The 111728-nt window shown below is 49.4% G+C and carries 122 protein-coding genes and 2 pseudogenes (1 of these 124 running past the window's edge); 49 read left to right on the top strand and 75 right to left on the bottom strand.

What is annotated here, in order from left to right; genetic code table 11:
• The 7 genes from H6F94_RS12680 to H6F94_RS32950 form a co-directional block, all read left to right on the top strand.
• A protein-coding gene (locus tag H6F94_RS12680) for a Uma2 family endonuclease (RefSeq protein WP_190802601.1) crosses the window boundary here: on the top strand, positions 1 to 182 show its 3' portion. 493 nt of this gene lie to the left of the window's left edge; only the last 182 of its 675 coding nucleotides appear in the window; its start codon lies beyond the left edge, outside the window; the stop codon is at positions 180 to 182.
• Between the two features lie 11 nt (positions 183 to 193).
• Complete coding sequence (locus H6F94_RS12675; protein WP_199320382.1) at positions 194 to 373, top strand: hypothetical protein; 180 nt, start codon at positions 194 to 196, stop codon at positions 371 to 373.
• Positions 374 to 602: 229 nt separating this feature from the next.
• Positions 603 to 1229, top strand: a complete 627-nt coding sequence (locus H6F94_RS12670; RefSeq protein ID WP_190802600.1) for a hypothetical protein — start codon at positions 603 to 605, stop codon at positions 1227 to 1229.
• A gap of 7 nt (positions 1230 to 1236) precedes the next feature.
• Positions 1237 to 1560, top strand: a complete 324-nt coding sequence (locus tag H6F94_RS12665) for a hypothetical protein (protein ID WP_190802599.1) — start codon at positions 1237 to 1239, stop codon at positions 1558 to 1560.
• Between the two features lie 113 nt (positions 1561 to 1673).
• The gene (locus tag H6F94_RS12660; protein WP_190802598.1) at positions 1674 to 2252 is read left to right on the top strand and encodes a hypothetical protein; all 579 of its coding nucleotides are present in this window, start codon (positions 1674 to 1676) and stop codon (positions 2250 to 2252) included.
• Positions 2253 to 2340: 88 nt separating this feature from the next.
• Positions 2341 to 2931, top strand: coding sequence for a peroxiredoxin (locus H6F94_RS12655; protein WP_242041160.1), 591 nt, complete (start codon positions 2341 to 2343; stop codon positions 2929 to 2931).
• Positions 2932 to 3456: 525 nt separating this feature from the next.
• The gene (locus H6F94_RS32950) at positions 3457 to 5124 is read left to right on the top strand and encodes a CAP domain-containing protein (RefSeq protein ID WP_190802597.1); all 1668 of its coding nucleotides are present in this window, start codon (positions 3457 to 3459) and stop codon (positions 5122 to 5124) included.
• Positions 5125 to 5177: 53 nt separating this feature from the next.
• Here the strand turns inward: H6F94_RS32950 and bcsA are convergent, their stop codons facing one another.
• The 4 genes from bcsA to H6F94_RS12630 are packed head-to-tail and all read right to left on the bottom strand — an operon-like array spanning position 5178 to position 13745.
• Positions 5178 to 7778, bottom strand: coding sequence for a UDP-forming cellulose synthase catalytic subunit (gene bcsA, locus H6F94_RS12645; protein WP_190802596.1), 2601 nt, complete (start codon positions 7776 to 7778; stop codon positions 5178 to 5180).
• 16 nt (positions 7779 to 7794) lie between these two features.
• Positions 7795 to 10299, bottom strand: a complete 2505-nt coding sequence (locus H6F94_RS12640) for a cellulose biosynthesis cyclic di-GMP-binding regulatory protein BcsB (protein WP_190802595.1) — start codon at positions 10297 to 10299, stop codon at positions 7795 to 7797.
• Positions 10300 to 10325: 26 nt separating this feature from the next.
• Entirely contained in the window at positions 10326 to 11885 is a 1560-nt protein-coding gene (locus H6F94_RS12635) for a tetratricopeptide repeat protein (protein WP_190802594.1), read from the bottom strand.
• 9 nt (positions 11886 to 11894) lie between these two features.
• Positions 11895 to 13745: a porin gene (locus tag H6F94_RS12630; RefSeq protein WP_190802593.1), complete on the bottom strand. Its 1851-nt coding sequence runs from the start codon at positions 13743 to 13745 to the stop codon at positions 11895 to 11897.
• Positions 13746 to 14175: 430 nt separating this feature from the next.
• Between H6F94_RS12630 and H6F94_RS12625 the strand changes: the two genes are divergently transcribed.
• Positions 14176 to 14943, top strand: coding sequence for a hypothetical protein (locus H6F94_RS12625; RefSeq protein ID WP_190802592.1), 768 nt, complete (start codon positions 14176 to 14178; stop codon positions 14941 to 14943).
• Positions 14944 to 14949: 6 nt separating this feature from the next.
• Here the strand turns inward: H6F94_RS12625 and H6F94_RS12620 are convergent, their stop codons facing one another.
• Positions 14950 to 15633, bottom strand: coding sequence for a hypothetical protein (locus H6F94_RS12620; protein WP_190802591.1), 684 nt, complete (start codon positions 15631 to 15633; stop codon positions 14950 to 14952).
• 299 nt (positions 15634 to 15932) lie between these two features.
• On the opposite strand from H6F94_RS12620, the gene H6F94_RS12615 reads away from it, so the two are divergent.
• The 7 genes from H6F94_RS12615 to H6F94_RS12585 all read left to right on the top strand — a co-directional run bounded on the left by H6F94_RS12615 (position 15933) and on the right by H6F94_RS12585 (position 26873).
• Positions 15933 to 16361 (top strand): STAS domain-containing protein, encoded by a 429-nt coding sequence (locus H6F94_RS12615; RefSeq protein WP_190802590.1) that lies wholly within the window; start codon positions 15933 to 15935, stop codon positions 16359 to 16361.
• 242 nt (positions 16362 to 16603) lie between these two features.
• A complete protein-coding gene (locus H6F94_RS12610) occupies positions 16604 to 18280 on the top strand; it encodes a cellulase family glycosylhydrolase (RefSeq protein WP_190802589.1) in 1677 nt (558 codons plus the stop codon).
• 473 nt (positions 18281 to 18753) lie between these two features.
• Positions 18754 to 19920: a response regulator gene (locus H6F94_RS12605; RefSeq protein ID WP_190802588.1), complete on the top strand. Its 1167-nt coding sequence runs from the start codon at positions 18754 to 18756 to the stop codon at positions 19918 to 19920.
• A gap of 100 nt (positions 19921 to 20020) precedes the next feature.
• Positions 20021 to 20383 (top strand): response regulator transcription factor, encoded by a 363-nt coding sequence (locus H6F94_RS12600; RefSeq protein WP_190802587.1) that lies wholly within the window; start codon positions 20021 to 20023, stop codon positions 20381 to 20383.
• A 73-nt stretch (positions 20384 to 20456) separates the two neighbouring features.
• The gene (locus tag H6F94_RS12595) at positions 20457 to 20948 is read left to right on the top strand and encodes a chemotaxis protein CheW (RefSeq protein WP_190802586.1); all 492 of its coding nucleotides are present in this window, start codon (positions 20457 to 20459) and stop codon (positions 20946 to 20948) included.
• Positions 20949 to 21059: 111 nt separating this feature from the next.
• A complete protein-coding gene (locus tag H6F94_RS12590; RefSeq protein WP_190802585.1) occupies positions 21060 to 23732 on the top strand; it encodes a GAF domain-containing protein in 2673 nt (890 codons plus the stop codon).
• Positions 23733 to 23891: 159 nt separating this feature from the next.
• A complete protein-coding gene (locus H6F94_RS12585; RefSeq protein ID WP_190802584.1) occupies positions 23892 to 26873 on the top strand; it encodes a hybrid sensor histidine kinase/response regulator in 2982 nt (993 codons plus the stop codon).
• Between the two features lie 139 nt (positions 26874 to 27012).
• Here the strand turns inward: H6F94_RS12585 and H6F94_RS12580 are convergent, their stop codons facing one another.
• Positions 27013 to 27375, bottom strand: coding sequence for a winged helix-turn-helix transcriptional regulator (locus H6F94_RS12580; RefSeq protein WP_242041159.1), 363 nt, complete (start codon positions 27373 to 27375; stop codon positions 27013 to 27015).
• A gap of 123 nt (positions 27376 to 27498) precedes the next feature.
• On the opposite strand from H6F94_RS12580, the gene H6F94_RS12575 reads away from it, so the two are divergent.
• Both H6F94_RS12575 and H6F94_RS12570 read left to right on the top strand, forming a co-directional pair.
• A complete protein-coding gene (locus tag H6F94_RS12575; RefSeq protein WP_190802583.1) occupies positions 27499 to 28398 on the top strand; it encodes an SDR family oxidoreductase in 900 nt (299 codons plus the stop codon).
• Positions 28399 to 28721: 323 nt separating this feature from the next.
• A complete protein-coding gene (locus tag H6F94_RS12570; protein ID WP_199320381.1) occupies positions 28722 to 29126 on the top strand; it encodes a hypothetical protein in 405 nt (134 codons plus the stop codon).
• Positions 29127 to 29252: 126 nt separating this feature from the next.
• Here H6F94_RS12570 and H6F94_RS12565 read toward each other — a convergent pair whose 3' ends face one another.
• The 9 genes from H6F94_RS12565 to H6F94_RS12530 all read right to left on the bottom strand — a co-directional run bounded on the left by H6F94_RS12565 (position 29253) and on the right by H6F94_RS12530 (position 35178).
• Positions 29253 to 29723 (bottom strand): nuclear transport factor 2 family protein, encoded by a 471-nt coding sequence (locus H6F94_RS12565; RefSeq protein ID WP_396426430.1) that lies wholly within the window; start codon positions 29721 to 29723, stop codon positions 29253 to 29255.
• A 184-nt stretch (positions 29724 to 29907) separates the two neighbouring features.
• A complete protein-coding gene (arfB, locus tag H6F94_RS12560; protein ID WP_190802581.1) occupies positions 29908 to 30321 on the bottom strand; it encodes an alternative ribosome rescue aminoacyl-tRNA hydrolase ArfB in 414 nt (137 codons plus the stop codon).
• Positions 30322 to 30607: 286 nt separating this feature from the next.
• Positions 30608 to 31543: a DMT family transporter gene (locus tag H6F94_RS12555; RefSeq protein WP_190802580.1), complete on the bottom strand. Its 936-nt coding sequence runs from the start codon at positions 31541 to 31543 to the stop codon at positions 30608 to 30610.
• A gap of 135 nt (positions 31544 to 31678) precedes the next feature.
• Positions 31679 to 31951, bottom strand: coding sequence for a hypothetical protein (locus tag H6F94_RS31675; protein WP_199320389.1), 273 nt, complete (start codon positions 31949 to 31951; stop codon positions 31679 to 31681).
• Positions 31849 to 32241 carry an NADPH-dependent FMN reductase gene (locus tag H6F94_RS33565; protein ID WP_199320380.1) on the bottom strand — a complete coding sequence of 131 codons (393 nt, stop codon included), beginning with the start codon at positions 32239 to 32241 and terminating at the stop codon, positions 31849 to 31851. Before H6F94_RS33565 ends, H6F94_RS31675 begins: the two co-directional genes overlap by 103 nt.
• 128 nt (positions 32242 to 32369) lie before the next feature.
• Positions 32370 to 33053 (bottom strand): class I SAM-dependent methyltransferase, encoded by a 684-nt coding sequence (locus tag H6F94_RS12545; protein WP_199320379.1) that lies wholly within the window; start codon positions 33051 to 33053, stop codon positions 32370 to 32372.
• Between the two features lie 95 nt (positions 33054 to 33148).
• Complete coding sequence (locus tag H6F94_RS12540; protein ID WP_190802579.1) at positions 33149 to 33835, bottom strand: SAM-dependent methyltransferase; 687 nt, start codon at positions 33833 to 33835, stop codon at positions 33149 to 33151.
• 202 nt (positions 33836 to 34037) lie between these two features.
• Entirely contained in the window at positions 34038 to 34439 is a 402-nt protein-coding gene (locus H6F94_RS12535; RefSeq protein WP_242041158.1) for an anthrone oxygenase family protein, read from the bottom strand.
• Positions 34440 to 34545: 106 nt separating this feature from the next.
• On the bottom strand, positions 34546 to 35178 hold the full coding sequence (locus H6F94_RS12530; protein WP_190802577.1) for an FMN-dependent NADH-azoreductase: 633 nt from the start codon (positions 35176 to 35178) through the stop codon (positions 34546 to 34548).
• Positions 35179 to 35337: 159 nt separating this feature from the next.
• Between H6F94_RS12530 and H6F94_RS12525 the strand changes: the two genes are divergently transcribed.
• Together H6F94_RS12525 and H6F94_RS32305 are read left to right on the top strand one after the other, a co-directional pair.
• Positions 35338 to 35952 (top strand): AraC family transcriptional regulator, encoded by a 615-nt coding sequence (locus tag H6F94_RS12525; RefSeq protein WP_242041157.1) that lies wholly within the window; start codon positions 35338 to 35340, stop codon positions 35950 to 35952.
• 3 nt (positions 35953 to 35955) lie between these two features.
• Positions 35956 to 36213: a helix-turn-helix domain-containing protein gene (locus H6F94_RS32305; protein ID WP_313949281.1), complete on the top strand. Its 258-nt coding sequence runs from the start codon at positions 35956 to 35958 to the stop codon at positions 36211 to 36213.
• Positions 36214 to 36377: 164 nt separating this feature from the next.
• Here the strand turns inward: H6F94_RS32305 and ybiA are convergent, their stop codons facing one another.
• From ybiA to H6F94_RS12485, 8 genes are all read right to left on the bottom strand, one after another.
• Positions 36378 to 36827, bottom strand: a complete 450-nt coding sequence (ybiA, locus tag H6F94_RS12520) for a riboflavin biosynthesis intermediates N-glycosidase (RefSeq protein ID WP_190802576.1) — start codon at positions 36825 to 36827, stop codon at positions 36378 to 36380.
• 33 nt (positions 36828 to 36860) lie between these two features.
• A complete protein-coding gene (locus H6F94_RS12515; RefSeq protein ID WP_199320378.1) occupies positions 36861 to 37400 on the bottom strand; it encodes a nuclear transport factor 2 family protein in 540 nt (179 codons plus the stop codon).
• 62 nt (positions 37401 to 37462) lie between these two features.
• Positions 37463 to 38035: a cysteine hydrolase family protein gene (locus H6F94_RS12510; protein ID WP_190802575.1), complete on the bottom strand. Its 573-nt coding sequence runs from the start codon at positions 38033 to 38035 to the stop codon at positions 37463 to 37465.
• Between the two features lie 75 nt (positions 38036 to 38110).
• Complete coding sequence (locus H6F94_RS12505; RefSeq protein ID WP_190802574.1) at positions 38111 to 38734, bottom strand: glutathione S-transferase family protein; 624 nt, start codon at positions 38732 to 38734, stop codon at positions 38111 to 38113.
• Between the two features lie 133 nt (positions 38735 to 38867).
• Entirely contained in the window at positions 38868 to 39527 is a 660-nt protein-coding gene (locus tag H6F94_RS12500) for a cysteine hydrolase family protein (RefSeq protein ID WP_190802573.1), read from the bottom strand.
• Between the two features lie 276 nt (positions 39528 to 39803).
• Positions 39804 to 40838 carry a phosphotransferase enzyme family protein gene (locus H6F94_RS12495; RefSeq protein WP_190802572.1) on the bottom strand — a complete coding sequence of 345 codons (1035 nt, stop codon included), beginning with the start codon at positions 40836 to 40838 and terminating at the stop codon, positions 39804 to 39806.
• Positions 40839 to 41090: 252 nt separating this feature from the next.
• On the bottom strand, positions 41091 to 41720 hold the full coding sequence (locus H6F94_RS12490) for an SDR family NAD(P)-dependent oxidoreductase (RefSeq protein ID WP_242041166.1): 630 nt from the start codon (positions 41718 to 41720) through the stop codon (positions 41091 to 41093).
• Between the two features lie 266 nt (positions 41721 to 41986).
• Positions 41987 to 42406 carry a winged helix-turn-helix transcriptional regulator gene (locus tag H6F94_RS12485; protein ID WP_313949280.1) on the bottom strand — a complete coding sequence of 140 codons (420 nt, stop codon included), beginning with the start codon at positions 42404 to 42406 and terminating at the stop codon, positions 41987 to 41989.
• A 116-nt stretch (positions 42407 to 42522) separates the two neighbouring features.
• Here H6F94_RS12485 and H6F94_RS12480 point away from each other — a divergent pair, with 116 nt between their 5' ends.
• Positions 42523 to 42930, top strand: a complete 408-nt coding sequence (locus H6F94_RS12480; RefSeq protein WP_190802571.1) for a RidA family protein — start codon at positions 42523 to 42525, stop codon at positions 42928 to 42930.
• A gap of 419 nt (positions 42931 to 43349) precedes the next feature.
• On the opposite strand, the gene H6F94_RS12475 is transcribed toward H6F94_RS12480, so the two are convergent.
• From H6F94_RS12475 to H6F94_RS32945, 17 genes are all read right to left on the bottom strand, one after another.
• Positions 43350 to 44333, bottom strand: a complete 984-nt coding sequence (locus tag H6F94_RS12475) for an alpha/beta hydrolase (protein ID WP_190802570.1) — start codon at positions 44331 to 44333, stop codon at positions 43350 to 43352.
• 124 nt (positions 44334 to 44457) lie between these two features.
• Complete coding sequence (locus tag H6F94_RS12470; RefSeq protein ID WP_190802569.1) at positions 44458 to 44841, bottom strand: hypothetical protein; 384 nt, start codon at positions 44839 to 44841, stop codon at positions 44458 to 44460.
• 194 nt (positions 44842 to 45035) lie between these two features.
• Entirely contained in the window at positions 45036 to 45749 is a 714-nt protein-coding gene (locus H6F94_RS12465; RefSeq protein ID WP_190802568.1) for a class I SAM-dependent methyltransferase, read from the bottom strand.
• Positions 45750 to 45929: 180 nt separating this feature from the next.
• Positions 45930 to 46472, bottom strand: coding sequence for an MOSC domain-containing protein (locus H6F94_RS12460; protein WP_190802567.1), 543 nt, complete (start codon positions 46470 to 46472; stop codon positions 45930 to 45932).
• A gap of 194 nt (positions 46473 to 46666) precedes the next feature.
• The gene (locus H6F94_RS12455; protein ID WP_190802566.1) at positions 46667 to 47215 is read right to left on the bottom strand and encodes a hypothetical protein; all 549 of its coding nucleotides are present in this window, start codon (positions 47213 to 47215) and stop codon (positions 46667 to 46669) included.
• Positions 47216 to 47836: 621 nt separating this feature from the next.
• Positions 47837 to 48220, bottom strand: coding sequence for a VOC family protein (locus H6F94_RS12450; protein WP_190802565.1), 384 nt, complete (start codon positions 48218 to 48220; stop codon positions 47837 to 47839).
• Between the two features lie 400 nt (positions 48221 to 48620).
• Complete coding sequence (locus H6F94_RS12445) at positions 48621 to 49289, bottom strand: cytochrome b/b6 domain-containing protein (RefSeq protein WP_190802564.1); 669 nt, start codon at positions 49287 to 49289, stop codon at positions 48621 to 48623.
• Positions 49290 to 49426: 137 nt separating this feature from the next.
• Positions 49427 to 49981, bottom strand: coding sequence for a hypothetical protein (locus H6F94_RS12440; protein WP_190802563.1), 555 nt, complete (start codon positions 49979 to 49981; stop codon positions 49427 to 49429).
• A gap of 195 nt (positions 49982 to 50176) precedes the next feature.
• On the bottom strand, positions 50177 to 50764 hold the full coding sequence (locus tag H6F94_RS12435; protein WP_190802562.1) for an AAA family ATPase: 588 nt from the start codon (positions 50762 to 50764) through the stop codon (positions 50177 to 50179).
• A 98-nt stretch (positions 50765 to 50862) separates the two neighbouring features.
• Entirely contained in the window at positions 50863 to 51312 is a 450-nt protein-coding gene (locus H6F94_RS12430) for a hypothetical protein (RefSeq protein ID WP_190802561.1), read from the bottom strand.
• Positions 51313 to 51500: 188 nt separating this feature from the next.
• Entirely contained in the window at positions 51501 to 52334 is an 834-nt protein-coding gene (locus H6F94_RS12425; RefSeq protein ID WP_190802560.1) for an alpha/beta fold hydrolase, read from the bottom strand.
• 208 nt (positions 52335 to 52542) lie between these two features.
• Positions 52543 to 52932 carry a VOC family protein gene (locus tag H6F94_RS12420; protein ID WP_190802559.1) on the bottom strand — a complete coding sequence of 130 codons (390 nt, stop codon included), beginning with the start codon at positions 52930 to 52932 and terminating at the stop codon, positions 52543 to 52545.
• A 43-nt stretch (positions 52933 to 52975) separates the two neighbouring features.
• A complete protein-coding gene (locus H6F94_RS12415; protein WP_242041155.1) occupies positions 52976 to 53254 on the bottom strand; it encodes a TfoX/Sxy family protein in 279 nt (92 codons plus the stop codon).
• 444 nt (positions 53255 to 53698) lie between these two features.
• The gene (locus tag H6F94_RS12410; protein ID WP_242041154.1) at positions 53699 to 54133 is read right to left on the bottom strand and encodes a transglutaminase-like domain-containing protein; all 435 of its coding nucleotides are present in this window, start codon (positions 54131 to 54133) and stop codon (positions 53699 to 53701) included.
• 116 nt (positions 54134 to 54249) lie between these two features.
• Entirely contained in the window at positions 54250 to 54888 is a 639-nt protein-coding gene (locus H6F94_RS12405) for a P-loop NTPase fold protein (RefSeq protein ID WP_190802558.1), read from the bottom strand.
• An 823-nt stretch (positions 54889 to 55711) separates the two neighbouring features.
• Entirely contained in the window at positions 55712 to 57514 is a 1803-nt protein-coding gene (locus H6F94_RS12400; RefSeq protein ID WP_190802557.1) for a DUF8189 domain-containing protein, read from the bottom strand.
• A gap of 300 nt (positions 57515 to 57814) precedes the next feature.
• Positions 57815 to 57946 carry a hypothetical protein gene (locus H6F94_RS32945; protein ID WP_277878059.1) on the bottom strand — a complete coding sequence of 44 codons (132 nt, stop codon included), beginning with the start codon at positions 57944 to 57946 and terminating at the stop codon, positions 57815 to 57817.
• Positions 57947 to 58411: 465 nt separating this feature from the next.
• Here H6F94_RS32945 and H6F94_RS12395 point away from each other — a divergent pair, with 465 nt between their 5' ends.
• Positions 58412 to 58807 (top strand): hypothetical protein, encoded by a 396-nt coding sequence (locus H6F94_RS12395; protein ID WP_190802556.1) that lies wholly within the window; start codon positions 58412 to 58414, stop codon positions 58805 to 58807.
• A 320-nt stretch (positions 58808 to 59127) separates the two neighbouring features.
• On the opposite strand, the gene H6F94_RS12390 is transcribed toward H6F94_RS12395, so the two are convergent.
• On the bottom strand, positions 59128 to 59292 hold the full coding sequence (locus tag H6F94_RS12390) for a hypothetical protein (RefSeq protein ID WP_190802555.1): 165 nt from the start codon (positions 59290 to 59292) through the stop codon (positions 59128 to 59130).
• Between the two features lie 270 nt (positions 59293 to 59562).
• On the opposite strand from H6F94_RS12390, the gene H6F94_RS12385 reads away from it, so the two are divergent.
• The gene (locus H6F94_RS12385; protein ID WP_190802554.1) at positions 59563 to 59880 is read left to right on the top strand and encodes a hypothetical protein; all 318 of its coding nucleotides are present in this window, start codon (positions 59563 to 59565) and stop codon (positions 59878 to 59880) included.
• Positions 59881 to 59981: 101 nt separating this feature from the next.
• Here the strand turns inward: H6F94_RS12385 and H6F94_RS12380 are convergent, their stop codons facing one another.
• The 4 genes from H6F94_RS12380 to H6F94_RS12365 form a co-directional block, all read right to left on the bottom strand.
• A complete protein-coding gene (locus tag H6F94_RS12380) occupies positions 59982 to 60671 on the bottom strand; it encodes an ABC transporter ATP-binding protein (protein ID WP_277878058.1) in 690 nt (229 codons plus the stop codon).
• A gap of 1 nt (position 60672) precedes the next feature.
• Positions 60673 to 62010, bottom strand: a complete 1338-nt coding sequence (locus tag H6F94_RS12375) for an ABC transporter permease (protein WP_242041153.1) — start codon at positions 62008 to 62010, stop codon at positions 60673 to 60675.
• Positions 62011 to 63414: an efflux RND transporter periplasmic adaptor subunit gene (locus H6F94_RS12370; RefSeq protein ID WP_199320376.1), complete on the bottom strand. Its 1404-nt coding sequence runs from the start codon at positions 63412 to 63414 to the stop codon at positions 62011 to 62013.
• Between the two features lie 472 nt (positions 63415 to 63886).
• On the bottom strand, positions 63887 to 64351 hold the full coding sequence (locus H6F94_RS12365) for a hypothetical protein (RefSeq protein ID WP_190802552.1): 465 nt from the start codon (positions 64349 to 64351) through the stop codon (positions 63887 to 63889).
• A gap of 187 nt (positions 64352 to 64538) precedes the next feature.
• Between H6F94_RS12365 and H6F94_RS12360 the strand changes: the two genes are divergently transcribed.
• Both H6F94_RS12360 and H6F94_RS12355 read left to right on the top strand, forming a co-directional pair.
• On the top strand, positions 64539 to 65216 hold the full coding sequence (locus H6F94_RS12360; protein ID WP_190802551.1) for a response regulator transcription factor: 678 nt from the start codon (positions 64539 to 64541) through the stop codon (positions 65214 to 65216).
• 3 nt (positions 65217 to 65219) lie between these two features.
• Positions 65220 to 66728 carry an ATP-binding protein gene (locus H6F94_RS12355; RefSeq protein WP_190802550.1) on the top strand — a complete coding sequence of 503 codons (1509 nt, stop codon included), beginning with the start codon at positions 65220 to 65222 and terminating at the stop codon, positions 66726 to 66728.
• Positions 66729 to 66745: 17 nt separating this feature from the next.
• Here the strand turns inward: H6F94_RS12355 and H6F94_RS12350 are convergent, their stop codons facing one another.
• Both H6F94_RS12350 and H6F94_RS12345 read right to left on the bottom strand, forming a co-directional pair.
• A complete protein-coding gene (locus H6F94_RS12350) occupies positions 66746 to 67603 on the bottom strand; it encodes an ABC transporter permease (protein WP_313949279.1) in 858 nt (285 codons plus the stop codon).
• A complete protein-coding gene (locus tag H6F94_RS12345) occupies positions 67560 to 68435 on the bottom strand; it encodes an ATP-binding cassette domain-containing protein (RefSeq protein WP_190802548.1) in 876 nt (291 codons plus the stop codon). The genes H6F94_RS12350 and H6F94_RS12345 overlap by 44 nt, the downstream gene beginning before the upstream one ends.
• A gap of 448 nt (positions 68436 to 68883) precedes the next feature.
• On the opposite strand from H6F94_RS12345, the gene H6F94_RS12340 reads away from it, so the two are divergent.
• Positions 68884 to 69339 carry a MarR family winged helix-turn-helix transcriptional regulator gene (locus tag H6F94_RS12340; RefSeq protein WP_190802547.1) on the top strand — a complete coding sequence of 152 codons (456 nt, stop codon included), beginning with the start codon at positions 68884 to 68886 and terminating at the stop codon, positions 69337 to 69339.
• A 116-nt stretch (positions 69340 to 69455) separates the two neighbouring features.
• Here H6F94_RS12340 and ssuE read toward each other — a convergent pair whose 3' ends face one another.
• A complete protein-coding gene (ssuE, locus tag H6F94_RS12335; protein WP_190802546.1) occupies positions 69456 to 70022 on the bottom strand; it encodes an NADPH-dependent FMN reductase in 567 nt (188 codons plus the stop codon).
• A gap of 562 nt (positions 70023 to 70584) precedes the next feature.
• On the opposite strand from ssuE, the gene H6F94_RS12330 reads away from it, so the two are divergent.
• On the top strand, positions 70585 to 70734 hold the full coding sequence (locus tag H6F94_RS12330) for a hypothetical protein (RefSeq protein ID WP_190802545.1): 150 nt from the start codon (positions 70585 to 70587) through the stop codon (positions 70732 to 70734).
• A gap of 92 nt (positions 70735 to 70826) precedes the next feature.
• On the opposite strand, the gene H6F94_RS33560 is transcribed toward H6F94_RS12330, so the two are convergent.
• Positions 70827 to 71147 carry an NfeD family protein gene (locus tag H6F94_RS33560; RefSeq protein WP_190802544.1) on the bottom strand — a complete coding sequence of 107 codons (321 nt, stop codon included), beginning with the start codon at positions 71145 to 71147 and terminating at the stop codon, positions 70827 to 70829.
• Positions 71148 to 71364: 217 nt separating this feature from the next.
• Positions 71365 to 71964, bottom strand: coding sequence for a peptidoglycan-binding domain-containing protein (locus H6F94_RS31670; protein WP_199320375.1), 600 nt, complete (start codon positions 71962 to 71964; stop codon positions 71365 to 71367).
• A gap of 545 nt (positions 71965 to 72509) precedes the next feature.
• Between H6F94_RS31670 and H6F94_RS12315 the strand changes: the two genes are divergently transcribed.
• From H6F94_RS12315 to H6F94_RS12295, 5 genes are all read left to right on the top strand, one after another.
• A complete protein-coding gene (locus H6F94_RS12315; protein ID WP_190802543.1) occupies positions 72510 to 72941 on the top strand; it encodes an RNA polymerase sigma factor in 432 nt (143 codons plus the stop codon).
• Positions 72942 to 73595: 654 nt separating this feature from the next.
• The gene (locus H6F94_RS12310) at positions 73596 to 74507 is read left to right on the top strand and encodes a TauD/TfdA dioxygenase family protein (protein ID WP_190802542.1); all 912 of its coding nucleotides are present in this window, start codon (positions 73596 to 73598) and stop codon (positions 74505 to 74507) included.
• Between the two features lie 170 nt (positions 74508 to 74677).
• On the top strand, positions 74678 to 75637 hold the full coding sequence (locus H6F94_RS12305) for a zinc-binding dehydrogenase (protein ID WP_190802541.1): 960 nt from the start codon (positions 74678 to 74680) through the stop codon (positions 75635 to 75637).
• 67 nt (positions 75638 to 75704) lie between these two features.
• Positions 75705 to 76571: a CmcJ/NvfI family oxidoreductase gene (locus H6F94_RS12300; RefSeq protein ID WP_190802540.1), complete on the top strand. Its 867-nt coding sequence runs from the start codon at positions 75705 to 75707 to the stop codon at positions 76569 to 76571.
• 604 nt (positions 76572 to 77175) lie between these two features.
• Positions 77176 to 78222: a sulfonate ABC transporter substrate-binding protein gene (locus H6F94_RS12295; protein WP_190802539.1), complete on the top strand. Its 1047-nt coding sequence runs from the start codon at positions 77176 to 77178 to the stop codon at positions 78220 to 78222.
• A gap of 188 nt (positions 78223 to 78410) precedes the next feature.
• On the opposite strand, the gene H6F94_RS12290 is transcribed toward H6F94_RS12295, so the two are convergent.
• Both H6F94_RS12290 and H6F94_RS12285 read right to left on the bottom strand, forming a co-directional pair.
• Positions 78411 to 78767 (bottom strand): DUF305 domain-containing protein, encoded by a 357-nt coding sequence (locus H6F94_RS12290; protein WP_190802538.1) that lies wholly within the window; start codon positions 78765 to 78767, stop codon positions 78411 to 78413.
• A gap of 440 nt (positions 78768 to 79207) precedes the next feature.
• Positions 79208 to 79444: a hypothetical protein gene (locus tag H6F94_RS12285; protein WP_190802537.1), complete on the bottom strand. Its 237-nt coding sequence runs from the start codon at positions 79442 to 79444 to the stop codon at positions 79208 to 79210.
• Positions 79445 to 79876: 432 nt separating this feature from the next.
• On the opposite strand from H6F94_RS12285, the gene H6F94_RS12280 reads away from it, so the two are divergent.
• On the top strand, positions 79877 to 80989 hold the full coding sequence (locus tag H6F94_RS12280) for a cache domain-containing protein (RefSeq protein ID WP_190802536.1): 1113 nt from the start codon (positions 79877 to 79879) through the stop codon (positions 80987 to 80989).
• Between the two features lie 120 nt (positions 80990 to 81109).
• Entirely contained in the window at positions 81110 to 81529 is a 420-nt protein-coding gene (locus tag H6F94_RS12275) for a sensor histidine kinase (RefSeq protein WP_190802535.1), read from the top strand.
• A gap of 96 nt (positions 81530 to 81625) precedes the next feature.
• Here H6F94_RS12275 and H6F94_RS12270 read toward each other — a convergent pair whose 3' ends face one another.
• Both H6F94_RS12270 and H6F94_RS12265 read right to left on the bottom strand, forming a co-directional pair.
• Positions 81626 to 82300: a response regulator transcription factor gene (locus H6F94_RS12270; protein WP_190802534.1), complete on the bottom strand. Its 675-nt coding sequence runs from the start codon at positions 82298 to 82300 to the stop codon at positions 81626 to 81628.
• On the bottom strand, positions 82297 to 83769 hold the full coding sequence (locus H6F94_RS12265; RefSeq protein WP_190802533.1) for a sensor histidine kinase: 1473 nt from the start codon (positions 83767 to 83769) through the stop codon (positions 82297 to 82299). The genes H6F94_RS12270 and H6F94_RS12265 overlap by 4 nt, the downstream gene beginning before the upstream one ends.
• Before the next feature lie 328 nt (positions 83770 to 84097).
• Here H6F94_RS12265 and H6F94_RS12260 point away from each other — a divergent pair, with 328 nt between their 5' ends.
• Positions 84098 to 84379, top strand: a complete 282-nt coding sequence (locus H6F94_RS12260) for a hypothetical protein (protein WP_190802532.1) — start codon at positions 84098 to 84100, stop codon at positions 84377 to 84379.
• Between the two features lie 253 nt (positions 84380 to 84632).
• Here the strand turns inward: H6F94_RS12260 and H6F94_RS12255 are convergent, their stop codons facing one another.
• The 3 genes from H6F94_RS12255 to H6F94_RS12245 form a co-directional block, all read right to left on the bottom strand.
• Complete coding sequence (locus H6F94_RS12255) at positions 84633 to 84932, bottom strand: cupin domain-containing protein (RefSeq protein ID WP_242041152.1); 300 nt, start codon at positions 84930 to 84932, stop codon at positions 84633 to 84635.
• A gap of 183 nt (positions 84933 to 85115) precedes the next feature.
• Positions 85116 to 85664, bottom strand: a complete 549-nt coding sequence (locus H6F94_RS12250; RefSeq protein ID WP_190802531.1) for a cold shock domain-containing protein — start codon at positions 85662 to 85664, stop codon at positions 85116 to 85118.
• A gap of 226 nt (positions 85665 to 85890) precedes the next feature.
• The gene (locus tag H6F94_RS12245; protein ID WP_190802530.1) at positions 85891 to 86325 is read right to left on the bottom strand and encodes a GNAT family N-acetyltransferase; all 435 of its coding nucleotides are present in this window, start codon (positions 86323 to 86325) and stop codon (positions 85891 to 85893) included.
• Positions 86326 to 86566: 241 nt separating this feature from the next.
• Here H6F94_RS12245 and H6F94_RS12240 point away from each other — a divergent pair, with 241 nt between their 5' ends.
• Complete coding sequence (locus H6F94_RS12240) at positions 86567 to 86962, top strand: aminoglycoside phosphotransferase/kinase family protein (RefSeq protein ID WP_190802529.1); 396 nt, start codon at positions 86567 to 86569, stop codon at positions 86960 to 86962.
• A gap of 38 nt (positions 86963 to 87000) precedes the next feature.
• The gene (locus H6F94_RS12235) at positions 87001 to 87525 is read left to right on the top strand and encodes a phosphotransferase (protein ID WP_190802528.1); all 525 of its coding nucleotides are present in this window, start codon (positions 87001 to 87003) and stop codon (positions 87523 to 87525) included.
• 44 nt (positions 87526 to 87569) lie between these two features.
• Here the strand turns inward: H6F94_RS12235 and H6F94_RS12230 are convergent.
• The 11 genes and pseudogenes from H6F94_RS12230 to H6F94_RS12180 all read right to left on the bottom strand — a co-directional run.
• Positions 87570 to 88073, bottom strand: a pseudogene (locus tag H6F94_RS12230) (GNAT family N-acetyltransferase); the annotation flags it as partial.
• A 255-nt stretch (positions 88074 to 88328) separates the two neighbouring features.
• A complete protein-coding gene (locus tag H6F94_RS12225; RefSeq protein ID WP_190802526.1) occupies positions 88329 to 88841 on the bottom strand; it encodes a DinB family protein in 513 nt (170 codons plus the stop codon).
• A gap of 348 nt (positions 88842 to 89189) precedes the next feature.
• Complete coding sequence (locus H6F94_RS12220) at positions 89190 to 90074, bottom strand: alpha/beta fold hydrolase (protein ID WP_190802525.1); 885 nt, start codon at positions 90072 to 90074, stop codon at positions 89190 to 89192.
• 219 nt (positions 90075 to 90293) lie between these two features.
• On the bottom strand, positions 90294 to 90845 hold the full coding sequence (locus H6F94_RS12215) for a hypothetical protein (protein ID WP_190802524.1): 552 nt from the start codon (positions 90843 to 90845) through the stop codon (positions 90294 to 90296).
• 18 nt (positions 90846 to 90863) lie between these two features.
• On the bottom strand, positions 90864 to 91616 hold the full coding sequence (locus H6F94_RS12210) for a hypothetical protein (RefSeq protein WP_190802523.1): 753 nt from the start codon (positions 91614 to 91616) through the stop codon (positions 90864 to 90866).
• A gap of 428 nt (positions 91617 to 92044) precedes the next feature.
• Entirely contained in the window at positions 92045 to 92686 is a 642-nt protein-coding gene (locus H6F94_RS12205; protein WP_190802522.1) for a response regulator transcription factor, read from the bottom strand.
• The gene (locus tag H6F94_RS12200) at positions 92683 to 93852 is read right to left on the bottom strand and encodes a sensor histidine kinase (RefSeq protein WP_190802521.1); all 1170 of its coding nucleotides are present in this window, start codon (positions 93850 to 93852) and stop codon (positions 92683 to 92685) included. The genes H6F94_RS12205 and H6F94_RS12200 overlap by 4 nt, the downstream gene beginning before the upstream one ends.
• Positions 93853 to 93963: 111 nt before the next feature.
• Positions 93964 to 94101, bottom strand: coding sequence for a hypothetical protein (locus tag H6F94_RS12195; RefSeq protein WP_190802520.1), 138 nt, complete (start codon positions 94099 to 94101; stop codon positions 93964 to 93966).
• A 356-nt stretch (positions 94102 to 94457) separates the two neighbouring features.
• Positions 94458 to 94661: a hypothetical protein gene (locus H6F94_RS12190; RefSeq protein WP_190802519.1), complete on the bottom strand. Its 204-nt coding sequence runs from the start codon at positions 94659 to 94661 to the stop codon at positions 94458 to 94460.
• Positions 94662 to 94821: 160 nt separating this feature from the next.
• Positions 94822 to 94992 carry a hypothetical protein gene (locus H6F94_RS12185; RefSeq protein WP_190802518.1) on the bottom strand — a complete coding sequence of 57 codons (171 nt, stop codon included), beginning with the start codon at positions 94990 to 94992 and terminating at the stop codon, positions 94822 to 94824.
• A 102-nt stretch (positions 94993 to 95094) separates the two neighbouring features.
• A pseudogene (locus tag H6F94_RS12180) lies at positions 95095 to 95328 on the bottom strand (VOC family protein); the annotation flags it as partial.
• A 488-nt stretch (positions 95329 to 95816) separates the two neighbouring features.
• On the opposite strand from H6F94_RS12180, the gene H6F94_RS12175 reads away from it, so the two are divergent.
• The 11 genes from H6F94_RS12175 to H6F94_RS12125 all read left to right on the top strand — a co-directional run bounded on the left by H6F94_RS12175 (position 95817) and on the right by H6F94_RS12125 (position 103739).
• Positions 95817 to 96062, top strand: coding sequence for a hypothetical protein (locus tag H6F94_RS12175; protein WP_190802517.1), 246 nt, complete (start codon positions 95817 to 95819; stop codon positions 96060 to 96062).
• 390 nt (positions 96063 to 96452) lie between these two features.
• Positions 96453 to 97592: a sodium-dependent bicarbonate transport family permease gene (locus H6F94_RS12170; RefSeq protein ID WP_190802516.1), complete on the top strand. Its 1140-nt coding sequence runs from the start codon at positions 96453 to 96455 to the stop codon at positions 97590 to 97592.
• A gap of 96 nt (positions 97593 to 97688) precedes the next feature.
• Positions 97689 to 98021, top strand: coding sequence for a P-II family nitrogen regulator (locus H6F94_RS12165; RefSeq protein ID WP_190802515.1), 333 nt, complete (start codon positions 97689 to 97691; stop codon positions 98019 to 98021).
• 280 nt (positions 98022 to 98301) lie between these two features.
• Positions 98302 to 99714, top strand: a complete 1413-nt coding sequence (locus H6F94_RS12160) for a cation:proton antiporter (protein ID WP_190802514.1) — start codon at positions 98302 to 98304, stop codon at positions 99712 to 99714.
• A gap of 48 nt (positions 99715 to 99762) precedes the next feature.
• Entirely contained in the window at positions 99763 to 100122 is a 360-nt protein-coding gene (locus H6F94_RS12155; RefSeq protein ID WP_242041150.1) for a cation:proton antiporter subunit C, read from the top strand.
• Complete coding sequence (locus H6F94_RS12150) at positions 100119 to 101561, top strand: cation:proton antiporter (RefSeq protein ID WP_190802513.1); 1443 nt, start codon at positions 100119 to 100121, stop codon at positions 101559 to 101561. Before H6F94_RS12155 ends, H6F94_RS12150 begins: the two co-directional genes overlap by 4 nt.
• A complete protein-coding gene (locus H6F94_RS12145; protein ID WP_190802512.1) occupies positions 101558 to 101941 on the top strand; it encodes a Na+/H+ antiporter subunit E in 384 nt (127 codons plus the stop codon). Before H6F94_RS12150 ends, H6F94_RS12145 begins: the two co-directional genes overlap by 4 nt.
• A complete protein-coding gene (locus tag H6F94_RS12140) occupies positions 101938 to 102195 on the top strand; it encodes a hypothetical protein (RefSeq protein ID WP_190442083.1) in 258 nt (85 codons plus the stop codon). Before H6F94_RS12145 ends, H6F94_RS12140 begins: the two co-directional genes overlap by 4 nt.
• Entirely contained in the window at positions 102192 to 102497 is a 306-nt protein-coding gene (locus H6F94_RS12135) for a monovalent cation/H(+) antiporter subunit G (RefSeq protein WP_190802511.1), read from the top strand. Before H6F94_RS12140 ends, H6F94_RS12135 begins: the two co-directional genes overlap by 4 nt.
• Positions 102427 to 103080: a DUF4040 domain-containing protein gene (locus H6F94_RS12130; RefSeq protein WP_242041149.1), complete on the top strand. Its 654-nt coding sequence runs from the start codon at positions 102427 to 102429 to the stop codon at positions 103078 to 103080. The genes H6F94_RS12135 and H6F94_RS12130 overlap by 71 nt, the downstream gene beginning before the upstream one ends.
• Positions 103077 to 103739, top strand: a complete 663-nt coding sequence (locus H6F94_RS12125; RefSeq protein ID WP_190802510.1) for a Na(+)/H(+) antiporter subunit B — start codon at positions 103077 to 103079, stop codon at positions 103737 to 103739. Before H6F94_RS12130 ends, H6F94_RS12125 begins: the two co-directional genes overlap by 4 nt.
• A gap of 106 nt (positions 103740 to 103845) precedes the next feature.
• Here H6F94_RS12125 and H6F94_RS12120 read toward each other — a convergent pair whose 3' ends face one another.
• From H6F94_RS12120 to H6F94_RS12090, 7 genes are all read right to left on the bottom strand, one after another.
• A complete protein-coding gene (locus tag H6F94_RS12120; RefSeq protein WP_190802509.1) occupies positions 103846 to 104094 on the bottom strand; it encodes an ISAzo13-like element transposase-related protein in 249 nt (82 codons plus the stop codon).
• A gap of 615 nt (positions 104095 to 104709) precedes the next feature.
• Positions 104710 to 105291: a hypothetical protein gene (locus tag H6F94_RS12115; RefSeq protein WP_190802508.1), complete on the bottom strand. Its 582-nt coding sequence runs from the start codon at positions 105289 to 105291 to the stop codon at positions 104710 to 104712.
• Positions 105292 to 105517: 226 nt separating this feature from the next.
• The gene (locus tag H6F94_RS12110; RefSeq protein ID WP_190802507.1) at positions 105518 to 106156 is read right to left on the bottom strand and encodes a hypothetical protein; all 639 of its coding nucleotides are present in this window, start codon (positions 106154 to 106156) and stop codon (positions 105518 to 105520) included.
• Positions 106157 to 106331: 175 nt separating this feature from the next.
• On the bottom strand, positions 106332 to 107498 hold the full coding sequence (locus tag H6F94_RS12105) for an alpha/beta fold hydrolase (protein ID WP_242041148.1): 1167 nt from the start codon (positions 107496 to 107498) through the stop codon (positions 106332 to 106334).
• Between the two features lie 367 nt (positions 107499 to 107865).
• Entirely contained in the window at positions 107866 to 108027 is a 162-nt protein-coding gene (locus H6F94_RS32300; protein WP_242041147.1) for a hypothetical protein, read from the bottom strand.
• A 376-nt stretch (positions 108028 to 108403) separates the two neighbouring features.
• Positions 108404 to 108931, bottom strand: a complete 528-nt coding sequence (locus tag H6F94_RS12095) for a hypothetical protein (RefSeq protein WP_190802506.1) — start codon at positions 108929 to 108931, stop codon at positions 108404 to 108406.
• A 208-nt stretch (positions 108932 to 109139) separates the two neighbouring features.
• Complete coding sequence (locus tag H6F94_RS12090) at positions 109140 to 109865, bottom strand: hypothetical protein (protein ID WP_190802505.1); 726 nt, start codon at positions 109863 to 109865, stop codon at positions 109140 to 109142.
• Positions 109866 to 110622: 757 nt separating this feature from the next.
• Between H6F94_RS12090 and H6F94_RS12085 the strand changes: the two genes are divergently transcribed.
• Both H6F94_RS12085 and H6F94_RS12080 read left to right on the top strand, forming a co-directional pair.
• A complete protein-coding gene (locus tag H6F94_RS12085) occupies positions 110623 to 110979 on the top strand; it encodes a hypothetical protein (RefSeq protein ID WP_190802504.1) in 357 nt (118 codons plus the stop codon).
• Between the two features lie 390 nt (positions 110980 to 111369).
• Positions 111370 to 111687 (top strand): hypothetical protein, encoded by a 318-nt coding sequence (locus tag H6F94_RS12080; RefSeq protein ID WP_190802503.1) that lies wholly within the window; start codon positions 111370 to 111372, stop codon positions 111685 to 111687.
• The last annotated feature ends 41 nt before the right edge of the window (positions 111688 to 111728 follow it).

Here is a 111728-nt window from a genome sequence, read left to right as displayed (position 1 = left end):
CCTTCTGGATGCCAGAAATTGGCTTAGGGATTGGTCGTTTTCAGTCTGTCTCTGGTGGCACGCCCCAAGAGTTACTCTGCTGGTTCGATGCTCAGGGAACCCGCTACCTCACTCCAGAAGAACGGGCAGAACGATTAGCTGCAAGATTGCGAGAATTAGGCGAAGACCCTGACCAAATTTAACTGAAGACCTAATGGCCAGAGACAAAACCAGCCTCGATATCTTCTGGCTCAAGGACAACAGCCCAACTGACCTAGACACTGACCTGGACAACCTGCCTGATCCAGACGTGTTAGCAACTGAGATTGTCGAAAGTCTGGCAGCAGGGCTAGAGAACTTCCGGGCAATTGCCGCAGCCTTCAATCAATCCTGAACCTCAGAACAAAGCCCCAGAACAAACAGTTGCAACAAATCCGCTCCTCTGGTAGTGTTTTCTTCATTACTCGCAGGAGAGGATTTTGCCTATCGAAAAACACCCCAAAAACTTAAGCGCTACCTAGAAGCTTGAAGCAACTCCTAGATAGCTAACCCCCTAACTGCGCACAAGGCAGTCCGGCGGCTGACAGGTGATTTTAACACCTCATTAGCCACCCCGACTTGCTATGGAAATCATCGGGGTGGCTCAATCATTGCGGCGGCATCCCGGTAAGGGCAGGGCAATCCTGCCCCTACCCAAGGGCCGCATTCTGACGCCTCTAAAGGGCAGGGAAACCCTGCCCCTACCCACGACTGTGAAATTGCAAACCCCTCGGTTTTCAATCATGAATTCCGTAGGGGCAGGGTCTTCCTGCCCAGTGCAACATTGCCGCCTCTCTTCTACAACTCGCCTCCCCATGCGCAAACTTTTGCAACTGATCGATCCGCGTCAATTCGAGATTTCTCTCAGCTATCTCGCCACCTATTTAGGCATTACCCAAGACTGTATTTTGCGCTTCGAACAATGGGCCAACGTCTTATTTGTGCATCGCAAAGATCGCGGTGGCCAATTCATTAGTTACCGCAATCTCATTCAATGGCTCGAAGCCTGCGTTCAAGCCATTCGCACTTGCGAAAGCCATCAAGCCCTGAAAGAACTCGGCCAATTGCTCAAAACCGAACTCCAACGCTTCACCTATGCCCCCGATGCCATTGCTTACTTGCGTCGCTTGTGGCAACAACGCAAAGCCCAGTTAGATCTCGACCTCAACCTGCGCAGTTTTTACACTCCCATCCCTATCTCCAATCCTTAAGGCCCTAATGACCCCCTCCAACCCCTCCCAAATTCGTCTTCTACTCTGGGACTACATCACTCGTGAAATTCGCCTACCCGCTGCCTCCAAAAGCATCTTGCTAGCCCTCGCCAACCTCACCGATCCGCGCAGCCGCACTGCCCATGCCCCCATTTCCCTCCTAGTCGTCTACGCGGGCCTTAGCCAATCGGATGTCAGCCGTTTGCTCGGCAATCTCGACGCCAACCAATGGATCGAAACCAATCGTATTCCCGCCGATCCCGGTCGCCCGCCGATCACCGTTTACAACCTGTCCAGTCAATTGATTCAGCTGGCCCTGCGCCAGAGCTAAAGTTCAGCTAGGGCATCAAAATCAGTACATCAAAAGGCGTAAAAGTGCTTAAGCACAACGCCTGCCTCCAGCTTCCAGTGCTTTGATGGGAGGAGAGGCCTTTGGTTGTTCCCATGCCCCAGTCATCCTTTGCGGTTCTGACTACTCTATTCGGGGCCGCGGCCCTGGTATTGCCCCTCGGTCCAGTCTCGATGGCTCCAGCCTCAGCGCAAACCATCACGACTACCGATGGCTATCGGGTAGTATTGCCCATCCCCGTCGTCAATTGCGCCTCAGCCGCTAGTCGCGTCTCTGTTGCCGTGGTTGATCCGTCCACAGGGGTTGGCTACAACACCTGCCGCTCCTCTTCTGTCCCGCCGCCCCGGTTTCAACTGCCAGGAGAGCCAGCTCTGCAACAAACCAACAGCGGCAGTCGCTCCCCCAGCAGCCCCAACCCCGCCACCGGTAACAACGCACCCTCCAACGTCACCGCTTTACCGCCTCCCATTCCTGTAGCTCCAGGCGCACCCACTGCCCCCGGGACTACAACACCAGCGCAAAGCAGCTCAGCCTCATCCTCTGCGCAAACCTGGTCTCCTGACCGAACCGTGGGCGAAACCATCGACATTGACCGGACCTACAGACCTCGCAGAGCGGTTGAAGCTCCGCCCCCTGCCTGGTGGGATCTAGCTTTGCCCCCCAGTACCCGCTAAACAGCCGCTCTAAAACTTGGTAAGAACTAAAAAGCTCTGACCTAGCAGCTCAGCACAGACGAGGTTGTAAAGTTACATTAAGTAAACTTTGAGCCTTCCGTCCATGCTCGACTTCTTGCGCCGTTCTTTGGAGCGTTTGCCCCTGTTGCAGGTTTTCCTGAGCAGTTGTTTGGCCTGCCTGTTGTGCTTTCAGGCTTCGCCTGCCCTCGCGCAGTGGGGAACCACTGACCTGCCGCCCTTAGATAGCGCCGCACCAGAATTTACCCTACCTAGCAACGCTGGAGATGGCGAAATTGGTCTGTCGGACTATCGCGGGCAGTGGCTGGTGGTGTACTTCTACCCCAAAAACTTCACCTCTGGCTGCACTTTAGAAGCCCGCCGCTTCCAGAAAGACCTGCCCCAATACCGCAAGCTCAACACGCAGATTTTGGGCATCAGTGCCGATAGCGTTTCGTCTCACACCAAGTTCTGCGACTCTGAAGGGCTCACCTTTCCTTTGCTGTCAGACCCCAACGGTCGAGTCAGCGCGGCTTACGGCTCCTGGATGGGCGATATTTCCCTGCGCAACAGCTTCATCATCGACCCAGAAGGCGTGATCCGCGAGGAATTCGTGCTGGTCAATCCATCCAGCCACAGCAGCGAAGTTCTGGCCCGTCTCAAGCAACTCCAGACCACATAACTACAACTTCTGCACCCAGGCAAGTCGCAACCTTGGCCGTTTCAACACCCTCTCGGTTCAGACTTGCGCACCGAGAGGGCTTGGCAAGGCAACCTGTCAGTATTATCAGTTTGTTAAGCAGGAGTTTAAGTGTTAGCTCAGTGCTAATACGGGAAGAGAGGAGACTAATTATCCCTCAACCTGAGATTTAAACTGAGAACTTAAGGGAAATATTGCTAAAGCTAAACCAAGACTCAGTAGGACTACTAACGCCTATCAGTAAGACTACGGCTTAAGCTCAACTCATTAGAAATTCATATTATTCGGATCAGAAAAGAAGCATAAAACAGTTCAAAAGTGGGTAACCTTGTCAGCCCAAGCTTCCTAGACAAAACCCTCTATAAAATTTCTGTAAACCTACAGAGATCAACCAAAAAAGATGTCGTCGTTTTACGGATAAACACTCTTATAATTGCTTCTCAGTCCCCGTTAAGCTGCTCATTAGCAATCAAGAACGAAAGAATTGCTGATTACGGGGGGACAATTATGGTTTTCAATCCGAGCGGGCTTGAGCAAGAGATGCTTGAGCGGATCAATCAGATGCGGATTAATCCAACTGCAGGATTGAACGCCTTGGTCAATAGCGTCAATCCTTTGCATTCGCTTGATCCGGCAATTAACTCAGCCTTACTTCAATTCAAGGTCAACGCCTCTGTCTTAGCTTCACAATGGAGCGCCTTGACTCCAGCTCAGCCTTTAGCCTGGTCAGGAGCGCTATACAGTGGTGCCCATGCTCATAACCAGGCAATGATTAGCCAAAATACACAAACTCACCAAGTAGCCGGTGAAGCGCCCCTGAGTGGTCGTGCGATCAATAACGGTTATGGCAACTGGTCTAACCTTGGTGAAAATGTCTACGCTTATGCAACTTCAGTCCTACAAGGTCATGCCGGCTTAGCAATTGACTGGGGTAATACCAGCACAGGCATACAGCTGAACGCAGGACATCGCGCCAATATCATGAGCCGCAACTTCCGGGAAGTTGGCATTGGCATTACCACGACGAACGGTACCAACAATCGGCTTGGCCCCCTAGTGATTACCCAAGATTTTGGTAATCGTTCCAACTTTGGCAATTCCTGGTTATTGGGCGTCGTGTTTAAGGACGCTGATCGAGATAACTTCTACGACAACGGTGAAGGTTTAGGCCAGATCCGAGTGCAGGCGACCGGAACTGCCGGTACGTTTACTGGAACCACGATGACCGCAGGTGGTTATCAAATGCAACTGCCGAGCGGCGCTTATACGGTAACCTTTTCAGGCGGAACCTTGAGCGGACCCATTAGTCAGCAAGTGACGATTGGGGGGACCAATGTCAAGCTCGACGCTAATACCGCACTTGGCTCCTCTATGACCGCACGGACTTCAGTACAGGAGATTGGCAGCGCGGGCAATGATGTTTTGCTTGGCGATGCTGGCAATAATCGCTTGATGGGCGAAGCAGGCAATGACCGGCTTGTGGGCATTGCTGGTAATGATTTCCTCAACGGCGGTTTGGGCAATGACCAACTGCTCGGCGGGGTTGGCAACGACACCTACATCATCGATAGTGCCGGGGATATCGCTAACGAGGGACTGGGCGCAGGCATTGACACGGTTCGGGCTTTTGTCAACGCAACCCTGCGACCCAACTTGGAGAATCTAGCCCTGGTTGGCTCTGCCACAGTCGGTAACGGCAATGATTTGAACAACCGGCTCACAGGCAATGCCCTCAATAACGTCCTCAATGGCGGTGCTGGCAATGACCTGCTCACTGGTGGCGCTGGCGATGACCGTTTAGTCGGCGGTGCCGGTAATGATCTGCTAACGGGTACAGCGCCCAGTGTCTTGGGTGTGAATGAGCGCGACGTGCTGATCGGCGGTGGCGGTGCAGACCGCTTTGTATTGGGAACCAATGCTGCTGCCTTCTACAACGACGGCAATTCCCAGAGCACTGGCTTGGGTGATTATGCCCGCATTGTCGGCTTTAACCCCTTTGAAGACACAATCCAGTTACACGGTGCAGCCTCAGATTATCGGTTAGGGGCAGTTCCCGCCGGTCTAGAGAATGGCACCGGCCTTTTCTATACCGGTGCAGGTCAGACTGAGCTGATTGCAGTAATCCAGAGTGCAGCAGGGTTACAGATAGGCGAGAACGGCTGGGCTTTTGTCTAGGGCCTTTTCTAGGCCCTTTGTCTAGGGTTTATGCCTGAAGTGTTGACGCATAGCTACTGCACAACTTGAGGCCTGTAGTTCTGGTCCAGTTGGTACAAAACAGCTTGCAAACGGCTCTCTTGCTGGGGCTGAAGCTGCACTGGAAATTCCAGTTCTACCTTGGTAGTTTCCCGTAGCTTATTAGATCTACTGGCTCCCGTTGGTCCCGGTGGGTGAAATTGGCGCACTGGAACGCTGACGATAAAGCGGTCTAGCTCCGGAGTATCTGCACTGCGCTGAATGCTCAGGTTAAGGACCGGACGCGTGCGAGAGCGTAGCTCCAGTTGCTGAGCAATCTCGGCACTCACTTCTAGCCGCACGCCTGCCAGGTCAATTGCAGTTAGTTTGGTCAAGCTGGTAGTGCCGTCTCCCCAGTCCAACTGAGCCACTGCTGCAATTTGCAAGCGCAGACGACGACTGCGAGCCGGTTGTGGGTTGCGCACGGTACGCACCAGAGTACTGGCGATCATCCAGAGCGAGCGTAGAGGGCGGTCCAGATTGTGATGGTCCTGGGAAGACCACTGACGCACATCACTGAACAGCACCAGCGAGAGCTGGTCCCGTTGCTGCTGCATCAAGTAAGGGGCGAAATCAAACGACACGTAGGTCTTGTCGTCAGCCTGCGGTTCGACCCGAACCACCGTGGCATTGAGACTAACGCAGGCGTCGTAGTCGCCGAAGATCTCCAGTTCCACTTGCGGTGGCAACACCTGCCAGCCCTCCAGCTGCACCAGGGCTCCCCGCTTGCTGATATTCAGGGTGCGACCGATCCAAGAGGTGCCTGAGCCATGCACCAGCACATTCAGCTGTCGGTCGAGGCGGTGAGAGCGGCGCAGTTGCGGTTGCTCCAGGCTGACTAACAACGCACAGACGACCAGCACCAGGTTGTAAAAACACCAGATGGCGTTCAGCAACACCGCTTGCCAAGCTTCGGGTTCAAATAACAGCCAGACTGGAATGGCCAGCACCGAGAGCAGCAGCAGACCTGTCACCGCCAGCAGTGGGCGGGCCGAGCGCCAGTCAAATACCCGTTCTTGAATCGAGCGCCCCTTGTCAGTGACGTTAAACGAACCGGCTTTGGGGTTGAGCAACGCTAGCGTCGTGGCCCAAGCGGTGTAGAAAGACAAGGCAAACTCATAGACCTCGCTCCAAAACGAGAAGCGAACCTTTTTATAGGCAGAGAAATTGGCAAAGGAAGACAGTAGCAAGTGCGGCACAGCAAAGGCAGCAGTTTCCAAACCCAAGCCCTTAACTGGGTTGATGGCAAACAGCAAAAATACCACTGGCGCCAAGGCATAAACCAAGCGCGGCAAGCCATAGAAAAAGTGAAACGTAGCGCCAAAGTAGCAGAGGCGCTGGGGCAAACTCAGCCCTTCTTTGAACAGAGGATTTTCCAGTCGCAAAATTTGCGCCATGCCCCGTGCCCAGCGCACCTGTTGCCCAATCAAGGCCGCAAAACTATCAGGGGCAAGCCCGGCGATTAGGGTTTTGCCGTAGTACACCGACTTGTAACCTCGGCTATGCAGGCGTAGCGAGGTATGGCAATCTTCGGTGACTGTTTCTACAGCAATGCCGCCCACTTCGAGTAGCAGATCTCGCCGTACTACTGCTGCTGAACCGCAGAAGAAGGCTGCGTTCCAGAAGTCATTGCCCCGTTGAATGGTTTTGTAAAAGAGTTCATTAGCTGGGGGCACTTGCCCAGCAGCAATTAAGTTGCGCTCAAACGGATCGGGGTTATAGAACCAGTGCGGCGTTTGCACCATGAATACCAACCGGTCTCGGAAAAAACCGACGGTTTCCTTCAAGATGTTACGCACTGGAATGTGGTCGCAATCGAGGATCAGAATCAGTTCGCCAGTGGTGCGAGTTAGGGCTTGATTGATGTTGCCTGCTTTGGCGTGGTCATTGTCGCCTCGCGTGAGTAAGGTACAACCCAATTCACTACACATGGCCCGTAACAGTTCCCGTCGTTGCTGGGCTAGCAAGCGCCGGGAGTCACCTACGGGGTAGCGGTCTGGACGACCATCGTCGAGGATGTAGACCTGTTTGTGGGCGTAATCAATCCTGGTTGCCCCCAGCGCAGTCTCGCGCACGATCGTGACGTCTTCGTTGTAGGTCGGAATGTAAACATCAACCCAGGGCAGCGCCTTGGGGTCTTTGGGCAGGGGGACGGGTTGGCGCTCTAGCAAGCAAGTCGTTTGAAAGTAGCCCAGCACCAGCGTGAGCACAGCGTACAACTCGGCGCCATAGAGCAGAACGCTGGAGACCGCGTTCAACCAACCGCTATCTAAGTTGAGCGTGTAGGCCGTGCGGTAGTACAGATAACGAAAGGTGACCAGCAAGCTCAGCCATACCAGCAAGCCCCGCAGCCGATCCCACCGCCCTAACACCAGGCCCAGCAAGGTGAGCCCCAGTCCAATCAAGCCCTGCTGCCACACCTCCACTGAGGCCACAATCAGAGGGATATTGAGCAGGGTCAAAACCAGGAGCAGCAGCACGACCTGCCCCTGGCTCAAGCGGTTAAAGGGAAACCGATTGAACGTACCTTCTCGTCTCTCAGGTAGTGCTGCTGTAGCGTCTGTCTCGACGACACTGCCTTCTACTCTTTTAACCATGACGCTTGACCATGCCTTACACAGACTCCCGTCGTTGTGCTGTTCGTTGGATGTAGAGCTGTGCGAGGCCAAAGAGCAGCAGCGCACTCAAAACCGTGATAAACGGCACCAGGTACCAGTTCTGACCGAGAAAGTGGGTCCAGCGCTGAATGCCATTCAGCTTCTCGATGCGGCGAGGCGGCAAACGAGTCAGTACCTTGAGCGAGGCATCGGCATTCAGCAACACGGTATCGCCCTGGACCTGGAAGAAGCGCTGGTCTTGCCGCAACAAGTCTTGAATCTGACGCAGGCCGTCATCGGTCTGTGCAGTGAGGGCCAGCACTGCCCGTTCGTTGTTCCAGGGTGAGAGGGTTTCGGTGATCAAACCCTGGCTATCGGGTAGAGCCTGCAAGCGAGTTTGGCCGCGCAAGCGCCCCAGCACGCTGTCCAAGCGCAACCCCTCGGCTTTGGCCTCAAGCACCTCTGGCAACGGAAAGCGTTCCCGACGGCCCAAGGCGATTAGATGGTGGTCCAGTTGGGCTTGGCGGTTGAGCTTGCTGAGGGTCACAGCCAGGAGCTGCACCGAGTCGGCTTGGCTGAGACGGCCCAAGCGCTCAGCGCTACTCAACATCAGCCCGATTTCGATGGGCGAGGGATTATCGGGTAGCACCAGCGCGGTACTAGAGAGGTCCTGCGGTGCAGCAAAGGGAAAGCCGTAGCGCAGTAACTTTAGATCTGGCAGCTCGAAGGATTCATAGCGGTTGAGCTGAAAGTTGGTATCGCCAGCATGGATGGTGCCCCAAAGCTGTTGATCGGCACTGGCGCCGCAGGCGTTGCGGTTCTGAGGGCTGAGGCGAAAGGCGACCTGCAACTGCGAGTCCGGTTTGATCGAATTACCAGGCAGTGGCACATTGAGCGTGCGGCGCTCCGCCCGGTTAACTTCTAGCGGGGCCGAGGCCAGAGTTACGCCGTCGAGCAGCACTTCCACCGAGGAGTTGCGCGGATCCACCTGCGTGCTATGGCTGTAGCTCAGGGTCATGGTATTGCGGCGCGAGTCAAAAGCCTCACTGGGCAGCGCTCGGAAGTCTAGATTAAGGGCGGGCGCCGACATACCGCGCAAGGTGACATCTTGAGTCACGCCCAAGTCGCTGAGGCCAAAGCGCTCTCCTGTAGGCAGGTACCCAGGCCAGGTTTGGCCCGAAGGACTTGGCACGGCTTCTAGTTGATCCACCAACACTGCCTGACCCACGGCAATTGCCCGATCCGGTGCTTGCACGAGTGCCTGTACCGCCTTAGCAACGCCTTCAGCGCCATTGCCGCTAGCAACCAGGACGGGTAGGGCCTGTTCCGGGCCTCCAGTCACAGCCATCAGTACACCGACATCTGGCGGTAACACCCGTCCCGCACCATCAACAAGCTGGCCGCCCCGGATGGCGAAGGGCAGATCCAGGCTATTGAGCGAGGGCTGGCTGGCTGGGGTGCCGATGATCGCAATGCTGCCCCAATCTCGCAAACGCTCTTGAGCACTAAGCGAAGTAATTAAGCCTTGATCTAAACGCCGGAATTGTGCCAGCCGCCCAAAGTGGGCGCTGAGCCGGGCCGCTGCTGTCAGCCAGTCTGGATCCACCTGGCTAGGCAGTAGATAGCTAATCCGGGTTGTCTCCAGACTCAGCGGGTCGAAGAACGGACGGGGATATTGACTAAAGTCTAGGGCCATCGGTTTAGGCCGAAACTGAAAGACCAGACGCGAATCTGGTAGCACCTCGGTCCAGAGGGCAGGGTCATTAAGGTCAGAGCAGTCGCCAGCAGTGCGCTGTTGGGCAACTACAGCAACCTCGTTGTAGTCCTGCAACAGATTGACTGGCACCGGTACCCGCATCTCGCCAATATTGAGGTCACGTTGGCTGAGGGGCACACTGCCCAAGCTAGTTTCGTTGACTCGCACCGTTAAGTTGGACTGGGGTGCGACCAAGTTAGGGGAATGGCGAAAGCGAATGATCGCTTGCACCGACTGCACCTCCCAACTGGCAGGGCGAGAAAAAGCCAGACGACTCTCAGCCAGTTGTCCCTGCAAGCGCAGACGATTGCCAACAACAGGGCTGCGATTGAATAACAACTCATGGCGCAAACTGGGCTGGGCCGCAGGCTGAGCTGGGGCTGGCTTAGAGACAGGTCGCTCTGCCTGAGCTGTAGATTCTGGTTCAGCTGGGGCTGTTGCGCGGGGTGCTGCTGGACGGGGAGCCGCTGGACGGGGAGCGGGTGCTAAACGTGGCGCAGGTGCAGGTGCAGGCGGGCGCTGACGAACAACCGGGGCGCGGCGTGGCGCACGGGGCAGGGCGAACTCACGAATGACCTGGTTTTCTTGACGTTCCAAGCTCTGGTCAAAACTTTGGGCGGTCACTCGCACCGCCGTCAAGCCAGTGACTAGCAGACAAAGGGGCAGGCACAGGAGCAGACATCCAGCTAAGTAAGAACCTCGGCGGTGCAAGAGCAGCCAACCAGACAACCAACGAAACAAGCGTCGATGCAATCGGTGAAACATGATCTAGAAGGGCAGATAGGTCATGGCTAGTAGCGCTCCCAGGGCGGTTGAAAGCCCCGTTGCAGCAGAAAACCCTGCTCGATATCCTGCATTTCGCGCTGAATATCAGCCTGCTGATCCGGTGAGAGCGCAGTTTGGTTCTGAAGTTGTTCCAATTGGCTCAGGGCGGCCTGTGGCTGTCCATCGCCCCGGAGGACGGCAGTCAAGCCACGGTCGATTTGGATCTGACGGCCAGGGTCCGGGTTGGACGACTGCGCCAGGATACCCTGAGCCTCGCTGTAGAGCTGCCGGGCCAGTTCGAAGTTACGACGTGCCGCCTCAGACTGAGCCCAACCCAGCAGGGCGTCCAAATTGCGGGAATTTTGCACCAAAATGCTGTCGTAGGCAGCAGCGGCGCGGTCGTAATTGCCCAGGGCTTGGGATACCCGACCGACTAGCAGATAGGTGGTGACACTAGGGGTGTTGTTGGCTAGGGCTTCAACCCGCACTTGAGCTTGTTGCGGGCCTTGAGCTACAAGCGCTTGGGCATAGCGCTCGGCAATGCGACCATCGTTGGGATTACGACGAATCAAAGCTTGATAGAGATCTTCGCGGGCCAAGTCTGGGGGCAGTTGGGCAACTAGGGTGTAGAGCGCGGCTGGCAGCTCGTTCGACTGAGGCGCTCGCGTGAGCCAGGTATCGAGCACCTGTTCTGCTTGGGCTGGGGTGATGCGGTTTAAAGAATAAGCAGTTGCCGCGTAGGCCAGGTTGAGATTGGCATTGTCAGGACTGCGCTCTAGCAGTTGTGCGTAGAGCCGCAAGAGCCCTTCCTGGTCGTTGCGGTCGGCATAAAGCCCGGTCAACAGTGCCACAGCATTTTCGGCACGCGGTGAGTTGACCGGCTCTTGACGGATCAGGGTAACCAGAACCTCAGTTGCCTCAGGCAAACGCCCACTGCGGCCCAAGCTGTTGCCGTAGGCCAGAGCGGCATCGCCCCGCGGAACTTGACCCAATTCTTGCGCCCGCTCAAACAGCTCTAGCGCCTGAGGATAACCACCGCCCCAGTTGTAAGCCTGAGCAGCCTCCACCAGCAGTGTCACGTCTGGATTACTACGCAGCAAAATTGCGTAGTCAGCGGCAGCCTGGGCCCAGTTGCGAGAGAAGCGGTAAAGATTTGCCCGTTGGCGACGTGCACTTTGGTCGTTGGGCAGACGTTCCAACAGGGCACTGAGGGCGCGAATGCCGCGTTGCTGCCAGGCTGGACGGTAAGCGCCTAATAGGCCAACGCCGCGTAGGGCTGTTTCATTAGTGGGGTCGAGCTGAACCACGCGCTCGTAAGCGTTGAGCGCCTTTTCATCCAAACCCTGCCGCCGGTAGGCAATGGCTAAACCGAGTTGAGCTGCTGCGGAATTGGGATAGCGGCGGACTGCTTGCTCTAGCGTGGTAATGGCCTGGAGCACTAACCCCCGCTGAATCTGGTCGTAGCCCTGCCGAACCTCTATAGGCAAGCTGGCCTGAGCTAAAGCGGCGGGGCTCAGACCTAATTGGCTACTCAAAATGAGGGTTAGCAGACTTAACCCCAATCGGGTTCTGCGTCGTTGTGGCATGAGTGCACCTCAAGGCTGAACATCAAGAGCGGCACGGCGGCGCGGCAGCAGATCAAGGTCTGTCCGCACTCGGAATCCCAATACGGTTTCGTCTTGGAGGACCTGCACAGAGAAGCCAGCCCGTAGCGCCTGAGTTAACCGGAAGTCGTAGAACAGCTCGACCACACTCGGTGTCTCATCATCGGCGCGGCGCAGATCGTCATCGCTCAACTGCTGTCCGTAGGCCAGGCCCAAACGGTCATCCGGCAAAAACAGATCCAGCAGATTCAAGCCGACGCTGTAGGTGTTGGCCTCTTGGTCCTGGTTCAAGTTGCGATAGTGACCGTAGCGAGCAAATAAGCCCAGGTTGTATTGCGGAATAAAAAATTCGCCATTGATGCCAAAGGCTTCTTCGCGGTCGTTGCGGCCAATGCGATCCACGCCGCCCAAACCATTGCCGTCAGGCCCCCGTCCAGCTTCGACATAGCCCGAGCGCTCACCGCCATCGCGGCTGGAAACGTAAGTTGCGCGCAGGATAGCGTTGGGGATGGGCCGAACCGCTACCTCGCCCGCAATGCTGTCTAACTGGAGGTCAGCCAGGTTGGACCTTGAGGAGAAGCCTGCCAGCTTGAACTCCAAACTATCGGAGGGCGACCAATTGACTAGGGCGGCTGGGCGAGAGAGAGTGTTACTCGAAGATATCGCCGGGTTCGTGGCGAATACTGGATTGAAAAAGTGAGTAGCAGCGTCCTTCGCGAAGCTGTTGCGGTCAAAGTATGAGGTCAGGTCGAGCTGCCCCACAGCAAAGCGTAAGTTTGGCAAGCCGGGTGGTGATGCGGCTATGTACAGCTCATTGAGCAGCAGACCATCTGACTGGCTGTTAGGTACAAAAATCGAACCACTGGCCAGATCTACGCTCGCGCCTACCAAAACTTGCCGTCCTAGCGGATAGCGCCCGGTCAACCGCAAACGGGCTGAGGTGTCGCCGTCGGTGTTGAGTAAAACGCCCTGCAAAGTCAAGGCAGGCTGGAGGCCAGAGTTGCTCAGCAAGGCCTCCGGTGGCGGTTCGGAGGTGGAAACGTTGGGTTGGCTGCGGCGCTGATAGGCAGCCTGATTGAAACGCAGATCGCGGGCGGAGGCCCGTCGGTTGCCGCGCAGGCTAGTGCCTTGGGCTGCGGTAGTTTGCTGAATGATCGCCGTTTCTAGGTCGCTCTGTCCCTGCGCAGCCATGCTCACCAAGGTGCCACTCGCCTGTTCTAAAACGCCTTGCTCTAGAACGCCGTTGGCTTCGGGGGCCAGCTGCGGGGGTAACTGTTGCGGGCCTAACTCGGACGCATCAGGTAGAGCAGTTGGCTCAGGAGGTAGCCTAAGCCGTCTAGCTAAAGTCGGTGGCAATGGTGGTAGCGGCGGCGTTTGCCGGACCTGTACTGGCGTTGCTGACACAGCTGGCTGCGGTGAGCTACGCGGTCGCAAGCTCGGCGGCAAAGGGGTCAAGGGCGGTGTTGTGCCAGTGGGCCGCAGAGTGGATTGGGCCGCTCGCCTTCTGAGGGATGGCGGCAATGGTGGCAGAGGTGGCAAAGGCGGCAGTTCGGCTTGAGCTGGGCTAGGGTCGGCTGAAGCGTCCACGGAGGCACCACCCTGTCCGAGCCAACCGGGCAATTGCTCTTTATTGCTGGCGGCAGCAGGTGCAGACAATGGTTGAGGCGGCGGTACAGATAGAGCTGTCTGTAGCTTGGGCTCTAGCGGTTGCGCAGCTGCTTCAGATCCAGCGTCGGCAAGGGCAGGAGACGACAGAACAGACAGAACAAGGACAGCCAGCAGCGAGGATGACCAGCTTGTGCGAGTCAGCGTTAGCAGGACAATAAAACGGAGTAAAGTCATCGCTGGGAACTACGAAGATGCATGGCTTAGGTACAGCAAAAAAGGTCCAAAAACTCGTGCAAAATTTAATTGCTTCATTCACTAGATCGACCCGACATAGAGCGATCTGTAATTGAGCAATTCCCAATCCTGATTGGCAACAGAATATGCTTACGGGAAATGGCAATAGGGCTGAAGCAGGGCCTTAGTTGCGCATGTACCTTCGGTGCAGCTTCGATAGACCTGCGCCCTAAAGTTTTGAGTTGTTATTGAGTAGTGTTTGCGCTAAACCTTTCTGCTAGTGCCCTAGTCATCCGGAAAGAAGTCAAAGCTCTAAAAAGCCCCCATTTCCATTTACGAAAGCTAAACACCTGCAACTGTCGACCGGATCTAGAACCAGAGTTCTGAAGAAGCGTAGAAAGTATGAATTTCAACCTAAAATCCGCCTGCTATGAGTCAGCGCTCTAACCGGCTGGGCAGAGTCCTGGTCCCCTTCTGTATTCTGTCGGGCTTGTGTTTTAGCCTGACTACCGCCCCCCTAGCCCTCTATGGCCAAAAGCAACTGAAAGCAGAACTGGAGGACAGCTTCCAGTTAGGGGGCGAGCTGAGAAGCTTTGCCGTTCCCTATATCAGCTTGGGTTTGGTCCTCAGTTTAGGAGTTGGCATGTTCGGCGTGATGCTGCTGAAAGATCGCCGTCGCTCTCGCCAACGCACTGCTCTGCGCAATCGCATCACGCAGCTAGAAGCCGCAATCGCAGAGCGGGAGCGCTGGTTAGTCGATCTCAGCTTGACAACTGCCCAGACTCATATTCCTGAAGTTCTGTCAGTTCAGGCAGAAGGGGCTGACCTCAAAGCAGTGCTCAGTGCAATTCTGGAGTGCTTAATTGCAGAATCATCAGAGCCAGATGCTGCTGATATAGCTGGACCAGAAGCCGCCCAACTACCGCCGAGCCGGACCGAGCCGTTGCCTATGCCAAACCAGCAATACTTAAGTCTGACTCAAGTACCACCCCAGAATCTGATTAAGTTGCGGGACGAATCCTTGGCCGGAGCACGGGCAGGGGTATTGCAGATTCAAGCCCCCGAACCTGCCCCCGAAGCTATTCAAGGGCTTGAGCGCCAGGTGGAGCAGCTAACTCAGCAGATTCGCCAGCTCGACAGCAAGCTACAGCAGTCTCTGGCCTCTAGCTATACGGTGATTCGCGATCCTGGCAGCTAGAGCCCATCAGCGCAGAGTCTGCGCCTGGTGCAGGGGAGCGTTGGACTGGGGCAAACTTGGGGCGGCAGGACGACCAAGAGGCAAAATCACTACTTTCGGGGTGGGGTTGCTGAAGGGCAGGGCAGAGGCTGTAGAACCAAGCACGGCCGGGACATCCAGGCTGCGTTCGGCCTGTAGATAAGCCTCGCCATCCTCACCGAAGCTCAAAGCCTGAGACTGAATATTTCTGAAGTTGTAGCCCAAGTTGCGAGCCACTTCGGGCGGCTGGTTACTGCTGAGAACGGTCAGCTGAAAGTAAACTTGGGAGTCAACTGCCATTGGCTCAGCCTGGTACCACGCTTCTTGCCAGGCCTCTTGGGCCAAGCCATCGTCCCCCCTGGCCTGACGCAGATTTAACTGGGCTTGCCACTGCCCCTGTTCGAGTCGGACATCTTGCCGATCCAGCACCGAGTAGGGCCGCTCTCCTATACCGTCGCTGGGCTGCAAGTAGCGGACAGCTTGAACCGCAGCTAAAGTTTGATCTGGCAAATTGCTTCGTCCAGACACCAAAAACTGGCCCGTTTGTCTGTCTGACTGCACTTGCAAAGAGAGGTTCACCTCTGTCGCTGGACCTGAGCAGGCCCAGAGCCCCAGTAGCATTAGCCCGAGACTGAGCCAACGCCCTAAGCCGAGTTGTTGTCCCTTCTTCATTTCAATTTCAAAAAAGGTGGTTTTTTAATAAGAGTTGCTCAAGCAGGACTGCTGATCCACTTGGCCTTCCTGATACTTGCGCTTCTAGATGTCTATAGCGGTTAGCTAATGGACAACGGCCAAATCAGCGAGCACTTCAATTTCACTAGCAGTGTTTAGGGAAGCGGACCCGGAAAGTTTGCCAGATTCGAATGGGGTCAACTAGAGCTAGCGCTTAGTAGTGGTGTAGCAAGGGCCTCAATTTTGTTCCATGACAATTCACTTTTAAGGTTTTAAAAGAAGCTAGGAGGAACATTCTAATGGCAGCTCAAATTCAGAAAAATTCAATTCAGTCGATCCCAATTCAAATGGGTACGGCTCAAGCCTCGGTCATTCAAATTCAGGGGACGGTACGAGGCATTGAGTCGATTCGCTTTCAGGAATCTTTAAAGACGCTTTGTGCTAGAAGCGATCACTCTATTTTGTTGCTGGATCTAGAGCAAGTCACCGCCATAGACCACCGTGGTTTAGGGGTTCTGGTTGCAGGGCTACGAGCTGCTCGGCAGTCACAAAAACGTCTGCTGCTGTGCGCTCTAAACGACGCTTTGCGTGAAACTTTTCGAGAGACTCAGCTGGATCAGGTCTTCAAGATCTATCCCAGCCGGGAGAGCGCTCTCCAAGACATTGCGCTTGACGAACCTAAGCTTAAAGTTCGCGTGGCCCATTGGTCGGCGGAACTAGCTGCTTAAGAAAGATGTCAATCCTGATGGCAACAGGAACTTTCGAAGAGTTGGAGGATGAGGCTGGAACCTTCCTACAAAGTCGATTGCAGCCTCTGCCAATCGAGCCTGAACTGACCGATTGAGCCCAGATAGCCAGTTGGGCTGACCTGTAGCTCGTCTGCACAGACAGGCTTGAGTTGTAAGGCTACAAGTTTCTCCCGCTGTTTCCCTTGCTCCTTTTGCCTTACAGTTGTAGACCCCAAGTGCCCATGACTTCCTTGATCCGACTACCGGTTTGGCTAGTGCGTCCCTGTGCGTATTGGTTTCACGGGGTTATCTGGAGGCTATCTAAACTGCCCCAACGACTCAAAATTGTGGGGTTGGCTTTAGCTCTGTTATCCCTGAGCCTGTGCGGGCACCCCTGGCAGTCAACTGGTTTCTCCGATGCAGCGACTGTCATTCGCACGCCACTTTCGACCCGGGGCGCCCAAATTGTTGATGCTGCGGGGCGTCCAGTCTTACTGCGGGGGGTCAACTGGTTCGGTCTTGAGACAGAATTTCAAGTCCCTCACGGCCTTTGGGCCCGCGACTATAAAGAGATGCTGTCCCAGATCAAAAGCCTGGGCTACAACGTGATCCGGTTGCCTTACTCGGTGCAAGCGCTTCGTTCTTCGGAGATCAGTCGGGTTGACTTTAATCTTGGTAGTAACCGCGAGCTAGAGAGCAAAACACCGCTAGAGGTGATGGACCTGATTGTTCAGGAGGCTGGGCGACAAGGGCTGTTAATTCTGCTAGATAGCCATCGGCTTAATAATCAAAGCATTCCAGAACTTTGGTATGGGGATGGTTTTACAGAAGCAGACTGGATTGACACCTGGAAAATGCTGGCGAACCGCTACAAAGACCAGCCCAATATCATCGGTGCAGACCTCAAAAATGAGCCCCACGGTCGGGCCAGTTGGGGGACAAATGACCCAGCAACCGATTGGCGTTTGGCAGCAGAGCGAGCAGGCAATGCGATTTTAGCGATCAATCCAAATTGGCTGATTCTCGTCGAAGGCGTAGAGAACAATGTGCCTGGTCAAAAGCTGGTGCATTGGCAGGGAGGAAACCTAGAGGGCGTCAAACGTTATCCGGTGCGTTTGTCAGTGCCCCGCAAGCTGGTTTATTCCCCCCACGAATATGGGCCTGGGGTTTACAACCACGCCTGGTTTTCAGATTCAGCTTTTCCCCGAAATTTGCTTTCTCGTTGGGAGACTGGCTTTCACTATATCGCCAGCCAAAACATCGCACCGATCTGGATTGGCGAATTCGGTGGACGTCAGGTAGATGACAGTTCAAAAGAAGGGGTTTGGCAACAGCAACTAGTTGATTATATTGCTCAGAAAAAACTGAGTTTCACATATTGGACCTGGAACCCAGACAGTGTGGATACTGGCGGCATCCTACTGGATGATTGGCGTAATATCAATGTCCCTAAGCAGAGGCTGCTCAGTAAATTGCTACCCTCCGGTGCGCGCCTGGGTTCAGTTTCCCGTCCCTCGCCTGTGGCTAGTGCTGCTCCCCCTCGTCCTCCTACTCCGGCTCCAGCTGCCTCTAGCTCCAGAGCCAACTTGAATTTGGCGTCTAATGTGGCAACTGGCTCAAACCTCAAAGCTGAGCTCCGTTTGCAATCGGACTGGGAAACTGGCTTTTGTACCAACTTACAAGTCACAAACCAGGGCCGCAATAGTACCCGTAACTGGCAATTGACCTTTGCCATGAATCAAGCGGCCATTAACAATACCTGGAATGGTAACTTTCAACCTCAGGGAAGCCGATATCTTGTGACTCCCTTAGCTTGGGGACAAGCCGTTGAACCTAGCCAAACCTTAGAACTAGGGTTCTGTGCCAATAAGTTAGGCTCCGATTATCGTCCTCGACTAATTTCAGTAAATGGCAGCTAAACATTTGGCAAGCTATTAGCTGGTTAAACAGTAGCCAGATAATCAAGTTTGTTTGATGGCAGTATAATTTCTGGGCTGTGCAAGTTGGTTGCACAGCCTAAACTAGTTTGTGATTGGTTTGTGATTGGTCTGATTCTGCCTCAGCTCAGAGTTTGAATGTGCGGGCAAAATCTCTCTTAGCACTGCCAAAACTTAAGTGTAAGAAATGAGCAGATAGTGAGCACTTTTTGACCTGGACGTTCGGGTCCAGACTAACTCATTCTAGTTTGATAGAAGACAAGACTTGGCTAGCATGAACCGCTCTCTAACGGCAACTTAAAAGCCCAGTATGAGATGCGCAAAAAGGCAAGCATTAAGCAGCAGATCTACCGGATAGCCCCATCAACTTCTGTAGTAAGTGACGTGGGGCAATCTACACACTGGGATGCATCACTTCTGAGTCAAATCCAGTTGTTCCCTCAGGTGTAGTCGCTATGATCAATACTTCTGATCAAGCCTCTAGCTCAGCCTCAGCCACTGCGACTACCTCTACAATTCGCCAGCCCACTGTCATTTCCTCGCCCTTAGAGGCCCTGCAAAATATTGTTCAGCGCAAGGTTTCGGGCCGTTTGACTATTCGTGAAGCGGACGCTGAAACGGTTCTCTGGCGCATTCACACAGGAGACGGGCACATTCACTTTGCCAGTTGTTCACATGGACAACGGGAGCGGCTCGCTTACATATTGCAACGGAACGAGCCTCAGTTAGCTAAGCGACTTCGGGTGGAAACAATTTCATCAGATTATGAGTTCTTGTGCCAAAGCTGGCAAGCTGGAATTCTAACTCTACCGCAATTACGAAAGCTGCTCTATCTGCTCACTCGCGAAGCGTTAATTCATATCATGGCCCTGCCCCAGGCCACGCTGCTGTTTGAAAGAAGCACTGGTTTAGATCCCATTTTATTGTCAGTGCCTTTACAAGAGGCATTGCCTCTTTCGTACCAAGTGCGAGGTTGGCAGCAACTCAAGCCCCATATCAGCTCTCCCTTTCAACGCCCCCATTTACTAGCCCGTGAACAATTTGCACGGCGACTAGAAGGCAAGTTACGGCTAGCGCGAGGGCCAGATGCTGCGCAAACTCCTTTGCAAGCCCTGGATGCTCAGCTCTGTATCTACGAAATTGCCTCAAAACTGGATGCGGACCTATTGCGAGTCGCTTCTGCTCTGCGGGACTTGGTACAGGCAGACATCATTAAGATGGAGCCGTTTACCCAGTCTAATCAGAGCCAGCAACTGACAATTGCCTGTATTGATGACAGCCTTACCATTCAGCGTAAGGTGCGGCTGATGTTAGAAGGGGAGGGCTACCGAGTGTTGAGTCTGACCAATCCGCTGCAGGCACTCATGCCTTTAATGCGTGAAAAACCAGCAGTGGTATTGATGGATATCTCGATGCCAGACCTGGATGGTTATGAACTATGCCGAATGCTCAAACAGTCCTCAGCTTTGCGGCAAACACCGATTGTCATGCTGACAGGACGCGATGGACTAGTCGATCGTTCACGCGCCCGATTAGTTGGAGCCTCTGATTACATTACCAAGCCGTTTGACGCCAAAACTTTACTGGACGTGATCAGTAAGCTGGTGCAAACAACAAGGTAGTTTCGCGCTGCGGTGATTGTTTTCGATGGGTCATACCTTGGCTTTAGCTTTAGCTTTAGCCTCACCTCTGTCGGCTCTATTTGTTCAAAGTTGGTGAACCATGAATACGGTTTTGATTGTAGATGATACTCCTTCAGAGTTAGAGCTGATTAGCTACTACCTGCGAGAAAGTGGCTACGTCGTGATCAATGCGGCGGGAGCCCAAGAAGCTCTGACTCAAGCCATTGAAAAGAAACCAGATGTCATTGTGACCGATGTAGTCATGCCAGGCATGAGTGGTTTTGAGTTGTGTCGGAGCTTGAAGAAAAACCCGCTTACAGAAAAAGTTCCCATCGTTATTTGCACTTCTAAAAACCAGGATATTGACCGTCTTTGGGGTATGAAACAGGGAGCAGACGCCTACGTCACCAAGCCCTTCACACGAGATCAATTAGTTCGAGTCATTCAATCGGTCGTAGTTTAAAGTTTTAACTTCAAGATTTTGATTCTAAGCAGTCTCTTGAATTCCGACTCGCATCCTAAGGTTTGAACTTGCAATGCACAAGTCCACGTTGCTGCCCGCCCTCAATCGCTCGCAGCGAGCTTTGGGTGAAAGCTATCTCAAATTTCAGCTAGCTCCCAACACCCCAGCAGTCCTACGCATGGAGCAGGTACAGGAAGCCCTAGTCATCCCCGTCCAACGCCTGACACCGATGCCGAATATGCCCCCCTGCGTTTTGGGGCTGCTCAATCGGCGCAGCCGGGTTCTCTGGGCTGTTGACCTAGCACAGCTACTACAATTGCCTCCACTCGAAACTTATCAGCGCTATAGCGTGGTAATTGTTCACGCTGGGCAGACCCCATTAGGATTGCTAGTTCAAGAAGTCAAAGGGGTTGCACGGTTCAGCACAGATTGTATTCAACCCCTGCGCTCCGCTACGGCCCATCTAGAGATGTATAGCCGAGGCTATATTTCTCAACCTACAGAAGAAATTTTAGTGCTAGATGCTGAGCCAATTATTCACTCTCCCCTCCTATCTCATGCCTAAACGCTACTTCTAATTGCCACGGCTAAAACCCACGATTGAAATTCAGAACTGAAATCTGTAGCTAAGCCTACTCAAACCCTGTAATCTCCTAATTCTTGAGGTGTTGATTTTATGACAGACCAACTTATTCAAGCGCTTGAAGCGTATACGCAAGGACGCTATGAAGAGGCAATGCAACAATTTGCTAGCCTCGCATCTGAGAACTCCCAAGATGCGCAAATGCGTATTCTGCTGGGAGCTGCCTATCGAGAGGCGGGTTATTTAGAAGCGGCCAAGATTCAATTTCAAGAAGTTTTGAAACTGGCAGAAGATCCGCGCTTAGCTGATTGCGCTAGAGCATCTCTAGCCCAGCTCGAAGGGGGGATTACTAAAAATCTGAATCAAAATGGCGGCGCTGCTAACTATATTCAAAATCAGCCTTCTCTGAAGCCAGCCTTACTGCAATCGGTCATTGATGCTGTTAAAGTCACGCAGCCAGCTGTGCTAGCACCGCAACGTGTTCCCAGCCAATCACGGCTTGTGCTGGATCGGGATTTAGAAACTCGCAACAAGCTGGAGGGCGAGCAGGAGCTAGCAGCTCTCGGTTCTGCAGTCAATCAGATGGCTGACCAGTTGCAAAGTCTGCTGCGCAAGCGAGAAGTAGAAGCAGACCGAGCTCGGCTACTGGTAGAGATCAACTCACGAATTCGGGAATCGCTCGATTCAGATGATATTTTTGGCACGGCTGTAAACGAGTCGCGACAGGTGCTCCAGGCCGACCGCGTATTGATTTACAGCTTTGATTCTGAATGGAATGGTACGGTGGTGGCAGAGTCAGTTGGTCACAATTGGCCTTCAGCGCTCGGGGCAGAGATTCTCGATCCCTGCTTCCGCGATCAGTATGTTGTTCCTTATCAAAATGGTCGGATTAGCGTCACCGAAAACATTTTTACAGCTGGTTTAACCGAGTGCCATCTGAAGCAATTAGAGCCTTTTGCAGTGAAGGCTAATTTGGTAGTGCCTATTCTTACCGACGGCCAGTTGCACGGTCTATTAATTGCGCACCAGTGCTCTGGACCGCGAGTTTGGAAAGACACAGAACTTGATTTTTTCAAGCAGGTCGCTGTTCAAGTAGGTTATGCCCTAAGTCAAGCTACATTGCTCACGCAGGTTGAACAGGCACGGCGTTTAGCAGAAAGCGCAGCCCAAGAACAACGTCAGCAAAAAGAAGCAGAAGCCAGACGGGCGCAGTCTTTTGCAGACATGACCTTGCAAATTTTGCAATCTCTGAATTTAGAAGACATTCTCAATGTCGCTGTCAACCAGGTTCAAACGGCTCTCCAAACAGAACGAGTCTTTATTTATCGCTTTGACCCTGATTGGAGCGGCACCATTATTGCAGAAGCTGTGGCTACGGGTTTCCCTTCCTGCCTCTCGGTGCGGGTGACAGATACTTACTTCACTGACTCTAACGAAGGGGTCGAGCTATATCGCAAGGGTCGAATCTTTGCCATTAATGATATCTACACCTCAGGTATCGCTGAGTGCCATATCCAGTTGTATGAGAGGCTGTCAATTAAGGCTAACTTGATCGCACCAATTGTCATCCGTGACCAGTTGCTTGGCCTCATTTGCGCGCAGCAATGTTCAGGCCCTCGCGTTTGGCAAGAAACAGAAATTAAGTGGCTCAGACAAGTTGCGACCCAAGTTGGGGTGGCCTTGGAACAGGCGAATTTGCTCACGCAGGTGGAGCAGGCCCGCCAAGTTGCAGAAACCATTTCTCAAGAACAACGCCAGCAGAAAGAAACTCTACAACACCAGCTAATTGAACTGCTAAGCGATATTGAAGCCGCAGCATCTGGTGATCTTAGTGTACGAGCAGAAATTACTGGGAATGAAATTGGCACAGTCGCTGACTTTTTCAACGCTATCATCGAGAACTTAAGGCAAATTGTTGTTCAGGTGAAACAGGCCGCGACCCAGGTCAACACCTCCTTAGGCAGCAATCAAGTCTCGATTCGTCACCTGGCCGATGAAGCCTTACATCAGGCTGAAGAGACGACCCGGACGCTAGACTCGGTCGAGCGCATGACCCAATCGATCCAGGCAGTGGCCGAAAGCGCCCGCCAAGCTGCATCGGTGGCGCGTACAGCCTCAACCAGCGCCGAGGCAGGCGGGATCGCGATGGACAGCACTGTGCGTAGCATCTTGAATCTGCGAGAAACCGTTGCTGAAACTGCTAAAAAAGTGAAGCGCTTAGGCGAATCCTCCCAACAGATTTCTAAGGTAGTTTTGCTAATCAAAGAGATCGCCCTACAAACCAACCTGTTGTCGATTAACGCCAGCATTGAAGCAGCACGAGCTGGCGAGGAAGGACGGGGTTTCGCAGTTGTGGCTGAGGAAGTGGGGGCACTAGCCGCTCGCTCGGTCACAGCTACTAAAGAAATCGAACAAATCGTTGAAAACATTCAACTAGAGACCAGTGAAGTTGTGAAAGCGATGGAGCTGGGCACAGTTCAAGTCGTAGAGGGAACTCGTATCGTCGAGGATGCCAAGCAGAGTTTAGGCCAAATTTTGACAGTATCCTACCAAATTGATGAGCTTGTGCAATCTATCTCGGGCGCAACCGTTTCTCAAGCGCAGAGCTCTCAAGCCGTCACCCAATTGATGCAAGAAATTGCAGCAGTTTCCCAACGGACTTCCGATACTTCTCGCCAGGTTTCGGATTCACTGCGCCAAACGGTGGAAGTTGCCCAGCAGTTACAGGCTTCAGTGGATATGTTCAAAGTTGATTCAGTAAATTGAGACCAAGCTGAAGTCAGGAGATAGGGGTTCCCACTTTGGGCAGCTTCAGGCTCTAAAGTTTTGAAACTCTATCTCCTGCAAACCCAGCTCCGGCTGTCTTGAATGGCTCTCATAAGAGCTACGGTGACTCGTTCTGATATCCTAACCCTCTAAAAAATCATGCCATACGACAAGGAACTTGAAATCCAACGGCAGTTCCTAGAGGAAGCTCAGGAGTATTTAAACACCATTGAAGCGGTGTTGCTGGGCATTGCCTTAAGTCGCATCAACCCAACCAAAATGGATGCTGCCCTCCGAGCTGCTCATTCAATTAAGGGTGGAGCAGCCATGATGGGATTTCAAGGCTTGAGTTTATTAGCTCACCGCCTAGAAGATTTTTTCAAGGTGTTGAAAACTCAACACCAGGCTATAGAACTAGACACCAGCTTGGAGCAGCTACTGCTAGCGAGTATTGATCTGCTCCGTCAAGTTATTGTTCTCAATCGCCAGAAAACGGACATTAATGAGCAGTGGTTGACAACCTATGCCGAACCCATTTTGAGCCAGCTTCAGCAGCGTCTAGGGGATCCACCTGAAGATACCAATTTGCTGCTAACTCCGGAAACGCAACAAGACACAGCCGCCTTACTCTTAGAGACTGAGGTAGAAGGTTGCCTCCAGCGATTGGAGTCAGTTTTAGCAGATCCAACTCAGCCTTGCCTGTACGAAGAGTTCTCAATTATGACGCAGGAGCTTGAGGGCTTGGGCGAGATGCTCCAGTTTACGCCCTTTAGCCAGCTTTGCAGCTCGATTTTGCAAACCCTTGAGGCTAATCCACAACGGGTTGAGGAAATTGCTCATCTAGCTTTGCAGCAGTGGCGTCAAGCGAAAGTGCTGGTGCTAGCGGGGCAAATCGAAGATCTCCCCGTTCAACTAGTTCTGCCTAATGCTGCGGAAGCATCTGATTTTGAACCACAGCCTAGCCCCGAGCAGGACAGACACCCCATCACTATACCGATTTCTGACGAGTTAGAGGCTAACGAGTTAGCCCATGAGATGGCTGTTCCAGATTTCAACAACAGCTTGTTGGAATCTACATTAGAGGAAGCAGTTGAGTCTGCCGTAGCACTAGGTGCTATGGCCTCAGTTTCTACTGAGGATCAGACCCAAGACCAGCAAGCCCAAGATCAGCAAGAAGAGACAGTTCGCGTCCCACTGAAACAGCTCAACCAGCTCAGCGATTTATTCGGTGAACTGATGATTGAGCGCAATAGTTTAGACCTCAATTTGGAGCGAATTCGCAATCTGCACAAAACGCTCAATCAACGCGTGCGTACACTAGATCAGCTCAGTACACATTTGAGAACCAATTACGATAAAGTCGCTACTCAAGCAGCTGTCCCCACTGCGATTTCAATATTAGCTGCAACTGTTGATAATTCTGTTCAGGATGTAGAACTAAGTGAGCAGAGCAGCTCTTTTGATACTGCCATCTCAACTCTCAGAAGCATCACCAATCGATTTGACATTTTAGAAATGGATCGCTACGGCGATCTGCATCTTCTGTCGCAAGAAGTGATGGAACTTTTGGTGCAGATTCAAGAAGTCACAGGCGACATTGAGTTCAGCCTAGAGGACACTGACCAGACGGCGCGTGATTTCCAGCGCACCACCAAACAGCTACAAAATCGTCTGACGCAGCTTCGGATGCGCCCTCTCTCCGATCTGATTAGACGTTTTCCCAGAGCCTTACGGGATCTTGCTCTGCAATACGGCAAACAAGTTGAGCTTAAGACCTATGGGGGTAGCACGCTGATCGAACGCTCTGTTCTAGAAGCATTGAGTGACCCTCTAATGCATCTGTTGCGCAATGCCTTTGACCACGGGATTGAAGATCCGATAACTCGTCGGGCTAGAGGTAAATCAGCACAAGGGCTCATTGAGATTCGGGCTGTCCATCGGGGTAACCAAACGATCATTACGGTCCGGGATGATGGTGACGGTATTGATTTGGATAAAATTCGAGCGCGGGCACAACAGATAGGTATCGACCCTACCCTGTTGGCAACTGCCAGTGAACGGGCGCTTCTAGATCTAGTTTTTGAACCAGGATTTAGCACTGCTGCTCAGATCACTGCCCTATCAGGGCGCGGCGTGGGGATGGACGTTGTACGCACCAACCTGAGGCAAATTCGAGGCGAAATCCAGGTTGACACTCAAGCAGGTATCGGTACAACATTTACCATTACTGTGCCTTTAGCCCTCTCAATCGCTCGCGTGCTTCTAGTAGAAGCGGGAGGGTTATTAATGGCCTTACCCAGCGATGCCCTTGGGGAAATGCTGCTGCTCAAGCCTGAACTCAATGGTGGCAACGAGAGCCAAGAAGTACGGAATCGCGATGGCAAACTGATACCCCTAATTCAGCTTGAACACTGGTTTCAATTTCAGTGCCCCTCTAAAGCGGTTGATACTGAGTCGACGCCCACAATTAGTGAACCAACTGCCTTGGTATTCGAGCAGGGAGAACAGCGGGTTGGTATCCGAATAGAGCGTTGTTGGGGAGAGCAAGAAGTTGCAGTACGTCAGGTTGAAGGTCCAATCTCCTTACCTTTTGGCTTCACTGGCTGTACTATTCTCGGCAATGGTCAAGTTGTGCCTCTGCTTGATGCTTCAAAGCTATTGAGTTGGATTAATGCTCAGAGACAGGGACAGACCAACCAGGAGACCCGCTCTAACTTCTTGCCCCAATGGGCCGCAAATAGAACCTCATCAAATCCGAGGTTACAAACCCAAAAGCCCACAGTTTTGATTGTGGATGACTCAATCAATGTTCGCCGTTTTCTGGTCCTAACCCTGGAGAAATCTGGCTATCGGGTCGAGCAGGCTAAAGACGGCCAGGATGCGCTTGAGAAACTTCTAGCGGGCCTATCGGTACAGGCAGTCATTTGCGATGTTGAAATGCCCAGGCTCAGTGGCTATGGGCTTCTGGCTCGCCTCAGTTTGGAAGCTAAGCTAAAACATTTACCAGTTGCAATGCTGACCTCACGTAGCGGTGATAAACACCGTCAAATCGCTTTAGATTTGGGAGCCAAAGCTTATTTCTCCAAGCCCTACAGAGAGCAAGAATTACTTCAAACTCTCCAACAATTGGTCAACTCCTAGGTTCGAGTTTACATCTGCTGACCTTGGCTTTGACCAGAAATTTTGCCGCCAGTTTAGCTAGTGACCTGTCAGCTGATTCGCTGAATTCTTGGCTCTCAGCCAAACCTATGACAACTCGTATTGCGCCTCCTACTCACATCTAGCTGTGTAGAATTGAGGCCAGATTTTGTTCGTCAACTTGTTCTTTGATTCGTAAATAATTTTCGCTCCAATCCAGCATAGTCCGTAAGGTTGGCTCAAGAGTTAAGCCTAGTGCTGTTAAAGCATATTCCACTCTTGGCGGTACTTCGGCGTACACAGTTCTTTTGACAATTCCAGCCTGCTCCAGCTCCCGCAATTGCAGGGCAAGCATTCGCTCTGTTACGCCGGGGATCTGCCGCTTCAGTTCTCCAAAACGCTGAGTTTTTTGAAACAAGTAGTAGAGAATAGGCAGTTTCCATTTGCCCCCTACCACATCCACAATCGCTTCGATCGGGCAGTCATAGTGTTTGTTTGGCATCATTCTTGGTCTTATTCAAACATTTCTGTAAGTCCCTTACAAAAATGTGCGTACTTGAATTATTTGTCAACTTTCTCAATACTGGAATCACTTCAAAACCACACGTCTGATCAGAGTTTGACTATCATGAATAGCTCACCTAAAGTCCTTGTTTACGGTGCAACTGGGGCCCAGGGCAATCCTGTGGTCATGCAGCTCCTACAGAAAGGATACTCGGTTCGCATACTAGTCCGAAACCCAGACAAGGCAAAAGCCTTATTTCCTACAGAGGTCGAAATCGTCAAAGGAGCACTCGAAGATTTCGATAGCTTGAAACGGGCCAATGAGGGAATTGAGCGCGTATTCCTTCATCTGCCGCTTGAGTATCGCTCAGATGCAGCAACATCTCAAGGGCGCAATGCGATTGATGCAGCTCATGAAGCAGGCATATCCCTCGTGGTTTTCAATACCAGTACCTTCATCCCTAAGGAACCAACGGATGTAGCTGCCTTTGAGATCAAACGCAACGTAGAGCAATACCTCCAGACTAGCCGCATTCCTAATATTGTTCTTAGACCCCATATCTACATCGACAATTTAGCGGCACCCTGGTCAGCCTCAGCAATCGTGCAAGGAATCGTCTCTTATCCACTGCCTGCAAATATCAAGGTGTCTTGGATTAGCTTGCAGGATGCTGCAGCACTTGCTGTAGCCGCTTTAGAACGCTCCCAACTTGCTGGCGCAGCCTTTGAAATTGGGGGGCCTGAAACATTGACTGGTGCGGAAATTGCTGAACGATTTGAACATGTTTTAGGGCGTTCTTTCTCCTATCAAGCCATTCCTCTGGATGATTTTGAGCAAGGCTTGAATCAAGCTTTTGGTGAACCCACAGGGACTGAGATTGCCAAAATCTATCGCTGGCGCGCTACCCACCCTGAAATAGAAAGGGTGGACATGACTGACGTTTTACAGAAACTTCCTGTGCAGTTAACCCTACTCGAACAGTGGATTGGGCAGATCCCCTGGAATGAGCTTGCCGGAGCTTAGAAGCTTGCTTTGTTCATACTCGGGAGATATTTCTAGTGTATTATCGTCGGTTGGGCAGGCTAATTGGCAACCCTCACTCAGCCAGTTCCCAGGAAAGCCGATTCACAGGAAAGGCTGAGCTAGGTGCTGGTTCGATAGGCACCATCCCCATTTCCTGATTCTCAGTCTCTAGAAAACGCTGAATGTCGCTGACTGCTCGATTTATGCTCTTGCTCTTCTTGCCTGCCAGTCTGGGCCTGTTAGCGCAGATTGTGGGCAGAGGTGGGCTTGATCAGCAATTACTAGCGCTTGCGTTATTGCTGATCTGTGTTGAACAGGCCCGCATGGCTGTGGTTGACTTGGAACAGATAGCTCTAGTAAAAGATCAAATTTACGATTCTCGTTTAAGCAACTTTCATAAAATAACCACAAGCACAATTATTCTAGAGCTTCTTGGCTTTTACAGCTCGTCAATTTCGTTAGGTTGGGGAGCAGTTTTAGTCCTACTAAGCCAGGTTTGGTTCAATCTATTGGCAGGCATTCAACTGCAGCCATTGGGGAAAGTAGCCATTCAACCCTCGGCCATTTCTGAACGGCTACCTGTCTTAATTGCTAATGGTATAGGGCTGATTTTAGTTAGTCTTTGGCTTTTGCAGGTTGCCCCTCTGAGTATGGCCTCAGGGCTCTTGGGGCTGGTTATATTCTATATCTGGGTAAAGTATGCTCCGGCTGTATTAAAGGTCAAGTAAGTTGTTGGTCGGCCCACCGCTGGCAGATGTCCTGCCACTCTTGCCTGGTGGCAGGACATCTGCAGGACAGATCTACCGGTTCAGTATGCAGGGTTAATCATTAAGCACAGCCAAAGTGCCTCAGCTTTATCGCTCCCAGCGGAATTTTCTGTCTGCTTCCTGAATCGGGAGATCATTAATGCTGGTCTCACGTCTTTGCATCAGGCCATTTTCTGCAAATTCCCATTGCTCATTGCCGTACGAACGATACCAGTGCCCAGAATCGTCGTGCCACTCATATTCAAAACAGACGGAGATGCGATTGTCGGTGAAGCTCCACAGCTCTTTCTTGAGGCGGTAGTCCAACTCCTTATCCCACTTACAACGCAAGAAGGCTCTGATGTTCTCCCGTCCGCTCAAGAATTCGGAGCGATTACGCCACTGAGAATCTAGAGTGTAGGCAAGGGCAACCCGTTCTGGGTCACGCGTATTCCAACCATCCTCTGCTGCCTGGACTTTCGCTTTGGCAGTTTCTAAGGTGAAGGGCGGAAGTGGCGGTTTGGTTTCCATGATTGTGTTTAATAGGTCATCCAATGCGTCGCGCAGCTCAGTAGGCAAGGGCTTTTAGAATGCACTCAACCTCATCTGCGAGAGACTAGTTCGGCATTTCATGGTGAACTCTGCCGTCTTAAAGATTTAGCTTACCGGCGACAGACAATCTTGGCAACTCAATCGATGCTTGGCTTAACTTAGCAACCGCACATTTGAAATAGTTGAGCGATGGAGCAATCAGTGAGCTTTTTTAGTCCGTGACCTTGCCTCTCATAGATTTAATCTGACTACGCTTGGTTTTGCTGTCAAGCCGTTTCCGCTGAGAACTGCGCGTTGGCTTAGTCAATTTACGTCTTCGAGGTAGCGCGGCCACGCTTTTGATCAGTTCTTGAAGTCGTCGCAGCGCTTCCTCCCTGTTCTTTTCCTGGGTACGGTGCTCTTGAGCTTTAATCACAATAACCCCATCTTTGGTGATGCGCTGGTCACTGAGTTTCAAAAGCCGTTCTTTATAGGGTTCAGGTAACGATGAGGCACCAATATCGAAGCGTAAGTGTATGGCGGAGGCAACCTTATTGACGTTTTGACCTCCAGCCCCCTGAGATCGAACTGCACTAATTTCGATCTCGCTGAGGGGGATAATTACGTGATTGGAAATTTGTAGCATTGTTCATGTTTCACTCGATGCGCGTCGATTTTCACCAGCCCTGCAATTTTCACTAGCACCTTAACAGCTCGGTTCAGCGACGGCAGGCATTTCTATATCATAGCTGATCATTACTTTGAGATTTTCCAGCTAACAGCTCGCGCGGGTAGACTTCTCTACAACTTCACTAGCTGTCTGTGTAGCAAGTTGCAAACGAGGATGGTCAGTTGTTGTCATGCTTGCTTTCACCCGTTTTTTAGCCATAGTTTCTCAGTCACCCGTACTCTTGCTCTAAGGCTTTAGGAGATCAGCTTTGTCCTTTGGGCTCAGACTGAACTTCAGCAGTCTTGTGACCAAATCGACGACCTAGCACACCTAGCATTGAATTAAAAGCCAGAGCGACAATGATCAGTGCCATACCAATAGATTCCATTGGTCCAGGTTTCTCACCCAGTTGTACCCAAGCGGCTAGTACACCAACGACAGGATTCATCAACATCCCTAAGCCTGCGCTACTGGCTGACAAATGATTCAATATGTAGAGCCAGAGCAGCATCGCAACCGCCGTTCCTGGAATGATGTTATAAACTAGGGCCACAATAAATTCAGGCGACCAAATGATTGGCATAGAGGGCACAAACGTGGCAATCAGAATTAAAGGGAGAGCGCCAAATAAGGTTTGCCAAGCAGTTAGAGAGAGCAAATCCAGCTCAACAGCTTGGCGCAGCCGTTTTGCCACAATTGCGCCTCCGGCCCAACTAGCCCCTGCTAAAACTGCCAAGACTTTACTGACAACCGTTCCACCTGGGTTGAGTGGTTCCAAAATGAGGATCAAGCCACTGACACTTAGAGCAATCGCAATCCATTGCGCTCTCCGCACTCGCTCTCCTAAGATTAACCAGGCCAGTAACAGTGTCCAAAAAGGCATTGTGTAAACCAGAACTGCTGTTTTCCCAGCTCCCCCACTAACTAGTGCCCAGGTCGAAAGACCGTACACCCCGGCTGATTGTAACAAGCCTAGTAGAAACGTTCCTGGAATTTCTTTAGGTAACAGTGGCTTCCTTAGCCACAGCATTGGCACAAATAGGCTCGCTGCGCCAAATACCATGCGCAGTGCAGCGAATGTAAAAGGTGACGCATACTGCACCGCAATCTTCATCTGCACCCAGTTGTAGCCCCAGAGCGCAGCCAGTGCAAATAGGGCTAGAACAGCGTAGCCCTTCGTAGGTTCTTTTTTAAACATCAGTCAAATCTCTCTACAACGAGTGGACAATGCCCACTGACAATGCAGATTGTACCTATTAATCTAAATTGGCCTTAAAAATTAGCAATCTAGAGCCCTATCTCCGTTTGCGTATTTTCCTGCGAACGAGCTATTTTAGTGGCTTTCAGCTTCGGCTTGACTGACGTCAATCGTATGCACAAAGGCAAGGATAGCCGCGTGTAATACCTTGGCGATTGCCGGATTTGCAATAATATCTGCCTTAGAGATTTTGTTGCTGAGCAGGGGCACTGTAAGCGACGCCTCAGGAATAATGTTCGCCATCATCACCGTGAGGGTTTCTGTGAGGGATGCCTGTGCGTGGCTTGCGTGAGGTGAGGCATTGAGCAGGGCAACTGGTTTGCCAATGAACTCACCACTGCTGACCATCCAGCGAGGGCGTTCTTGAGCACTCCAGGGACCCCATGCGCGTATTCGAGGCTGGAGATCAAGACGCCGTCGGCGACCTTTAGCTGGGCACGGAAGTCCCTGACGGGTGACAATGCCTCTTCCCCATCAAGATCTGGCCCATCAAGATCTGGATCGAAGTGGGGGAGGTCACCAAGTCCTTGATAAACTCTGATTTCAACGTTCTCTGGGGCCAGGGTAGTTGCAGCTTTCAGGAGAGTTGTATTGGAGGAAGTGGCTCGAAGGCTCCCGGATATGGCAAGGAGCTGCAACGTCCTATTGTGTGTTTGATGACCGATAATTTCGCCTCTACCCTCAAGATGAGCCCATCCACACCACTTATAACGCCTCCCTAGCTACCGCGAGCCAGATCAGTGCAGGCGTTCAGTGCAGGTGTAGGTTAGTCAGGTAGAGCCCCGATGAATAGGGCGGAGGCTGGCTTGCCTGTCCGCGGATGAACCGGTTCTCGCAACTCGACCAGCCGCAAATCTGCATCCGCAAATAACTTAACCCAAGACTCAAGAGTCCGGAAATACCACGGTGCAGGATCTACAAAGTTGCTGTTGAAGCCGTCCCAGGAGCCCACACGCCAGCCGTCCTCATAGCGATGCTCGCCACAACCCATGATTGGATGGATAGTTTGAACGATGCAAGCTCCCCTTGTGTTTAGCAACGCAGGCACTGCTCTGAACACATCGCCCACCGACTGCTCTCCAAGCAGCGCGAAGTTGGAGACAACGACATCGAATCTTTCACTGAGCTGACCGGCGCTGATAGCCTCATAAGACAGGGCTTCAAATCGGCCTGGTCCTGCTGCCTGCGCCCGTTCAATTAACTCAGGCACAACATCTATGCCCAAGACCTCAATCCCCTTAGCCGCTAGCTCCCGAGCCAACCAACCCTCGCCACAGCCCATATCGAGCATACTCATAGGCAGTCGGCTCAGCACGGCATCAATGATCGCCTGGTTGGTAACTAGCTTACGGCTTTCGATCTGCCCTTGGCGAACTGCGGTAGTCCAAGCTTCTGCATTTTTACGCCAGGAATCAATTATTTTCTGGTCACTTAGAGGATCCAAGACCATAGGGCTAATGAGACTTTATAAACATCTACTGTGTCACGCAGTTTTCCAATTACAACCGAATCTAAATTTATAGGCTGATAGCTATACTCAGTGAATTAAAACGCTCTACGAATGACCAACATCTCATTGCCACCAGGTTGCAATTCGTAGGGCACTTTTTGTATAGATGCAGAGCAGCCCAAGTTTGAAACCGAATGAATGATTTTATTTAGATGTTGCGAACGCTGAAACATGAGTGTCAGCAATGGAAATACTCTCACTTCCGATGCAACCCGTAACATCTCTTTGACTGAGTTTAAATGAAACTCTTCATCAAAATGGTCGGAGTATAGAAATAGGAAATGAGAGCAGAGGGCCAGTGAAAACTGATCGTCTGAAAATGGCAATATGGGTAGCTCACCGCAGAGGTAGCGACCTGCGTTTTGACCTACCTTGTAATCTTGCAAAAAGGTGTTGAGCACTTGCACTCGATTTGCTCTTAACTCCTCGGGTGAATGATGATAAGACCAAACCCAATCGTTAGCGGTTACCTTAATTTGGTCAATAATATCATCAACAACGGCATAAAATCTCGACTCAATTTCCTGCCCGGTAAAGGTATAGATTGGGTCTATTGAGGTGATTTTGTAGCCAAGGTTGGTTCCCTCGGCGTTGAAGCTGGCAGGACCATCACCAACCCCAAGGATGTTCCCGGCCAAATCAGTAACAGTCAGATTGAACATCTTGACATATTCATCCAACGAGCGACCGAAGGGAACGACTTTCTCTAGAACCATCACCATACGCGGTTCTCGTAGATGTAAGGCCAATGTTCTGCTTGCAGTGTCTTAATCATACCGTCTCTAGCTCGAGTAAAAAGGTTGGCGACAGTTTTACAAAGCCTCTTCTGCTTACATCTCGCTGTTTCTAAAACTTGATAGAGATTGCGCCGAGATCATAATTGAACGAGTGGCACATTCTTCCCGATTTATACAACTGCACCGTTCAATAACAGAGCGCAGCCATGAGCGATGCAGCTGCCGCAAGCGCCGCTGCTGTCCGAATGTGATTCCAGAGCGTCCAGTTGGCAAGGTAGTTGGCCCATAGGTTAGCGCCGCTGGCGCTGTCCGGCTCCACAGTTGCCAACACATCGTTTAGCGGTACGTTAAACACGATTGTCACGCCTAATGTGCCAACGAGATAGAGCAGGCTGCCAAGGAGCAGGTAGGCGGTACCGGGTTGATGCCACCTAAAAAACGAAGAAACACCCAGAAGGGAGCAAGTCAGGGAGCAAGTCGCAGCCGTTCCCAAGAACACTGCCATGAACAACGGATTGATCACCGTGATGTTGATGGCTTGCATCGCAGCAATACCCTGCGCCGGTTCGAGGCGGGCAAGAGCGCTCATCACGAAGGACGAGAAGGCGAAGAAGATTCCGGCCACTAGCCCGCAGCCCAATGCAGAGAAAAGCTTCAATGCGAAATGTTGTTGAGTCAGTTGTTGCAGCATCACCTTAGCTTCTCACCAGTTCAGCAATTTGGATACGAGCATTGGCGATCGAATCCGCTAACTTTTGCCCACCATACTCATCGTTTTCAACATGAATAAAGGTGATGTCAGTGATGCCAATAAACCCAAAGACTGTGACAAGGTAGGGGTCGTGATGATTCATCTTCTCGTATCGCCCACCGGGTCTAAATCCAGAATCTCCTCGCGATTCGATGATAAACATCTTCTTACCCAGAACCAGCGGTTTGAAACCATTGGCGGAATCATCTGGTTCAAACTCAACAGTTCTCCCTATGCGCACAATCTGGTCAATATAAGCCTTGAATGTACTGGGAACGCTGAAGTTGTACATGGGAACACCAATTACGTACACATCAGCAGCTAAGAATTCGTCTACTAGCTGATCGCTAATTCGAATCGATTTCCACAGTTCGGAGGTACGCTGTTCAGGTGGAGTGAATGCTGCTGCAATGCACGGTTCATCTACATGAGGAACGGGATTGTGTCCAATATCCCGATAGGTAACAGTGTCACCAGAGTTGACTTGTTTCCATTGTTCAACAAACTCTTTAGTCATCTGGCGAGAGTGGGACCGTTCACCGCGCGGACTAGAATCAAGGTGTAATAGATGTGCCATAGTTCCTCCTGGTCAATCACTATTCCAGCGTAAAAATTTTCCCTGTGCTTAGCTATTTGATTCCTGTGACACTATCAAAATCTTGCGGTCAATTTTCAGGTGGCCCGACAGAAGACATCTAAAAGTGAATACAATCAGGGCTAGACGAGTTGGCTTGGCATGATGAAAACTCCAGTGACCTGTCAGACAGAGACGACCAGCTCACCCATCTTGTCTAGCCAAACCCAGGGGTGGGAAAACATTCTGGTTGAGCAGTTCCAATACCCTCCAGGTGAAGGAAGCTGCCATTACAGTGATGAAAATGCGATTTGTTTGTCTCTGGCACCTCGCCCAGTACGCTTACTGCAAATCAAGGGTGGCAAGACCTATGCAGGACTGCACGGGAAAGGAGACATCTCGATCACGCCCGCGAAGATACCCTTTTTCGCCCGTTGGGATAGAGATGACCACTACTTACAGATTCGCATTACATCTCGCTTTATCCAAAGCGTTGCTAGAGAAGCCCTTGCGATAAATCCTGATCAGCTTGAACTACGCCTTGAATTTCGGATTCGTGATCCTCAAATTGAGGCGATTGGTATGCTGCTGCTCGCTGAGCTCAGACAAGAGAATTTAGGCGGCAGGCTCTATATCGAATCGCTGGCAAATGTCTTAGCAGTGCATTTGCTGAGACAATATGCTGCTGTCAAACCTCGCCTTTCCACCTACGAGGGTGGTTTACCTGAGCGTCAACTACTTCAGGTCTTGGAATATGTCAACGAACATCTAGATTAAGATATTAAGCTTGCAGATTTAGCAGCATTGCTGGGTATGAGCCAATTTCATTTTAGCCACCTATTCAAGCAGTCAATTGGCACAGCTCCCTATCAATACTTGCTCCAGCAACGAGTAGAACGGGCAAAGCAACTGTTGAAACAGACAGACCAATCAATTATGGAAATTGCCTTTCTATGTGGGTTCAACAGCCATAGCCATTTGAGCAAACAGTTCCGGCAGCTTACAGGTATAACACCCACAGCTTACAGAGCGAATTAAATAAATCTGTTCTTGTACAGTACGCAATCTAACAACTCAATTAGCCCTCTCACTACCCACTGGTCATAGATTATTATCTGCAAGAATTTTACTTTAACGATCAAAGTGTGACTTCATCGCTTTACCAAGAGTCTCTATCTGACTTGCTTTATTGCATGCCTTATTTAATGGACAGCTCCGCGCAATTCGTCGCGCAATTCCATCAAGATGCGGCCTAGCATGTTCTTTCCGCTACCGTCACCGCCATCGCCCCAGTAGCTATCATTCTGGGTGTGCTCGACCAGATAAGCATCGCCTGTGGCTAGTAGCTGGTCGCGCAGCTCAGGGTGCTGAGTGAACTTGGCATGCAGGGCTGTTCGCATCACCCCATCTTTGACCGCTTCCCAGTCCTGACGTAACGGGCGGCTGCGCTCACGACCCATCTGAGCACACATCATTGGCGTCGCCGCCAGCCGAACTAGCTCCTCGTGCTCCGTCCCTTCGAACTTCTGCGCCTGAAAGTAGTGTTCACTGGTCGGCCACTCCTTTCCCTTAAGAAAGATCCCATGCTTAGAGAAGTTTGAGAAGAATCCGTACGGTTTATCTCGATGGTAGAACTTGATGCTGCGGGTCATGGCTTTTTAGAGCAAGATGTGCCGGAAGAAATATTATTCATTCTGCACAATCGTTCCCTGATGATACAGGATCTTCCAACCGGTACTGGACCGTCGCCAGAGAGTCGAGCGACGAGTTACCCGCTCTTCTTGAACAAGGGTATAGGTGAGGAGGTAATTATCGTGAGCGATCTCACGACAACAGAAATCCTTTGTCTCCCAAGTGTTTTCCGTTGAAGAGTGTATTCCACGGTATTGCGAGTTCTCATATCGCTTCACTACTTCTGCCAATACGTATTCTCGGCTATAGCAGCGACCGGATGCTCCGACCTCCCAAAATGCGGCATCCGTCATGTTCTCAAAGTCCTGGCGCGTTGTACCAAACTCAGGATGGTGGAAAATTGGCTCACGTTGAATAAGCTCTTTGAGAACGTCCAAATGTTCGGCATCGGTAGCGAGTTCCGACGAGCAATTTATGTATTCGCTGCCATCTTCTGATTTGCTCTCTATCACAATGTTTCTTTCCATCTGGAAGGTTGAATGAGTGAACCTAAAGTGTTGACCATCACCCGCCACAGTCAATACTGGCACCATACCGATACACTCTCGGCAGTCGGGAGACATTGGCATTCATGAGCATTATTGAGCTGCAACAACTACAAGCCTTGCAGCAGAGTTTGTGTATCGATCACCGTTGCATACTCTTGATGCATATTAGCCAAGGAAAGAGCATGAACCAGCGCTGCTGGGTGCAACTTCTGATCTAAATCTATCTTGTCAAACGTTGCCGTAGCATCTGAAACAACATATGTATCAAAACCAAGATTGCCTGCTACTCTGACTGTTGCCTCAACAGAGTTGTTCGTTATCACACCTGTCACTACTAAGGTCTGATAGCCATTTTTTCTGAGCCACTGCTCCAAATCAGTGCCAATAAAAGCACAATTTACTTGTTTATCGACGATTTCTTCGCCTGCTTTAGGAAGCACTGCGTCCTTAAAATCACATCCTTCTTGTCCTGGACGATAGGTTGAGCCTGGTTCAGTTGAAAGGTGACGAACATGAACAACTGGGCGATGGGTTTCACGCCAAGCACTCAGTAACTGCACAATATTGGTCTCAGCTTGGTCATTGTTACGGCGTCCCCAACTGGGATGATCGATCGCCTTTTGCACGTCAATGATAATGAGAACTGCATTGGATGGAATGCGTGTCAACTTAACCTCCATCTACATTGGCTAGAAGCAGAAACATTCATCACTCAGTATCGATTATCACAGCGCAGTGAGGCAGCCGTCTGTCCCTCAAGCCTTGACGCTGGCGAACGCTTGAGCGATACGTGAAGCCGCATGTGGGCGAGCATACATCTGCTTCATATAGGCCAGCAGCTGTGGGCAACCGTCCAGCAGCTTTGCCTCGTTAGCCCAGTCGAGCGTGTAGGCTACTACAAAATCGGCGACCGTTACCCTGTCAGCCACGACGAACTGCCGCTGTTGCATATGTTTCTCCAGCACGTCTGCCATGGTCTTAAAATCTTGGCTGGCGAGGCGAATATCATCGGGCAGGCGCTGGTCCTCCGGATACAGCGTCGTGTGACGAGCGATGCGCCACAGAGGCTGCTCTAACTCGGTCGCTGTAAACAGGAGCCATCGGCTGACCTGCGCCCGCTGTATGGGGTCTGTGGGCATCAGACCCTTGTCGGGGTACTTCTCGGCCAGGTAGAGCACGATCGCAACGGATTCGGTAAGAACAAAGTCGCCATCGACGAGCACAGGAATCTTGCCAGCAGGATTAATCTTGAGGAACTCGGGGCGTCGGTGTTCGCCAGCCATGAGATTGACGGGAATGGACTCGAAGTCCACACCCAACTCCTGGAGCATCCAACGCACACGAATCGATCGGTTTGGGCCGAACTCGTATAGCTTCATCGATACCTCCATTGTCGGCTACGACGTGCAGCTGATTGCGAAATCTCAACTCGACGCAAGCAAACTTTGTATTCCAACAACAAGTTCACTCGTTCCGATGCATTGGGCCTGTTAGGCTTTACATCGCAATCGTTTATAAACTCTGGCTTCCAGCCTTCTTGCGGAGGATTGAGCATATCTCCTCTACATTCGTGAAGAAGGCATCTCCCATGAACTTAAGGCTGGCAACTGCGCGCTGGCCCGCTTCTTCATCTCCTGCGCCACAGGCATCAGTAACCATAACGGGGATGTATCCGAGATCGGCCCCATGGCGAATTGTTGGCTCAATTCCAATTTCAGTCGCCACACCTACAACGATGACGGTTTGAATCCCACAGTCGCGCAAAGCAATATTAAGAGGAGTACTCTCAAAGGCAGACATCGTGATTTTGTCAAAAATTGCCTCAGAGGGCAGTGGTGTTACTTCAGGGATTAATTGAAAACCTGGTGCGTCAGGTAGGAACCAAGGATTAACATCAGTGACGGAAGTCACTCTCTGCCATGCCTTCGCCGTCTTAAGTTGAAAGACACCCGATAGCTCTTTGGGCAGTGACATATGGCGCATAAAAAATACGCGTAAGCCAACTTCTCGCGCTGCTTTCAGAACCTCTACAACCTTTATCTTAATTGTATCTCCATTACTTAACTGGGTAAAAATGCCGATTTGCATATCGTAAACAACCAGAGCTGTCCGATTAAGTTCACAGGCATCTTCTAAGTTTTCAGGAATCTCTAACCCAAAGGCCTTTTCCATTTTTCTCGGCTCCTGAATCTACCTCTAAAAGGTAGCAGGTTAGCCGACTGTCCGGTTCAAATCAGTCTAGCAGCTGAATTCATCGACGCACACGGAGGGTAGCATAGTGCGTGTCTGGTGCAGTGCTTTTTTGTACTGTTGTCATGCCTGATTACGATGTTTTGCCAAACAACGGTTTACAGTAGCACAACGCTTCCGTTCACCTGCCGCAAGCAACTTCTTGGGCTCAACTAACCCACTTTGTACGGCAACTGTGGGACGGGAAGTATACTGCGTTCAATCCAGACCGAGATTTGTATAAGCCCTTGAGTGTTGCTGCAAGATTTGTCGAAAGCTGCCGTTATAATTCTTACCTTGAGGATCAGAATAATGCTCGCAACGCGCAATATAAGCCATCAAGTATGACGCTGCAGCAAACACAGTTAGCCGTTCAGACTTAGAAAATGGGTGGCTTCTAACTGCTTCATATTCTTGAACGAAGTGTTGTGTCTCCTCCAATGTAGGCGGCATCACGACGCCAATGAGGTGGTTGCAGGGAAAGGTAGCAGCAGCAGCCCCGACTAAAAATGGTTCTGTCTCTAGTCGCAGGCTGTCCCAATCGTAAACAACACTGATACGGTTGCCACTAAACAGCATATTCTGAGCGGACCAATCCGCATGCCCCAGAATTAGTGAGCTGGAAGACTCGTCCAAGATGGCTTTTGCAGAAGTGGCAATCTCATCAATCCATTTAGCTCCTTCAATACAGGCGAAATCTGCAAATATAGGAATGTGGGCTTTCCACCAGAGTTGCCCTTTCATGATTTGAGTTGAAGGCAGTGCTGGAACGTTGGCAAATGGCTGAAGTTTTTGGAGCAAGTCTGCCAAACCTTCTGCAACAGTTTTGCATACGTTGGGATGGTGGGCGTCTTGATGTTCTCCGATATCCATTAACTCTTCAATGGAGGCAAAGCGTTCGAGCAGAAGATTTGGTTGAACCCGTACTTTTGGGCAGGGAAAGCCTTGTAATGCTAGTTGGTGCTGAATGTAACCTATAGCTTGTAAGGCATCCAAGGAGATGTTACCAGGACTGCGAACTTTGATGACAACGCGCTCACCATTGTCTAGAGTGAGGCCCAAGGACGAGCTAACACTCTGGACAAAGAACTCACAGCTAGCAACACTAGAGTTTAGATGAGATTGACAAAACTGCTCTACAGCTTGAGCAATTGTGGGTGGATGATCTGTGCCGTAGAGCCAGCGCGACCACCTCTGTTCTTCTGGATCATCATCCATGGCCTGTTGAAGCCGCTCTTCAAGTATTTTGCTCATTACCATACAGAAGATTTGTCTAAGTCTAACGTGCATCTAACTGCAGAAAGCACCTATTAAAACACTCCGAATTATCTGCGCCGATCACCAAAATCCTTGAGGGGCTACTATCCCTAATTTCAAGGGAACCTAGCTTTGAACCCAACAGATAGGATGTTGTAGTTCTAAGGTCTAAAGTTGCATATTGAAATTAGTTTCACATAATTCGTATGATTGTTAGGCAGCCAATTTACTCCTATCTAGTAAATAGACCTAGGCAGCATGATAGCCACCATCAACGTATAGAATCTCACCTGTAATGTAAGAAGATGCTTCACTTGCCAAAAACAAATATGCGCCCAGAAATTCATGAACCGCTCCTCGTCGTCCCATCGGCGTGAAGGTCACTGCGCGCTTTTGATAGGGATCATTCTCATCAAATTTGACATTTGCCATGATGTTCTCGATGTAGCCGGGAGCGATTGCATTGACTCGAATCCCTCGCTGGGCCCACTCTACAGCCATTGTGCGGACTAGCTGATTAATTCCACCTTTTGAGGCGGCGTATGGGGTAAGTCCGGGAATTCCTGCACTTCCCGCAATCGAGGAAGTCATAATAATGCTGCCACTTCCCGTTTTGAGCATGTGCTGTGCTGAAAATTGAGCGCAGAAGTAGTAACCCCTCAGGTTAATATCGAGAATTCTGTCCCACTCATTTTCTCCATATTGTTCGGCAGGTTTAATGATGTCAGTCCCAGCATTGCAGATCATGACATCTAAGGTTCCGTGTATCTCAAGAGCAGTTGCTACGAAGCGTTGACAGTCGGCCTGATTTCGCACATCTAGAACCACTGACTCAACCGATAGCCCCTGTGTCTCAAACTCTTGCTTGGTGTTTGCCAGTTCTTCACTATCCCATGATCAAATAATCACTTTCGCGCCTCGCTCCGCAAACCCCTGAGCGAGCGTTTTGCCCAATCCTCGGCTAGAGCCACTGATACAGACAACTTTATTCTCGACGCTAAACAGGTCTTTTACCATGACGCACCTGGCTGTATTTCGTTTTTCATTATCTCTGCTAAGCCACAGTATACAAGTAGCCTCATTTGAGGTGCGTTGCCTGGTAGCTGTCAAGTCTTTAAAGCGCTGTGAGGTTGTTAGGCTGTGCTTTAATCATGCTGCTGCTGAGACTTGAGTACATGATAGTTTTGCTCTGCCCATGCAGATAGAGTAGCAATCGGTTGTATCAAAGTCTTGCCAAGCTCAGTTAGGTGATACTCGACGCGGGGCGGAACTTCTGCATAGATAGTGCGGTTGAGCAGTCCTGCTTTTTCCAGTTCCCGTAGCCTCTTCGTCAACTCCTTTTGGGTAATTGGTGTCACAAGACGATGAAGCTGACCAAAACGCACCACTTCTTGCTTGTGTAAGTAGTAAATAATTTGCACCATCCACTTATGCGAGATTAAGCTGAGTACCTCGTTGATCGGACATTCCACGGCTGAGTAATGCTGGTCACACTCAAGCCATGCCTCTATTTCTCCTAAATGATTGTTTACGGCTTCTGGCTGCTGGAAGTTCTGCGTTTGCACTAAGGTATCCTTTTGGTAAGTATCTGTCCAAAAACTGCCTACTTGTCTGCTGGGCTGTGTAGTTGTAAAAATCGGTATACATCAACTGTATCAACGCATAGCAAAGGTAGGTGAGAATGGCACAATCAACTAAGAAAGAAGTTTTCTATCATGGCAAAGATTTTACAAAAGCCTTTGGTTACGCTCAGGCGGTGACAGTTGGTAACATGCTTTACATCTCTGGCACAGTTAGCATTGATGATGAGGGCAAGCTAGTTGCGGCTGGAGATATGCGTGGGCAAATGAGCCGGATCTACGAGGATCTGCAACGCACATTGGAAGCACATGGTGCAACGTTCAGCGATGTCGTCAAGGAGGCAATATTCACAACAGATATGGACAGGTTCACGGAAGAAGCAATGCCTATTCGTGCAAAATTCTATGAGGGGCATACTCTACCTGCTTCATCTGCTTGGCTGCAAGTGTCGAGGTTAGCGTTCCCAGAATTTCTGGTTGAGATCGAAGCTATTGCTGTGTTGCCGTAGTGTTTTTCACAATTTTTGTTACGGGCCTTCCGCTCAATCATTAGTCTTAGAATACTGCTGTCATCGGAAACTTTAGCACCTAGCGGCAAAAATGAGCGGCAGCAGACCAACTCTAACGATAAGAGTTGCCGGTCACTTCGTAATAAATTCTTGCTCCGTCGATATCTAAATGTTCTCCAGAGTTATGGTCAAGACTAATATTGAACTTCCTACTGGTTCACTATCGTTAAAAAACATGTTTACGTTGCTAGGTTTGGTTGCTTCCACTCATCTTGACCTCAGAAGTCAGGATGAACAGGGAGCGGCGCGAAAAAACTAATACTGCTCTAATGTGTGGTTAGATCAGAACCAACTAGTTTTCCATCAACCTCAGCTGCGAACGTCCCCTAATAAGTTTGATACTGTCCCCATACTGGTGATTAACGCACTTTTTCAACAACTTGACGAATTGCATCAATGACCAATGCTGGATCATCTAGTTGGATTACATGCCCGCTTTCATGAGCAACAATGTGAACACCTTGAGGCGATTCATTAGCTAAATCCACATGTAATTCTTTCAGTTTCTCACGCACCTCTTGGGTTATGTCAAAGCCTGGTTTTCCAGAAGACAAAACAATGAGAGGAATGTCAGGGAATGGCTTTACCTTACGTGCCTGCTCAACTTGATTCATGCTAGCTGATACCACAGCCGATTCTTGAGCAAAGGTTTTCCCAAACTGAGTTTGAGAATAAAGTGCTTTAGCAAGAGGACGCATTGCAGGTGAAAATTTTTGGAATAAACCAGCTGCCATAGGCAAGGAATCAAAAGTGACGAGCAAACGAAGCAGCCCGATGCGCCCCATCATTGGCAGCACATGAACTAGCAGACTTTCAAGCCGTTTGTTTAATTCAACCCATTCGGCTGGTGAGTCCTCATACATTTTCTCATGAGCTACATCGACTAAAACCATCCCAGCCACTTCTTCTGGATAGTGATAGGCAAATAAGCGACTGAATAAACCGCTGAAAGACATTCCCACTAAAACGTAAGGCGGTTTAATTTCAACCTCTCTCAAAAGTTGCCGCAATTCACTAACGGCTTGCTCAGCCGTGCGTGATTCTGAACTTAAATCACTCCAGCCATAGCCTGCTCTATCATAGGCCAAAACCCTCGTAAATTTGGCAACTTCAGGCTGCACGAGCTGCCAATCTAGATGAGTGCCTCCGGCTCCACTATCCAAAATGACTGTCGGGTAACCTTCACCCATAATTTGATAGTGCCAATTATTACCATTGATCTCAATCAATTTTCCAGCTGGCAGAAATCTTTGGCGATCGTGATGTGTAGCAAGGGCTTGATAAATTGCTCCAAACCCGACTACTCCGATTAATACCCCAAGGGGCGCAACAAGCCATAGCATTTCAGTTGCTCCTCAAAATTAAAACACAAGGGGCACAGCAGTAGACAGCCTTAAGCTCAAACCCAGAAATCTATGACTGTCTACTGCACCCCTGTACTAGGTTGCTATTCTACGCGGACGCTCCTTAAAAGTCTGTGAATAAAACTTTCTGTCCAAGTGTCACACGCCCAACTGGTGCTACACGACGGGAGGGGTCAAGAGGAGACCACATTAGCTGAATCACATGTAACTCGATTTGCTCCCCTTCAAGTTGTTGGGCGAAGCGATTAAGGTCGACACCACGTTCCAGCCCACGGTTGATGTAGTAGATACGGTTATCACCTTCGAGAGTGATAACTACATCATTAACACCGCCATTCTTAACTCTGCTCACTCGACCAGAAATTACATCAGTGTTCTCAACTGTGGGTCGTGGAACAAAGCCAACTACAAGGACGTAAGCTGCAAGTGCAAACAATGCAAATGCAGCCATGAAACCTAACGTCCGAAGCCGAAGAGTAGTTTGCATAAACAGTATCCCTCTCCAAGTCTATAGACTACTGATACTATAGACAAGCAATCAAAGAGATTGTTGCTCCACAGATACGCTCATAACCGAATTTTCATAATTGAATTCATACCCTGCCTTGAGACGATCTGCCAACACCACTGCTTTATAGCGACACTCCCTGCTGAAAGTTCCTCAACTGCACCATCCCCTATTCAGACCGCACGAGCAACATATCTGGCAAAGATGCCGTCTGGTGAATAGACAACATCCTCAATATGGAAACGGCTGCGCTCTATCATTGGCTCTAGAAGCCAAGTAAAGGTTGAATGCTCATCACGGATGTGCTCTTCAAGATCAGCCCGAGTCCAGCCATCTTCTGGATCAGCGTTGAGCGTAGAACACCAGGCATCAAGGCGATCCTTTGCTTCTGACGGGTCGAAGTTGTAAACGACATCCCACAGCCGAAGCACCCCTCCCATCCGAACCATCTGTCGAAGTCGTTGAAGAGCCAACGCCTTCCAGAAATCAGGAAGATGATGGAGTGCATAGCGAGAATAGACGAAGTCAGCTTGTCTCCCTTGGTGCTCATAAGTGAGGAAGCCAGACTGGACAATCTCAACATTCGGTAGGCGAGACGCGCTCACCTTCGCCTTCAGCACGTCCAGCATTACAGGCGAAACGTCAACTGCAACCACTCGGCCACAAACTGAGGCAGCAGCAAGGGTGAACTGTCCGGTGCCTGCGCCGATGTCCACCACTTCTGATTGCCCGTTAAGTCCGAGCTTTTTCATAAGTGCTAGTTCTTCCATGACGCTAGCATCTTCCTTAAAGTCGTATTGAGACGCGTGGTCGGGATCAAGATTTTCTCTGCCCGCGCTCTTCACTTCGTCTAGCATCCAATGGTATTTTTTCTCGATTTTACTCATCCTTCACTTGCTCCCTAATCAATAGCAATATTTTACTTTTTGCCCAATGTATCTTGACCTTGAGGTACAGCATAACGATTAATAGACGAAAAGATCCTGTCTAAGATCCCGTGTCGAGTGGATAGGCTGAACCTTTTTGCCTAACACTCTAAATTTGCTGTTTATACCGAATCTTTCCGCTCAAACCCGATCAAGAGGTTTGTGGGGTGCTGGTGGTAGTTTCACTTCAATTGCGTTGCCAGGGCGCACCTCGCCCCCTACCAAAACGATGCCCATAACGCCAGCCTTGCGAATGACTTTACCCTGCTCATCACGTCCTAGCACCGCTGCCATGAGTCCTGGTTGAAGTTGATTCAATTGCACACAGGGATTGCGCAGACCAGTCAATTCAACTACTGCTGTGTCGCCTAAATGCAGCTTTGCGCCAGTTGGTAGACTGAGCAGATCGACTCCACGTGTTGTGATATTTTCACCCATTTGTCCAGCTGATACGACGAAGCCATTGGCTTGCAATTCCTCATGTAGTTCAGCGTGAATAAAATGCACTTGACGCAAATTGGGCTGAGTTGGGTCAACAGCGACTCGGGATCGATGCTTGACCATTTCGCCCAGGTGGGCATCACCTTCCACCCCAAGCCCAGCCAGAAGTTGGATGCTTTCTTGGTTCGGTTTAGCGAATGCATGTGTTGCACTTCGGCTAACCGCTATTACTACGCCGTGCATCTTCATCCCCTGGCTAGCTCCAAATTACAAATCACAGCAATCTTTCATTCAGTATTATTCCGCCCATGAATTCACATAACTTGAGGTTGAATACTAACAGATCGCATTGAGGTAACGCTTCAACCCAAAAACGAAGCAAGCTAACGCTGCTGTTCAGCTGCAGTGGCCTTCACGGGCCCTGGCGTGCCGACAATCTAAAGACTGAGAACAGTTCCGCAATGGACGAACAGACTCGATCGGACGAAGGTGTTCGAACCGATGTTCGTTTGCTTCGGCCCGAAACGGATATCGGTCCCTCCGACATTCATCTGAACCTCAACAGCAGTGACTGGGAAGGTCACGTGCTCCCGGAGGCGCTCAGGGCACTCACTATAGCGAGCAAGTGCCGCCTCCAATGAGGCGAGTTCCGTGAACTCCACACGAAGGTCGTCGCCATTATCGTAGCGAATCCTCAACAGCTTCCCTGACGGCGGGCACTCAAGGTCGCTGGGATCCCCTTTGGCGATCCAGTAATTGTTATTGATGCGCGCCCGGGGTAGACCGGAGGCGCTCAACATGTGCACGTTCAGCAGCAGGTAGCCGTCCTCGTCACGCTCGAGCCAAATCCTTTTCTCACTACGGAACGTAAAGATCGTCGGTGTGCGGACGAAGAAGTTGCCCCCAATGACGGCAAGGAGATCGTTTCGCATCCAGCTGAATCGCCCCTGGATCGCCGCAAGGCGATCCAGGGGCGCGTTCTTCATCGCGCGAAGCTGCTCCACTGTAAAGGCTCCCGCATCTGCTTGGGGATGATGCTCGGAACAGAGAGCCACCATTCCGGTCACATTGTGGTGTGGTTCTACGTGCCAGGGCGGATCGAAGTGGTGCCACTCCAAGTACGGCCTCGCGCAGCCGTCTACCGGACATCCGAAAGCTACCTCTCGTCGAAGCTCACGAAGAACCGCCGCAGGTGGTCGTCGAGGAATCTTGGTCATTCGTGAAGGTACGTTTCGGTCTAACGATTATTATGCGGAAAGATTTTGTCTAAGACTCAATAGCGGGTGGATGGGCTGAATCTTTTGCCTATCACTGTATCTAGCGCGAATTAGGCTAGCTTGGTCAACAGCGACTCGGGATCGATGCTTGACCGTTTTACCCAAGTGAGCATCACCTTCCACCCCAGGCCCAGCTAGAAGTTGGATGCTTTCCTGGTTGGCTTTGGTGAAAGTGCGTGTTGCAGTGCGGCTAACCGCTATCACTACGCCGTGCATCCTCATTACCTAGCTGACTCCAGATTACAAATCACAGCAATTTTCAGTAAGTATAATCTCCACCTAACAGAGCTGTCCTGCTGTGGTGTAATGCGGAATCTCTTAATTGATAACCTATTCTCCACTCATTTCTTCTTGCGCTTGCTTCTTTGGACTAATTAAACCCATTAAGTTGCCATAGGGATCTTTTACTTGACACATGTAACTTTCATTCTGCCGATCCAATGGTCCTCGATACAGCTTTGCACCCAATTGCGTTGCTCGCTCAAGCATTGCATCGAAATCATCAACTTGCCAGTAAGCCACGTGCCCTGCTGCTCCTGATGGGACTTTGCTATCTGCTTGACTAAACCAGACTTCTTGGTCGCCAACTTTAATAAAGAAGTGTTCCGGGTTCTTCAAGAAGGTAATCTCAACACCAAACAAGTTGGAGTACCACTTTGTGGCAGCAAGCCGATCAGGAACAAAGTGCATGGTTTCAGCAATACGCTTAAACATGCCAAACAACCTATAAACAACCTTTCGATGACTACCTTAGACAACTTCAAAGTATTATAGCTTTGAGCACAAACAGAGAAGTTGTAAACCATCATCGCAACAACCAAAGCAAAGTTGCAAAACATTGTCCGTTACACACAGCTAGTAAATCCTGGATCGTAACCACTCAAATTTCGGCGGTCGGTGTACGTAGTTTTTGGTAAGTAGTGAGGAAAAACATCAGGATAATCCGCCTCATCTACTAGATGATTTTCAGGAGCTATATATGACAAATTAAAATTTCATATCGACTAATATTGTCTGCCTAATAACCCCGTTCACGCACTGCCAGCGAACCTTCGGTCTCAACCATCCACTTTTATAGGGTTGGTGTGTAACAAGGTTGTTGTATGGCTGCACTTTAGGAGTTAAAAACTGGCAGAATGAATGCCATAATAATGCCTCCAATCACAACGCCTTCAATAGCCTTCAAGATCAAACTAGAGTGTTTAATTCTGATCCCTTGAAGCCAAGAACGTGGGGTATCTTCATCACGCATTTTCCAATTAAACATCGATACTAGCAGTGGAATTCCGCCAACTTTGGCCCCCAGCAGTAGATGTAATGCGAGACTAATGAGCACACACACCCACGCCACTAAATGGGCTAGATACCATTGACGATTAATTTCTCCAGCAGGAAGCCATTCTTCTTTCATCATGCGACCAGTCACCACGGCAAATGTTGCTGCAAGCAGCATCAATGTATTTGCAAAGCGGTGTATTGATATCCACCAAACTGGTTTGCCAAGCTGTTGCAATTGACTGAAGGATTGCTCTTGTACTAAACGACTATGGCCAAGGTGAAAGCTATATAAAGCAAAGGCTGGTAAAAGCAATAGGAATGTCAGAGCAATTGTGCCATGAATACCTTGAATATCTCCTAGCGTGGGCAGAACAACACTACCCCAACGTTTGTCATAAGTGTTGTAAACCCAAAAACCTGAAATCAAGGCTGAAACGGTTAAGACCGCTGCAGTATTATGCAATATTCGTAGTAGAGCAGGTTGATATGGGCTAGACTGCGGCATATCTAAGATCCTTCTAATTGGGAGTTCTTTGAACTATAGCAAAATTAGGAGACTTATGCGGAGACCAGACTGTATAACGACACAGCTAACCGGACGCAAACAACCTCTATACCTTAGCTAAATGACACAGTCAAAGTTCAATCGCGATAGATTTCATATTCTTTCACTCTGCCGTTCTGGTCCAAATGGATAACCAAAGTTTCTGAATCCATGCGTATCAGCCCGCGCTCCGGGCCAAGGTAATATTCCAGATCTCGAGCCGAAGCATTGACGTTGTCAGCAGGGCCAAGAAGACGTGTAATGTCGTCACGTGTGAGACCCTGAAGTTTATGCTGCGCAAGCAAATCATCAACCATCCGTAGGCGAGTTGGCCACATCGCTCCTGAGTCGGCGCTCCGAGCCTTCCATACCGTTGCATCAAAGGACATGCGGTGCCAATAGTTGCCCACGCCAGACCCAATAAAGAGTAGCCAGAGCAGCCCCATAGGGATGACATAAGGTGTTGCCGCTCCCAAGATATAAGCGCCTAATCGGACTGCTCGTTTCTTACTGACTAGTAGAAGAACTAAACCGACGCTAACAAGCCAGGGTAAGTAGCCGAACCAGGGTAAGGTAAGAGCGGTAATACTCACCACGACGCCAAGGACAAAATAATGCACTCGATGCCAAAAGATGGGCCAGTTTATTCGCATGCGATTCTGCGTTGCCTTCCAGTACCTATACCACGGTGGTTGAATGGACATAGAAATTAGGAATGTATGCATAAACAGGATGCGTATCAATTGTAGATTTGTGTTGAGATTGGCGAATGGCTGCTCTGCCCTAGCTAATCGCTTTTGTTCTGCCGCTTTAACAAAGTGTTCGACCGCATCACCACAACAAACTGGCTAGAGCCGAACGTGGCCCATCTGCACAATCAGCCGTTTTAGAGGGCGTAGCAGTGGATGCCAAGCTGGAGGTTTGAGATCGAGTCCTACATGATGAGCAATTTCCTCTGCAACGGTTTCAATTGCTTTAGCTTCCGTGTCGATATGAACAGCAAATTTCTCGTCGGACAGAGATTTTAAGCACCGATCAAGTTGGCGGGTGTTCCACGCGTTTTTGCCATCACCACGTCGCTGCAAGCGACGCAAAATCGTAGCGCGGGAAGCGAGTAAAGTGAAATGATGAACTTGCAAACCCTCTCCAAGTAACATTCCTACAGTCTGGTCGTAGTAGAGCGGCTCAACTACAGTCATTGGGACAATGATTGTTCCTGTAAAGTTTTCTGCCACATACCGTAACCCCTGGTAAGTAAACTCACGCCACACTGGATAATCCTGGAAGTCTCTATGCATAGATGGCGGAACAACTCTACGAAGTGCAAAGCCAAGCTGTTCAGGATCGAATACAAAACTGTCAGTGATTCGACTGTGTAGCTCAAAGGCGGTTTGAGTTTTGCCGACACCAAAAGCTCCATTCAACCAAATGATCATGCGTGACAAGGTTTGTATCAACTAAAACTTAGCACTGATTTATATTTGGCAGCATACTAATACCCTTGCGGCAACGTTGATTTGAGTGCCAACTGAACTTAGAAAATAGATGATGTTGAGGCATTTGTTTTCAAGTCGCCTCTCAACAACTCAATGAACTTTCGACCTACCTTGATGAAACTCTGGGTTTCGACATCTTGTTCCCACCACCCTTTAGGGTTATCGACTTCACTACCCATACTAGAGTTTAGAGACTCTTTAGACAGATACTTACCTTGCCGCTCTAACCATCTAAGGGTATTTTCTGAAAGAGTGAGAACTAAATCAATTCTCTCCTGACTGATGAGAAAGTGATCGAGTTTAGGATCAACACATCCAACGAAACCCACCGTGGCTTGCTCAAACCAATCACTGCGAGCCTCTTTGAGCCAATCAGATACTTTCTCTAATTTATCGATTTCTTGAACCAGCAGATCAAGCCAGACTTCAACGCTAGCGTCCCTAGCCCAGAAACCGTAGCCTTTGAAGTCAATGAATGAAGATCCCATACGCCTAAGAAGCGCAACACCTGCTCGAATTCAGCAGGCAAGATCTAGTTTACGTCCTCACCCACAACCTGAGTAGCCTAACGGCCCTGTTCGCCCGCCGCCAGCAACTTTTCGTACACAACAACCTCGATACGGTCGGTGTGCAACGGGCTGGTTAGGTGGCTGGCAACAATCAACTAATTTAACACTCAGGACAAAAACTCTAAAACTAGCTGGTTAAATTTTTGTGGATGCTCGATCGAACTCCAATGCCCACACTCCTCAAAAATTTCCAATTGAGCATTTGGAATAAGCCTGGCAGCATTCTGAGCATGACTTACGGGAACCATTGGATCTTGTCTACCCCAGATGATTAGGGTGGGTGTGGTAATTGTCTGCAATCTCTTAGCAATCGGCTGATAAAACTGCCCCCAAATGTTGAAGTTTGAACGGCCAACGTTTAATATTGCTTTTGCCGCACCAGGAAGCGTCGCCATTTGATAAAACTCCTCGACAATTTCATCGGTAATGAGTTGTGAGTCATAGACTGCCCGTTTACACAACAGTGCCATACCTGTTTTGCTTGGCGAACTAAATAATCTACCTAAACCCGGCAGCGTTGTGATCCGCAGCAAAAAGCTGATTTCTTTGCCTAAACCAGCACTGCCGACTAGAATCAGTCGATCTACTAACTCTGGAAAATCCATTGCAAAGGTGAGCGCTACTCCACCACCGGCAGAAGCCCCAATCAAACTCGCTTTAGATATCTCTAAAGCCTTCATGAAATCTCGCGTGAACTGAGCCATGAAATCAAAGGTGTAATCAGCATCTGGTTTATCGGATCGACCCGCACCCACCATATCAAATGCATAAACACGATGATGCTTGGCTAATTCAAAGATATTGTGCTTCCATAACTCAATATAACCACCACCACCATGAAGCAAGATGACTGTTTTTCCTGAATCACCGGCTTGCCAATATCGGGTATTAACTGAACCGACTTTGACATATTGATCTTGTAACTGCTCAGTTCTACTCATCTCGATTTTGCCAAACTGATAGCGCCTAACCCCGATTTTCCGCCTTTATCAAACTCCTTAAGAATGCTTTAACTCTAAGATTAACAGGTTATCTCTCAATCATGCCCTTACCGGAGACTTAAGCTACCTAACGGTGCCTATCACCCACCGCAGGTAAGCTTTGCGTCATAGCCATTTGCTTCTCGACGGTCGGTGTGCATGGGCGTTGTTAGATGCTGATTGGGGAACAGAGCTCAATTAACGACCCTTCTTTAGAACGTACATATGCAACCACTTGACCCCAAGGCTTGGTGATCGGTTCTTTAATGGCAACTGCGCCAGCGGCAACTGCCTTGGCATAGGCTGCTACGTCATCAGCGACGAATACTAGCTCAATGCCAAGGGGCGTAGCATTGAGATCGGTTTTCTGATAACAGCCGTCGAGATTCATCTCCCCCATCTCATGTGAGGCAAAGGCAAGTATCGTTGCGCCTGTGTTCAGCTCACCATACTGACCAGACTCATGCAAAAAGCGTGTTTCAAAGCCGAATGCATCTTTGTAAAAGGCCAGTGCATCCGCAACCGATGATACGTAAACAATAGTGTAGCCAAATTTCATGGTTTTGCTTTTTTAGGTTTTGGGGCAGGAACCTCACTTGCTGTCAATTGAACGAGCTTTGACATCCACTGTTGATTGTCAGCTGTTCTTCAATTAAGAAGTATGGCTTGGCACCTGGGTAGGGGGGCGCTTCTACAACAGGGCCAATCATTGTTCGCCCACCAGCAGTTGGCTTTATAAATAGTTGGTTATTACAAATAAGTGCGATAACCTTCTCTCCATAGTAGATTGTATATTCGCCAAACATTTTTTTGAAAGAGATTTGCCCCGTTTCGTTTATTTGATCACGGACATATTCAACAAAGTCTAAGTCTGAAGCCATATATTTCCCTATTTCTTGTTGAGATTGAGTGAATATAACTTGTGCAACAAGCGGCTAACGCCATTTTTACCCTCCGTATCGCTGGCGTTTGAAGGCAGCAGCAAGATCATCGCTTCTTATTCGTCGATCGTGCATCTGCGCCGATCAGGGTGACAGTCTGTGGCTTCGAGGCCCAACATTCCCAATCACCTGCCGCAGGCAACCTCGAACTTCCAACCGATGACCTCTCAGCGGTCGGTGTGTTTTGGGGTTGTTAGCTAGCTGGTACAGGCTCACTATCCGTTACAAGGCCATAATTCTTCGCAAAATCCAACGAAATGTCCGGAAGATTCTGAAGCATACCATCCCATGTAGCTTGTGCTTGTAACGCCTCTACAACAATTCGAAGTGGTTCAGAAAGAATTGCATGAAAATCCATCTCTTCAGGAAACTGAAGCTTAAATGCTAGCTGTTCCTGAGGGGATAAAACTGAGCGTTCACTCCTTCTTTATTCCCCCTTGCATCAACGCGATACCAGCCAATTTCAGGTAAATAAACTGCATTGAAACCATGCAGGCTGTATGGGGCACCTTTATCATCAATACTCAATCGCTGATAACAAAACCCTGCGGGGATCTGGTTTGCCCGTAGTAATGCTGCCAGCAAATGGCTCTTTGCGTAGCAATAACCTGTTTTGTATCTAAGAACATCGGAAGCGCGACAAGTCACAGGGTTCATCTGGTAATCAAAGCTGTGACGAACTTCATCTCGCACCCATTCAAAGCACGCTTTTGCGATTGCTGTTGATGTTTTATGACCTAATGCAATTTGTTTGGCAAGTTCGACAATTTCGGGATGTTGCCAATTAATAACGTCATTAGCCCTTAAGTATTCTTCCATGCCAACTGCTGAGTACTGCAAGTTAATTCTAAGCGACTAACTGGGTATGAACTATTGCCGAAAGCAGGAGTGCGGAGTTCGAGCGAACGTTAGAGACAGTTAGATCCGGACCTTTGTTAGGCAGACCCCACCCTTGTTTTGATCGCGGACACTATCTCATTCGCCAATTCATCCAAGGATTTGACCCCATTTAGAACCAAATCACAATTCTTCAAAACTCTTGCGTTTACCTCAAGATACATTTCTCGGGTGGAACCATTGAGATATCCTGTCAGGTATTCTTTGAGATAGGCTGTCAGGTATTCTTGATTTCTTTCATTGAGACACCATTCAATATCCCGAAGTAACCGACGCGCCAAAGCAACTTCCAGTGGAAGGCTAATACATGCTACAAAATCAATAAGCTCATTCATCTTGGCACGTTCTCTGCCAAACGGTTCCTCCATAACGATGAAGCTGGCTGTCTTGATCAGCCCTTTATTATCGGGTAGAAAAATGGATTTTCCATGCCGTAATGCCTGCAAGTCTTCAAGAAGTTGTGGGGTTTCCCATTGATTAGGATCGGCTCCCTCCCTAATCCACTCAGAGAAGTTTGAGGGATATTTTGATACGGAGGCGTAGTCATCGAAATAGAAAGATACGGCATCCTTTAGCAGGCTAGTTACTTTTTGAACTAGAGAAGTTTTTCCTGATCCAGAGGGTCCACTTATAGCAACTACAAAACTTGGAGATTGTTGGTTAACTATCCTAGCCATACCCTCGCATCTTGGCAGTTTATTGTACAGAGTTTCACTTTAGAACTTTCTGCGTACCGCGAACAAACAAATACCTTGCTGTAGATCTGCCAACTTTAGATGGCTCTACAACAAGGCTGCTATGTATCTCCCCTAATCGGAGTGAATTCACATTTTCCTATACTATGCTGACTAGTGTGGATTGGCAAAAACTTGCTGCATTCCAGGGGGATGGAACGCTTCAAGGCTGAGACATTTCTCACTCATTTGGTAGTTCAATGTCACAAGTTTGACTGAGGTCAAATCAAGCTCAAGTTGGTAGACGGGATGTGGTCACTAACAGGCACAGGAATTCCCTGCTGTTTTCTCAGACAAAAGGCTCCGGGGGCGGTGCTCTTAATCATCTGATAAACAAATCTCGTTTCAGCTTTCAAACTGAGTTGAGATGTTTATCCCAGCATAGCCGTCGTTTTTCTGAGTGGCTAAGAAAAGATTCGGTGGAGTGGAATGAGGCCGAAGCTAGGTTTCGGTGCTTACCCTGCTGGCTTCGCTACACACGGATCTTTTTGGGGTTGCCCCCTTGACTCTGATTTCCAGCCCCTAACTAAGCGACTGGCCCCAGGCGTCCCCCAAAGTTTCTCTAAGACTTTGGGGGACGCCTGGGGGGCAGTTTAGCACCTGCCTTTTTCGACCCTAAACAGGGTCAATGGAGTGGAGGAAGCAACAAGAACTCTATACGTCTGAGTCATGCGATCTGCACTGTCTGGATCTCTGCCGTTGCTCTCTTTCAAAACCCAGCATTGGGACACAGTGGTATAACACCCTGCCAGTGCATTTTTGTCATTCATTCCATACGTGCCCACCACTTCGACCACATTTGGCTGTCAGTTCCAATACCAAAAAGTTGAAGGTTGTCCGGACTCATTGAAACCACAGCAAGATCGCCAATCAAATCACCAGGGTCAGGAATCTGGAACCAACCCGACCAGTTGCCATCCGGTTGTCTGAAGGTCTGCCAAATATGATTGTCGTGACTGCGGCAGAACAGTTCAATGCTGTCAGAACTACGGCTCACGGCAGCAGGATTAACTCCAGCAGGAAAGGAACCGCCCAGCGCTTGCCATTCTGACCAGCCACCTGCATCCGTCCACCACTTTGTCCACATTTGGCTGTCAGTTCCAACACCAAAGAGTTGAAGGTTGTCCGGACTCATTGAAACCACAGCAAGATCGCCAATCAAATCACCAGGGTCAGGAATCTGGAACCAGCCTGACCAGTTGCCATCCGGTTGTCTGAAGGTCTGCCAAATATGATTGTCGTGACTGCGGCAGAATAGTTCGATGCTGTCAGAACTACGGCTCACAGCAGCAGGATTAACTCCAGCAGGAAAGGAACCGCCCAGCGCTTGCCATCCTGACCAGCCACCTGCATCCGTCCACCACTTTGTCCACATTTGGCTGTCAGTTCCAACACCAAAGAGTTGAAGGTTGTCCGGACTCATTGAGACCACAGCAAGATCGCCAATCAAATCACCAGGGTCAGGAATCTGGAACCAGCCTGACCAGTTGCCATCCGGTTGCCGAAAAGTCTGCCAAACAGCATTGTCATGACTGCGACAGAACAGTTCAATGCTGCTGGAGTTGCGGCTCACGGCGGCAGGGTTAACTCCAGCAGGGAAGGAACCGCCTAGCGCTTGCCAACCTGACCACTCAGAACGCTTCCAATTCTCATGAGCGTAACGAACGATATCGACCAGTTTGCGTCCGCTAGCATGAACCACTCGCCGCTTGGTGAGAAAGTCAGTTTCCCGTCCGCTGCGAACCCCGACAATCAGTGTGCCACCGTCAATATCAGAGAACAGAGGACCACCAGACCAACCTTTACCGCCAAAGAGACGAGTTTCCAGTTCCTTGGCATTCTCTCCTTCATCATCGACATCCTGGATAGTCAAACCATATTCAACACATGGTACTTGGCCGTTCTGCACGTCTCCAGGGTAACCAACACTTGTGTAGACGAAGTCATCGTAGCGTGATTCCTTTAGGCTAATGACACCGAGCCACCCACACTGATCGCCCAGGTTCTCGTACAGGTCACACACGACATAGTCATCACCTTCGACTGAATCCGTCTTAAACCCATACCAACCAGATACGTAAGAGTCACCGTATCGACCTACTCCGTGAAAGTATGCTGGCACGAACCGCACCCACCAGTCACCGCTTGAAACCCATTCCCACGGCACAACGTGGCTGGCAGTGAGCAAAGTATGTCGCCCGACAAGTACGCCGCTACCTGTAAACTGGGCATTGTTAAAATCATTAGTGCGACCCACGAAAACTTTTCCCATCGTAGACCAGGGCCAAGCATCGAACAGGGTGCTGGGGGCTGGTGTGCCTGGGTTCGATCTGGCAACAACAGAGGCGGCAGGCGATTTGGGCATGTGGCTTGAGGCCAGTTCAACAGGCAGAGTAGGAGGTCGATAGCTGTTGACAGAGCCCGCCTTCAGCTTGCCCAAGAGATCCGGCAAATCATTCGGATCAATAAGTTTTGCCGACTGGCCAGGTCGAGGAGTGGAGAGACGAGGAATGTTTACATCACCCTCATGAGGCACATTGTTAGTATTGAGTTTGGTATCACTAGTCATTCGCTGCTCCTGTTTTAGTGTTGTAGAAATTGAACTTGGGGGACAATTACCTTTCTCTGGGTAAGTTTATGGAAGTACGATGGCCAAGGCTTGTAAGAGTGTCTCCAAGGTTCGGAACTCCAAAGCACTTCAATAAAAGGTTTAAGCGCGGGCGCATGCATGTTTCTAATCAAGCTAAAGAGTTACAACTGCGGCTTTACTCAGCTCGCTTGAGCTTCCACGTAAGGAGAATCTTGATTCAAGAGAAACTCTTTGAAGCTGAGAGAAACATGGACTCGAATGCCTTTCATACCTTCTTCTTTAAAGACGATTAGTTCTCACTTGGATAGGCGAAATAACTTGTGCCGAGATATCCTCGGGTGGGGTTGCTACAAGATCAAAGCTGTAAATGCCATCTGGCGGAGCCCGAACATAGGTTGTCGACGCTTTCATCGTTCACCTAGCAGAGTGAATGTGAAGGTCGTTTCTTCTCGTGCTCTTCACTTTAAATGAATGCACACCTGCTTCTCACTCTAAATGAATCCAGGCAAGCCTAAAAGTACCCTGGCAGGGTACTTTTTATCCTGAAAATTGCAATAACAGTAGGTTTCTTTTGTTATGTAGACAAAATCCTTTGGCACATTCCTAAGTGCGTAGGATACAAAAAAATTCATGTTTGTTGTAATACAAGAATATTTTTTGGGCTACCCCCTTGACTCTGATTTCCAGCCCTGATAGTGTTCCTAACTAAGCGACTGGATCCCTAGGCGTCCCCCAGGGTCTTACTCAAACTCTGGGGAACTAACCGCCAGGTTGCATGCAGCGACCTGGCGGCTAGGGGGCAGTTTAGCACCTGCCTTTCTCGACCCTAAATAGGGTCAAAGGCTTCTATGCCCTCAAATTTTTGGAGTTCTCCCCATGCACCTGACTCAGGTGTTGCAGCCGCAGCTTTGCATCTCTCTCGCTCAAGTCGCGCGGTTTCTAGGCATTCCCGAATCGCTCATTTGCCGCATCGAACACTGGCTACATGTGTTGTTCGTCCATCGTGCTGATCGGGGTGGCCAGTTTCTCAGCTACCGCAAGTTCAACCAGTGGCTTTTGGCTTGCGCTCTCACCATTCAAGCCTGCAATGACCTGCATCTGCTCGACTGGATTGGCGAAGTGATCAAAACCGAAATCCAGCGCTACTCCTACCCCGAAGACGTGTTGCGCTATTGGCGGCACCTCTGGCGGCAGAGACAAGCCCAACTGCGCAACGCAAGCTGCGCTACCCCCAAGGAACCCATTGATGCCTCGCATGCAGGACGTCATTGATCAATGCCATCCGTAAATCCACCGTCCAAACCGAATCAATGGACCCAAAGACCCCGTTAATCGACTCGTTGACTCCGTTAATGGAGTGAATGGGTCCATTAACGGACCTATTCACTCCATCAACCAACCGTTTCGCTCCATCAACGGCCCCATTTGCTCCATCGACCGACTCATTTACCCCGTTAACGGACTCGCTGACCCCATTAATCGACCTCCAGACTCGATCAACGGACCCAAACACTCCATCAACGGACTGCTTGACCCCATCAATGCTCCGTCTCGGCCCATTTACGAGCCCTAGGGTCTAAAAGCTGCACCGTTTAGCCTCCTACGCTCATCGAACCGATCCTTCTACCCTCAAGCTCAAACTCATGAGCCTCACGCTTCGACTCGCTCTCTGGAACCCCATCGTCCGCCGTCTCAGTTGACGACAGCGACAGGTCCAACTGCGCGACGCCAAGCACGCTATCCCCCAGGTTGCCCACTCATGGACCTTTCAATGGGTACAACTACCTTTCAACCCTCGTCAACCAGGGTCAAACCCGCAACGACGACACTTTTACCCACGACGACGAGGGTCAAACCCTTGAAGACGACACTTTTACCCTCGTCAACTTAGGTCAGGCTCACAACGACGTTGGTTATACCCTCATCAACGAGGGTCAAACCACAACGACGACACTTTTACCCTCAACAACGTTGTTTGCGATGGGTACAACTACCTGTCAACCCTCAAAAATCCTTCAACTCCAATCATGAGCCCCAACCCTCGCCTTGCCCTGTGGGACTACACCGCGCGCCGACTCAAACTGCCCGCCCCACTCAAGCTAATCCTGCTCACCATTGCTAACTACATTGAACCCAATGGTGCTCAGTCCCGTGTCAGCCTCGCCCTACTTAGCCGCGACAGCAGTCTAGAAGCCCAAGACATCCAGCCCTTGCTGCTGGTCCTTGAAGCTCAGGACCTGGTCCGCAAAGTCACTGTCTATCCCCAAAGCGGTGGGCCAACCGTCTCGCTCTATAGCCTCTCGCCGAGCCTGCTCCGAGCCGTGCAAAACCCCGAGGCCAGATGAATAGGCCTTGCACATTGCCCCCTCCGAGCTTCTCCTTGCCCAGGGGAGGAGCCGTAGGCGGTAAGGTTTTAATTTGTAGCTCTCAGTTTAGAGAATTGGTATTAGAGCTGCGCCACAGAATTGTTCAGGACCAGGCCATCTTTGACATGAATAGTACGATGAGTTTGAGCCGCAACATCTGGGTCGTGGGTAACGATGACAATCGTGATGCCCTGCTCATTGAGATCCGTCAGCAACTCCATTACCTCACCAGACGTTCTGGTATCCAAAGCACCCGTCGGCTCATCAGCCAGAACCAACGCAGGGCGATTGACAAGAGCACGGGCAATCGCGACCCGCTGCTGTTGACCGCCCGAGAGTTGGCTAGGACGATTCTGTAAGCGATCGGCTAAGCCAACTCTGCTTAACGCTTCAATTGCCCGTTTGCGTCGTTTTGGCTTAGGAACATTGGCATAGACCATTGGCAGCATGACGTTCTCTAGTGCTGTAGAGCGGGACAATAAATTGAACTGCTGAAACACAAAACCAATGCGCTGGTTTCGAATGTAAGCCAGTTCATCATTGGTCATTTGGTTTAAGTTCCGACCCTCTAGAAAATAGCAACCTGAGCTGAGGCGATCTAAACAGCCAATGATGTTCATCAGCGTAGACTTTCCCGAGCCGGAAGCGCCCATAATCGCAACGTATTCGCCCGTTTCAATCGACAAATTAATGCCCTTGAGGACTGGAACCTCCAGTTCGCCAAGGTGGTAGTTTTTTCTAATTGCCTCCATCTGAATCATAGGTGCCATCTCACTCACTCCTTAAGGCAGCAATGGGGTCAAGTTGGGCAGCGTTGCGAGCTGGAATCACACCAGCCAGCAGACCGACGATGGATGATAAGCCGAAGCCGACGATGATCGACCAGACAGACAGCACAAACGGGAATTTGAGCAGCGTCGAAGCGGTCCAGGCAATGGCAATGCCTAGGCCGATGCCCAGACCACCGCCGAGGGTAGAAACCACGATAGCCTCAGCCAAAAATTGACTTAAGACAGCAGAACTGGTCGCTCCGAGCGCTTTACGAATACCAATTTCTCGCGTTCTCTCAACCACTGAGACCAGCATAATATTGGCAATGCCAATGCCGCCGACCACCAGAGAAATGCCAGCGATGGCCACGACCATCACCGTAAACATACCAATGATATTGCTCAGGGCACTGAGGATATCAGCTTGGTTAGTGAGTCTGAAATCATCCGCTTGGGGTGGATAAATATTGTGGCGAACTCGCAGTAAGTTGGTGATTTGAAACTCAGCTGCATTCAACTGGTCCTGACTCTTGGCTTTCACATAAATGCCTCTGACCGCAATGCCGGATAGAGCATTATTTCCCACCAGCCTTGCAGACATATTGGTGAGAGGAATATAAATCTGCTCATCGGTGTTGATTGGACCCTGGGCTCCCTTAGCTGTGGTCACGCCGATCACTTCATAACTTTGGCCCTGGATGCGAACCTGGGTGCCCAAAGCGCTGCTGCCAGTTCCCAGCAACTCATCGCGGACGGTTGGCCCCAAAACAGCAACAGGTCTTGCCGCATCGAGCTCCTCCTGATTGAAAAAGCGCCCCTCTTGAGTCTGGACATTTCTCACGGCTGGATAGTTGAGATCAGTGCCAACAATCGTGGTTGAAGTGTTTTGCTGTTCGTAAGTTACCTGAGCAGTCTGTTGCAGATAGGCAGAAACTTTGTCAGCGGCTAAAACCTGAGCCTGGATTGCCTTAGCATCTTCCCAAGTCAAGGTTGAGGCAGAGCCACTGCCCTGTCTGACGTTGCCAGTCCTTGCGGCCCCAGCAAAAACCTGTATGATGTCGGACCCTAGCCCCTGTAACTGCTGTTCAGTAGACTTTTGCACACCCTGGCCAATAGACGTGATCGCAATGACTGCGGTAATGCCGATAACGATGCCCAGCATGGTCAGCATGGTGCGGAGTTTGTTGCTCCACAAAGCCTCGATGGCCATCGATAGGATTTCGAGCATTGACACCGAGCGGACCCGCAGAGGCGGTGTCTTCAGCATGCGTTGCGCCGATGCCCGTTTTGCTGATGCCCGCTTTGCTGACGACTTAGAACGGCTACGGGAGGACTTCATCTAGGGTGCACCTCCGGGACCGCCACGGCGACCGCCACCCGAACCACTAGGACCGCCACCAAAGCCGGGCAAGAGCGATGGACCGCCAGACCGGGACTGGGACGGCTGCCGGGGCGCACTGACTAAAACTTGCTCGTTGCCGGTCAAGCCAGAACGCACTTCGGTTTGATTGCCGACTGTAACCCCAGTTTCAACCGGTCTAAATCGGGGTCTGCCCGCTTCAGTCATTACCAGCACGCCTGTGCCATTTTGCTGACGGACAATCGCAACGGTTGGAATCACCAAAGCATTATTCAACTTGCCAACATCGAACTGCGCATTGACATTCATGCCAGGACGGAGCAACTTTTGCGGATCCGCAAAATCAACCCTAACTTTAAAGCTAGTTACATTAGTTTCGACCGTTGCTTGCGCGGCAATTTGAGCAACTTTTCCTTTAAAGGCTTGGCCTGAGTAGGCATCCGCTTGAATATTAACGAGTTGTCCGATTTTAATTTTGCCAATGTCGGTTTCGGCAACATTAGCGATTACTTGATAATTGGAAGCCAACGACAAAACCGAAGAAGAGGTTGCCGAAGACACAGAGCTGCCTGAGGTAGTGGGCGTAACGAAATCACCTGGAGACGCATACTTGCTGGTGACAATGCCAATAAATGGGGCACGAATAACGGTGTCTGCGATTTGCGTTTGCACCGTCCGGAGGCTGCCCTGAGCCTCAGTGACTTGAGCCCGCGCCTGACTAATGTCTTCGGGTCGGCTGCCTACTTGAGTCAACCGGAGAGCTTGTTGCTGTTCGTCTACTGCTGCTTGGGCGTTATCCCGAGCGGTGCGGGCAGTATCCAGCGCCTGAGCCGAAACCGCTCCCTCTTGATAGAGTTGCTGATTGCGTTGAAAGTCGAATTGCGCCTGATTTAAACTGGCCTCGGCACTGCGTAAGCGGGACCGAGATTGCGCAATCTCTTCAGGACGATTGCCCGCAATCACCTTCTGCAAATTAGCTTGGGCCGAAGCCAATTGCCCCTTAGATTGGATCAGTTGCCCTTGCAGGTTGGAATCATCCATGTAGGCCAAAATCTGACCGGATTGAACTTCATCACCCTCATTGACCAACAAACGCCTCAGACGCCCCGAGGTTTTGGGGCTGACGTTGGTTGATTGTTCGGCCTGGACTGTGCCATTGGCGGTAATCGTAATGGGTAAACTCGCTCGCTCAACCGGCACGGTTTGCATTTGGCGTCTAGCTTCTTGGCGTGAGGCCACTGCCATCTGGCGCTGAACGAGATAGCCACCCCCCGCTAAGGCAGCCAGCACAAATAGCCCAATGCACCATTTAATTAGGGTGGGATTTAGCAAGCCTTTACCCGAAGGCTTAAAGGCGACAGATTGGTGGGAATCAAGAGTCATGGATTTTTCCACCTCAGTCATAAACAGCAATGACGAACTTGAAGAAGAGCGTCCACATCCTCTAATTCAGCATGACTAACATGACAGCTTTGCCGATTATTGAATGACAAAATTGTCATTCGCAAGCTATGCCTATCTGGGGAGGACGTCGCTTGAGAAGGAGATAGCCCCTATTCTTTGAGCTGTTCTTTGAGCTCTCTGAAGCTGCGACGATCCAAACAAAAAACACAGGCTTAACAGACACAATCTCTGTGGTGTTATACCAGTTCTCTAAATGAAAGCGACCCATCAAACCCCTACCGCCTGCGGCTCCTCTCCTTGGCAAGGGGAGGTTGGGAGGGGTATATGTAGCGCTTCAAAAGTGAGTTGGTGTTAGGACTGTGACAACGGGCTTTGGTTTAGTCTTTGGGTAGCCGCAGCTTCAGTCAGCAGATTCAGTCAGCCTTGTTTACCCAACTTGTTTGCCCAAAGGTTATGTCTGAGCAGGGCGAGCATTAGGACCGGGACGATCTCCGGGGGGACGCTGCGGAATCCCCAGAGCATCTCGCAATTGCTGTTGAGTCACCCCCAGTTTTGTAGCTGCCCCCTCAATGTCCAGGCGAGGGCGACGCTGACGCCGCTCGGTTGCATTGGGAGGATTGGTGGAAGGACTGGGAGGATTGGCAGGCACCCCTAAGGCCGTTTTCAGTTGCGCTTCGGTCACGCCCAGTTTCTGTGCAGCCGCGGCAAAGTCGATGCGTCGGTGGGGTCTTCTGCGTTGACCAGGCTGACCCGGTCGGTCTCGATTGGGCTGCCCATCCGGTGATCCGGGCTGTTGCACACCGGGTTGTTGAGCTAGCTGGTTAGATGGATCGGCCATAGCTTTGTTGGGTATCAAACTACAGGCTCCAACCAGAAAGGGAAGAGCGACTAAAGCGAACATGCGGTGAATCGTCATAACCATCAACATCTGGGTAGGCAGGTCTGAGTAAAAATGTTTGCGTAGGCAGGTTGTCGAGATACCTACAGTTCTGATTAAGCTCCCTGCAAATGACGGTTCTCTTGGTAGCCAGATGACAGTTTTGTCATTTAGTTAGAGCAGACGCTGAACCTGCTGAACGTAGAATGGATTGGCAGGTGAGCTTATGAATGTTCTATTTGTCGAAGACGAAGCAAAAATTGCCAACTTCGTCCAAGCAGGATTGAAGGAGCAGGGCTTTGTCGTTGACTACTGTGACAATGGTGATGAGGGTTATCTCCGAGCCATCGACAACGAGTACGACGTGATTGTGCTTGACATCATGGTGCCGGGCAAGGATGGACTTTCGCTTCTCAAGAATTTGCGACGGGCGGGTCGCAATGTACCCGTCATTTTGTTGACGGCCCGCAATGAACTGGATGATCGCTTGGAAGGGCTCAATCTAGGCGCAGACGACTACATTGCCAAACCTTTTTTTGTTGAGGAATTGGTGGCTCGCCTACACGCAGTCATCCGCCGAACTTCAGGCGAGCGCCAAAACTTGCTGGCAATCGGACCAATCAAACTTGATCGCATCACCCGAGAAGTCACCTGCAATCAGCAAATTGTGGAACTAACTAGCCGCGAGTTCAATCTCCTGGAATATTTGATGCGCTCACCGGGACGAGTTTTTACGCGCACCCAAATCCTAGAACATGTCTGGGGCTATGACTTTAACCCCAATACCAATGTCGTGGATGTTTGCATCCGGCGGATCCGCAGAAAGATCGACCCCATTGCTGGCGTGGGTTGGCTGGAAAGTGTTCGGGGTGTTGGCTATCGATTCCGCCAATTAGAGTCTTGACCCTTGAAACTTCCTTCGTTTCGCTATTCATTTCGCTTCCAAATTGCTCTGTTGTCTGCGGCATTAACGGGCGGTGCCCTCGTGGGTTTTGGCGTGATTTCTTGGAAGCTCATTTACGACGCCAAGGTCAGCCGCCTGGATGCGAACTTAACCAATCAGCTGTTGCGAGCAGCTCGCCCCCGTGAGCAGGATCGTTGGTTGTCCTACAAAGCTTCACTACCGCAGCGCTTAGGCACTGGTGTCGATACGCCGACGGCTCTATTGGTCATCGGCTCGCAAGGGAAGACACTTTATCAATCAGACCGATGGACAACTGACTTCAATGCGGAGGCTTTATTTCCACCGCGTCCCCCGTTGCTACGTGACCAATTGCCATCCCCGCCGCCCGAGTCCCGCCGACGGCCAGAAAGAGCACCAGACCGTCCTGAGCGAGGGCCGGGCGGTCCCCCTGCTGAGCCTCAATTCGCCACTCGTTACACCACGACGGGTGCTTGGCGCGTAGGGGCAGTCAGTTTCGTCCATGCCCAAGTGGCGGTTGCCATTAGCCTCCAAGCGATTGATCAGGAGATGGCAGTCATCCGCAACATCTTCCTGATTTCAATTCCCGTTGTGCTGCTTCTGGGTGCTGGTGGGGCTTGGAGCCTATCAGGCAGTGCGCTACGTCCTATTCGCGAGTTGGCCTCTGCGATTCGACAGGTGACCGTCAAAGGCTTGGATCAGCGAGTGCCAATCAGCGCCACGGATGTTGAATTCGTAGAGCTGATCCGGGTGTTTAACCAGATGCTAGAACGCCTGGAGCGCAGTTTTAAACAGGCTTCCCGCTTTAGTGCCGATGCCGCTCACGAACTCAAGACACCGCTCACGATTTTGCAAGGAGAGCTAGAGCGAACTTTACAGCAGGCGGACTCAGGCTCAGAGGTGCAACAAAGTCTAGGAAATTTGCTGGATGAAGTGCAGCGTCTAGGTGGAATTGTGCGCAAACTTTTACTCCTGTCTCTGGCTGATGCCGGGCAAATGAGCTTGCACAAGGTTGAAGTCAACTTGTCCGAGATGCTGATCGAAATGACCGAAGACATAGAACTATTGGCACCGCACCTAGAGGTTCAGACCGAAATTGCCTCTGAGGTTCGAGTCCTAGGCGATCGCGATTTGCTCACCCAAATTCTTCAAAACTTGTTCAGTAATGCGATCAAATACAATCTTGCCGAAGGCTGGATTCGGATCCAGGCTCAGCAGCAAGCAACGACTGCACTCGTAACCATTAGCAATTCCTCCAAAGATATTCCGGCCAGCGAACGAGACCGCATTTTTGATCGCTTCCATCGTGGCGATCCTGCCCGCACTCGCAAAATCGAAGGAACTGGCTTGGGGCTCAGTCTCGCTAGAGAAATTGCCCGTGCTCATGGCGGTGAACTAACCCTCGATCCTACGCCATCGGGTCAAACTGCATTTACTTTAAAGTTGCCTTCTGGTGCGCAGACAGGCTCCCGCCCTAGTTTGGTAGAGGTTTAGGGAGTTCTCTGACCCAGCTAGATCGCGAGGCGGGGATACAGACGGGCACAGATTAGAGTTAGAAGCGTTGTGGTGAAAGCGAGAACCGCACAATTGAAACCAAAACTATGGGTGCTAACGCCATTGACTAGCATCAGACCACGCAGCGCGTCGACTTGATAGGTCAGTGGATTGAGACGAGAGAGTATTTGTAACCAACCCGGCATCAGCGAGATGGGATAAATTGCGTTGCTGGCAAAAAATAGCGGCATGGTTAATAGTTGGCCAATACCCATGAAGCGCTCGCGGGTCTTCACCAGACAGGCAATGGTGAGCGAAAACAACGAGAAACACGCCGCACCCAACAGCACAATCAAGACTACGCCCAGCAGCGCCAAGGGATTAGGATTGAGTTTCACGCCCAATAACAAAATCAAGATAGAGACAATCGCCACCTGGGTTAGACTCCGAATCCCAGCCGATAGAGCCTTCCCCAAAACCAGTGCTACCCGTGGCGTTGGGCTGGCTAAAAATTTGTGGACGATGCCCAGATCCCGTTCCCAAATGATCGACATCGCACTAAAAATGGCAACAAACAGCACACTCTGCGCTAGGATGCCAGGCGCCAAAAACTCTAAGTAGGTCAGATTGCCGGTCGGAATTGCCCGTACCCGCCCTAGCACTTGCCCGAAAATTAATAGCCACAGCGCAGGCTGAATGGCTCGCAGCAGCAGATCAGTTGGATCGTGCAGGATTTTGCGAACTTCCAGTTCAGTTATCACCAATGTTTTGCGGATCAAATTGGTGGTCGCTGCAACTAAGTTTCTCAGTTGATTGTGCCTGGTCTTATTCTTATCCCAACCGTTGAGCGGTACGCCTGAGTTTCGAAGTGTCACGGTAGGTTCCTCCCGAAGTGAGTTGGTCGCCGGTGTAGTGAATAAAAACGTCATCAAGTGTGGCGTCAGGTTTATCGAGTGAGGCTTTAAGTTCTGTGGGTGAACCAGTCACAACCACACTGCCCCGATGCATAATTGCCACGCGATCGCACAAGCTATCGGCTTCTTCCATGAAGTGGGTGGTGAGAAATACGGTGGTGCCGTAATCTTGCTGCAATTGCCGCACCAACTGCCAAACACTACTGCGCGCCCGTGGGTCCAGTCCAACCGTTGGCTCGTCTAGAAACAACAATTGTGGATGGTGCAAAACCGACTGGGCAATTTCTAAACGGCGGATCATGCCGCCAGAATAGGTTCGTACCAGTTGGTTAGCGGCTTCAGTCAAGCCCATAAAGGCCAAGGCATCGCGAATTTTGGCTTCTCGCCCTCGCCTAGGCAAGTCATAGAGCTTGGCAAAAATCAGCAAGTTCTCATAGCCGGTCAGGGTGCCATCTGCCGATAGCGCTTGCGGTACGTAGCCAATCACTCGCTGCACTCGTGACGACTGACGCACAACGTCAAACCCTGCGATTTGAGCCTGCCCGGCGCTAGGTGGCAGTAGCGTCGTCAGCATTTTAATGACTGTACTTTTGCCTGCGCCGTTAGGTCCCAGTAAGCCAAACGCCTCTCCTGCATGAACTGAGAGATCGATGGCATCTACAGCTGTCATCTTGCCGAAGTGACGAGTTAACGCTTGAGTTTCTAAAATCACAGGCTGATTGCTTTTTAACGCGGTTTCCTGCCCCCTAGGACCACTCGCCTCCTGGTCACCATTGCCACTCGACTGATTCATCACCATTGCTCCTTGGCTAATGCCTTTGCCTCATTACAAACCATCACTAATCCACCAGCGGCAACACAGACGGAGGCTAACGCGAGCCAAACCAATGCGGGCCGGACCAACGTGAGCCGGACCAACGCGAGCCAACCCAACCTGTCCTGAAGAAGGGAGGCCGGTAACGACGACAGGAGGGACGGTTGTATACCTGTGACCAGCAAGAAGGAGTAGCACCAAGAAATAATTAGCTAACCTAACTATTAGCCTGTCATACTTTTAGTGGAATGGTACTCCTCAGTGCAAATCTTGTATCTGGGCAAATCCTGCATCCGGAGCTTTAAAACCCTGCCGGTGCTAGGCTCAAGACATTCTCCTCAGTAGAAGTTATCGCCGTGAAAGGCTCGGTGAGCTCGTGAATCTGGAGAATCGAAACCCTCCCCAACCGCTGTCCCGCGCTGAATCGATGACACCTGAACAATGTGCAGCGCAGTTAATGGACGCGATTCCTTCGGCGATGCAATTCATTCGGGCAGAGATGCGCAGTCAGAGTATTTCCTTGCTCTCTGTGCCGCAGTTTCGCGTGCTGGCCTACCTACGGCGCCACCCTGACTCTTCCCTCTCTGAGGTGGCGGAGCACATTGGTGTCACCCGGGCCACTGCCTCCACGACGACTGAGCGCCTCGTGCAGCGGGGATTCATCAGCCGCGTTGAAGATCCCAAAGAACGCCGTCACGTGATGCTCAATTTGACCGAAATGGGCAGCACTCATTTGCAGCAGTCGCGTGAAGCAACGCTCCATAAAATTGCGGCTTTACTCACCGCATTGCCACACGACCAACTAGCAAGTTTGTCGGAAGGCCTAGTCGTGCTGCATCAGCTTTTTGAAGCCATTATTTCTGAGTCGAATGATGCGCCATAATTGAATGTCGTAAGTCAACTCCGTTTTGCAACAAAAAACGAGGGCAAGGTACTACCATGCCCCCGAGCTGTAACGTCCTTAAGGTACAGAGCCTTTACTGGTAGCTCTGGTTCGGCTTAATTGGCATGGGCCAATTCTTTAGAAACGGGCTGCTCACGAGTTATACCAATGACTAGATCGCGCAGGGAATGCTTGAGGCGCTGATCGATTTCTTCATCAAGCTGGACACTACCATCTGCCTGTCGCTGGATCTGTTTATCCACAGCATAAACACCCCCCAACAAATGGCGCGCACCCAGCTCAGAGAGCACAGGTTTCAGCGCATAATCAATCACCAGCAGATGAGCTAGGGTTCCGCCTGTCGCCAAGGGTAAAACTGTCTTGCCCAATAGTACTTTCTGCGGCAGCAAATCTAAAAATGCTTTGAGAACACCTGTGTAGGCAGCTTTGTAAATGGGCGTGGCAATGATCACCCCATCGGCTTTCTCTAGGAGGGCTTTGACCGGCTCCAATGCTGGGCTGTCATAGCGTCCGAACACTAGATCTTCGGCAGGAAAGTCACGGGCGGAGACGATATCAATATGTAAACCTTCGTCCTGCAGTAGTTTAGCTGCATATTCCAGCAACCCATAGGTTCTAGAAGGATGAGAAGGACTACCTGCAATTGCCAAAATATTTGCCATGTTCAAAAACTCCTGAGTAGATAGAAATGCAAGGATTCACGAAATGCTAGCTGGTTTTGCAATCACTGACGGTGTCAGGCTGTCCTTTAAATCTGAGACGGTCAGTCAAACAACGATAAACTGATAGGATTACCGTTATTAACAGCGAATAGCAGAAATGTTACAGACCTAGTTCCAGCAAGTCAAGCTTTTCACAGGTCTCTCTTTGAGCAACTGTAAATTGTTTCTCGGCAACTAGTAGGCAATTAGTGATTGAAGTACTTGCTTTTCAGGTTTTCCTGTGTACTGTTTCTCGCTTGGGCAACAGCATGGAGTTGTGTTGCTCAAAGATTAGAACTGAGCCCGAACCATAGCCAAACCGATGCCATTAACAGCAGTAGAACGTGGTGGCTCTGAAATCAGTGCAACTCAGTCCGTAAGCTAATCTCCCAATTAAAGAACTCGACTGGGAAATTTCAGTGAGTAGATGCTACTGAAATTTCCCAAAAGTGTCGGTCTTCTATTCAGCAGATCTACTGGAAGCAAATCGACTAAAAGGTTGGTGTTCCTCACATCTATCAACATGGATCCCATCATTCTTGTGCTTGGCATTGCAGCCTTGGGGATAGTAGCTATACTGCTCCCAGTACAGAAGCCCCCGAAGCCGCCACCAGACCTCACAGCTGACTTCACTGACAAGTTCTTCGAGAGGCTTAAGAAACATCTGAAATAGCTGATGAGCCCCAATTAGCTTGGGGCTCATCAAATCGGTTAGCTACTTGTGTCCGTCAGGAGTGGCGACAAAACAAAGACGCCCTACAACAGCTAAGCCAATAGCTGACCTAATGGCTCAACGATGAGTGTGATGTTGCAGATTCCAATCACCCGTACGTGGTCACCTGGTAGAAGAGTGACCTCACGTTCACACACAGCAGACCACCAAGTACCACTAAAATAAACTCTACCCTTCTGGCCTGGCTGAATTTTCTCTTCAACGATTGCATGCCTCTCAATATCCAAACAATGCCTAAACAGTTCAGAAAAATTACTCCTGAGACTGTCCTTCCACCCTTGATCCTTGCCTAACAAAGACTTCAGAAAACTGAAGAGATTGTTTTTTACTTCCCATCCTATGCTTGCTGACATGGGAGCTTCTCGATTTTCTCGCTACACTATTTAGTGAGAATCCAACAGTTCTCGTTACAAGACCAATGAAGATTCAATACAGAGAGTGAATGCAATTTTTATAGAATGCACTCACTCTCTGTATTAGTTGCCATTATGCTTAATCAAACACTTGCCCTCTTACCCTGAAAGGCAGTTAGGGAGACGCACCTAAAAATAGGCGAGGTGATGACGGTACTCAGAGCACGCCTAAAACAGCCAGCGTGTGCGGGCCAAAAATCCCATCTACGGTGAGGTTTCTATGTTGTTGAAAAGCCTCAGCTGCAGCCATTGTTTTTATGCCAATTACACCATCGATAGGACCAGGATCGAAGCCTTCATCCTGTAGAAGCCATTGAATTCTTTTGACTAAGGCTGTTTTGAATTGCTGATTGTATTCCTCCTCAAGCGACTGATTAGAGCTGCCTCCTTGCAGCATGGGCTCTAGATATTCATTGAGCTTAGCTTGTTGGTCTTCATAGTAGTGAACGCTGGTTTCACCTAACAAATTCAATTCACGAGCAATAAGAATTTCGACTTCCTCAATCATGCCGTCGAGAATATCATCAGATTTAGCAAGCTCAAGAATTTCCGCTATCCGATTTGCCTCCAAATCCGACAACGACGGCTGTACCGATAGCCTATGGTACTCTTGGGCTAAGAGAATAGCCCTTACAGAGAGGGTCTGTTGGTTAGACCCTACAATGCGCATCTTTAAGTCAGGAGACTGCTCTACACTGTCTTGACTATTTATATTGGTCTTCCTGGGCATATCCATCGGTTTATCTGCGTGTTCCATTTCAAATACAATCCACAAAGACGACTTGTGGCTTGAGCTAGTTACTTGTGGTATCTTGCCGCCCTCAAAGTCAATAAGATTGATTCTGCTGTGGTCTGTGCCACGGAAGGGAGCCTAAGAAGTCCGCAGAGGTACTATTGGGTAGTGACCCCTCTGACCCTTGCGTGACAGTCCTCCGAGTTAACTTTTTTAAAGATACCTAATACTTTTCAGGATTGTGTAACCGCTGAAACATGCCTTTAGAAAAACTCAATAAAATTCGTTCATGTTTACTTGTTATGTATCTTGCGAAACTTCCCGGCAAGGGATCAATGGTTTGAGGCTACAGAGGTTGAAGTCTTCTATCTTGACCGAGGGAACTATGTAGCCCACTATACTAAATTCTTCCCTGTTTAAGTGTGCAGTTTAAAAGATCTACGGTGACTCGATAGGGAATGTATGTTGTTGCTGCATAACAAAGTATTGGCCCAATGCACTAAGAATCAACACGGCATTAACGACTGCGCTAATACGGTCCCCCTCACACACCCACGCAAGGACTATGTATGGTACATCGATCTTTCACTCCTATTCAGACCCTGGAAGAGCTGAAGGCCGAGATTCAGAGCTGGATACGCTCGAAAGACTACTGTGATGGCTCTCCACTCCCTTACTTCAAACGGATTATCGAGCAATTTCATTTGCAGTCTCAGGTTGATATCTATGATTTGGTCAATGAGCTTTATCTACGAGGAGTCAAGCAGCTTGAGACAAAGGGACCGATTGAGAAGCCTCGCCCTTGGTTTAGATCCGCCGCCTACAATGTAGCGCGTGAGCTAAGTCGGAGCAGTAGGCGGTATATACAAATCACGCCCGCAGATGAGAATGAGCTGGCTTCAGAAGAGTTAGATGAGAACCAGATCAGTGACAGTGACCGACTAGCGCTACGCGAGTCAATTCAGACTCTGGCTTCTAAAGACCGTTTGATTTTAACTTGAAAAATTGTAGATGAACTCACCTGGGGGGAAATTGGTGAGCGCTTAATCCTAGCGGGAGAGAAACCTCAAACTGAGACAGCGCTTCGTCAAAGAGGCCACCGAGCCCTGAAAAACCTACGCAAGCTCTATAAGAGGCACTTAGTCGAACCTATCACTTGAACTGTGACTAACAATAGCTCAAAGCCTCTCTACTTCAGCTGGGGAGGCTTTTAGGTTGTGCAGCGCAAATCTTTTAGAAAAGAAAAGTATTCGTAGCATTCCTCAAGGGCCCGGAGGAGAAACTCATAGTTTGAGCACGCTTAATCCGAAAACTAGATTCCTATCTTTGTATTTTTCCTTACATTTACACTCTGACCGAAAGTATCTCGTACAACATAATCCTACAGAATCTCTGCCCGAAACCTGGGCTTGATTTCTCCAGACTTCTCATGCGATACTTCTCCCTAATGAGGTAAATACGGTATCTCGATTGATTTAGCGTATTTTCAGAAACTAAAGCTTAGGATGTTCCTGGCCCTTCTGTCGCTGAACAATGCTTCTGCTGTTGATCCATAACCAGCATTAGGACTGAATTAAGGCTGATTTCTTGGAACTAGAGCATTTGGTTAAAGCAACAAAAAACACGGATAAGAATCTTCTTGGAGGCATCAGTCTATGAGTTCCAAATACTTCGATATCCAACCTGTTGCAGGACGCATCGGGGCTGAAATTGTCGAGGTGGACCTGAGCACAGCCCTCCCATCTGAGGTCATTGGCGAGATTCGCAAGGCTCTCGTCCATCATAAGGTGATCTTCTTTCGGGGCCAGCAGCTCGACGCCGAGGGGCAGGTTAGGTTTGCTCGCCGCTTTGGGGAAATCACCACCGCTCACCCGACCGTGCCATCTCTCCCCGAACACCCTGTAATCCTGGATTTAGACTATGGTCGCAATGTCAGTCGTGCAAATCATTGGCACACGGATGTGACCTTTGTAGACCGCCCTCCACTGGGCTCTATTCTGCGGGCAGTTGTCATTCCTCCGATAGGAGGCGACACGGTCTGGGCTAACTCCGCCACAGCGTACGAGGACCTGCCATCTCACCTGCGCAGTTTGGCAGACCAACTCTGGGCTGTGCATAGCAACGCCTATGATTATGCAACTAGCGCCGTCGATCTCTCTGAAGAATTCAAGGCTTATCGGGCCATCTTTGAGTCAACCATCTATGAGACACTGCATCCGGTTGTCCGCGTTCACCCTGAATCCAACGAGCGCGGCTTGTTCATAGGTGGTTTTGTTCGCCAACTGCGTGGACTATCCCAGACCGAGTCACATGACATTATCAGACTATTACAGTCATATGTGACTCGTCCTGAAAACACCGTCCGTTGGCGCTGGCAACCTGGTGACGTAGCGTTCTGGGACAACCGCGCTACTCAGCACTACGCGATCGACGATTACGGCAACCAACCCCGAAGAGTCCAACGAGTAACCCTCATCGGTGACCTCCCAGTTAACATCGATGGTAGGCACAGTGAGGCCATTAAGGGAGACTCTTCTCAGTACAATCAGTCCCCGGTTCTCGTTTGAGTGAGTTTAGCTAAACCTCGTTGGCAAGTAGACTTCGCCGCGTGTCTGAAGTTGGGCAAAGAAAGTTAGGCAAAAAACTTTAGGGAAAGAGAACCTGGGCGAAAAGAAAGATGAGGGTGAGCAAATATTAAATTGGCACTAGCCTCTGAATCTAAACTAGGACATTTCTCATGGGCAAAATTAGGGCCGTCGTTGTTGATCCCAGCAGCCCCAGTCGATTAGTACTCAATGAGGTGGAACTGCCAACGCTTGCCACTGACGAAGCGCTTGTACGAGTTGCAGCTATTTCCTTAAACCGAGGTGAGGTCAAACGAGCGACGAATGCCGAAGCAGGTTGGCGACCTGGTTGGGACTTGGCCGGAATTGTCGAAACCCCTGCTGCCGATGGCTCAGGTCCAGCTACAGGCAAGCGAGTTGTCGGCTTCGTCCGTTCCGGGGCTTGGGCAGAACTGGTAGCAGTTCCAACCCACGCGATTGCCGAGTTACCCGAATCAGTTTCGTTTGCACAAGCAGCGACCCTGCCGGTAGCCGGTCTAACCGCTTACCACGCGCTCAAGCAGAGTGGATTGCTGCTGGGTAAATCTGTGCTGATTACAGGTGCATCCGGTGGGGTTGGCAACTTTGCGATTCAATTAGCGCGGTTGTCAGGAGCCAAGGTCATTGCTCACATTCGTCAACCTGACCATGCAGCCTTGGTCAAAGAAGCAGGGGCACAAGCCGTCGTGGTTAGCGAAGAGTTACCTCTAAACAGTGAGTACGCTCCCTACGATTTGATTGTGGAATCGGTGGGTGGCAAAACCCTCTCTGCCGCTTTGGGATCAGTGGCACCAGATGGTGTAGTTGTCCTCTTTGGAACCTCAGGTGGCACAGAGGTGACGTTCAACGCCCAGCGTTTTTACGGCACGAGCAGTGGTGCCAGTCTGTACGCGCTGATTCTCTTTCATGAACTTAAACGGGAGTCAGCTGCTATAGGGCTGCAACGGTTGCTCAATCTAATCGCCGACGGTCAGCTGCGACCTCACATCGCGGTTGAAGCTGATTGGACGCAAGTAGCTGATTTGGCACAACAATTACTCGACCGCCGCTTCGTCGGCAAGGCCGTATTACAGGTCTCAAGTGTAAATAGGTAGTTAACCGTTACTGACTTAAAAGACCGGCTGTAATCAGTTCGGTTCAGTTAATTACTTAGGTGTAGCTATGAGCCTAGCCAGTCAAGTTCTACCCGACCCCATTTTCGAGGATTCCTCTCCGGTTGAGGCGACTCTCAATTACCTTGCCCCCATGGCAGAGAAGCTGGTCAATTACACTTTTGAGCCGCCCTCTGGCATCCCACAATCCAATGGAACCTACGAGTTGCGCAAGGTGCCGATTCACAATGCTCGCTTGAGCGCACAAGAGCTATCTCTAGACCGGGAGGGGTTTAACTTAGTAGTGCGCCCTAGTACCGTTCATAACTTCTACGATGAAGAAGAGGTGCGCCGGGTTTACTACCCGGAGGCCGAGCAACTTTTAGTAAAGCTAACGGGTGCAGCAAAGGCAATCGTGTTCGATCACAATGTCCGTAACACCCAACGAGCTAAGCGGGGCGAAAACAACGCAAAAGAGCCAGTACAACGGGTACACAACGACCTTACTGCCCGATCCGGTTACAGTCGTGCCCATAATGTGTTGGCAACCCTTGGTATAGATAATCCTGAAGCATGGCTACGACAACGGTTCAGCATTATCAATGTCTGGCGACCAATTAATGGGCCTGTCTGGGAGTCTCCACTAGGAGTATGCGATGCACAGAGCATTGCACCAAAGGACCTCATTGCGAGCGATCTTGTGTACCGGGATCGAATCGGTGAAACTTACGCAGTCACTTACAACTCGACGCATCGCTGGTTCTACTTTCCTCAAATGCAGCCAGATGAAGCGCTACTCATTAAATGCTTTGACTCAGCAGAGGATGGGCGGGCACGATTTGCTGCCCACACTGCATTTACTGATCCAAACAGTTCACCCGATGCCCCAAGTCGCGAAAGCATTGAGCTGCGAACGCTAATCTTTTACCCTGACTAGAGCTAACAATCAGCTGAGCGCAAGCTAGCAGGATGCCAGCGTGGAGCGGTCCTACCATGCTGGCATTTACTGGCGCTTTGATAAGATGGCTCAGTTCTGAGAGAAGAGCCTGCCATCAATATCCTCAAGGACGAAAACCTAAAGTTGTCTGAGAGGTTTGATAGTCAAATTCTCGTTAAATTTGATAGTCCCAGACTAGGGTAAAGAAAACTAGCCATTCAGCTCAATATTCTAGCTCGATATTCTAAAGAATTGACAAACATAAAACTCAGGCATAAAGAAAATTAGCAGTTAAGCTTAACGGTTCAAACAGCTACAAATACTCCCCATTTCAGGGATGTATTGAATGTACTTGTGCTCTCCCGAAGGATGTGACATTCTCCTATTTGATTCTCAAAAAAACTGTATCTTGACTGCTTTTTATACCTCATGAGTTAGGCCTGAACAGCTTTTTTAAGCTTGGGAAAGCTGAGCCCTATTGCGAGAGTCTGGTTCAGCAATGTTGTTAGGCTAAAGACTTTTTATTGGCTTCAAAAACATCTTAGTGTCAAGCGAAAAGTCACAGCCGAAAAGCTGAGAAATTGTATAGTCGTGGAGTGTTCCTATGAGGATTAGAACCAATCGACAGCGTGCGCTTCTTGCCCGCAGTCTCTTGCTGTTCCTAGTCTCGGCATTTTTCACCCTGTCCACTACCTTAATGAGTTGCAGCGGACCGAGCAGCCAAGGACAGACAGCAGCTGAGCCTGCAAAACCCAAAATAGTTCGTCTCGGCTATCAGAAATCGAACATCTTGGTGAAGTCTAGGGGCGTTCTAGAAAAACGCCTTCCACCGCAGGGCATCTCTGTAGAGTGGACAGAGTTTCAGGCAGGACCTCCTCTATTAGAAGCTCTCAACGTTGGCAGTATTGATATTGGGCCAACAGGAGAATCCCCCCCAATTTTTGCTCAAGCGGCAGGCACCAATTTGGTTTATGTTGCCGCGGTCCAGCCGAGCCCAAAGGGTCAAGGTATTCTGGTCCCTAAAGAGTCTCCAATTCGAAGCGTCTCTGAGCTGAAGGGTAAGAAGATCGCTTTCACAAAAGCCTCAAGCGCTCATTATTTGCTGGTCTCAGCTCTGAAAGGCGCTGGACTGGAGTACAGTGACATCGAGCCAGTATTCTTGAGTCCGGCAGATGCGCGAGCTGCATTTCTCAGGGGTAGCGTTGATGCCTGGGTGGTTTGGGATCCCTTTTTCGCCGCAGCAGAAGGGACAGGCAATGCACGTGTTCTGCTCACAGGCATCACAAAGCAAGGCGGTTATTACCTTGCTTCACGTACCTTTGTTGAGCAAAATCCTAACTTACTCAAGGACCTTCTAGAAGGAATCGATGAAGTGGGGCAATGGGCTGACACTCATCCAGAGGAGGTCGCGAAAATTCTCTCACCTGTATTGGGAATTGATTTGCCCATTGCAGAGACAATGGCAAAGAGGCGCTTCAATAGCTTGAGACCGATTGATAATCAGCTCATCACCTTACAGCAGCAAGTTGCTGATACCTATTTTGACCTAAAGCTACTGCCCAAACCGCTCAACATCCGCGATGCGACGTTGGCACCGGAGCAATACGCATCAATAACACCTGAGTCGGTCACCCAGAAACATGGCTCATAGCAAGTTAAAACTCCAGAAAACTTGGAAGGGTGCTCTCTATTAGAGAGTGCCCTTAGGGAGCGCCTTCATCTCCTGTTCTTCACAGATTAGCCGTCATGAGTTTGCCTACTCCTACTGTTAGAAATAGCTGTGTTGTAAAAGACTTTTCTACTCAAGGAAAATGACCTCTTACAACACAACTTCAAAAACTATCTGCCGCCTGTGGCTCCACGAGTGAAGAGGGCACGGCGCATGGTGATCATTCGCTCAATTTGAGCATTCATAGAGGTAATCATTTCCTGCGACATCCTTCTAATCTCTGGGCTTTGAGACTGAAGCCCTGCCTGAGCGGTCTGCACCATCTTGAGATGAGACATAATCATTTCATCCAGCATGCGGACATCGTATTGCGGGTCAGAAGGTCCGACTTGGGCAATGAGAGAACTAGATTCAGCAGAGCTAACTCTGCTAGCACCGTTACTGCTACCCTCTGCAGCCATGCTCGGAGTAGCCAGGGCGAAGCTGAATAGAGTTGCCAAGGCAAGCTTGTTCAAAAGTGAGATCATGGAAAGGTCTTTCCTTTAGCAAATATTGGCTGTGAGCAACTGCGCTCTACATCTCAATCTATGCGAGTAAACTGAGAGAGACCTGAGACCCAAATCAAACACTGGTGAGAACTAGCAGAGAATTCTTTAATGACCGGAGCATTCTATATGCGCCTCTAATGTCTGCAAAACCGAGTTAATATAAACTAATTTGTTTAGAAGCTTAATTTGCCTATAGATTTATAGGGTCGCTTGGCTATTAAATAAGATTAATCTATCCCGAAGCCCAGATTTTAGCTCTATTAACCGTTAGAGCTGTTGAATTTCCCAGATGGCATTAAGCACAAGGATAGAAAATCTATTAATTTAGTTAATTTAGTCTACTGATTAAGTTGGGCTAAAGGCAGCAGAGAACTCTACTTGCTCGTACCTATATCCTGTTGCAATGGCTCTTAGTCCCTTTATCCAATTTTATTTAGCAACTTATTCTTGCAGCGTTTCATCTCAGCAGCCCGAAGTTCAGCTTGAGCCATCGCGTCCTCAGTCGCATAGACATGGCCCGCTAAGTAGAGTGAATCGGTTTGAGTTGGGGGTGTTCCCCTTTTGCCATCCGCAAAACCCGCAAGGTAGAGGTAGAGCCTGGCTTCTGAGCTGTCTTGATCACACATCAGAATCATCGATGGAGTAACGAAGGACATTACACTAGCTTTCCATATTCAGTAACCAAACGCTTCCCCCGTTTGGCTGGCTTTCTACCCTTTCTCCTCGTGTTACCTGCTACATTGTGCCTGCTTCCCCTTTACGCTCTATTAAACCAATCTATACTCCCGCTCAAGCTCAGTGGTGCTTCCAGCAGCGTGAAGATGCGCTGCCTGTGGTTAAGGGTCTCTTATAGCGGCGTTTGGGCGAGGGTTATGAGTATAGTCTCAACCGAGTAAAGCCGGAGTTAACGTCTCGTCGCCCAGTTCACCCTTGAAACACTCTACAAGCCAAGCTCTAGTTGTTCTTACCTAGAAGTTCATGGAAACTATAGCGTCACTGCATTCTGAGCAACGGAGTCATTGCCAATAATACCGAGTAAATAATACCAAGTTAACGTTAGACCTCTTCTTACAACAGGAAAATGCTCAGTGCCTCAATCTCAGCTATTGGTCTTTTGTCTCGGTCTCGTCAGTGCCATCAACCCTCGTTGTAGCCTCAAAGCTCGCTTAGGGTTAGCTATCGGAGGTAGTACTTTTGCCCTCTCACTCTTAGCAGGTCTCGCGATTAGTCACACCGTCAAGGTTCAGGAAGAAGCCAGCATCGGGCGCTCACTCTCTGAGTTAGCCTACCAAATGGCTGACAAGCTCGACCGAGGCATGTTCGAGCGCTACCGTGATATCCAGATTCTCGCAACCCTCGACCCGGTTCGGGCTTCCGGGTATGCTCCAGCAACCCGATGTGCCCTCCTAGAAAAGCTGCAATTGACCTATCCCGACTATGCCTGGATTGGGCTGACAAATCCACAGGGCATAGTTTTAGCTAGCACTGGAACGCTGATGGAAGGCCAAAATGTCTCGAAACGGCCCTGGTTTTCAGGAGCAAAGGCTGGTCCCTACGTAGGCGATGTGCATGAGGCTAAGTTGTTGGCGAAGCTCCTACCTAATCCGACCCAAGAGCCTCTGCGTTTTGTTGACGTGGCTGTTCCTGTGACGAATTTCCAGGGGGACTTCCAGGGAGTCGTGGGGGCTCATCTCAGTTGGTCATGGGCTCGTGAGGTCAAAAGCTCTTTATTGGGACTCTCAGAGCAACAAAACCAGGTTGAGGTCCTGGTGCTCAATCGAGCGGGTCAGGTGCTCCTGGGACCATCCCTTGAGCCCAAGCAATTGTTGAACCTCGCCAGCTTCCAGGCAGCTCTCGCCAGTCAGAAAAGCTATCGGGTTGAGGACTGGCCTGATGGTCGTACTTACTTGAGTGGCGTTGTCCGCAGTCAGGGATACCGCAACTACCCAGGGCTAGGCTGGACCGTTCTGGTTCGTCAGCCTGCCCAGGTTGCTTTTGCCCCGGTCAGGGCGCTTCAATTTCAGCTCTTTGCCTGGACCGCTGGTTTAGGCGTACTGTTCGCGGGTTTGGGCTGGATACTTGCAGGCTGTCTTGCCGACCCAATGCTGGTGCTGCTGACCGCATCCGACAAGGCCAGATCGATATTAAAATCCCAACCCTTCAGGGAACTGATGAACTGGCAGTGCTCTCCGCTTCCTTAGACCTGCAACGGTTGGAGGCAGGCGTTCAGCCCCTAGCCTTGACTACAATCCCCCTCGCAGAATGGCTAGTTTGGGACCACTCAACCGTTCCAGGAGCGGGCTAACAAGCGCCAACAACGCTTGCGGCTGTCCTTTGTCCCCGATCTACCTGCCATTGTTTCTGACTCCAACTGCTTGGGCCGTATCCTGACCGAGTTATTAAACAATGCCTGTAAGTACACGCCTCCGGGAGAGGAAATTGGTTTAGCCGCCCAGGCGATAGGAAACAGGGTTCACATTCGGGTCAGTAACTCTGGCGTTGAAATTGCACCTGAAGAACTCTCCCGCATCTTTGGCAAGTTCTATCGGGTCAGCGGCGGTGCTCCTTGGAATCAAGGTGGAACTGGTCTGGGCTTGTCCTTAGTCCAGAGGTTAGCGGTCCATCTGCAAGGCTCAATTAGGGCCGAGAGCAACTTGGGTCAAACTGGTTTTACCGTCGAGCTACCCTTGGTAGCCGAATCAGAACAAGAACAAAAAGCTGATCAACCTCTTGAGATTTGATGCCTAAAGCAGCTTCCTTTAGTAAAGATCTGATCAGTAAAAGTTCAGTCAATAGAAGCCGACAAAATCATATTGACTAGCGACCAAGAAGCTCCCTTATTCTCGTAGGACATAGCCTACGCCTCGTACGGTATGGACCAGGCGCTTTTCCTGGTTCTGCTCCAGTTTCAATCGTAGGTAGCGGATATAAACTTCGATGATATTGGAATCGCCTGCAAAGTCATAATTCCAGACTTGCTCTAGAATGCGGTCGCGGCTCAGAACCTGGCGAGGATGGGAAAGCAAATATTGCAGTAGATCAAACTCTTTGGCCGTGAGTTCAACCGCTCGATTGCCCCGGTGAACTTCGCGCGTAGAGCGATTGAGGCTGAGGTCCTCAAACTGCAACAGGTCAGGATTCTCTTCTTGAGTGCGACGTAGGTGAGCCCGCACTCTTGCCAGCAACTCCTCGATGCTAAACGGCTTGACGACGTAATCGTCTGCACCTGCATCCAAGCCAGTTACGCGGTCGCTGATTTCGTCTTTAGCAGTTAACAAAATCACCGGCACTTTGTTGCCTGTAGAGCGCAGACGGCGGCAAATTTCTACCCCAGATAAGCTGGGTAGCATCCAGTCCAGAATCACGATATCGGGATTAGATTCGCGGGCGGCGGTCAGGCCAGCAAAACCATCATGGGCCACGCTCACCTGGTACCCTTCGTAGGTGAGTTCCAGTTCAACAAAACGAGCCAATTTGACTTCATCTTCGACCAAAAGAATATGAGTCGTCATAGGTTTTCTCGATAAGAAGGCAAGCTGACTGTGAAGATGCTTCCTTCACCTGGCATAGAGCGTACTGTGACACTGCCCCCCATGCCTTCGGTTAAGGTTTTCACGATTGATAAGCCTAGACCGCAACCCTCACTTGAAGCGTCTCGGGACTCATCTAGTCGGTAGAATCGCTCAAAAATGCGGCTTTGTTGTTGCAAAGGAATACCAGGGCCTTGATCGCAAACTTGGATGGTGACGAACTCACCTGCATGCGCCAATCTCACGACAATTAGAGACTGAGGATCGGCGTATTTCACAGCGTTGTCTAGCAGGTTCAGCAAGACCTGCTTGAGGCGGCTGCGATCTGCTTTGGCGACGGGAGCGGGAATCGCGCTTTCAATGTTGATGTGACGGGAGGCGAATGGCTTACCCATACCCGTTACCTCCGCTGCCAACTCAGCTAGATCAACTGGCTCCAAGTGAAAGCGCAAATTACCGCTATCGGAGCGGGCTAGCTCTAATAAATCCTTGAGGATACGAATCGTATGCTCTGCCTCAGTGCTCGCTGTTGCTAATGCCTCACGTTGGGGCTCGCTCAAATTAGTGCCGCGTTTGAGCACACTCTGCAAGTAGCCATGAACAACGGTTAGGGGCGTGCGTAACTCGTGAGAGACGTTGCCGACAAACTGACGCTGTTGCTCCCAGGCATCCCAAAGGCGTGAGAGCATTTGGTTGCAGGTTTGGGCTAGCTCTTTGACTTCAGTCGGCGCATTCTCGACCCGGAGCGGCCTTTGACCAAAGTCGTGGGCTGAGAGCATTCCTGCCATCTGACTCAGTTGCCGGAGCGGTTGCAAGGCCCGCCTTACATACCAGGCACTAGCGCCAGTGACCGCGAGGCTTCCGAGCAGGCTAGCCAGAATCAGAGCCCGAACTATTGCCTGAAACATGATTTGGTCACGAGTGATATCCTCAGCGACCTGGAGGGTGCCGAGGTTAGTGCCCCGGAGGAGTAACGGCAAGCTGTACAGGATGAAGTAGCGCTGGTTAATCTCGCGCACTTGAGGATAATTGGGCATGGTGGAGAGCCCCATCAACGCCTTCTGCACTGAGACAGGCGGGCTAGTCATTTGCCCAGCCGTTCGCCCAGCCATTTGACTGGATTGTGTAATCAGGTTGCCATCTGCTCCATTGACCCAGATCAAGAGGTTAGAAGTCGTGATCTGGTCGAGTGCCTTTTGCAACCCTTGGGGCACGCTCATCATCTCGCTGTACAGCTCAATGTCTTGGGGCAGACGCTCGGCAATTGCCTGCACATTCTGCTGATGGCTGCCGATGAGCCACTGCTGAAGCGTCCAACTCGTCCAGCCAGCAACGCCGCCCAAGCCCAGCAAAGAGAATGCTGCCATGCCTAAGATCAAACGCACCCGCAGCGATTGCAGATCGATTCGGGGTTGGCGAATAGTGCTTAAGGCACGACTGGCGGACTCCATTAAAGACTCACTGCTCGTTCCAGGGCTGCTAGCTTACGGTGTTGCCTTCTCAATTTAGCTGGAGTGGTCGATATGAAGATGAGGTTTTGCTGAGCCAGCCCGGAGACTTCGATGAGATTGTCGCACTGCGTCTGGATCTAGAGTGCAAGCTGACCGTGCTCAACACTAAGCGGCATCAAAGTTCAGGACTTACGCAGTCTAGGGCAGAGAGAAGTCTCAGACGACTTGATCTAGTTCTGCAATCTGATTTTTCTCATTACTCTCCATATCTGTCATGACTGAGAGCCAATACGCCTGATCTAGTGTGTATCGCTAGGCAGTTCTATTTTTGATTGATTTGATTGCTGAAACGACTAATAGAAACAGAGCGCAACAGAATATTGAGACTAATGTCTCTTTGATTTTTGGTGATATGAGCACAATGAAGCCCTGCCCTTTAATTAAAGCAGAAAAGCTTGAGACACAGAATGGCATCAGATACAATCTGAAGGTTTGCCAATGGTCACTTTTGGCAGTCTTGCCAGAAGAAACACTCAGCAATAAACCTGTACCGATTACAGCACTGATGCCAATTGAATCAATCCATAACTTGGGTGAGGGATCAAAGTAGAAATAAACCATTACCACGTACCAAATGAGGTAACACCATAAAATCGCTTTATCTAATTTGATTTGATAGAAATATTGGATTAACCCTTTCATATATTCAAAGTGCCTTTGTTTTGCATCTCTACCTAACACTTGGATCACTCTTTACCGAAAGCAGTTTGATGGATTGAATAGTTAGGGATGGAGAGCCAAAGAATCTTCTGAAGAGACAAGTTGGTATCCCGCATCGCCTGGGGACACGATTGAGATAAAAACTAAGGGTTCATTGTTGTTATTGAATACTCCATGTACCACCCAGTAGGAGCGACTACCACATCCCCTGCAACGATTGGCTTTGTAGTTCCGACTTGATCCAGATAATATTCTCCCTTCCCAGCTAAAACGGTCCAAGTATCCTGCCCGTTAGGATGAATATGCGCGGAGATTGTCTGACCGGGCTTGATGTACCAGGCTACAACAACCGCATCCTTGGATTCTGTAATGACTGAACGAATTGGCTCTCCATCGGTTGGTTGAAGAAAATTAGAACTGTTGAATATTCTGGTCGTACTCATTTTAGTCCTTATCCTTGATATTCAGTGGAGCGAAAGCAGCAAGTCAGAATATTGAAAACCTAACCAATGATCATGGAGAATCATTAGTCTTGCAGCCTTGCGGCAAAAGCCAGTGGTGACAAATAATTTGGGCCCACGAGGGGCTTCCGTTCGTTGCGTTGCAGCGTTGGGCTAATGGGGGAGCTACCTGGGTGCTTTACGCCAACCATTGGCAATCGCCTCTGACTCTGTACAAAACCATCTTTCTCCACTCGCTGGGTCGATAACGGTTGATTCGTAATCTTCCATACCTGAAAGGTGATAGACAGGGTTACCTGTATTAATCGAGATGTTGCCTTTGATCGTACAGCCCGGTTTTGTAATGGATGCCATTGGAGAAGGCGAACGACTAGGGCTGAATTCCATTGTCAAGAGTGCAATGATAGTTAGGAACCCAAGACCCGCAACAGTTTTGAATAGACGACAGTTCTTCGGTTTCTGCTTGGTTGGTGAAGTTGGCAAAGGTCGAGGTGCAACACCTGGAATTGAGGCTTTAGCTGCACGTATCTTACCGCCTGGTTCAGCAACTCTCTCATACAAAATCGTGTCTCCCACCTTGGGGCGTCGACTTGCTCCTTTCAACACACTGATATGCAAGAAGACTTCTGCACTGCCATCATCCGGTTTGATAAAACCGAAACCCCTATCATCTTTCCACGTTGTCAGTTGTCCTTTACTCAGAACAGGTTTCATGAAACCGCCTCATGCCAATGCCTATTCTGTAGTTTTCCCGGCCTATGGTGAGGTGGCAACATCAGACTATGCTGCGTATCCCAGAGATAACTTCAATACAGCTTGAGCAACAGCCACCGGCAGGTTTACCTGCTGTGCTGCCCTTACTAAGATGTAAAGCCGTTCAACAGCTGTACATCATTACTCTTCTCCACTCACAACGTAGAATGCTGTAAATGTAATCGTCTCACAGCTTGTCATCTAACTCATGATGCTCTCGTAACACACCATCCCTGTGAAACTCAAGTTTTTCAAGCAACTCGATCGATGGAATGTTAAACGCAGCAGTTTGACAATATAGCTTGTTCAAATTGGTTGTTGGAAACAAATCGCCAATCGCTAGAGTCAGCATTTTAGTACCAATACCCTGTCTTCTGAATTTAGGATTCACCATATATCCAAATTCAGCGGAACGATTATGTGGATTGAGATCAAAGTAGTTGAAGCGGCCAACAGGTTCATCGGCTCCACTTAGAAAAAATGACAGTGTCACCACCTGAGCGTTTGGCGGCATTCTCTTGCCATCAATGACAGGACGGCAAGTTCGTTCTTCAAGGCGGTTGAATTGATTCCATTCGGAAAATATATTGTGATGGTCATGAGATGCTCGTTCAAATCGCATACTCCGTTACTGGTTCAATCACTCACCTACCGCTTACTATAAACCGACTCAAGGCTGATCGCTTACTGATAATCTTGAAGCTGCTGCCTCAACCCGTAGCCAAAGCAATACAGGGCAAAAGCCAGCAACGGGAGGCAACCTAAATGATTACACCAGCAGCCTGGGCCTGTGGGCTACTCTGAAGTATTGAGCTGACAATTTTTGAAATATTCTAGAACTAGAATTGCGTTGCTCCAATTCAATGAGCTTTAAGCTTTCATTACAAGTTTGGCTTGCTGACTCTTACGACTTTGCCAAGAATCTAAGCCTGGAGCTATTTCAGTGCCCTGCTGCAACCCAAACGGTACGCATAACAGTCAGAGAGCAAGTTTACTGGCTTTGGCTCTATGTTGGAAGTCATCTCTCTCTTGAACAGGTTGAGGATGAAGCTAGAGCTGTAGAACAGCTCCATCAAAATGGTGTAAAAGTTGCCTACCCTATTTGTCGCAAGGATGGAAAGTCAGTGGGAAATTTTGGAGATTTTTTAGCTGTAGCTTTTGCGAGTGTTGATGGTAGCGAGGTTAAAATTCCTACAACAGAACAGGCTGCTGCTTTTGGCTCTCTGGTTGCAAATATCATTGTTTTGGTAGCGCTTTAAGGCTACCGAGCCGACCATTGATTGGCTATCATTTTCTTGTGGAACAGCCTCTCCAGTATGTAGAACCCTACTTAGCTAATCGGAGGGCAGAGCTTGAAGAACTCCGGTTGATTGCTCAGGAAATGCGAGATCAGGTTTGGCAAGAAGGAAAAGAGACTGAATTACCCGGCGGATTTTGCCATGGGGATGTCCATCTAGAGAATGCGAAGTTCTGGGGCTTGTCCCCAACTATCTTTGATTTTGAATCTTGTGCAATTGGACCTTACACATATGATGTTGCTTGTCATTGGAGAAAGCGGATTCTTGCGAATGGGGATGAATCAGCTCGCAAAAAAGAATGGGAAGCGTTTCTAACTGGCTACCAAGCTAGGCGACCGCTTGAACAAAATGAGCTAGAAGCTGTTCCTGCTCTAGCAACTCTACGTGCAATATGGACTATGGCGCTACCAGCACAACTAGGCGTTACGTGGGGAACTGATTGGCTGACTGACCTCTCGTACTTTGATGCTCACTTCAAGATGATTCGAGAGTTTGCGGAACGTACTCGCAGCAGAAGATTCTAGGGACACCCGCAAGTAGGCTAACGGCAAGCACCAGCGGTGGGTTGTTAGGCGTTGTGGTCATTGTCGGAGTTGAGTTCCAATGTCATCAAATGTTCGTCGTAGAAACGTCCAGCTTTTGAAAATGTCTCTTGCTCAGTACCGTAGATGCGGAAGCCAAGCGATTGGTAAAGACAGAGCGCCGCTTTTTGTTGGGTCATGACAGTTAGGTTCACTCTCCTAATGCTTCGCGTGTTCGCGGCCCAACTCAAAGCTTGTCTGACAAGCGATCTACCACAACCGTTGCTACGGAATGCGGGCAAAACATATAGCCCCCCAAGATGAGCGCGGTGCTTCTCGTTGGGTGCGGAATAGCGAGAAATCCGGACGGTGCCGATGAGTTGATCGTCTTGAAACGCTCCAAAAAAGCAACGCTCATTGCTCTCTATTAGTCTTGTAGCGATCTCAGAGAGATCTGGTTCATCCTCTGGCAACGAGCCGAAAGCTGGGGGCTGCTCCTGAAGCGCAAGCAGACGCACGAAGCGATACGATTCAGCATCAGTAGGAGAAAGCGCTCGTAGGCTGACGGAAACAAGACTCTGTTAAGGCTCGCTGGTTTGGTTTTCATTCATAGCAGGTTGGTAGGAATACCTGGCAATCCCGTTCACGCGGCGCAGGAACTTTTGGTCCCACCGTTGCATTCATTCGGTCGGTGTGTAATAGGCTTTTTAGGTAGTATTCAACAATTACTAAGGCTGCGCCATCTTAAGCCTTGACACTATCTGGTGCTGTCTAGTGCTGAGTCAAGTGTCACAAGGCTTACAGCTCTAATTTAAACCATATACCACGTCTCTTAGATAAACGGTTAAGTCATTCGTCGGGGGTACAGCCGGTACCTGATACATCATGTCACTGACTAAACCCCTATGATAGGTTCCGTGATTAACAATATGGAGAATCATTTCACTACGTGACATAGTCCCTTTACCGCCATCAACAAATCGGAAGTTGACGACTTCTGTTAACTCTTCTTCAGAGATCGAATGAGCATAGTCGAGATACCATTGGTCAATAATCTGGACCGCCTGCCACAGCTCTTCTAATAATGGATAAGTTTCGGTGTTTCTTGTGGTGTATGTATGAGGTTGGTTTTCCAAGTGAGCTTTAAAAATACAATCAATAACAAAAACATGATTCAGTGTATAAATTATGTTTTTGTAGCGAGTCTTGCGTTCTTTAGTTGCTTCACCCTCTGGCAAAGATTTTACAGCTGAAAAGGTAATTTCATTTGCCCAGGCTTTATATCCAGTCAGCCTTTTTACTGTTTGAGACAAACTCATAGAGATTTCTACCTCGCTCTCAGTTATGTCCTGACTATAACTCACATGATGCTCATTACTCAGTAGTCTAGCGTTCCTACTGACTAGACAGAGAAAACTTTTGTACCTTAACGAGAGCTTAGCTTCATTCCGCTGCGATGAGCTGACGCTGGTAAAAGACCTGCTGATTTGCGGTTGGCTGCATGGCGTTTTTATGCTGCTGATAGCTTAAACCATTCAACTTTCATTGTTTGGATAACCATATATACGGCTTAACAATTGATATCGAGCATTCCCGCCAAAGCTATCCTTTCGGTTTGCTTATCCGCAACGCACACTACAAGATGGCGATCGCACTAATGAACCATGTTAATTGGCAGAGAAAAATCGAAGGAGTTCCTCACTCACCGCATCGGGAGCCTCTTCTGGTAGGAAATGCCCACAGTTCAATGCTTTGCTTTCAACCTGTTCGGCATAGTTACCCCAAATTCCGGGAACATCATAGGTACGATGCACAAACCCTTTCGCTCCCCACAACACCAGCAATGGACAGAGAATTTTCTTGTTCAGATCTTGCTGATCATGGTCAAGATCAATGCTGGCCGCCGCACGATAATCTTCACAAGTGGCATGAATTACTTCGGGTTGGCTGAAGCAGCGGAGGTATTCAGACAGGGCTTCCTCCGTGAAAGTTGTTCCTGACGCACTCCATCGCTTTAACTTTTCGGTGAGGTAGTAAGCTGGATCAGCACCAATCAAACGTTCTGGTAAGCCATCGGGTTGAATGAGAAAGAACCAGTGATAGTAACCCGTTGCAAAGTGCTGATCCGTAGTCGTGTACATATAGTAGGTCGGCACAATATCCATCACGCAGGCTCTCAGGACCATGTCAGGATGGTCAAGCGCCAGTCGATGCGTAACTCTGGCTCCACGGTCATGACCTGCAACAAAAAATTCTGGATGGTTGAAGTAAGCCATGACTTCGACGAGATCATCTGCCATGGCTCGTTTTGAGTAGGGAGAGTGATCGGCTGTCGTGGCCGGTTTGGAACTATCCCCATAGCCGCGTAGATCAGGGCAAATCACGTGGAAGTGCTGAACCAGCTGGGGGGCAACCTTATGCCACATCACATGCGTTTGCGGATAGCCATGTAACAGTAACAGTGGCTTGCCCCTTCCACCATGAACTAGATTGATTTCCGCTCTAGTCGTTTGGACTTTGATGGTATCAAAGGCGCTTGTGAATAGTCCCATGATGACGACACCTTGTACTAACCATCAGATACTAAACATAAATTATGACGGCAGTGTTTGGTCTTGTCGATTGCAGTAAGGGTAGGGTATGTTGCGGATAAGCAAACGCACCGGCTCATAATGCTCGAAAGTTCAATAATTCTTCTGGTTGTGGCTACACACAATTAAAGGTACGTCATGCCGCGCCCCACAGGATGGCAATTGCACTGTCCTGATTGTTTAAAGCAACTTTTCAACCAACAGTTCCAGTAGTTGAATAGCGTGATTTATGTCTCCTCGCATTCTTTGAAGTTCCTGCTCGATGCCCTCAATACGCTGAGATACAGAATCTTGAGTTCTTGTATTTCTGCTGGATCGAGAATCTGATGGGTAGGACTGTGCTGCAGATGGTGTTCCTGTAGGAGGGATTAACGTTTGTTCGTTGAATTTTTCGTTGAGTTTATTGACCAGGACAACCCAGCTTTTTGCCTTGAGATTGAAATGAGCTCTGGCATCTTTAAGGCTTTTAAACTGTTGTTGAAGTTTTTCGGCGGTATAGGGCTGGGGTTGAGGAGCCTGTGCTACCTGTTCAAGATCTTCTTCAACCATTTCAACTACCTCATCAATGAGGCGATCGTGGTTTTCGGCGAGTTGGGCAGCCGCTCCCAAGATGCGGGAAGTGGCTTTAATCTGCACTTCATCTTCTTGCCGCAGTTGGTTGGCAATACTGCGAATGCGATCGCCCAGTGTTGTTTTTGGAGATGGAATGATGCGAGTCAGATCGTTGCTCATGCTCATATCCAGGCTTCCCTACTCTGCAAGAATATCTTGAATGGCTTGCCAGATGCGCTTAAACTTTTGCACCAAGCCAATGGGAGAATCCGCAGTGCTGCCTTCCACAGAATCAACAAGGTTCTGAATCCGATCCATGCGGTTGGCCAACTCTTCCAGGTTATTGATGGCGACATCTCTTCGAGAAATGGAGTCACGCAGCAAGACGGTCATTTCACCAATCTCTTGCTTCAGACGCTCGTTTTCTCGTTTGCGACGAGTTTCCCATCCTTTAATGCCCGCTTTTGAGCGACGCTCAAATTTCAGTTGAGTCTGTGACTCGTTGTAAAGGTTGAAGTATTGATCGCGTTCAGTTTGTGTCGTTTCGAGTTTGACTAGAAGTTCACTCCTGTAAACTTTTTCCTGATCGTAGAGCGTTAGATAGGACTGTGCTTGGGTCTGTGCTTCTTGATAAAGGGTGAGAGTAGATTGATATCTTTGCTGCTCTTCTTGATAAAGAGTGAGAGTAGATTGATATCTTTGCTGCTCTTCTTGGTAGAGGGTCAGTGTGGTTTGAGACTGTTCTTGTTCTTGTAGGTAAAGCTGATGATTTTGTTCTGCCTTCTGCTCAGTTTCTTTAATTTTCTCTTGCAATTCATTCTTTTGTGCCCTTAAGGTCATCAGGAGTTGTTTGGACTCTTGGGGAGACGTGGGCTCTAGCCGACGCGACTGCGGATTGTTGACCGAGTTGTCATGGGAATCATCGTGCCGATCGGATCTTCGCATGGGCATCGCAGTATACCAACCTTTAGCAACCTCAACTTTCGAGTATAGGGTACCCAATTTGAGTCGATTTTGCTCGTGTAGTGATTACTAGGTCCAGGAATTTCCCACTGTTCTCTCAGGTGAAAGGCTGCGGGGAGCGAGGTCTTAATCGCCTGATAAGCAAGTCTCGTTCCAGCTTTCAAAACTGAGCCGACATACTCATCCCAGCATAGCTGTCGTTTTTCTGATTGGGTAGGAAGAGATTCAGTTAAGTGGGATGAGGCTAAAGCTAGGTTTTAGTGCTTACTTTGGGTTACGTGAGGAGATTGAGGCTGGGACGAATTCTCCTACCTTAGGTAAGACATCGCTCCATTGCTCAGTTAAAGTTCGGTGGCTTCAGTGAGCTTGGATAGACAGCAAGCCGGGAGAATTTGCGCCGGTTGAAAGTTGCAACACTACCAGCCAAGCAGATGTTGCCTCGCCCAAAGTGCAGCCTGAACGCGATCGCGTAGACCTAGCTGACTCATAATCCGAGTCACATAATTTCTGACTGTCCCTTCAGTGAGATAGAGGGTTTGAGCAATTTCTTGATTATTTTTGCCTTGCCCGATTAAGTTCAACACCTCCAGTTCACGTTTGCTCAGTAGATGTTTAACCTCTTCTTCTGAAAGCAAATCATTCGTTTTTAGTTGGGCGAATACTTTTGGGGCGATCGAGGGTCCTAACTGACTATATCCCAGGTAGACTGAGCGAATTGCAGTCGCGATTTGAGTGGCAGGGGTATCTTTGAGCAAATATCCTAAGGCACCAGCTTTCAAAGACTGTTGAATATACTCATCATCATCAAACATCGTAAGTACCAAGATCCGAATCCAACGATAACGTTGATGGATTTCACGGGTTGCCACAACTCCATCACAGATTGGCATTCTCACATCCATGAGTACCACATCCGGTTGAAGTGAGGGAACGAGCTCAATGGCTTGCCGCCCATCCGAGGCTTGCCCTGTGACTTCTAAATCTGCCTCAAGGGACAGCAGTTTCGCGAGGTCTTGGCGAAAGATCGTTTGATCATCGACGATCAGCAGACGGATCATAAGGGGATCGTGATCTGAATTTTTGTGCCTAAGCCCAAAGCACTGTTAATCGTAAGCTTTCCGCCCAAGAGTTGGACTCGCTCTTCCATTCCTTTTAATCCAAACCCATCATACGAACAAGTTGGATCAAACCCCTGACCGTTATCTTCCAACTCCAAACACAGTTCTTGAGCGGTGAACTGACATTGCAGATGGGCTTCTGAGGCATGAGAATGCTTTTGAATGTTGATTAATCCTTCTTTAACAATACAGTAGACATGATGACTTGTTGACAGTGGTAAAGGCGGCAGGTTGATGTCCCATTGAACACTTAAATCCTGGTTATACCGCAGCTGCTCCATTAAGGCTGTCAGTGCTTGATTCAGATCAAAATCGGCTCTCCGGATAATCTGCAACGAGCGCTTCACTTCCGCCATGCTCTGGCTAGCAAGGAGTTTTGCCATATCAACAGCTTGGGAAGCTTCAATAGGGTCACGATCTCGTAATGCTTGAGCCACGGCTAGCCGAGCATTGAGGTTGGTTAAGAGATGTCCAAGTGAGTCATGAATATCACGGGCAATGCGGGTCCGTTCTAGGGCCGCGGCCAACGTTTCAACCTGCTGCGCAAGCGCTTCTGCTCGATGTCGGCTTTTTTGCTCTGTAATTACGACCAAGCTGAGATAAACCACAAACGCAAGAATGGCAATATGGGTAACGATATACGCCAAAGTCCATTGCCATATCTGTTGCGAACCAGGAAGATTCAGTATCCAGCTCGGACTGTTTTGAAACCGTTGGAGCAGTGTCCAGTAGTACAGTAAAACGTCCAGAAGCGTAATTCCAACGAGGGTCACGCTGAGACTTTTACGCTCCAATAGGAAGCAACTTTTGGCAATGTAAAAATACAGAAGAAGATTCCAATCTAGCCCTAGCAATCGAATCAGAAGCGCCAATAAAACGCCAAACAGAAGATAAATTTGCCTTTGCCAAACTGGGCGATAGGATGGCAAGATCCAGCTCAGGCCAACAAAACCGCTCAGACAAGCCAGTATTCCCAAAAATCCAACCAGTGAGTGGTTAGATTGGCTGTCTAATCCATACACTAAGAGCAAGGCTGACACAAGCAGCCACTCGATATAGCGTAGAGTTTTGCGAAAGGTTGGAGAGAAATCTAACACCGGATTCATATATGGTCTTTTGGCAAGCCTACCTCAAAAACTAAATAGCCTTGCCTAGGTTTTGCTGTCTGGCATTAAACGCAGACGGAAGTTCGAGTACAACGGGCAGGATGGCCTAATTTAATCAACTGCATCTCTATCTTTGTTGCACTTGTCGTGTTGTTGTTTATTTTGAGCGAAAGGGTGTTGCTCTTGCTCAGATTGCTCCTGCTGAGGAAATTTCATAAGTCCTACTCTAATCAAAACATCAATTGTCATTAACCAAGCTCGCACCATTTTACCTCTTTTAGATAAATCTGAGGAAGCAGTGTAGCTGGCCAGATCACTTCGACACCAGTGATCCCTGTCATCACTTGAGTGATTAAATTTATGACTCAGGTCATATTTCTAAGCTGTATGCATCGCATACAGATCATCTCCATTCATTTCGTTTGGCTGCTTAAAGCAATCAGTACCATACATAATGAAGTGCCAAACTAGCACTTGCTTCGCAAACAATGGAGAGAGCAAACTCTTTTCTGCTTTTTGCCTGGTTAGGAAAAGACTCAGTTAAGTGAAATGAGACTGAATCTAAGTTTTGGTGTTTACTTTGCTGGGTTTGCTGCAGCGCACGGTTAAGTACTTACAGTTTCATCAGTCAGTGCTGCAGGCTGTAACTCCTCATTGCTGGGGTCGGGGTACTCGCGGTCGAAATCCACAAAATACATCTTCAATTTTGGGTCACCCGTATGTGCTCGAATCAAAATATCGAGATCCGAGCGATGAGTGGTGAAAAGCTGCCAATAAATGTCATCCCACATCTGCAAGATGGCCCTCATTTGGCTGGGCCAAGTCGCGGCGGTCAAATGGAAATCGCGACTCCAATACAAAAGCTTCAACAGGTCGAACGTCGGAGGCTCTTGGAAGATGGGAAAAAAAGCGCCCTCGCAAAAATGAAGAGATGCCCCCAGTCTGCAAAATCATCTCCTCGAAGTAGCATCAATTGGCTGTCAAGGTCAGCGGCAAAAAGACTTGAACCAAACTGCTTACGTAGGTGTAGAAGAAGTCTGAACAATCTTCGCTAACGCTGCCATGAACGAAGATGGGCGCGCTATCGCCTTGAATAACTTCCACTGACTGCGGATAAACGCGAAGGCCGTGAATCTTCATAGAAGCGTAGAACGCCTAACGGTTGAGCTAACTAGATAGAAAGAAGTAACTGTGCAATTTAATGGACTGCTTTGCCGCCTATGCTTCCTCAGAAAGGAAGGGTTAGTCCTCGGGTTCGTGGCAAACCGCCTCGATGTTGTGCCCGTCCGGACCAATAACGAAAGCTGTATAGTAGTTCGCGTGATAGTGTGGGCGCAAACCAGGCGCGCCATTGTCTTTGCCACCCGACTCCAGAGCCACGCGATAGAAGGCTTCGACTTGCTGGCGATTCTTGACCGTGAACGCCAAGTGAAGATGCGCTGGCTTCTCCTCGGTTTGGTACAGGCACAATGAAGCCTTACCTTCTTGGCTAAGCTCGACACCCTACATCGGCGGCCCCTCCAGATTGAGGCGCACCTCGCCACTGCGCATTTGTCAACTGCTGCAGAGCCCTGGGCGGTACTGTCTAACCGCCCCCGCCCCTCCAGACTTTTGAACGTTATGGTGAGCGCTTTGGCGGTATAGTTTATGCCAAAGAGCGGCGAATCCACTACCCTCTGTTGAGAAAGTTTGACTTAGATTAGCGGAAGCATTATATAAAAAACACTTATCCTTTTGGCGCTATGACCACCATTAAACCAGAAAATCCAGGTATAAACTGAAAAATATTGTTCAAGGTGAAAGCTAGATGTCTGTCTTCTGTTTGGCATCAATGTCAGGTTTGAGCGACCCAGTCTCTCTCCTTGAGATACTCTCCATTCACAGGTGAATTTCTGACAGGTGTTTCTGTAGCGACGGGCACTTGTCCGCCACCACCACACATTCGATAGCATGGAGCGTACACCATGAACAAGTTTGACTCCACTAAACTGCGGACCAAATTTGACAACACCAGCGAAGGCTGGCTAGTGCAGGTATATAGCGGCGATCGCCGCCTGCTCTGCGTGCTCGAGTCGTCTCATGACTGGACTTTTTTGTTGGGCTGTGGGTTCGGTCTCCTACTGGCGGTGGGGTGGTTTAACCTCGCCAGTTACAGTCCATCCACGACTTATGAACCGTCAACAGTTCCCCCTGAAATGTGGATTGATTAGCTCAGTCATTGCTAGAAGAGTGGTGTCCACGCAACTCTTCCGATTTGGCTGATCCCATACCGTCCTCAGTGCAATATCCGTGTATATATAGAGAAAATTCTGTGATCGCAATTTGCACTGATCAGAGATATACGGTTTTTCTGAAAACAAAGGAAAAACTTGTGATTTGAGTTTGAAAGTACTTGGCATATCTATGTAAAGCGATCGCAAATTCGTGCGAAATTAAGGATATGACTTAAGTACATAGAAATTTGGGCCTTAATAAATATTGATCTATAGAAGCTACTGTGGGACAGCGACACCTTCTAGTTGAAGCGCTGCACCCTTACTTCTTAAATCTCAGTTATCCCAATAATCGCTCTTTTTTAGAGGAGCCAGAAGGAGGTATTCGTGGATTTCTTGTCCTTGTTCTTACTGGACTTCGTTAAGCAGTTGCAGTCCCCAACACTCAGCTTTCTGATTGGTGGTATGGTCATTGCCGCCCTTGGTAGCGAATTGGTGATTCCAGAGGCAATTACTCAGATCATCGTCTTCATGCTGCTCATGAAAATCGGTCTGACCGGTGGTCAGGCGATCCGCAATTCCAGCCTAACGGAGATGCTGTTACCCGTAGCGTTTGCTGTAGCGTTAGGAGTTCTCATTGTATTCATCGCGCGCTATACGTTGGCCAAGCTGCCGAAGGTCAACACCGTGGATGCGATTGCGACCGGGGGGTTGTTTGGTGCTGTGAGTGGCTCTACTATGGCCGCCGCCCTGACGGTACTGGAGGGACAAAACATCCCATACGAGGCATGGGCTGGCGCACTCTATCCCTTCATGGATATCCCAGCGCTCGTAACTGCGATTGTGATTGCCAATATTTATCTCAACAAGAAGAAGCGTAGTGCAGCAGGCGAGTCTCTCAGCAAGCAGGAGTATCTCAGCAAGCAGACCGTTGCAGCAGGCGATTATCCCGATCAGCAGGATTATCCCAAAACCCGGCAAGAGTATCTCAGCAAGCAGCAGTCTGCGGATAATCGGGTCAAAATATGGCCGATCGTGGAGGAAAGCCTCCGGGGTCCTGCCCTATCGGCAATGTTGCTTGGCATTGCTCTTGGCATACTCACCCAGCCAGAAAGTGTCTATAAAAGCTTCTACGACCCCCTCTTCCGCGGCTTGCTTTCGATTTTGATGCTGGTTATGGGTATGGAGGCTTGGTCAAGGATTGGCGAACTGCGCAAGGTAGCCCAGTGGTACGTCGTGTATAGCGTGGTGGCACCGCTGGTGCATGGGTTCATCGCCTTCGGTCTCGGTATGATTGCCCACTACACCACAGGATTCAGCCTTGGTGGCGTAGTGGTTCTGGCCGTCATCGCCTCCTCGAGTTCAGACATCTCAGGTCCGCCCACGTTGCGAGCCGGTATCCCGTCGGCCAATCCCTCTGCCTACATCGGTGCCTCCACAGCCATCGGTACACCCATTGCGATCGGCGTGGGAATACCGCTCTTCCTCGGGCTTGCCCAGGCGATCGGCGGCCTAGGCGTCATCTAATCCCAGACGGGTCGTGGTCTGTCGGCCCTCCCTTGACCCGGCAGACTAAGCGACTCATATATAAGATCCATATATCTAGGTAAGGAGGTAACCAACATGGCCAAGCCAGCCAAAAAGCTCGTCATCGTCACGGAAAAGATTCTGCTGAAAAAGATCGCCGATATCATCGAAGAATCCGGGGCAACCGGTTATACGGTTGTAGCAACCGGCGGTAAAGGCAGTCGCAACGTGCGCTCGTCGGGACAACCCAACGTTTCTGACACCAATGCGAATATAAAATTCGAGGTGCTCACCCCGGATCGGGATATGGCCGAGAATATTGCGGATCAGGTCGCAGTGAAGTTTTTCCTCGATTTCGCGGGCATGATCTATATCTGTGACGCGGAGGTACTGTACGGGCACAGTTTCTGTGGACCAGACGGCTGTTGAATCGAGACGACACAGACCTAAATGGCCGGGCCATAACCCCGGCTTTTTGTTGACCGTTATTCAAAACGTTAGTCGATTTAGATGATGCCCAAGTGGAGGAGCTGATTGTGATTCAAGATCATCTCAACACCTATTCGCCCGCGTCACTGATTGACGACTAAGCTTGTCTCGATCTAGGCAACTGCATCCAAAGCATGACCGTCCTTAATTGGTTGCTTTTTTCATAACCCCTGCCGTTTTATGACTCCCCCAAACCCTTAACCTTCATCGCTTTAAACTCATGATTTTGTCTAACATTCTGCCTTCTTTCAGTGAGAGAATTGCCGCTCTCATGGCTCCGCTACCAGTCCTAGCGACCGTTGTTGCTGAGGATTCACCCATTATTCTGTCTGGTGTATTGCTGACGCTGGTAGTGATTTATCTGGCCAGCAAGCTCGGTGCAGAGGTTGCTAGGCGACTGGATTTTCCGCCCGTCTTGGGGGAACTGGTCGCCGGTGTGGTTGTCGGCGTTTCGGCGTTGCACCTAGTAATCTTTCCCGAAGGGGGGTTGTCTGCTTCTGACTCGGTGATTATGACAGCGCTGCAAGGATTGAATCAATTGGCACCGGATGCGCTGACCCGGATCTTTGAGTCGCAAAGTGAAGTGATTTCGGTTCTGGCTGAAATCGGCGTGATTATTCTGCTGTTTGAAATTGGATTGGAATCCGATCTGCGGCAGCTGAAGGAAGTGGGAATTCAAGCCACGGTTGTCGCCTGTGTCGGAGTCGCGGCACCTTTTACGGCAGGCACGGCAGGGTTAATGATGCTCTTTCATGTCGCAGCAATTCCAGCGATTTTTGCGGGGGCTGCGTTAACGGCAACGAGTATCGGCATTACCTCTAAAGTGTTGTCAGAGTTAGGTCAACTCAAATCCAAAGAAGGGCAAATCATTGTTGGCGCGGCGGTGATTGATGATGTTCTCGGCATTATTGTCCTGGCTGTAGTCGCCAGTTTAGCCAAAACAGGTGAGATTGATGTTGCCAATGTCATCTACTTGATTGTCAGCGCTACCGCATTTTTGATTGGATCAATTTTGCTGGGGGGTGTCTTTAACAAAAGTTTTGTGGCGATCGTGGATCAGCTCAAAACCCGTGGAAATATTGTGGTTCCGGCATTTATCTTCGCTTTCTTTATGGCGTTTTTAGGTAATGCTATTCATCTCGAAGCGATTTTGGGTGCCTTTGCAGCGGGTTTGGTACTCGATGAAACTGATGCCCGGAACGAGTTAGATGAATTAATCAAACCGATCGCCGATTTACTAGTACCCATTTTCTTTGTGACGGTGGGAGCGCGTGCTGACCTCGGTGTTTTGAACCCGATGGTACCAGACAATCGGGCGGGACTATGGATTGCTGTCTTTTTGGTGGGAGTGGCGATCATTGGCAAACTGGTGACGGGCTGGGGAGTGTTTGGACTACCCGGAATCAATCGCCTCGCGATCGGGGTTGGGATGATCCCTCGAGGTGAGGTGGGTCTAGTGTTTGCTGGCATCGGTTCAGCTAGCGGCATTTTGGATAAGCCGCTGGAGGTGTCGATTATTATCATGGTGATCTTGACAACTTTTCTGGCTCCACCCTTTTTGCGGGTTGCCTTTGGTTCATCCACTCAGCCCATCTCAGAACTTACCACGCCTGTAGAAGCAGCGAGTGAGTAACGATTTTGCATCGTTTGATCTTGTGTGGCGTGTTTTCTGAAGGTGCTTATGCAGATGTTATTGGAAGAATCTGTGTTAGAAGCTTGTGCTTTAGCCACTATTCTATTGGGGTTCTTCGGCATCATTCTGAAAAAGAACCTGGTCATGAAAATCATCTCTATGGATGTGATGAGTACTGGGGTGATTGCCTACTACATCGTCATAGCAGCGCGAGATGGTTGGTTTACGCCTATTGTTACTGAGGGAACGCCACAAGCCTATGCCGATCCTGTACCTCAGGCGGTCATCCTGACGGCAATTGTTATTGGCTTTTCAATTCAGGCTCTTATGCTGGTCGGTGTGATGAAGCTGTCGCGTGATAATCCCACCTTGGAAAGCAACGAGATTGAGCGGAATCAAACATTATGACAGCCCTTACTTTGTCCTGGATCGGATTTCCGTTTGCGGTGGGTTTTCTGATTTACCTGTTACCTCGCCTCTCGCGATCGCTTGCCCTGGCTGGCACTTTAGTTTCGGTAGCCTATTCCATATGGTTATTTCTTGCATCCGAACCCATTACGCTACGGTTACTGGATAACTTTGGGGTTAGCCTGCTGTTAGATCCGTTAGCAAGTTTCTTTATTTTGACCAATGCTCTCGTTACAACTGCTGTCATTTTTTATTGCTGGCAGAGTGATCGCTCTTCCTTCTTCTTTGCACAAACCCTGATCCTTCACGGTAGTGTGAATGCAGCGTTAATCTGCTCCGATTTAATTAGTTTGTATGTAGCACTAGAGGTTTTGAGTATTGCTGCATTCTTGCTCATTACTTATCCAAGAACAGATCGATCGATCTGGGTTGGACTGCGCTATTTATTCATCAGTAACATCGCGATGCTGTTCTATTTGGTGGGAGCAGTACTGGTTTATAAGGCCCATCATTCCTTTGGTTTTGAAGGATTACGGGGAGCACCTTATGAAGCGATCGCCCTCATTTTTTTAGGTCTGCTGACTAAAGCAGGCATATTTGTATCAGGACTCTGGCTCCCGCTCACCCACTCTGAGTCAGAATCGCCCGTTTCAGCCCTGATGTCTGGGATGGTGGTCAAGGCAGGGGTGCTGCCGATGGTGCGTTTCGCCCTTTTTCTAGAAGAGATGGACCCAATTGTGCGTTTTTTTGGGGTAGGAACGGCACTGTTGGGGGTGTTCTATGCGGTCTTTGAGAAGGATGTAAAACGGATGCTGGCATTCCATACGGTGTCGCAGTTGGGCTTCATCCTAGCGGCTCCAGAGGTTGGCGGGTTCTATGCCCTAACCCACGGGTTGGTAAAGGCTTCTCTGTTTCTTCAAGCGGGAAAACTGCCCAGCCGCAGTTTCAAAGAGCTGAACCAGCGATCGCTCCATACTCCTCTTTGGATTGCCCTCGTGATTGCCAGCTTCTCAATTTCAGGATTTCCTTTGCTGTCGGGTTTTGGGGCAAAGGTGTTAACCATGAAGAATTTGCTGCCCTGGCAGGTGATTGCGATGAACGTTGCAGCTTTAGGAACATCTATTTCGTTTGCGAAGTTCATCTTTTTGCCTCATAAAAACCTAAATGAGTCAGAGCGGCCATCTCTTCAACCGGGTTTTTGGGCTGCGATGGTGCTGCTTCTGGGTGGATTGTTCGCGGCTAACGTTGTGTATTACGAGGCATATACCTTCGCAAATACTGTGAAGCCTTTAGGCACCATCTTCCTGGGGTGGATTCTTTACCTGGCAATTTTCCGGCAGGTGGTTCTGAAACTACCCCGTGTTCTGGAGGAATTTGAACATCTAGTCGGGGTTATGGCCCTAAGTTTAGTCGCGCTCTTCTGGATGGCAATGGCATGATTGCACATATCATTTTTCGATTGGTAATCTGGTTCTTGCTAACGGCTAACCTGAGTGTGGCAAATATCATCATTGGTGTGAGCGTTGCATTACTGTTACCTCGCGGCGCAACTTCACCCACACGGCTGAAGGAGTTGCTACGAGCAATATGGAAAATTGTTCGAGCCATTCCCCAAGCCTACTCGGAAGCCATTCAACTGATTTTGCAACCCCATACTCAAGAAGAAATCGTGATGGAGCGGGTTAAGACGAGGCGAACACCTGGCCTTATCTTCCTGGATATATTTCTAATTACCTTTACCCCTAAAACCACCGTCTTGAAGTATCACGAAGACGGCTGGTACGAAGTTCATCGCGTATGTAGGAGGAAACAGCCATGATTCTCAATCTGGCGTTAATGGCAATGATTGTGGCGCTGCTGATTCCTCTCTACGAAGCATGGAAGGATGAGGACATTTGGCAAACCATGCTGGCATTTTCTAGTGTGGCAACGAAAGCTGCAGTGATGATTCTGCTGATTTCGGTATTGCGGGATGACTGGATGCTGGGTGTTGCAGGTGTCATCATCCTGAGTGTGGGAGATGCCGGATTTATGCTGCTGGCCCATATTCTCAAGCGAATGGGGGATTCATGATTAAGCTGTTGAGCTACGTCTGTATTGGAGTTGGGTTAATCTTCTGGTTCTGGGGTACCTCGTCTCTGTTGACTCGGCGATCGGTGCTGTTCAAACTCCACAACCTTTCGGTATCAGACACTTTGGGGTCGATTAGCATCATTACAGGTCTGCTCCTACTCCGCCCCCGTGAGTGGCCGCTCCTGCTCCTGGCAATTCTTTCCCTAGTCCTATGGAATACGATGCTGGGCTATGTCCTGGCCTATTGCTCCAGCAGCAGTCCCAGCCGTACCCTCAATTTTAGGAGGCGTAGTGATGGATAGCTATGTTTATATCATTGTTGCACTGTTGCCCCTGGCCGCTGCAATGGTTATCTTTCAAACGAACCCTTACCATGCTCTCGTGATTCGGGGCATTTTGGGGGCGATCGCCGCCCTTGTTTACACGGTGCTGGGTGCTCCAGATGTGGCTTTAACCGAAGCATTGGTGGGAACGTTGTTAGCGATTAGCCTATATGCGGTGGCTGTGCGATCGTCCTTGGTGTTGCGGTTGGGGGTATTAAAAGATGAGGCTGTTACTGGCAACTTAACGGAATCTCCCCCAAAACATTCCTTCCGCCAACTACTGGAAGATCTGCGCGCTGTATTTGGCAAGCATTATATGCGAGTCGAACTCGTACCTTACATGGACGAGGAAGAGCTGCACCAAGCCCTTTTAGACAAGGATGTACATGCTATTTGTGCCTATACGGAGCCTTTAGAAGGGAAATCACAGACCAAAGCAATGCCCCCCTATACAACAACGACACGTCTCCCTCGTATCCACGAGATTTTGCAAGCCGAAATGGTTTCTGTCCCTGTACGGCTTAGTCACAACAGCTCATCAAAATCGGAGATAAAGGGATGAAATGGATTTATATTGTTGCAGGAATTGCATTTTTCTTCAAAATGCTATTTTTGTCTGAAAATCCAGCTCCTACCTTACCGTTCTCCATCGTCGATGCGGTGGTCCAGGATAGCGGCATACCGAATGCGGTTTCAGGTATTATCTTGCGTAATCGCCTGTATGACACGATTTTTGAAGTGGTTGTTTTTACAATCGCCATCATGGGAACTAAGTATCTCCTATCCAATGAACGGCCACCTAAAAAGGTCTACCAATTTAGCGACGAATCTTCCATGATTCTGGCGCGGTTGGGGGCAACCATATCTGCCTTGGTGGGAGTTGAATTAGCGATTCGTGGACATCTTAGTCCAGGAGGAGGCTTTGCGGCTGGAGTAGCTGGGGGAACGGCAATCGGACTGATTGCCATGACCTCATCTACGGAATGGATGCAGGGAATTTATCAGCGTTGGCACGCCGCTGTCTGGGAAAAGATATCAGTGCTCGTATTTATTTTACTGTCCGTGATAACGCTATCCGGATTTGAACTTCCCCACGGTGATTTCGGCGCTCTGCTGAGTGGTGGAATTTTGCCAATTTTGAATATTTTGGTAGCAATCAAAGTAGCTTTGGGATCGTGGGCCGTCGTTCTCATATTTATTCGCTATAGAGGGTTGTTATAGGTACATTCATGCTTTGCACCAGAACCGGAACTGTTGTTTTTTCATCACTTAGAATCATGGATTAAATAAAATACAATTTTCAGTTTTGCGGTTTTGCTGTGTAATTTCATTTAGGTAAGTGTTCATCAAAGACAATTTCCATTGTTTCCTTAAACCCTTGTGTCACCTTCCGTCCTGTTTCATAAACCTTATCCAAAAGGGTGGTAAATACGGTAAGACCTGTTCGGGTCTTTGCTTTTGCCATCAAATCTTGAACCATTTCAACGCTGTGGAATACAACCCCTTGATAACTATTATTGGACTGAAAGTTTCCGTATAACACCCTTATAGTAGTGGTTAGGCAGATGATTTCCATGTAACACCCTAAAATCAGGTAGATAGGCAGAATCTTTCCACATAATGTAGCAATTCAGCCAAACAGGTAGAATCTTTCTGCATATTTTCAGATTCAGTGCATTTGTGTTGACAAGTTTCGAGGTTGAGGCATTCCTCCCTCATCTGGCCATGTAATCTCACAAGCCTGGCCGGGGTCAAACTAAACTTTAGTGAATGGAGAGGGTGTGATGAGAGCAGGCACAGAAATTCCCTACTGTTTTCTCAAGTGAAAGGCTCCGGGGTACGGTGCTCTTAATCATCTGACAAACAAGTCTCATTTCAGCTTTCAAAACTGAACTGAAATACTCGCCCCAGCATAGCTGTCGTTTTTCTGCCTGGGTAGGAAGAGATTCAGTATTGCTGGGGTCGGGGTACTCGTGGTCGAAATCTGCAGAATAGGGACAAAATCAGACATGCAGAGTGTTCTCTCTTAATCATTTTCTTCAGAAGAGTTTCTCATCCAATAGTGCGTCAATAACGCAACTGCTGCCCAACGATTGCGTTCAGCGGCAGCAAAAGAACTCAAAGGGTAGACGAATAGCCTTTCAACTGTTCGTTGCAACGCGATTGTTGTACGGTTACAACCAGCAATTGTCTATGCTATAAAATCTCCATCGTCATCGCTGTCCTGTTTACTTTGCTGTAACTGTTGTACTTCATCCTCTCTAACCTCAAGCCACACACCAAATCGTCCCGACTTAACATCTTCTAACCGATATGAAATTTGCTGAACAACTTTTGTCCCACTCAATCCATCGGCTGCCGACAATGTAAAGACTAGCCGTTTTTCGTTTTGACAAGCAGAAGACAATTTCTCCAAAATCTGTACTCCCTCATCAGTAGCGAATACATAGGCAGTTCGAAGCCCCCAAGGATTATGCGATTCGTGTTTTGGAGCTAAGGCAGGGAGAGAATCTCTCCTGAGTTGAGCACTATGGAGTGTGAAGAATCTCCCAGTAGTATCTCGTTCAACCAGAGCCAGACTTGCTTGAATATCTGTTGCTTGTCTTCTGCTTCGATTCATTACTTTAATTAGCAGACTTCCTTTCTTCTTATTGAAAACTATATTTTTAGAAATAATAATTCTCGGCTTCGCTAGCAACAGGACATACCAGAAAGCCCAGGATGACAAAATACCAACTAGAAGACCTATAAGTTGGCTGAAGAAAAATTCCACTGGATTTCCTCACACTGATTGATCTAGAAATTGCCTTTAAATTACCACCACAACCACTCTTCAACTAATTTTCACTCAATACCAACGAGAAGCCCTTGACTATTGCCACGATCCGCAACCTAAGCAATACAACGACCCCGTTCACCCGCCGCAACAAACTCTCAGACTCAACTAATCAATTTTGTACGGTCGGTGTGCAACGGGATTGTTATGCTGTACATACAGATCAAGACTCCTCTTTCTCAATAAATTTTTGTATCTCTGCAAAATTTCTACCTGTCAATGTCTCAAATTCTCGCCATAACGAGCCGTGATTTAAGTCGCGTCTCATCAACTCAATTAGATCTGTGCGTGGTCCTTTGGTTAAATCTTTAGCACTTATTTCCTTCTGCAAGTACTTACCAATTTTTCTTCGGAGAGCGAAAACAGCTTCTCTTGTATCCGGTGACATGCAAAGACTCGCATCGCTATATCCCCATGTATTTAACTTTTCGGCAAGTTCTCTAGCTTTATTCTCATTGATTTCGTTGACGCGGTATTGGGATAATTGTTCAAGTGCCACAAAGATATCAGGATATGTGCGAAGTCTCATCTTGTATAGCGTTAGTTCTCGCTGACTGTTGAGTTCTAGTATCCATTTATTTTCTTCATGCCTGATACGTCGTTCCTCAAGTTCAATGGTCTTTTGCCATTTTTCGCGTTCTAATTCCATTGTTCTTTCCCATTTGACTCTTTCAAACTCTAAACTTCTCCTCCATTTCTCCTTTTCAGATCGCTCGCGGAAGAAGCTAACGAGTGCTGTAAGGATTGCAGCAAAAAATGTAAACAGCGCACCTATTAAGGCAACATTTGTAGCAATGTCCATGTTTAGGATAATTATCAATATGTTACAAGTAGCTTTGTACTTTCCGCACCAGGAGACTTGGCAGCATAACTTTCCTGTTCAGCGGCGGCTAAACTTTGCTGCAACACCCCAAAGGCTTGATACCGTCCGTTGCACCAGATTTGTGATGCCGTGCCTCAATCGAAGACTCATAACTTTAGACGCTCTCAATCAACTGTTGGACTGCACTAACAACCAATTCAGGTTGATCCAGTTGCACAAGATGTCCACTATTTTCTGCAATGATACGTTGGCTATTTGACGATAATTTGGTCAAGTCTAGCTGAAGTGATGCCCATTTCTGGAATCTTTCATCACTCATCTTTGAATCTTTAGAACCTTGGCTCAACACAATCAAAGGCAGGCTGCCCAGTGATCTAACTGATTGAACTTCCTCAAAGCTCTTTTTTATATTGGCCAGTTCACTGGATGTGGTTGCCCAATAGTCGGGACGGTAACAGAAGGTTTTATAGGTATCAAATAAGGTTTGTACTGCCAGTGGATATTTTTGAATTTCTCGCTTAATGTCCTCAAGAATTGGCAACAGATTCATCTCCCCGATTAATCGCAGCACTCCAACTTGACTGACAACTCTCAAAACCTGATAAAGCCAAGACTGCATTTTTATGCGCCTCCACATTTCGGATGTCATCTGATTTTCATGGGAAGAATCGACTAACACTAATCCGATCACATCTTCTGGATATTGACTTGCATACAGCCGCATATTGACTCCACCTAATGAGTGCCCAACTAAAATGTAGGGAGGATTAATTCCAGCCTTAGTCAAAAGTGAATGCAATTCATCAACGTTCTGCTGACTGGTGCGGGAGCTTCCGGGATTGGGATCGCTCCAACCCAACCCCGCTCGATCATAAGTGCAAACTCGGGTAAATTTAGCAATTTCAGATGGAACCAAGCCCCATGTAATTGAGGGAGCACCACCACCAGCGTCCATAACAACCGTTGTTATACCCTGCCCAATACAGTTGAGATGTAGACGAAATCCCCCAATATCAACAAGTTCACCCTGTGGAGGATGTCTGCGTCGGTCCAAGGCTTCACTCACTGCCTGATAGAAAATCCCTGTAAGTAATGAGATCGCGATAATACTTAGAGTAAGCATAGCCAAATTTTCCGTAATTGTTATAGCAAATTTTACAGATTCATACTGCTGCATCCTCGTCACGTATTCCATCTCGCTTGCCTCCAGCGCCATGGAGTGAGAGCGGCAAGTGCCTTCTGCTTCGTTCAGCCAGCTCTTGCTAACCCAAGGTTGACCGTATTCATCAATCTCTTCCACAGGGAAAACCTCACCGACCATAGATTCGACGTCCGCGCGTTCATCGGGCGGTAGCCTATTGAACTAGTCGCTGGACAGGTGCAGTACGTGCATAAGCGAGCCAACAGCAACGACCTTGCCATTCCTATCGATGGGTTGACCTGGAAGCTGCTTCACGGCGCCTAACAGCTCAAATCAGCGGCGGCAGATAACTTCAAACCCAGCACTAGCGACTCTCAACCGTCCGCTGCATTTGCATTGTTATACCGTGTTCCCAACGACAAGACTGCGATCTCTTAATTCCTACGGCATAAACAGCCGACCAACTCCCTTATACTGATCAATGTCTACGGCAATCTCAATAAGGTGGTCAACACATTGCTCTCGATAATCAGCTTCACTAGGGCGATCAAGACTTCCAATTGTTAATACTGGAAACGAATTTTTCAGTATTCTCCTCACGCATAACCTGTTCAAGCAAATCTTCACCCTTCATATGTCGGTTAGCTGCAAGGATCAGCATCTGGTGTTCTTGAGCATAAAGCCAGGCTGCGCGATCGCTACTTTCCATTAACAGCCTAACTTCTCTAAAAGTGACAAATTGGATGCATATGAATTCAAGTCAACCCAGTTTTGTCAATGTACCGAGAAAAATAAGCGCGTAGCCGTCTAGATTGTAGTCAACCAAGAAAGTCATTGGTTTTGTGCGGCATTTCGTCTCGCTTTCTGTTCCTCTAGTTTTGCCCAAATCGCTTCCTTTCCAATCATAAAGGCTAGTGCGTGTACCCGCGATTGTCAGTCCATGTTCTGTACAAATGATTGTTGCTTGTTCACTCGACATTGAAGTCATAAGCTTCGCCTTCGAGAAGATATTTTTATAGTACCTCAATGACAAAAGCAGGGTGAGCAGCGCTCACCCTGTTATTATCAAATAAAAATCTAGCTACTCAGCATCGATTCGGTGGATAAACATATCCCTCGATCCTGGCGCGAACATATCCCGCAGCCCTAGAGTCTCTGATACCTTCTCTAGTTGGAGTAGTGAAATTATCACCTCTTTGTTCACTCCAGTAAAGATAAATTGGAATCGTTCCTGGTTGCTGAGTGGGGAATATGTACCCTTCGGTTCTGACAAAGACATATCCTGCATCCCTAGCACTTGCAGCACCTTGTCTGGTTGCAGCAGTAAAATTGTCACCTCTCTGCTCACTCCAATAGAGATTGAAAGGAACTGCTCCTTCCTCTTGGCTAGTAAGGATACACGCTTCGACACCAATGCTACTGTAACCAGAACTAACAGCGTCTCTTCGACCTTGCTGCGTAGCAGTTACGAAGTTGTCTTCCCTTTGGGCACTCCAATACAGTGACAACGGTTTTAATCTTGACGCTTGTGCAATGGCTGAGCCAACAACTGTAGAAATTATGGCAAAATTTGCCAAGGCGAGAACTAAAGCTTTTCCAGGCAAAGTGAGCATTTGAATTACTCCTGATTACAGATATTGCTCGAACTATTTCAATTCGCGATTCTTCACAGACAATCCCATCTCAAACTTGACTTCTCACAATTTCCCACCGATCACCCAGCGGCATAACGATTGAGCTCACCCGCCCCTGGAAGGCGAAGCGTAACGCAGACTGTAGGCGGTCGGGTGCAGCACCTTGTTCGGCGGCTGTTAGTCGCTTTCAGGACGGGAAGTGCTCATACCAATGCGGTTTGAGTTGCCTTGATGTGTAGAAATAGTCAATCATCGCTTTGACAGACGGTAGAACGAAAGGCACAGGCTCACTTACGAGTTTGCTCCAAATGGACTGATTAGAATAGCCAACGTGCTGTCTATCCATCGTTTTCATATGAATAATATTGTTTCGTAGCTCTTCCAGAGCAACGAAATCTTGCCACACCTTTGTTCCCTTTGGCGAAGTAATTCCAGTGATGCCTGGCAAAATATCTCTAAGTTTTGTCTGTAAGCTCAATGACCGCTCGATTTGCGATTTATTGAAGACCTCGCTGCATTTGGATTTGGTGATTGTGTGAACGAAGTCATCTGGTATCTCTTCGTTAGCGAACGCCTCAAGCGCGGTATAGGCAAAAACTACTGACGCCATTACGTCCTCCAAATACGAGAAAATATCCTCATCAGGAAGGCTGTGCGAATCTGGGCCGGAAGAAAATGTTTGTGAAGTAACGCGAGCCGATTCGTAGTGCCTCTTGGACAAGTTAAAGAACAAAGCCGTTGCATTTGGAATTGGAAAAGTAACCCGATTAGCTTTGTAATCTATTTCAGCAACTCCTTTTCCAATCGCTCCGATTGGCAAGAGAGTATTGCTGCCTGGCAATATGGTCGGAGCCGCAAGCCGCACTACAATCTGACAGCGCCAATCTGCTTCTGTGAAGTCATTCTCTCCCATTGCAATCCTTTAGCCTCGAATTAGCCAGTCTATCGAACTTGCAGGATTCAACCAAGCCACGCGTAGCTGCCGAACTAATATTGGACTGAAAGTTTCCATATAACATCCTCATAGTGGTGATTAGGCAGATGATTTTCGTATGACATCCTAAAATCAGGTAGATAGGCAGAATCTTTCCACATAATGTACCAATTCAGCCGACTAGGCAGAATCTTTCCACATATTTTCGGATCCAGTACATTGGTGTTGACAAGTTTTGAGGTTGAGGCATTCCTCACTCAGTGAATGGATAGGGTGTGATGATGAGATCAGGCACAGAAATTCCCTACTGCTTAGGCGAAAGGCTTCGGGAAGCGAGGCTCCTAATCACCTGATAAACGAGTCTCGTTTCAGCTTTCAAAACTGAGCTGAGATCCTCATCCCAGCCTAGCTGTCGTTTTTCTGACTGGCTAGGAAGAGACTCAGTTAAGTGGAATGAGACTGAAGCTAGGTTTCGGTGCTTACTTTGCTCGGTTCGCTGCAACACAGGGATCTTTTTTGGGTTACCCCCTTGACTCCGGAATCCAGTCCCTGCTACTTTCCATGACAGGCAACTGGACCCCTAGGCGTCCCCCAGGGTCTTACTCAAACTCTGGGGAACTAACCGTCAGGTTGTTCATCGCAACCTGGCGGCTAGGGGGCAGTTTAACATTTGCCTTCCTTGGCCCTGAATAGGGTCACAGGATCTCATTGCCCTCAAAATTTTGGAGTCCTTTCCATGCACCTTACCCAGGTGTTGCAACCGCAGCTTTGCATTTCCCTACTTCAGGTCGCCCGTTTCTTAGGCATTCCCAAATCGCGCATCTGCCGCATCGAACACTGGACGCATGTCTTGTTCGTTCATCGCGCCGATCAGGGCGGTCAGTTCATCAGCTATCGCAAATTCGCCGCTTGGAGCGAAGCTTGCGCCCGCACCATCCTCAGTTGCAACGATTTACGCTTGCTCGAATGGGTGGGACACGTGATTAAAAGCGAAGTTCAGCGCTTTACCTACCCCGAAGACGTTCTAGTCTACTGGCGGCATCTCTGGCATCGGCGCTATCGAGAACTTCAACCGCAGCAATCAACCGCCTGAACACAGAACCAAAATTCCGCTCCTGGGTAGGAAAGACTCATCCGCTATTGCCAAATTTCTGTGTTCGCGCTGGGAGAGTCCATCGTCTTGATTGAAATTTGCCTGCTGGCATTGAAATTTTGCTATTCGAGACCGAAACTTCGCTACTCAAGACCAAAAGTTCGCTAATTTCAAGCAAATTTCGCTAATTCTAAGCAAATTTTGCTGCTCAGATTAGGAAAATAAATCGTTCGGAGCAAAGTTTGTCTAATCGGGACTGAAAGTTTGTTAATCGAGAGCGAAATTTCGCTAATTCTAAGCAAATTTCGCTAATTCTAAGCAAAGTTTCGTTCTTCTGATTTGGAAATCTTATAGCCCCTGCCTGAGTTCAGCTCTCAACCTGAAAACCTCATGTCCTCTCAAACTCGTCTTGCTCTGTGGGACTACATCGTCCGTCGCCTCCAACTCCCCGCTCAGCTCAAACTGATTTTGCTCGTGATCGCCAACTACATCGAAGCCAACGGCGCTCAATCGCGAGTCACGCTTGGCCTGCTCAGCCGCGATACCAGCCTGGAACCCGAAGCGCTGCGGTCCTTGCTCTTGAGCCTCGAAGCCCGAGACCTGGTGAGCAAAGTCCTAGTCTATCCAGAAGGCCGTGGCTCCATCATTCCGCTCTACAGCCTTTCTCCCAGCCTACTGCGAGCAATCCAAAGCCCTAAAGGAGAATAATCACAGACTTTTCGCATAGCCTTGGGTTCGTCGCAAGCGAG

The organism is Leptolyngbya sp. FACHB-261 (assembly GCF_014696065.1).
Lineage (GTDB): Bacteria > Cyanobacteriota > Cyanobacteriia > FACHB-261 > FACHB-261 > FACHB-261.
Note: the sequence above shows the minus strand (reverse complement) of the source record. Positions and strands in the feature narration are given on the sequence as shown.

What these genes read in the sequence shown, in the direction of transcription:
- H6F94_RS12330 (WP_190802545.1), top strand. Translation starts at nt 70,585, where the DNA reads ATGGATCCCATCATTCTTGTGCTTGGCATTGCAGCCTTGGGGATAGTA.
- H6F94_RS12305 (WP_190802541.1), top strand. Translation starts at nt 74,678, where the DNA reads ATGGGCAAAATTAGGGCCGTCGTTGTTGATCCCAGCAGCCCCAGTCGA.
- H6F94_RS31675 (WP_199320389.1), bottom strand. Translation starts at nt 31,951, where the DNA reads ATGGTCAGCAGTGGTGAGTTCATTGGCAAACCAGTTGCCCTGCTCAAT.
- H6F94_RS12185 (WP_190802518.1), bottom strand. Translation starts at nt 94,992, where the DNA reads ATGAAGATTCACGGCCTTCGCGTTTATCCGCAGTCAGTGGAAGTTATT.
- H6F94_RS12510 (WP_190802575.1), bottom strand. Translation starts at nt 38,035, where the DNA reads ATGGAGGTTAAGTTGACACGCATTCCATCCAATGCAGTTCTCATTATC.
- H6F94_RS12190 (WP_190802519.1), bottom strand. Translation starts at nt 94,661, where the DNA reads ATGAGGGCCATCTTGCAGATGTGGGATGACATTTATTGGCAGCTTTTC.
- H6F94_RS12110 (WP_190802507.1), bottom strand. Translation starts at nt 106,156, where the DNA reads ATGGACATTGCTACAAATGTTGCCTTAATAGGTGCGCTGTTTACATTT.
- ybiA (WP_190802576.1), bottom strand. Translation starts at nt 36,827, where the DNA reads ATGACCCGCAGCATCAAGTTCTACCATCGAGATAAACCGTACGGATTC.
- H6F94_RS12360 (WP_190802551.1), top strand. Translation starts at nt 64,539, where the DNA reads ATGAATGTTCTATTTGTCGAAGACGAAGCAAAAATTGCCAACTTCGTC.
- H6F94_RS12605 (WP_190802588.1), top strand. Translation starts at nt 18,754, where the DNA reads ATGATCAATACTTCTGATCAAGCCTCTAGCTCAGCCTCAGCCACTGCG.
- H6F94_RS12270 (WP_190802534.1), bottom strand. Translation starts at nt 82,300, where the DNA reads ATGACGACTCATATTCTTTTGGTCGAAGATGAAGTCAAATTGGCTCGT.
- H6F94_RS12105 (WP_242041148.1), bottom strand. Translation starts at nt 107,498, where the DNA reads ATGGTCGGTGAGGTTTTCCCTGTGGAAGAGATTGATGAATACGGTCAA.
- H6F94_RS12430 (WP_190802561.1), bottom strand. Translation starts at nt 51,312, where the DNA reads ATGGGATCTTCATTCATTGACTTCAAAGGCTACGGTTTCTGGGCTAGG.
- H6F94_RS12460 (WP_190802567.1), bottom strand. Translation starts at nt 46,472, where the DNA reads ATGCACGGCGTAGTAATAGCGGTTAGCCGAAGTGCAACACATGCATTC.
- H6F94_RS32950 (WP_190802597.1), top strand. Translation starts at nt 3,457, where the DNA reads ATGGTTTTCAATCCGAGCGGGCTTGAGCAAGAGATGCTTGAGCGGATC.
- H6F94_RS12670 (WP_190802600.1), top strand. Translation starts at nt 603, where the DNA reads ATGGAAATCATCGGGGTGGCTCAATCATTGCGGCGGCATCCCGGTAAG.
- H6F94_RS12220 (WP_190802525.1), bottom strand. Translation starts at nt 90,074, where the DNA reads ATGGGACTATTCACAAGCGCCTTTGATACCATCAAAGTCCAAACGACT.
- H6F94_RS12265 (WP_190802533.1), bottom strand. Translation starts at nt 83,769, where the DNA reads ATGGAGTCCGCCAGTCGTGCCTTAAGCACTATTCGCCAACCCCGAATC.
- H6F94_RS12140 (WP_190442083.1), top strand. Translation starts at nt 101,938, where the DNA reads ATGATTCTCAATCTGGCGTTAATGGCAATGATTGTGGCGCTGCTGATT.
- H6F94_RS12225 (WP_190802526.1), bottom strand. Translation starts at nt 88,841, where the DNA reads ATGAGTTTGTCTCAAACAGTAAAAAGGCTGACTGGATATAAAGCCTGG.
- H6F94_RS12515 (WP_199320378.1), bottom strand. Translation starts at nt 37,400, where the DNA reads ATGGTGCCAGTATTGACTGTGGCGGGTGATGGTCAACACTTTAGGTTC.
- H6F94_RS33560 (WP_190802544.1), bottom strand. Translation starts at nt 71,147, where the DNA reads ATGTCAGCAAGCATAGGATGGGAAGTAAAAAACAATCTCTTCAGTTTT.
- H6F94_RS12195 (WP_190802520.1), bottom strand. Translation starts at nt 94,101, where the DNA reads ATGACAATTGATGTTTTGATTAGAGTAGGACTTATGAAATTTCCTCAG.
- H6F94_RS12205 (WP_190802522.1), bottom strand. Translation starts at nt 92,686, where the DNA reads ATGATCCGTCTGCTGATCGTCGATGATCAAACGATCTTTCGCCAAGAC.
- H6F94_RS12530 (WP_190802577.1), bottom strand. Translation starts at nt 35,178, where the DNA reads ATGGCACATCTATTACACCTTGATTCTAGTCCGCGCGGTGAACGGTCC.
- H6F94_RS12175 (WP_190802517.1), top strand. Translation starts at nt 95,817, where the DNA reads ATGAACAAGTTTGACTCCACTAAACTGCGGACCAAATTTGACAACACC.
- H6F94_RS32300 (WP_242041147.1), bottom strand. Translation starts at nt 108,027, where the DNA reads ATGGAAAGTAGCGATCGCGCAGCCTGGCTTTATGCTCAAGAACACCAG.
- H6F94_RS12455 (WP_190802566.1), bottom strand. Translation starts at nt 47,215, where the DNA reads ATGAAGAACGCGCCCCTGGATCGCCTTGCGGCGATCCAGGGGCGATTC.
- H6F94_RS12135 (WP_190802511.1), top strand. Translation starts at nt 102,192, where the DNA reads ATGATTAAGCTGTTGAGCTACGTCTGTATTGGAGTTGGGTTAATCTTC.
- H6F94_RS12580 (WP_242041159.1), bottom strand. Translation starts at nt 27,375, where the DNA reads ATGATGCCAAACAAACACTATGACTGCCCGATCGAAGCGATTGTGGAT.
- H6F94_RS12090 (WP_190802505.1), bottom strand. Translation starts at nt 109,865, where the DNA reads ATGGGAGAGAATGACTTCACAGAAGCAGATTGGCGCTGTCAGATTGTA.
- H6F94_RS12120 (WP_190802509.1), bottom strand. Translation starts at nt 104,094, where the DNA reads ATGGAAATCATCTGCCTAACCACTACTATAAGGGTGTTATACGGAAAC.
- H6F94_RS12570 (WP_199320381.1), top strand. Translation starts at nt 28,722, where the DNA reads ATGGCTGTGGTTGACTTGGAACAGATAGCTCTAGTAAAAGATCAAATT.
- H6F94_RS12150 (WP_190802513.1), top strand. Translation starts at nt 100,119, where the DNA reads ATGACAGCCCTTACTTTGTCCTGGATCGGATTTCCGTTTGCGGTGGGT.
- H6F94_RS12590 (WP_190802585.1), top strand. Translation starts at nt 21,060, where the DNA reads ATGACAGACCAACTTATTCAAGCGCTTGAAGCGTATACGCAAGGACGC.
- H6F94_RS12435 (WP_190802562.1), bottom strand. Translation starts at nt 50,764, where the DNA reads ATGATCATTTGGTTGAATGGAGCTTTTGGTGTCGGCAAAACTCAAACC.
- H6F94_RS12540 (WP_190802579.1), bottom strand. Translation starts at nt 33,835, where the DNA reads ATGGTGATGGTTCTAGAGAAAGTCGTTCCCTTCGGTCGCTCGTTGGAT.
- H6F94_RS12480 (WP_190802571.1), top strand. Translation starts at nt 42,523, where the DNA reads ATGGCACAATCAACTAAGAAAGAAGTTTTCTATCATGGCAAAGATTTT.
- H6F94_RS12420 (WP_190802559.1), bottom strand. Translation starts at nt 52,932, where the DNA reads ATGAAATTTGGCTACACTATTGTTTACGTATCATCGGTTGCGGATGCA.
- H6F94_RS12165 (WP_190802515.1), top strand. Translation starts at nt 97,689, where the DNA reads ATGGCCAAGCCAGCCAAAAAGCTCGTCATCGTCACGGAAAAGATTCTG.
- H6F94_RS12215 (WP_190802524.1), bottom strand. Translation starts at nt 90,845, where the DNA reads ATGAGCAACGATCTGACTCGCATCATTCCATCTCCAAAAACAACACTG.
- ssuE (WP_190802546.1), bottom strand. Translation starts at nt 70,022, where the DNA reads ATGGCAAATATTTTGGCAATTGCAGGTAGTCCTTCTCATCCTTCTAGA.
- H6F94_RS12095 (WP_190802506.1), bottom strand. Translation starts at nt 108,931, where the DNA reads ATGCTCACTTTGCCTGGAAAAGCTTTAGTTCTCGCCTTGGCAAATTTT.
- H6F94_RS12345 (WP_190802548.1), bottom strand. Translation starts at nt 68,435, where the DNA reads ATGAATCAGTCGAGTGGCAATGGTGACCAGGAGGCGAGTGGTCCTAGG.
- H6F94_RS12475 (WP_190802570.1), bottom strand. Translation starts at nt 44,333, where the DNA reads ATGCTATGGCTTGTTGCGCCCCTTGGGGTATTAATCGGAGTAGTCGGG.
- H6F94_RS12300 (WP_190802540.1), top strand. Translation starts at nt 75,705, where the DNA reads ATGAGCCTAGCCAGTCAAGTTCTACCCGACCCCATTTTCGAGGATTCC.
- H6F94_RS12610 (WP_190802589.1), top strand. Translation starts at nt 16,604, where the DNA reads ATGACTTCCTTGATCCGACTACCGGTTTGGCTAGTGCGTCCCTGTGCG.
- H6F94_RS12500 (WP_190802573.1), bottom strand. Translation starts at nt 39,527, where the DNA reads ATGGAAAAGGCCTTTGGGTTAGAGATTCCTGAAAACTTAGAAGATGCC.
- H6F94_RS12290 (WP_190802538.1), bottom strand. Translation starts at nt 78,767, where the DNA reads ATGATCTCACTTTTGAACAAGCTTGCCTTGGCAACTCTATTCAGCTTC.
- H6F94_RS12200 (WP_190802521.1), bottom strand. Translation starts at nt 93,852, where the DNA reads ATGAATCCGGTGTTAGATTTCTCTCCAACCTTTCGCAAAACTCTACGC.
- bcsA (WP_190802596.1), bottom strand. Translation starts at nt 7,778, where the DNA reads ATGGTTAAAAGAGTAGAAGGCAGTGTCGTCGAGACAGACGCTACAGCA.
- H6F94_RS32945 (WP_277878059.1), bottom strand. Translation starts at nt 57,946, where the DNA reads ATGAAAGCGTCGACAACCTATGTTCGGGCTCCGCCAGATGGCATTTAC.
- H6F94_RS12545 (WP_199320379.1), bottom strand. Translation starts at nt 33,053, where the DNA reads ATGGTCTTGGATCCTCTAAGTGACCAGAAAATAATTGATTCCTGGCGT.
- H6F94_RS12450 (WP_190802565.1), bottom strand. Translation starts at nt 48,220, where the DNA reads ATGTTTAAGCGTATTGCTGAAACCATGCACTTTGTTCCTGATCGGCTT.
- H6F94_RS12250 (WP_190802531.1), bottom strand. Translation starts at nt 85,664, where the DNA reads ATGAAACCTGTTCTGAGTAAAGGACAACTGACAACGTGGAAAGATGAT.
- H6F94_RS12620 (WP_190802591.1), bottom strand. Translation starts at nt 15,633, where the DNA reads ATGAAGAAGGGACAACAACTCGGCTTAGGGCGTTGGCTCAGTCTCGGG.
- H6F94_RS12470 (WP_190802569.1), bottom strand. Translation starts at nt 44,841, where the DNA reads ATGCAAACTACTCTTCGGCTTCGGACGTTAGGTTTCATGGCTGCATTT.
- H6F94_RS12625 (WP_190802592.1), top strand. Translation starts at nt 14,176, where the DNA reads ATGAGTCAGCGCTCTAACCGGCTGGGCAGAGTCCTGGTCCCCTTCTGT.
- H6F94_RS12385 (WP_190802554.1), top strand. Translation starts at nt 59,563, where the DNA reads ATGAGCCCCAACCCTCGCCTTGCCCTGTGGGACTACACCGCGCGCCGA.
- H6F94_RS12365 (WP_190802552.1), bottom strand. Translation starts at nt 64,351, where the DNA reads ATGACGATTCACCGCATGTTCGCTTTAGTCGCTCTTCCCTTTCTGGTT.
- H6F94_RS12315 (WP_190802543.1), top strand. Translation starts at nt 72,510, where the DNA reads ATGGTACATCGATCTTTCACTCCTATTCAGACCCTGGAAGAGCTGAAG.
- H6F94_RS12495 (WP_190802572.1), bottom strand. Translation starts at nt 40,838, where the DNA reads ATGAGCAAAATACTTGAAGAGCGGCTTCAACAGGCCATGGATGATGAT.
- H6F94_RS12145 (WP_190802512.1), top strand. Translation starts at nt 101,558, where the DNA reads ATGATTGCACATATCATTTTTCGATTGGTAATCTGGTTCTTGCTAACG.
- H6F94_RS12630 (WP_190802593.1), bottom strand. Translation starts at nt 13,745, where the DNA reads ATGACTTTACTCCGTTTTATTGTCCTGCTAACGCTGACTCGCACAAGC.
- H6F94_RS12080 (WP_190802503.1), top strand. Translation starts at nt 111,370, where the DNA reads ATGTCCTCTCAAACTCGTCTTGCTCTGTGGGACTACATCGTCCGTCGC.
- H6F94_RS12400 (WP_190802557.1), bottom strand. Translation starts at nt 57,514, where the DNA reads ATGACTAGTGATACCAAACTCAATACTAACAATGTGCCTCATGAGGGT.
- H6F94_RS12660 (WP_190802598.1), top strand. Translation starts at nt 1,674, where the DNA reads ATGCCCCAGTCATCCTTTGCGGTTCTGACTACTCTATTCGGGGCCGCG.
- H6F94_RS12370 (WP_199320376.1), bottom strand. Translation starts at nt 63,414, where the DNA reads ATGACTCTTGATTCCCACCAATCTGTCGCCTTTAAGCCTTCGGGTAAA.
- H6F94_RS12255 (WP_242041152.1), bottom strand. Translation starts at nt 84,932, where the DNA reads ATGAGTACGACCAGAATATTCAACAGTTCTAATTTTCTTCAACCAACC.
- H6F94_RS12380 (WP_277878058.1), bottom strand. Translation starts at nt 60,671, where the DNA reads ATGGCACCTATGATTCAGATGGAGGCAATTAGAAAAAACTACCACCTT.
- H6F94_RS31670 (WP_199320375.1), bottom strand. Translation starts at nt 71,964, where the DNA reads ATGGAACACGCAGATAAACCGATGGATATGCCCAGGAAGACCAATATA.
- H6F94_RS12310 (WP_190802542.1), top strand. Translation starts at nt 73,596, where the DNA reads ATGAGTTCCAAATACTTCGATATCCAACCTGTTGCAGGACGCATCGGG.
- H6F94_RS12415 (WP_242041155.1), bottom strand. Translation starts at nt 53,254, where the DNA reads ATGGCTTCAGACTTAGACTTTGTTGAATATGTCCGTGATCAAATAAAC.
- H6F94_RS12635 (WP_190802594.1), bottom strand. Translation starts at nt 11,885, where the DNA reads ATGCCACAACGACGCAGAACCCGATTGGGGTTAAGTCTGCTAACCCTC.
- H6F94_RS12525 (WP_242041157.1), top strand. Translation starts at nt 35,338, where the DNA reads ATGATGAAAACTCCAGTGACCTGTCAGACAGAGACGACCAGCTCACCC.
- H6F94_RS12665 (WP_190802599.1), top strand. Translation starts at nt 1,237, where the DNA reads ATGACCCCCTCCAACCCCTCCCAAATTCGTCTTCTACTCTGGGACTAC.
- H6F94_RS12155 (WP_242041150.1), top strand. Translation starts at nt 99,763, where the DNA reads ATGCAGATGTTATTGGAAGAATCTGTGTTAGAAGCTTGTGCTTTAGCC.
- H6F94_RS12210 (WP_190802523.1), bottom strand. Translation starts at nt 91,616, where the DNA reads ATGCCCATGCGAAGATCCGATCGGCACGATGATTCCCATGACAACTCG.
- H6F94_RS12440 (WP_190802563.1), bottom strand. Translation starts at nt 49,981, where the DNA reads ATGCGAATAAACTGGCCCATCTTTTGGCATCGAGTGCATTATTTTGTC.
- H6F94_RS12615 (WP_190802590.1), top strand. Translation starts at nt 15,933, where the DNA reads ATGGCAGCTCAAATTCAGAAAAATTCAATTCAGTCGATCCCAATTCAA.
- H6F94_RS12340 (WP_190802547.1), top strand. Translation starts at nt 68,884, where the DNA reads ATGACACCTGAACAATGTGCAGCGCAGTTAATGGACGCGATTCCTTCG.
- H6F94_RS12295 (WP_190802539.1), top strand. Translation starts at nt 77,176, where the DNA reads ATGAGGATTAGAACCAATCGACAGCGTGCGCTTCTTGCCCGCAGTCTC.
- H6F94_RS12445 (WP_190802564.1), bottom strand. Translation starts at nt 49,289, where the DNA reads ATGCCGCAGTCTAGCCCATATCAACCTGCTCTACTACGAATATTGCAT.
- H6F94_RS12555 (WP_190802580.1), bottom strand. Translation starts at nt 31,543, where the DNA reads ATGTTTAAAAAAGAACCTACGAAGGGCTACGCTGTTCTAGCCCTATTT.
- H6F94_RS12125 (WP_190802510.1), top strand. Translation starts at nt 103,077, where the DNA reads ATGAAATGGATTTATATTGTTGCAGGAATTGCATTTTTCTTCAAAATG.
- H6F94_RS12595 (WP_190802586.1), top strand. Translation starts at nt 20,457, where the DNA reads ATGCACAAGTCCACGTTGCTGCCCGCCCTCAATCGCTCGCAGCGAGCT.
- H6F94_RS12085 (WP_190802504.1), top strand. Translation starts at nt 110,623, where the DNA reads ATGCACCTTACCCAGGTGTTGCAACCGCAGCTTTGCATTTCCCTACTT.
- arfB (WP_190802581.1), bottom strand. Translation starts at nt 30,321, where the DNA reads ATGCTACAAATTTCCAATCACGTAATTATCCCCCTCAGCGAGATCGAA.
- H6F94_RS12465 (WP_190802568.1), bottom strand. Translation starts at nt 45,749, where the DNA reads ATGAGTAAAATCGAGAAAAAATACCATTGGATGCTAGACGAAGTGAAG.
- H6F94_RS12160 (WP_190802514.1), top strand. Translation starts at nt 98,302, where the DNA reads ATGATTTTGTCTAACATTCTGCCTTCTTTCAGTGAGAGAATTGCCGCT.
- H6F94_RS12245 (WP_190802530.1), bottom strand. Translation starts at nt 86,325, where the DNA reads ATGCGATTTGAACGAGCATCTCATGACCATCACAATATATTTTCCGAA.
- H6F94_RS12535 (WP_242041158.1), bottom strand. Translation starts at nt 34,439, where the DNA reads ATGAGCGCTCTTGCCCGCCTCGAACCGGCGCAGGGTATTGCTGCGATG.
- H6F94_RS12585 (WP_190802584.1), top strand. Translation starts at nt 23,892, where the DNA reads ATGCCATACGACAAGGAACTTGAAATCCAACGGCAGTTCCTAGAGGAA.
- H6F94_RS12425 (WP_190802560.1), bottom strand. Translation starts at nt 52,334, where the DNA reads ATGAGTAGAACTGAGCAGTTACAAGATCAATATGTCAAAGTCGGTTCA.
- H6F94_RS12410 (WP_242041154.1), bottom strand. Translation starts at nt 54,133, where the DNA reads ATGGAAGAATACTTAAGGGCTAATGACGTTATTAATTGGCAACATCCC.
- H6F94_RS12505 (WP_190802574.1), bottom strand. Translation starts at nt 38,734, where the DNA reads ATGAAGCTATACGAGTTCGGCCCAAACCGATCGATTCGTGTGCGTTGG.
- H6F94_RS12130 (WP_242041149.1), top strand. Translation starts at nt 102,427, where the DNA reads ATGTCCTGGCCTATTGCTCCAGCAGCAGTCCCAGCCGTACCCTCAATT.
- H6F94_RS12285 (WP_190802537.1), bottom strand. Translation starts at nt 79,444, where the DNA reads ATGTCCTTCGTTACTCCATCGATGATTCTGATGTGTGATCAAGACAGC.
- H6F94_RS12375 (WP_242041153.1), bottom strand. Translation starts at nt 62,010, where the DNA reads ATGAAGTCCTCCCGTAGCCGTTCTAAGTCGTCAGCAAAGCGGGCATCA.
- H6F94_RS12575 (WP_190802583.1), top strand. Translation starts at nt 27,499, where the DNA reads ATGAATAGCTCACCTAAAGTCCTTGTTTACGGTGCAACTGGGGCCCAG.
- H6F94_RS12395 (WP_190802556.1), top strand. Translation starts at nt 58,412, where the DNA reads ATGCACCTGACTCAGGTGTTGCAGCCGCAGCTTTGCATCTCTCTCGCT.
- H6F94_RS12640 (WP_190802595.1), bottom strand. Translation starts at nt 10,299, where the DNA reads ATGTTTCACCGATTGCATCGACGCTTGTTTCGTTGGTTGTCTGGTTGG.
- H6F94_RS12240 (WP_190802529.1), top strand. Translation starts at nt 86,567, where the DNA reads ATGAGCTTTAAGCTTTCATTACAAGTTTGGCTTGCTGACTCTTACGAC.
- H6F94_RS12405 (WP_190802558.1), bottom strand. Translation starts at nt 54,888, where the DNA reads ATGGCTAGGATAGTTAACCAACAATCTCCAAGTTTTGTAGTTGCTATA.
- H6F94_RS12600 (WP_190802587.1), top strand. Translation starts at nt 20,021, where the DNA reads ATGAATACGGTTTTGATTGTAGATGATACTCCTTCAGAGTTAGAGCTG.
- H6F94_RS12675 (WP_199320382.1), top strand. Translation starts at nt 194, where the DNA reads ATGGCCAGAGACAAAACCAGCCTCGATATCTTCTGGCTCAAGGACAAC.